The 113,542-nt window shown below is 61.7% G+C and carries 115 protein-coding genes, 1 tRNA gene and 2 pseudogenes (2 of these 118 cut by a window edge); 45 read left to right on the forward strand and 73 right to left on the reverse strand.

The features are described 5' to 3' along the window. Together ISG32_RS21010 and ISG32_RS21015 are read right to left on the reverse strand one after the other, a co-directional pair. Positions 1-793, reverse strand: the 5' portion of a protein-coding gene (locus ISG32_RS21010) for an aldehyde dehydrogenase family protein (RefSeq protein ID WP_194772985.1). Its footprint begins 635 nt before the window's first position; only the first 793 of its 1,428 coding nucleotides appear in the window; it begins with the start codon at positions 791-793; the stop codon falls past the left edge of the window. A 54-nt stretch (positions 794-847) separates the two neighbouring features. After that, positions 848-1,741 carry an NAD(P)-dependent oxidoreductase gene (locus tag ISG32_RS21015; protein ID WP_194772986.1) on the reverse strand — a complete coding sequence of 298 codons (894 nt, stop codon included), beginning with the start codon at positions 1,739-1,741 and terminating at the stop codon, positions 848-850. 273 nt (positions 1,742-2,014) lie between these two features. On the opposite strand from ISG32_RS21015, the gene ISG32_RS21020 reads away from it, so the two are divergent. Both ISG32_RS21020 and ISG32_RS21025 read left to right on the forward strand, forming a co-directional pair. Beyond that, positions 2,015-2,776, forward strand: coding sequence for a hypothetical protein (locus ISG32_RS21020; protein ID WP_194772987.1), 762 nt, complete (start codon positions 2,015-2,017; stop codon positions 2,774-2,776). A gap of 58 nt (positions 2,777-2,834) precedes the next feature. Then, positions 2,835-3,152 (forward strand): DUF2322 family protein, encoded by a 318-nt coding sequence (locus tag ISG32_RS21025; RefSeq protein WP_194772988.1) that lies wholly within the window; start codon positions 2,835-2,837, stop codon positions 3,150-3,152. 82 nt (positions 3,153-3,234) lie between these two features. Here ISG32_RS21025 and ISG32_RS21030 read toward each other — a convergent pair whose 3' ends face one another. Together ISG32_RS21030 and ISG32_RS21035 are read right to left on the reverse strand one after the other, a co-directional pair. Beyond that, entirely contained in the window at positions 3,235-3,873 is a 639-nt protein-coding gene (locus tag ISG32_RS21030; RefSeq protein ID WP_194772989.1) for a 3-oxoacid CoA-transferase subunit B, read from the reverse strand. A gap of 2 nt (positions 3,874-3,875) precedes the next feature. Continuing rightward, positions 3,876-4,583, reverse strand: coding sequence for a CoA transferase subunit A (locus ISG32_RS21035; RefSeq protein WP_194772990.1), 708 nt, complete (start codon positions 4,581-4,583; stop codon positions 3,876-3,878). Between the two features lie 114 nt (positions 4,584-4,697). Here ISG32_RS21035 and ISG32_RS21040 point away from each other — a divergent pair, with 114 nt between their 5' ends. Further along, positions 4,698-5,243, forward strand: a complete 546-nt coding sequence (locus ISG32_RS21040; RefSeq protein WP_194772991.1) for a PAS and helix-turn-helix domain-containing protein — start codon at positions 4,698-4,700, stop codon at positions 5,241-5,243. A gap of 12 nt (positions 5,244-5,255) precedes the next feature. Here the strand turns inward: ISG32_RS21040 and ISG32_RS21045 are convergent, their stop codons facing one another. From ISG32_RS21045 to ISG32_RS21065, 5 genes are read right to left on the reverse strand one after another with little or no spacing between them, the layout of a single operon-like run. Next, on the reverse strand, positions 5,256-6,251 hold the full coding sequence (locus tag ISG32_RS21045) for a Bug family tripartite tricarboxylate transporter substrate binding protein (protein WP_194772992.1): 996 nt from the start codon (positions 6,249-6,251) through the stop codon (positions 5,256-5,258). A gap of 53 nt (positions 6,252-6,304) precedes the next feature. Then, complete coding sequence (locus ISG32_RS21050; protein WP_194772993.1) at positions 6,305-7,552, reverse strand: CaiB/BaiF CoA transferase family protein; 1,248 nt, start codon at positions 7,550-7,552, stop codon at positions 6,305-6,307. Beyond that, on the reverse strand, positions 7,549-8,715 hold the full coding sequence (locus ISG32_RS21055) for a CaiB/BaiF CoA transferase family protein (protein WP_194772994.1): 1,167 nt from the start codon (positions 8,713-8,715) through the stop codon (positions 7,549-7,551). Before ISG32_RS21055 ends, ISG32_RS21050 begins: the two co-directional genes overlap by 4 nt. Position 8,716: 1 nt before the next feature. Beyond that, the gene (locus ISG32_RS21060) at positions 8,717-9,745 is read right to left on the reverse strand and encodes an acyl-CoA dehydrogenase (RefSeq protein WP_194772995.1); all 1,029 of its coding nucleotides are present in this window, start codon (positions 9,743-9,745) and stop codon (positions 8,717-8,719) included. A 12-nt stretch (positions 9,746-9,757) separates the two neighbouring features. After that, complete coding sequence (locus tag ISG32_RS21065; RefSeq protein ID WP_194772996.1) at positions 9,758-10,918, reverse strand: acyl-CoA dehydrogenase family protein; 1,161 nt, start codon at positions 10,916-10,918, stop codon at positions 9,758-9,760. Between the two features lie 76 nt (positions 10,919-10,994). Here ISG32_RS21065 and ISG32_RS21070 point away from each other — a divergent pair, with 76 nt between their 5' ends. After that, positions 10,995-11,897: a LysR family transcriptional regulator gene (locus ISG32_RS21070; protein WP_194772997.1), complete on the forward strand. Its 903-nt coding sequence runs from the start codon at positions 10,995-10,997 to the stop codon at positions 11,895-11,897. A gap of 93 nt (positions 11,898-11,990) precedes the next feature. Here the strand turns inward: ISG32_RS21070 and ISG32_RS21075 are convergent, their stop codons facing one another. The 14 genes and pseudogenes from ISG32_RS21075 to ISG32_RS21140 form a co-directional block, all read right to left on the reverse strand. Continuing rightward, positions 11,991-12,968, reverse strand: a complete 978-nt coding sequence (locus tag ISG32_RS21075) for a Bug family tripartite tricarboxylate transporter substrate binding protein (RefSeq protein WP_194772998.1) — start codon at positions 12,966-12,968, stop codon at positions 11,991-11,993. Between the two features lie 47 nt (positions 12,969-13,015). Further along, complete coding sequence (locus ISG32_RS21080) at positions 13,016-13,801, reverse strand: crotonase/enoyl-CoA hydratase family protein (RefSeq protein WP_194772999.1); 786 nt, start codon at positions 13,799-13,801, stop codon at positions 13,016-13,018. A gap of 162 nt (positions 13,802-13,963) precedes the next feature. Then, positions 13,964-15,430 carry a dynamin family protein gene (locus ISG32_RS21085; RefSeq protein WP_228529991.1) on the reverse strand — a complete coding sequence of 489 codons (1,467 nt, stop codon included), beginning with the start codon at positions 15,428-15,430 and terminating at the stop codon, positions 13,964-13,966. Positions 15,431-15,510: 80 nt separating this feature from the next. Beyond that, a complete protein-coding gene (locus ISG32_RS21090) occupies positions 15,511-16,779 on the reverse strand; it encodes a GTPase (protein WP_228529992.1) in 1,269 nt (422 codons plus the stop codon). Between the two features lie 13 nt (positions 16,780-16,792). Next, positions 16,793-17,962, reverse strand: a complete 1,170-nt coding sequence (locus tag ISG32_RS21095) for a benzoate/H(+) symporter BenE family transporter (RefSeq protein WP_194773001.1) — start codon at positions 17,960-17,962, stop codon at positions 16,793-16,795. 38 nt (positions 17,963-18,000) lie between these two features. Beyond that, positions 18,001-19,350 (reverse strand): MFS transporter, encoded by a 1,350-nt coding sequence (locus ISG32_RS21100; protein WP_194773002.1) that lies wholly within the window; start codon positions 19,348-19,350, stop codon positions 18,001-18,003. Then, a complete protein-coding gene (locus tag ISG32_RS21105; protein ID WP_194773003.1) occupies positions 19,347-20,711 on the reverse strand; it encodes an MFS transporter in 1,365 nt (454 codons plus the stop codon). The genes ISG32_RS21100 and ISG32_RS21105 overlap by 4 nt, the downstream gene beginning before the upstream one ends. Positions 20,712-20,733: 22 nt before the next feature. After that, the gene (locus ISG32_RS21110; protein ID WP_194773004.1) at positions 20,734-21,147 is read right to left on the reverse strand and encodes a RidA family protein; all 414 of its coding nucleotides are present in this window, start codon (positions 21,145-21,147) and stop codon (positions 20,734-20,736) included. A 214-nt stretch (positions 21,148-21,361) separates the two neighbouring features. After that, positions 21,362-22,135, reverse strand: coding sequence for a benzoate diol dehydrogenase BenD (gene benD, locus ISG32_RS21115; protein WP_194773005.1), 774 nt, complete (start codon positions 22,133-22,135; stop codon positions 21,362-21,364). A 12-nt stretch (positions 22,136-22,147) separates the two neighbouring features. Then, positions 22,148-23,167 carry a benzoate 1,2-dioxygenase electron transfer component BenC gene (gene benC / locus ISG32_RS21120; protein ID WP_194773006.1) on the reverse strand — a complete coding sequence of 340 codons (1,020 nt, stop codon included), beginning with the start codon at positions 23,165-23,167 and terminating at the stop codon, positions 22,148-22,150. Between the two features lie 16 nt (positions 23,168-23,183). Continuing rightward, positions 23,184-23,699: a benzoate 1,2-dioxygenase small subunit gene (gene benB / locus ISG32_RS21125; RefSeq protein WP_194773007.1), complete on the reverse strand. Its 516-nt coding sequence runs from the start codon at positions 23,697-23,699 to the stop codon at positions 23,184-23,186. After that, positions 23,696-25,060 (reverse strand): Rieske 2Fe-2S domain-containing protein, encoded by a 1,365-nt coding sequence (locus ISG32_RS21130; protein WP_194773008.1) that lies wholly within the window; start codon positions 25,058-25,060, stop codon positions 23,696-23,698. The genes benB and ISG32_RS21130 overlap by 4 nt, the downstream gene beginning before the upstream one ends. A 127-nt stretch (positions 25,061-25,187) precedes the next feature. Further along, complete coding sequence (catA, locus tag ISG32_RS21135) at positions 25,188-26,123, reverse strand: catechol 1,2-dioxygenase (protein ID WP_194773009.1); 936 nt, start codon at positions 26,121-26,123, stop codon at positions 25,188-25,190. Positions 26,124-26,188: 65 nt separating this feature from the next. After that, a pseudogene (locus ISG32_RS21140) lies at positions 26,189-27,363 on the reverse strand (muconate/chloromuconate family cycloisomerase). 143 nt (positions 27,364-27,506) lie between these two features. Here ISG32_RS21140 and ISG32_RS21145 point away from each other — a divergent pair. The 3 genes from ISG32_RS21145 (at position 27,507) to ISG32_RS21155 (ending at position 30,474) form a co-directional block, all read left to right on the forward strand. After that, positions 27,507-28,460, forward strand: a complete 954-nt coding sequence (locus ISG32_RS21145; protein WP_194773010.1) for a LysR family transcriptional regulator — start codon at positions 27,507-27,509, stop codon at positions 28,458-28,460. Positions 28,461-28,622: 162 nt separating this feature from the next. Beyond that, on the forward strand, positions 28,623-28,976 hold the full coding sequence (locus ISG32_RS21150; protein ID WP_194773011.1) for a helix-turn-helix domain-containing protein: 354 nt from the start codon (positions 28,623-28,625) through the stop codon (positions 28,974-28,976). 4 nt (positions 28,977-28,980) lie between these two features. Beyond that, positions 28,981-30,474, forward strand: coding sequence for a type II toxin-antitoxin system HipA family toxin (locus tag ISG32_RS21155; protein WP_194773012.1), 1,494 nt, complete (start codon positions 28,981-28,983; stop codon positions 30,472-30,474). A gap of 42 nt (positions 30,475-30,516) precedes the next feature. Here the strand turns inward: ISG32_RS21155 and ISG32_RS21160 are convergent, their stop codons facing one another. Beyond that, a complete protein-coding gene (locus tag ISG32_RS21160) occupies positions 30,517-31,278 on the reverse strand; it encodes an enoyl-CoA hydratase (protein WP_194773013.1) in 762 nt (253 codons plus the stop codon). 141 nt (positions 31,279-31,419) lie between these two features. Between ISG32_RS21160 and ISG32_RS21165 the strand changes: the two genes are divergently transcribed. The 5 genes from ISG32_RS21165 to ISG32_RS21185 all read left to right on the forward strand — a co-directional run bounded on the left by ISG32_RS21165 (position 31,420) and on the right by ISG32_RS21185 (position 35,683). Continuing rightward, complete coding sequence (locus tag ISG32_RS21165) at positions 31,420-32,238, forward strand: GntR family transcriptional regulator (protein ID WP_194773014.1); 819 nt, start codon at positions 31,420-31,422, stop codon at positions 32,236-32,238. A 161-nt stretch (positions 32,239-32,399) separates the two neighbouring features. Continuing rightward, positions 32,400-32,984, forward strand: a complete 585-nt coding sequence (locus tag ISG32_RS21170) for a malonic semialdehyde reductase (protein WP_194773015.1) — start codon at positions 32,400-32,402, stop codon at positions 32,982-32,984. 111 nt (positions 32,985-33,095) lie between these two features. Further along, positions 33,096-34,058: a Bug family tripartite tricarboxylate transporter substrate binding protein gene (locus tag ISG32_RS21175; protein WP_194773016.1), complete on the forward strand. Its 963-nt coding sequence runs from the start codon at positions 33,096-33,098 to the stop codon at positions 34,056-34,058. An 84-nt stretch (positions 34,059-34,142) separates the two neighbouring features. After that, on the forward strand, positions 34,143-35,084 hold the full coding sequence (locus tag ISG32_RS21180; RefSeq protein ID WP_194773017.1) for a fumarylacetoacetate hydrolase family protein: 942 nt from the start codon (positions 34,143-34,145) through the stop codon (positions 35,082-35,084). Between the two features lie 38 nt (positions 35,085-35,122). Beyond that, positions 35,123-35,683, forward strand: coding sequence for a VOC family protein (locus ISG32_RS21185; RefSeq protein ID WP_194773207.1), 561 nt, complete (start codon positions 35,123-35,125; stop codon positions 35,681-35,683). An 87-nt stretch (positions 35,684-35,770) separates the two neighbouring features. Here the strand turns inward: ISG32_RS21185 and ISG32_RS21190 are convergent, their stop codons facing one another. Both ISG32_RS21190 and ISG32_RS21195 read right to left on the reverse strand, forming a co-directional pair. Continuing rightward, positions 35,771-36,748: a 2-hydroxyacid dehydrogenase gene (locus tag ISG32_RS21190; RefSeq protein WP_323745973.1), complete on the reverse strand. Its 978-nt coding sequence runs from the start codon at positions 36,746-36,748 to the stop codon at positions 35,771-35,773. Further along, the gene (locus tag ISG32_RS21195; protein WP_194773018.1) at positions 36,745-37,173 is read right to left on the reverse strand and encodes a VOC family protein; all 429 of its coding nucleotides are present in this window, start codon (positions 37,171-37,173) and stop codon (positions 36,745-36,747) included. The genes ISG32_RS21190 and ISG32_RS21195 overlap by 4 nt, the downstream gene beginning before the upstream one ends. Positions 37,174-37,266: 93 nt before the next feature. Here ISG32_RS21195 and ISG32_RS21200 point away from each other — a divergent pair, with 93 nt between their 5' ends. From ISG32_RS21200 to ISG32_RS21210, 3 genes are read left to right on the forward strand one after another with little or no spacing between them, the layout of a single operon-like run. Continuing rightward, positions 37,267-38,217: an alpha/beta hydrolase gene (locus tag ISG32_RS21200; RefSeq protein WP_194773019.1), complete on the forward strand. Its 951-nt coding sequence runs from the start codon at positions 37,267-37,269 to the stop codon at positions 38,215-38,217. A 51-nt stretch (positions 38,218-38,268) separates the two neighbouring features. Then, positions 38,269-39,216, forward strand: a complete 948-nt coding sequence (locus ISG32_RS21205) for a dihydrodipicolinate synthase family protein (RefSeq protein ID WP_194773020.1) — start codon at positions 38,269-38,271, stop codon at positions 39,214-39,216. Next, positions 39,213-39,626: a RidA family protein gene (locus ISG32_RS21210; protein ID WP_194773021.1), complete on the forward strand. Its 414-nt coding sequence runs from the start codon at positions 39,213-39,215 to the stop codon at positions 39,624-39,626. The genes ISG32_RS21205 and ISG32_RS21210 overlap by 4 nt, the downstream gene beginning before the upstream one ends. Here ISG32_RS21210 and ISG32_RS21215 read toward each other — a convergent pair. After that, positions 39,601-40,092 (reverse strand): hypothetical protein, encoded by a 492-nt coding sequence (locus ISG32_RS21215; protein WP_228529993.1) that lies wholly within the window; start codon positions 40,090-40,092, stop codon positions 39,601-39,603. The two genes, ISG32_RS21210 and ISG32_RS21215, sit on opposite strands and share 26 nt — an antisense overlap. Positions 40,093-40,440: 348 nt before the next feature. On the opposite strand from ISG32_RS21215, the gene ISG32_RS21220 reads away from it, so the two are divergent. Continuing rightward, positions 40,441-41,016 (forward strand): dihydrofolate reductase family protein, encoded by a 576-nt coding sequence (locus tag ISG32_RS21220; protein WP_194773022.1) that lies wholly within the window; start codon positions 40,441-40,443, stop codon positions 41,014-41,016. Positions 41,017-41,187: 171 nt separating this feature from the next. On the opposite strand, the gene kynU is transcribed toward ISG32_RS21220, so the two are convergent. The 4 genes from kynU to ISG32_RS21240 form a co-directional block, all read right to left on the reverse strand. Next, a complete protein-coding gene (kynU, locus tag ISG32_RS21225) occupies positions 41,188-42,462 on the reverse strand; it encodes a kynureninase (protein WP_194773023.1) in 1,275 nt (424 codons plus the stop codon). Positions 42,463-42,574: 112 nt separating this feature from the next. After that, positions 42,575-43,519 carry an ABC transporter permease gene (locus ISG32_RS21230; protein WP_194773024.1) on the reverse strand — a complete coding sequence of 315 codons (945 nt, stop codon included), beginning with the start codon at positions 43,517-43,519 and terminating at the stop codon, positions 42,575-42,577. A 5-nt stretch (positions 43,520-43,524) separates the two neighbouring features. After that, entirely contained in the window at positions 43,525-44,304 is a 780-nt protein-coding gene (locus ISG32_RS21235; RefSeq protein WP_194773025.1) for an ABC transporter ATP-binding protein, read from the reverse strand. A 110-nt stretch (positions 44,305-44,414) separates the two neighbouring features. After that, positions 44,415-45,407 (reverse strand): ABC transporter substrate-binding protein, encoded by a 993-nt coding sequence (locus ISG32_RS21240; protein ID WP_194773026.1) that lies wholly within the window; start codon positions 45,405-45,407, stop codon positions 44,415-44,417. A gap of 164 nt (positions 45,408-45,571) precedes the next feature. On the opposite strand from ISG32_RS21240, the gene ISG32_RS21245 reads away from it, so the two are divergent. The 14 genes from ISG32_RS21245 (at position 45,572) to ISG32_RS21310 (ending at position 59,875) form a co-directional block, all read left to right on the forward strand. Further along, positions 45,572-46,405, forward strand: coding sequence for a GntR family transcriptional regulator (locus tag ISG32_RS21245; protein ID WP_194773027.1), 834 nt, complete (start codon positions 45,572-45,574; stop codon positions 46,403-46,405). A 72-nt stretch (positions 46,406-46,477) separates the two neighbouring features. After that, positions 46,478-47,461: a pyridoxal-phosphate dependent enzyme gene (locus tag ISG32_RS21250; RefSeq protein WP_323745974.1), complete on the forward strand. Its 984-nt coding sequence runs from the start codon at positions 46,478-46,480 to the stop codon at positions 47,459-47,461. Between the two features lie 29 nt (positions 47,462-47,490). After that, the gene (locus ISG32_RS21255; RefSeq protein ID WP_194773028.1) at positions 47,491-48,471 is read left to right on the forward strand and encodes a LysR family transcriptional regulator; all 981 of its coding nucleotides are present in this window, start codon (positions 47,491-47,493) and stop codon (positions 48,469-48,471) included. A gap of 199 nt (positions 48,472-48,670) precedes the next feature. Next, positions 48,671-50,161, forward strand: a complete 1,491-nt coding sequence (locus tag ISG32_RS21260) for a 2-hydroxymuconic semialdehyde dehydrogenase (RefSeq protein ID WP_194773029.1) — start codon at positions 48,671-48,673, stop codon at positions 50,159-50,161. 2 nt (positions 50,162-50,163) lie between these two features. Beyond that, a complete protein-coding gene (locus ISG32_RS21265; protein ID WP_194773030.1) occupies positions 50,164-50,580 on the forward strand; it encodes a RidA family protein in 417 nt (138 codons plus the stop codon). A 19-nt stretch (positions 50,581-50,599) separates the two neighbouring features. After that, complete coding sequence (locus ISG32_RS21270; RefSeq protein WP_194773031.1) at positions 50,600-51,397, forward strand: 2-keto-4-pentenoate hydratase; 798 nt, start codon at positions 50,600-50,602, stop codon at positions 51,395-51,397. A gap of 17 nt (positions 51,398-51,414) precedes the next feature. After that, positions 51,415-52,197, forward strand: a complete 783-nt coding sequence (locus ISG32_RS21275) for a 2-keto-4-pentenoate hydratase (protein ID WP_194773032.1) — start codon at positions 51,415-51,417, stop codon at positions 52,195-52,197. Positions 52,198-52,229: 32 nt separating this feature from the next. Beyond that, the gene (locus ISG32_RS21280; protein ID WP_194773033.1) at positions 52,230-52,661 is read left to right on the forward strand and encodes a RidA family protein; all 432 of its coding nucleotides are present in this window, start codon (positions 52,230-52,232) and stop codon (positions 52,659-52,661) included. Between the two features lie 29 nt (positions 52,662-52,690). Further along, on the forward strand, positions 52,691-53,281 hold the full coding sequence (locus ISG32_RS21285; RefSeq protein WP_194773034.1) for a 3-hydroxyanthranilate 3,4-dioxygenase: 591 nt from the start codon (positions 52,691-52,693) through the stop codon (positions 53,279-53,281). After that, positions 53,278-54,291: an amidohydrolase family protein gene (locus tag ISG32_RS21290; RefSeq protein WP_194773035.1), complete on the forward strand. Its 1,014-nt coding sequence runs from the start codon at positions 53,278-53,280 to the stop codon at positions 54,289-54,291. The genes ISG32_RS21285 and ISG32_RS21290 overlap by 4 nt, the downstream gene beginning before the upstream one ends. Positions 54,292-54,949: 658 nt before the next feature. Continuing rightward, positions 54,950-55,996 (forward strand): porin, encoded by a 1,047-nt coding sequence (locus ISG32_RS21295; protein ID WP_194773036.1) that lies wholly within the window; start codon positions 54,950-54,952, stop codon positions 55,994-55,996. 49 nt (positions 55,997-56,045) lie between these two features. Next, positions 56,046-57,848, forward strand: a complete 1,803-nt coding sequence (locus tag ISG32_RS21300) for an LVIVD repeat-containing protein (RefSeq protein ID WP_194773037.1) — start codon at positions 56,046-56,048, stop codon at positions 57,846-57,848. A 320-nt stretch (positions 57,849-58,168) separates the two neighbouring features. Beyond that, positions 58,169-59,314: a porin gene (locus ISG32_RS21305; protein WP_194773038.1), complete on the forward strand. Its 1,146-nt coding sequence runs from the start codon at positions 58,169-58,171 to the stop codon at positions 59,312-59,314. Positions 59,315-59,401: 87 nt separating this feature from the next. Then, positions 59,402-59,875, forward strand: a complete 474-nt coding sequence (locus ISG32_RS21310; RefSeq protein WP_194773039.1) for a hypothetical protein — start codon at positions 59,402-59,404, stop codon at positions 59,873-59,875. A 406-nt stretch (positions 59,876-60,281) separates the two neighbouring features. Here the strand turns inward: ISG32_RS21310 and ISG32_RS21315 are convergent, their stop codons facing one another. From ISG32_RS21315 to ISG32_RS21395, 18 genes and pseudogenes are all read right to left on the reverse strand, one after another. Beyond that, positions 60,282-60,761: an SMI1/KNR4 family protein gene (locus ISG32_RS21315; protein WP_228529994.1), complete on the reverse strand. Its 480-nt coding sequence runs from the start codon at positions 60,759-60,761 to the stop codon at positions 60,282-60,284. 28 nt (positions 60,762-60,789) lie between these two features. Then, on the reverse strand, positions 60,790-61,521 hold the full coding sequence (locus ISG32_RS21320) for an RHS repeat-associated core domain-containing protein (protein ID WP_323745982.1): 732 nt from the start codon (positions 61,519-61,521) through the stop codon (positions 60,790-60,792). Beyond that, a complete protein-coding gene (locus ISG32_RS21325; RefSeq protein WP_194773041.1) occupies positions 61,518-61,814 on the reverse strand; it encodes a hypothetical protein in 297 nt (98 codons plus the stop codon). Before ISG32_RS21325 ends, ISG32_RS21320 begins: the two co-directional genes overlap by 4 nt. A gap of 231 nt (positions 61,815-62,045) precedes the next feature. After that, the gene (locus tag ISG32_RS21330) at positions 62,046-62,792 is read right to left on the reverse strand and encodes a hypothetical protein (RefSeq protein WP_194773042.1); all 747 of its coding nucleotides are present in this window, start codon (positions 62,790-62,792) and stop codon (positions 62,046-62,048) included. Between the two features lie 265 nt (positions 62,793-63,057). Next, positions 63,058-64,137: pseudogene (locus ISG32_RS21335) on the reverse strand (IS5 family transposase). Positions 64,138-64,259: 122 nt separating this feature from the next. Next, positions 64,260-64,556: a hypothetical protein gene (locus ISG32_RS21340; RefSeq protein ID WP_194773043.1), complete on the reverse strand. Its 297-nt coding sequence runs from the start codon at positions 64,554-64,556 to the stop codon at positions 64,260-64,262. A gap of 2 nt (positions 64,557-64,558) precedes the next feature. Beyond that, the gene (locus ISG32_RS21345; RefSeq protein ID WP_194773044.1) at positions 64,559-64,906 is read right to left on the reverse strand and encodes a hypothetical protein; all 348 of its coding nucleotides are present in this window, start codon (positions 64,904-64,906) and stop codon (positions 64,559-64,561) included. Continuing rightward, a complete protein-coding gene (locus ISG32_RS21350; RefSeq protein ID WP_323745983.1) occupies positions 64,887-65,567 on the reverse strand; it encodes an RHS repeat-associated core domain-containing protein in 681 nt (226 codons plus the stop codon). The genes ISG32_RS21345 and ISG32_RS21350 overlap by 20 nt, the downstream gene beginning before the upstream one ends. Further along, positions 65,506-66,216, reverse strand: coding sequence for an RHS repeat domain-containing protein (locus ISG32_RS27845; RefSeq protein ID WP_323745975.1), 711 nt, complete (start codon positions 66,214-66,216; stop codon positions 65,506-65,508). Before ISG32_RS27845 ends, ISG32_RS21350 begins: the two co-directional genes overlap by 62 nt. Positions 66,217-66,471: 255 nt before the next feature. Further along, positions 66,472-66,879, reverse strand: a complete 408-nt coding sequence (locus ISG32_RS21355) for a hypothetical protein (protein WP_194773046.1) — start codon at positions 66,877-66,879, stop codon at positions 66,472-66,474. An 8-nt stretch (positions 66,880-66,887) separates the two neighbouring features. After that, positions 66,888-71,486, reverse strand: a complete 4,599-nt coding sequence (locus ISG32_RS21360) for an RHS repeat-associated core domain-containing protein (RefSeq protein ID WP_194773047.1) — start codon at positions 71,484-71,486, stop codon at positions 66,888-66,890. 191 nt (positions 71,487-71,677) lie between these two features. Further along, positions 71,678-72,103: a DcrB-related protein gene (locus tag ISG32_RS21365; RefSeq protein ID WP_194773048.1), complete on the reverse strand. Its 426-nt coding sequence runs from the start codon at positions 72,101-72,103 to the stop codon at positions 71,678-71,680. A gap of 86 nt (positions 72,104-72,189) precedes the next feature. After that, on the reverse strand, positions 72,190-72,954 hold the full coding sequence (locus ISG32_RS21370) for an ankyrin repeat domain-containing protein (RefSeq protein WP_194773049.1): 765 nt from the start codon (positions 72,952-72,954) through the stop codon (positions 72,190-72,192). 116 nt (positions 72,955-73,070) lie between these two features. Further along, complete coding sequence (tssI, locus tag ISG32_RS21375) at positions 73,071-76,580, reverse strand: type VI secretion system tip protein TssI/VgrG (RefSeq protein ID WP_194773050.1); 3,510 nt, start codon at positions 76,578-76,580, stop codon at positions 73,071-73,073. Positions 76,581-77,019: 439 nt separating this feature from the next. Next, positions 77,020-78,099: an alkene reductase gene (locus ISG32_RS21380; protein ID WP_194773051.1), complete on the reverse strand. Its 1,080-nt coding sequence runs from the start codon at positions 78,097-78,099 to the stop codon at positions 77,020-77,022. Between the two features lie 17 nt (positions 78,100-78,116). Beyond that, on the reverse strand, positions 78,117-78,752 hold the full coding sequence (locus ISG32_RS21385; RefSeq protein WP_194773052.1) for a nuclear transport factor 2 family protein: 636 nt from the start codon (positions 78,750-78,752) through the stop codon (positions 78,117-78,119). A 24-nt stretch (positions 78,753-78,776) separates the two neighbouring features. Continuing rightward, complete coding sequence (locus ISG32_RS21390; RefSeq protein ID WP_194773053.1) at positions 78,777-79,562, reverse strand: SDR family NAD(P)-dependent oxidoreductase; 786 nt, start codon at positions 79,560-79,562, stop codon at positions 78,777-78,779. A gap of 11 nt (positions 79,563-79,573) precedes the next feature. Further along, positions 79,574-80,308: an SDR family NAD(P)-dependent oxidoreductase gene (locus ISG32_RS21395; RefSeq protein WP_194773054.1), complete on the reverse strand. Its 735-nt coding sequence runs from the start codon at positions 80,306-80,308 to the stop codon at positions 79,574-79,576. Between the two features lie 381 nt (positions 80,309-80,689). Between ISG32_RS21395 and ISG32_RS21400 the strand changes: the two genes are divergently transcribed. Further along, on the forward strand, positions 80,690-81,454 hold the full coding sequence (locus ISG32_RS21400; protein WP_194773055.1) for an SDR family oxidoreductase: 765 nt from the start codon (positions 80,690-80,692) through the stop codon (positions 81,452-81,454). A gap of 180 nt (positions 81,455-81,634) precedes the next feature. Here ISG32_RS21400 and ISG32_RS21405 read toward each other — a convergent pair whose 3' ends face one another. The 5 genes from ISG32_RS21405 to ISG32_RS21425 all read right to left on the reverse strand — a co-directional run bounded on the left by ISG32_RS21405 (position 81,635) and on the right by ISG32_RS21425 (position 89,246). Beyond that, positions 81,635-83,245 (reverse strand): FadD3 family acyl-CoA ligase, encoded by a 1,611-nt coding sequence (locus tag ISG32_RS21405; protein WP_407645086.1) that lies wholly within the window; start codon positions 83,243-83,245, stop codon positions 81,635-81,637. An 8-nt stretch (positions 83,246-83,253) separates the two neighbouring features. Next, on the reverse strand, positions 83,254-84,336 hold the full coding sequence (locus ISG32_RS21410) for a ferredoxin--NADP reductase (RefSeq protein ID WP_194773057.1): 1,083 nt from the start codon (positions 84,334-84,336) through the stop codon (positions 83,254-83,256). Positions 84,337-84,425: 89 nt separating this feature from the next. Next, positions 84,426-86,180, reverse strand: coding sequence for an FAD-binding protein (locus ISG32_RS21415; protein WP_194773058.1), 1,755 nt, complete (start codon positions 86,178-86,180; stop codon positions 84,426-84,428). Positions 86,181-86,192: 12 nt separating this feature from the next. After that, positions 86,193-87,923 carry an FAD-binding protein gene (locus ISG32_RS21420; RefSeq protein ID WP_194773059.1) on the reverse strand — a complete coding sequence of 577 codons (1,731 nt, stop codon included), beginning with the start codon at positions 87,921-87,923 and terminating at the stop codon, positions 86,193-86,195. Positions 87,924-88,034: 111 nt separating this feature from the next. Further along, entirely contained in the window at positions 88,035-89,246 is a 1,212-nt protein-coding gene (locus ISG32_RS21425) for an acyl-CoA dehydrogenase family protein (RefSeq protein WP_194773060.1), read from the reverse strand. 230 nt (positions 89,247-89,476) lie between these two features. Here ISG32_RS21425 and ISG32_RS21430 point away from each other — a divergent pair, with 230 nt between their 5' ends. The 3 genes from ISG32_RS21430 to ISG32_RS21440 all read left to right on the forward strand — a co-directional run bounded on the left by ISG32_RS21430 (position 89,477) and on the right by ISG32_RS21440 (position 92,249). Beyond that, a complete protein-coding gene (locus ISG32_RS21430; protein ID WP_194773061.1) occupies positions 89,477-90,469 on the forward strand; it encodes a flavin reductase in 993 nt (330 codons plus the stop codon). A gap of 95 nt (positions 90,470-90,564) precedes the next feature. Further along, a complete protein-coding gene (locus ISG32_RS21435; RefSeq protein WP_194773062.1) occupies positions 90,565-91,413 on the forward strand; it encodes an alpha/beta fold hydrolase in 849 nt (282 codons plus the stop codon). Positions 91,414-91,454: 41 nt separating this feature from the next. After that, on the forward strand, positions 91,455-92,249 hold the full coding sequence (locus tag ISG32_RS21440; RefSeq protein ID WP_194773063.1) for a fumarylacetoacetate hydrolase family protein: 795 nt from the start codon (positions 91,455-91,457) through the stop codon (positions 92,247-92,249). Positions 92,250-92,559: 310 nt separating this feature from the next. Here the strand turns inward: ISG32_RS21440 and ISG32_RS21445 are convergent, their stop codons facing one another. Both ISG32_RS21445 and ISG32_RS21450 read right to left on the reverse strand, forming a co-directional pair. Next, entirely contained in the window at positions 92,560-93,516 is a 957-nt protein-coding gene (locus ISG32_RS21445) for a bifunctional OB-fold nucleic acid binding domain-containing protein/MaoC family dehydratase (protein ID WP_194773064.1), read from the reverse strand. Between the two features lie 4 nt (positions 93,517-93,520). Then, complete coding sequence (locus ISG32_RS21450) at positions 93,521-94,735, reverse strand: thiolase family protein (RefSeq protein WP_194773065.1); 1,215 nt, start codon at positions 94,733-94,735, stop codon at positions 93,521-93,523. 224 nt (positions 94,736-94,959) lie between these two features. On the opposite strand from ISG32_RS21450, the gene ISG32_RS21455 reads away from it, so the two are divergent. The 3 genes from ISG32_RS21455 (at position 94,960) to ISG32_RS21465 (ending at position 98,722) form a co-directional block, all read left to right on the forward strand. Next, a complete protein-coding gene (locus ISG32_RS21455) occupies positions 94,960-95,961 on the forward strand; it encodes a WD40/YVTN/BNR-like repeat-containing protein (protein ID WP_194773066.1) in 1,002 nt (333 codons plus the stop codon). After that, positions 95,958-98,438 (forward strand): efflux RND transporter permease subunit, encoded by a 2,481-nt coding sequence (locus ISG32_RS21460; RefSeq protein WP_194773067.1) that lies wholly within the window; start codon positions 95,958-95,960, stop codon positions 98,436-98,438. The genes ISG32_RS21455 and ISG32_RS21460 overlap by 4 nt, the downstream gene beginning before the upstream one ends. 208 nt (positions 98,439-98,646) lie before the next feature. Next, positions 98,647-98,722, forward strand: a tRNA-Lys gene (locus tag ISG32_RS21465). A 113-nt stretch (positions 98,723-98,835) separates the two neighbouring features. On the opposite strand, the gene ISG32_RS21470 is transcribed toward ISG32_RS21465, so the two are convergent. Then, positions 98,836-99,510: an SOS response-associated peptidase gene (locus ISG32_RS21470; RefSeq protein ID WP_194773068.1), complete on the reverse strand. Its 675-nt coding sequence runs from the start codon at positions 99,508-99,510 to the stop codon at positions 98,836-98,838. 45 nt (positions 99,511-99,555) lie between these two features. On the opposite strand from ISG32_RS21470, the gene ISG32_RS21475 reads away from it, so the two are divergent. The 4 genes from ISG32_RS21475 to ISG32_RS21490 are packed head-to-tail and all read left to right on the forward strand — an operon-like array spanning position 99,556 to position 102,419. Then, complete coding sequence (locus tag ISG32_RS21475) at positions 99,556-99,990, forward strand: LexA family protein (RefSeq protein WP_194773069.1); 435 nt, start codon at positions 99,556-99,558, stop codon at positions 99,988-99,990. Positions 99,991-100,001: 11 nt separating this feature from the next. Then, positions 100,002-100,871 (forward strand): excinuclease Cho, encoded by an 870-nt coding sequence (cho, locus tag ISG32_RS21480; protein ID WP_194773070.1) that lies wholly within the window; start codon positions 100,002-100,004, stop codon positions 100,869-100,871. 41 nt (positions 100,872-100,912) lie between these two features. After that, a complete protein-coding gene (locus ISG32_RS21485) occupies positions 100,913-102,208 on the forward strand; it encodes a Y-family DNA polymerase (RefSeq protein WP_194773071.1) in 1,296 nt (431 codons plus the stop codon). Between the two features lie 7 nt (positions 102,209-102,215). After that, entirely contained in the window at positions 102,216-102,419 is a 204-nt protein-coding gene (locus tag ISG32_RS21490) for a hypothetical protein (protein WP_194773072.1), read from the forward strand. Positions 102,420-102,431: 12 nt separating this feature from the next. Here ISG32_RS21490 and ISG32_RS21495 read toward each other — a convergent pair whose 3' ends face one another. Further along, on the reverse strand, positions 102,432-103,064 hold the full coding sequence (locus ISG32_RS21495; protein WP_194773212.1) for a response regulator: 633 nt from the start codon (positions 103,062-103,064) through the stop codon (positions 102,432-102,434). Between the two features lie 299 nt (positions 103,065-103,363). On the opposite strand from ISG32_RS21495, the gene ISG32_RS21500 reads away from it, so the two are divergent. Continuing rightward, positions 103,364-103,567 carry a hypothetical protein gene (locus ISG32_RS21500; protein ID WP_194773073.1) on the forward strand — a complete coding sequence of 68 codons (204 nt, stop codon included), beginning with the start codon at positions 103,364-103,366 and terminating at the stop codon, positions 103,565-103,567. Positions 103,568-103,679: 112 nt separating this feature from the next. Here ISG32_RS21500 and ISG32_RS21505 read toward each other — a convergent pair whose 3' ends face one another. The 6 genes from ISG32_RS21505 to ISG32_RS21525 all read right to left on the reverse strand — a co-directional run bounded on the left by ISG32_RS21505 (position 103,680) and on the right by ISG32_RS21525 (position 106,613). Next, positions 103,680-103,961: a hypothetical protein gene (locus ISG32_RS21505; protein ID WP_194773074.1), complete on the reverse strand. Its 282-nt coding sequence runs from the start codon at positions 103,959-103,961 to the stop codon at positions 103,680-103,682. Between the two features lie 68 nt (positions 103,962-104,029). Then, complete coding sequence (locus ISG32_RS21510) at positions 104,030-104,842, reverse strand: Gp49 family protein (RefSeq protein WP_323745976.1); 813 nt, start codon at positions 104,840-104,842, stop codon at positions 104,030-104,032. A 137-nt stretch (positions 104,843-104,979) separates the two neighbouring features. Next, on the reverse strand, positions 104,980-105,522 hold the full coding sequence (locus ISG32_RS21515; protein WP_194773075.1) for a DUF2514 family protein: 543 nt from the start codon (positions 105,520-105,522) through the stop codon (positions 104,980-104,982). A gap of 52 nt (positions 105,523-105,574) precedes the next feature. Further along, positions 105,575-105,682 carry a YdgA family protein gene (locus ISG32_RS27645; protein WP_228529996.1) on the reverse strand — a complete coding sequence of 36 codons (108 nt, stop codon included), beginning with the start codon at positions 105,680-105,682 and terminating at the stop codon, positions 105,575-105,577. Then, complete coding sequence (locus ISG32_RS21520) at positions 105,679-106,308, reverse strand: glycoside hydrolase family 108 protein (RefSeq protein ID WP_194773076.1); 630 nt, start codon at positions 106,306-106,308, stop codon at positions 105,679-105,681. Before ISG32_RS21520 ends, ISG32_RS27645 begins: the two co-directional genes overlap by 4 nt. Continuing rightward, the gene (locus ISG32_RS21525; protein WP_194773077.1) at positions 106,305-106,613 is read right to left on the reverse strand and encodes a phage holin family protein; all 309 of its coding nucleotides are present in this window, start codon (positions 106,611-106,613) and stop codon (positions 106,305-106,307) included. The genes ISG32_RS21520 and ISG32_RS21525 overlap by 4 nt, the downstream gene beginning before the upstream one ends. 130 nt (positions 106,614-106,743) lie before the next feature. On the opposite strand from ISG32_RS21525, the gene ISG32_RS21530 reads away from it, so the two are divergent. Further along, positions 106,744-106,929: a hypothetical protein gene (locus ISG32_RS21530; protein ID WP_194773078.1), complete on the forward strand. Its 186-nt coding sequence runs from the start codon at positions 106,744-106,746 to the stop codon at positions 106,927-106,929. A gap of 3 nt (positions 106,930-106,932) precedes the next feature. Here ISG32_RS21530 and ISG32_RS21535 read toward each other — a convergent pair whose 3' ends face one another. From ISG32_RS21535 to ISG32_RS21565, 7 genes are read right to left on the reverse strand one after another with little or no spacing between them, the layout of a single operon-like run. Beyond that, positions 106,933-107,277: a hypothetical protein gene (locus tag ISG32_RS21535; RefSeq protein ID WP_194773079.1), complete on the reverse strand. Its 345-nt coding sequence runs from the start codon at positions 107,275-107,277 to the stop codon at positions 106,933-106,935. Between the two features lie 14 nt (positions 107,278-107,291). Beyond that, on the reverse strand, positions 107,292-107,597 hold the full coding sequence (locus ISG32_RS21540; RefSeq protein WP_194773080.1) for a hypothetical protein: 306 nt from the start codon (positions 107,595-107,597) through the stop codon (positions 107,292-107,294). Next, entirely contained in the window at positions 107,597-108,121 is a 525-nt protein-coding gene (locus tag ISG32_RS21545; RefSeq protein ID WP_194773226.1) for a hypothetical protein, read from the reverse strand. Before ISG32_RS21545 ends, ISG32_RS21540 begins: the two co-directional genes overlap by 1 nt. After that, on the reverse strand, positions 108,118-108,321 hold the full coding sequence (locus ISG32_RS21550) for a hypothetical protein (protein WP_194773081.1): 204 nt from the start codon (positions 108,319-108,321) through the stop codon (positions 108,118-108,120). The genes ISG32_RS21545 and ISG32_RS21550 overlap by 4 nt, the downstream gene beginning before the upstream one ends. After that, positions 108,322-108,840 carry a hypothetical protein gene (locus ISG32_RS21555; protein WP_194773082.1) on the reverse strand — a complete coding sequence of 173 codons (519 nt, stop codon included), beginning with the start codon at positions 108,838-108,840 and terminating at the stop codon, positions 108,322-108,324. Positions 108,841-108,842: 2 nt separating this feature from the next. After that, on the reverse strand, positions 108,843-109,451 hold the full coding sequence (locus tag ISG32_RS21560; RefSeq protein WP_194773083.1) for a hypothetical protein: 609 nt from the start codon (positions 109,449-109,451) through the stop codon (positions 108,843-108,845). After that, positions 109,448-109,801 (reverse strand): hypothetical protein, encoded by a 354-nt coding sequence (locus tag ISG32_RS21565; protein ID WP_194773084.1) that lies wholly within the window; start codon positions 109,799-109,801, stop codon positions 109,448-109,450. Before ISG32_RS21565 ends, ISG32_RS21560 begins: the two co-directional genes overlap by 4 nt. A 152-nt stretch (positions 109,802-109,953) precedes the next feature. On the opposite strand from ISG32_RS21565, the gene ISG32_RS21570 reads away from it, so the two are divergent. Both ISG32_RS21570 and ISG32_RS21575 read left to right on the forward strand, forming a co-directional pair. After that, positions 109,954-110,448, forward strand: coding sequence for a type III secretion system chaperone (locus tag ISG32_RS21570; protein WP_194773085.1), 495 nt, complete (start codon positions 109,954-109,956; stop codon positions 110,446-110,448). Between the two features lie 5 nt (positions 110,449-110,453). Then, positions 110,454-111,176: a hypothetical protein gene (locus ISG32_RS21575; protein ID WP_194773086.1), complete on the forward strand. Its 723-nt coding sequence runs from the start codon at positions 110,454-110,456 to the stop codon at positions 111,174-111,176. A gap of 31 nt (positions 111,177-111,207) precedes the next feature. Here ISG32_RS21575 and ISG32_RS21580 read toward each other — a convergent pair whose 3' ends face one another. Then, positions 111,208-113,100, reverse strand: a complete 1,893-nt coding sequence (locus tag ISG32_RS21580) for a hypothetical protein (protein ID WP_194773087.1) — start codon at positions 113,098-113,100, stop codon at positions 111,208-111,210. Further along, positions 113,100-113,542, reverse strand: the final stretch of a protein-coding gene (locus ISG32_RS21585) for a hypothetical protein (protein ID WP_194773088.1). The gene runs 2,290 nt beyond the window's last position; 443 of the gene's 2,733 nt are visible here — the last part of the coding sequence; the start codon falls outside the window, past its right edge; its stop codon occupies positions 113,100-113,102. The genes ISG32_RS21580 and ISG32_RS21585 overlap by 1 nt, the downstream gene beginning before the upstream one ends.

The following is a 113,542-nucleotide window of genomic DNA, read 5'->3' on the forward strand; positions in this document are numbered from 1 at the left end:
CCTGCAGCATGGCGTCGATGTCCGCGTCGTCGAACACGATCTGCGGCGACTTGCCGCCGAGCTCGGTCGTCACCGGGGTGTGGTTCTCGATGGCCGCCTTGACCACCAGTTTGCCGACGTTCGGCGAGCCGGTGAACGAGACATGATCGACGCCGGGATGCGCGACCAGATCCGCACCCGCCTCATGGCCGTAGCCTGTCACGATGTTGAGCGCGCCGGCCGGAAAGCCCACGTCGCGCGCAAGCTCCGCCACGCGCAGCAGCGACAGGCACGCGTCCTCGGCCGGTTTGACGACCACGGAATTGCCTGCCGCCAGCGCGCCGCCCACGCTGCGCCCAAAGATCTGCAGCGGATAGTTCCACGGCACGATGGCGGCAGCCACTCCGTAGGGCTCGCGGATGGTCAGCACGGTGTAGCCATTCTGATAGGGGATCGTCTCGCCCATGAGCTTGTCGGCCGCACCGCCGTAGAACTCGAAATAGCGCGCGATCGCCGCAGCGTCGGCGCGCGCCTGCTTGAGGGGCTTGCCACAGTCGCGGGCCTCTATCTGCGCCAGCTCTTCGGCATGCTCCTGCAGCTTGGCCGACAGTTTCATCAGCAAGCGTCCGCGCTCGGTGGCAGTCAGCTTGCCGAACTCGCCCTCAAAGGCCGAGCGCGCGGACTTCACCGCCGCATCCACATCGGCGGCCGTGCCGCGCAGAATCGCGTCGTAGATCTCGCCGCTCGAAGGATCGACCACATCAATGGTCTCGCCCTGTCCGGTCCACTGGTTGTGTATGAAATGCTGGCGCATGCGGTTGTCTCCGTTGTACGAACTGTGTATTCAGGCGCTGTCTGTCCAATCACTCTACTGGCAATACCCTACCCCGCGCTGCAGCGTGGTCACCAGCTTGGGGACCAGCGCCTCGTGCCCCGCGTCGGCCACGGCGCAGGCATAGGTGTCGTGGATGGCATCGGCGATGTCCTGCACCGCATTGGTGTCGCGCGCCATGGCCACGTAGTAGCCCATGTCCTTGAGCGCGTTGCCCATGAAGAACTGCAGCCCGCTGGGATCGCCGTCAAGCAGATAGGGCCTGAGCCGCTCCAGCGCCACGCCGCCGCCGCCGCCCTTGGCCAGCACGTCGACGAACACCTCGGGCGACACCTGGCCGCGAAACGCGCAGGCGGCGGCTTCGGAAATCAGCGCCACTGCGCCCAGCGACACATAGTTGTGCAGCAGCTTCATGCGGTGGCCGGTGCCGACCGCGCCGGTGTGCGTGACGTTCTCGGCGAAGCTGCGCAGAATCGGCAGGCACTCCTCGAGAACGGCCGCGTCACCGCCCACCAGCAGGTTGAGCCTGCCCTCTGCCGCCTCTCTGGGCGTGCGGGTCATGGGTGCGTCGATGAAGCGTATGCCCGCCGCATTCGCGATGGCGGCCACACGCTCGGTGGATTCGGGCAAGGCGGTCGAGCAGTCGATCACCACCGTGCCACGCCGGAGGCTGGCAAGCGCCCCCTCGTCTCCCAGCAGAATCGCCTCGACCTGGGGCGAGCCCGTGACGCAGAGCACCAGCACGTCGACGCTCGCCGCCAGTTCCTTGAGCGACGCCAGACTTGCCACACCAAGCGAACGCAGCGCATCCAGCGGCTGGTTGCCGGGGTGCTCAAGCACGGTCAGCGCAAAGCCCTTGCGCGCGATGTTCAGCGCGATGCCGTGGCCCATCAGGCCAACGCCAATCAATCCGATCCGAGGGGTAGTCATGGTGCAAATCCTTGATGAAATGGAGACGCCCGAAACAACGATGCATCCGTCCCGGTCAGCCATCAGCCAGTCGAGCGGAAGGTGTTTGTATCCCCTGCACAAGGCCACATCCATAATACAGATCAATTCGCGAATCGCCGTGCTGGGGAATGCCTTCATGGGGCTCGAAACCCAAGGGCTTACCCTGAATCGACATTGGGGAAGCGCGCTGACTTCACTCACGGGCCAGCTGCAGCAGAATCACCGGATGATTTTCACTTCGCTCCCTACGCCATGCGCTCCATGATCGATTTCAGCTCCTGGGCCACGGCGCTCTCCACGATCGCCGGACTGCTGCTCGTCACCTGCCTGATGATGGGCGTGCGTCTGCTGTTCATGCAGACGATCCAGAAACGGCGCGAGCGCGAGAACCGCCAGATCAACGAGCGCCTCAAGACCCTGATCGCCGCCTACAAGACGCTGGGCGGCTCGTTCACCGGAACGCTGGAGGTGAAACCCACGCATGTGCGCGATCTGCGGCTGCAGCCAACCCGCGCCGAGATCGATGACGACGAATCCGAAGCCCCCGCCCTCACGAGCACCGAACGCCAGCGCCGTGTGCGCGACGCGGTGGAGGCCGCGCTGTCCGACGTGATCCTGCTCGGCACTGAAGCCCAGGTGCGCATGGCCGCCCAGGCCGCGCAGGACATGACGGCCGGGCGCAGCATCCACACCCGGGAACTGGTGGTCTCGCTGCGAGACTATGTCCGCGAAGCGCTGGACCTCGAACCCATCCCCGCCAATCTCGTCATCCCCGCGCAAGGCCCGCTGCGGCCTTCCACCTCGGGTGGCAACAACCGCCGCGCTGGGGGTGGATCGGGCGGGGAAGGCGGCAGCGGTGGCGGCGGCGGAAACCGCGGCGGTGGCCAGGGTGGTGGCGGAGCCGGGGGAGCCGGCGGAATGGGCGCCATGGGGCTCGGCATGGGCATGGGTGCTGGGGCCCAGCATCTGGGCTCCGAGAGCGAAACGCTCACCGACGGCTCGCGTGCGCCCTGATCACCCCGCACTACAATCGCCGCTCCCCTTTCCACCACAAGAACGATTGAATCCCGACATGGCCTTTGCAGACAATCTCCGCCAGCTCCCCTCCGTCGCCCACATTGCCGCCCTGCGCCTGCTGGACGCCTCCGGCCGCGAAGTGGCCAGCATTCCCAACGCTCCCGGAAAGACTGGTTCGCTGACCGTCTACGCCGCCCTTGCCGCCAAGCACGGCGGGATCAACGAGGCCGCCGCTCGCGAAGGCCTTGAACTGTTTGCCGAGCACACGGAGGATGCGCGCCAGCACCCCGGCAACCATCCGAACATCGACCGCCTGTTCGACGTGATCGCCAGCGGCCAGAGTCTCACGGTGCAGATCGACCCGCAGACCTGATCGCTCACGATTTCGCCAATAAAAAAAACGGGACCGTTCAAGGTCCCGTTTTTGTTGGTGATCGGCTAGCCGGATCGATCGATCAGCGCTGCAGCGTCACGCCCGTCTTGGACTGGATCTCTTCAAACGTCACGCCCGGCGCCAGCTCCACGAGCTTGAGGCCTTGCGGCGTCACGTCCATCACGCCGAGGTCGGTGATGATGCGGTCCACCACGCCCACGCCAGTCAGCGGCAGCGTGCACTTGGGCAGAATCTTCATGTCGGTCGTGCCGTCCTTCTTCTTGGCGACATGCTCCATCAGCACGATCACGCGCTTGACGCCCGCCACCAGATCCATCGCGCCGCCCATGCCCTTGACCATCTTGCCCGGAATCATCCAGTTGGCCAGATCGCCGTGCTCGCTCACCTGCATCGCACCGAGGATGGACAGGTTGATCTTGCCTCCACGGATCATCGCGAACGACTGATCACTGCCGAAGATCGACGAGCCCGGAATGGTGGTGACGGTCTGCTTGCCGGCGTTGATCAGGTCGGCGTCCACCTTGTCTTCCGTGGGAAATGCGCCGATGCCGAGCATGCCGTTTTCCGACTGCAGCCAGACTTCCTTGTCGCCCGTATGATTGGCCACGAGCGTCGGGATGCCGATACCCAGGTTCACGTAAAAGCCGTCCTGCAGCTCCTGCGCCGCACGCGCGGCCATTTGGTCTTGCGTCCACGCCATGATCAGGCTCCTTGCTTTTCGGTGATGGTGCGCTTTTCGATGCGCTTTTCGGGGTTGGCGTTCAGCACGATGCGGTGCACGTAGATGCCGGGCAGATGGATTTCGTCGGGTGCGATGGCACCGGTTTCCACGACTTCTTCCACCTCGACGATGCAGATCTTGCCTGCCATCGCAGCCGCCGGGTTGAAATTGCGGGCGGTCAGGCGGAATTGCAGGTTGCCGGACTTGTCGGCGCGCCATGCCTTCACGAGCGACACCTCGGGAACGAGCGAGCGCTCCATCACGTAGGTTTCGCCGTCGAAATCGCGCAGCTCCTTGCCCTCGGCCACCAGCGTGCCGACACCCGTCTTGGTGAAGAACGCCGGAATGCCCGCGCCGCCCGCACGCAGCTTCTCGGCCAGCGTGCCCTGCGGCGTGAACTCGAGCTCGAGCTCACCGGCCAGATACTGGCGCTCGAACTCCTTGTTCTCGCCCACGTAGCTGGCGATCATCTTCCTGATCTGACGGGTTTCCAGCAGCTTGCCGAGGCCGAAGCCATCAACGCCCGCATTGTTGGAAATCACGGTCAGATCCTTGACGCCGGAATCCTTGAGCGCGTCGATCAGCGCCTCGGGAATGCCGCAGAGGCCGAAACCGCCCACTGCCAAGAGCTGGCCATCGGCCACGACGCCCTTGAGCGCGTCGGCGGCGGAAGGATAGACTTTGTTCACTGTTGTCTCCTGATGAGGAATGAGATCCGGAATCGGATTCGGAATGCGCTACGATACTACGTATTCGCATAGGTAGTTTTTCGTAAATACAAACACGGCACGCACGGCAACAAGATGGACACCGCAGACTACCGACTCTCATTTGAGATGGCACCCGTTGGCTTGGTGATCTCGCGAAACCGCATCATGGTCGACTGCAACCGCCACGTCTGCGAGATGTTCGGAGCCTCCCGCGAGTTGCTGATCGGCCAGTCATTCAGCATTCTCTACCCGAGCGTAGACGAATATGAGCGTCTGGGCAAACGCATGGAGCCGATTCTCAACGCCAAGGGCCGCTATGCCGACAACCGCATCATGAAACGCGCGAATGGCGAGGTTTTCTGGTGCCACGTCTCCGGTCGGGCCCTCAACCGAGACGACCCGCACGCATCGGGCATCTGGAGCTTCGAGGATCTGAGCGAGGAACGCCCCGTCAAGGCCGAATTGACCGGCAGAGAACGCGAGGTCGCCGCCCGCCTGCTCGACGGCATGACCTCCAAGGAAATCGGCCGGGCGCTCGACATCAGCCACCGCACCGTGGAGATCTACCGCGCACGGCTGATGCGCAAGTACGGCGCGTCCACGGCGGCGGATCTGGTGCAGAAGCTGCTGGTGGGCTGAGGCCCGCTCTCGTCATTCGGGCTGGATGCCCACGGATTGGGCCACCTGTGCCCAGCGGGCCACCTCGTCTTTCATGTAGCTGCCGAACTGCGCTGGCGTGGACTGGTGCAGCTGCACACCGATGGAGCCAAACTGCTTTTGCAGGTCGGGATCCATCACCGCCTTGTTCACCGCGGCGTTGAGTTTCTGCACGATCGCATCCGGCGTGCCCGCAGGCAGCAGCACGCATTGCCAGGTCGACATCGCATAGCCGGCCAGACCGCCTTCCGCCACCGTTGGCACATCCGGAAGCAGCGGCGAGCGCTGCGCTCCGCCCACGGCGATGGCGCGGACCCGGCCGTCCTTGATGAAGGGATAGGACGAGCTCAGCGCATCCAGCATGAACTGCACGTTGCCACCCAGCAGATCGGCCATCGCCGGCGCTGTGCCCTTGTAGGGCACATGCACGGCACTCGCGCCCAGCATCTGCAGCAGCACCTCGATGCCCAGATGGGTGATGTTGCCGTTGCCGCCCGAGCCGTAGCTGAGCTTGCCGGGGTGGGCCTTCAGATATTGCACGAACTCGGCGAAGTTCTTCACCGGCAGATCGTTGCTCACCACGATGACGGTGTTGATCGACGCCGGCATGGCGACCGGGACGAAACTGCGCAGAGGATCGAAGTTCAGTTTCTTGTACAGCACCGGCACGATGGTGATGCCCGACGTCTGATACAGCGCCGTGTAGCCATCCGGTGCGGCGCGCGCGACGAATTCCGTGCCGATGTTGCCCGCCGCGCCCAGCTTGCTCTCCACGTACATCGACTGCCCCAACGTGCGGCCGATGTGCGCGGCCAGGGCCCTGCCCACCACATCGGTCGGACCGCCTGCTGCGTGCGGCATGATCAGCTTGATGGGCTTGCTCGGCCAGTCGCTCGGCGCCTGTGCGCGGGCAAAGCCCGCTCCGCCCAAGGTTCCCAATGCACTCAATGCACCCATTGCAGCCATCGCCTGTCGTCGGTTCAAGTCCATGTCTTTGTCTCCTGATTGAATTGGTGTCGTGTTGTCTTTGCCAGCCGGAAAAATCAGCCCACTGCCCCGGAGGGAATGGAGGTCACACCCGACCCCAGCAGGGCATCGATCTCGGCGTGGGTGAATCCCGCCTCGGCAAGCACCTCGCGCCCGTGCTCTCCGGCTCGCGGCGCGGGACGCGACACGCGGGGCTGGGTCTTTGACCAGGTCGAGGGAATGCCGATCTGGCGCACGCGCCCCTCCGTGGGATGTTCAACCTCCTGCAGAAAGCCCACGGCCTGCAGATGCGGGTCCTCCATCAGCGAGTCCATGTCATGCATGGGCATGACGGGAATGTCGGCCGCGTCGAGCAGTTCGCTCCACTCGGCCGTCGTGCGCGTGGTCATGATCTCGGCGAGCAGCGCGTAGAGCGCATGGATGTGCTCGGTGCGCTTGTCGATGCTGCTGAATCGCGGATCGGACTCGAACACCTCGGGCTTGCCGATCAGCCGGAAGAAGGTCTGCCACTGCTTGTCGTTGTAGAGCAGCACGCAGAGATAGCCGTCGCTCGTCGCATAAGGGCGGCGGTTGGGATTGAGAATGCGTGCATAGCCGCTCGGGCCGACGGCGGGCTCGTAGCTGCGCCCGCACATGTGGTCGGACAGCGTGAACTGCGCCATGGTCTCGAACATCGGCACCTCGACCGCCTGCCCCTCGCCCGAGCGCTCGCGCCAGAACAGCGCCGAGGTCACCGCGTTCACCGCCGCAAGCCCGACGATGCGATCCGCCAGCGGGCTCGGCGCATAGCGCGGCACGTCGCTCCCCGCCTGCACCGACAGCGCGGGAATTCCGGCCGCGCCCTGAATCAGATCGTCATACGCCGGCTTGGCCGCATACGGCCCGCTCTGGCCGTAGCCCACGCAGCCCACGTAGACGATGCGCGGATTGACCGCGCGCACCGCCTCGTATGACAGTCCCAGCCGCGCCATGGCCTGTGGCCGCACGTTGTAGATCAGCACGTCGGCATCGGCCACAAGGCGCATCAGCGCCGCGATCCCGGCGGACTGCTTCAGATCGAGCACCACGCTGCGCTTGCTGCGATTGGCGTGCATGAAGATCGCCGCCATGCCCGCATTGCGACGTGGCCCGACGCCGCGCACGCCGTCGCCGCCGGGCGGCTCCACCTTGATCACGTCGGCTCCGTAGTCACCAAGAATCTGGGTGGCGAACGGACCCATGAGCACGGTGGTGAGGTCGATGATGCGCACGCCGCTCAGCGGGCCGCCTTGGTTCGTTGCAGTGGAGGTGGTTGTGTCTGTCATGTTTTTTGTCCCGTCAAACTGTCGAAGGAAGAAGGCTTCTCGCAATGCGGGCTCCAGCGCGCGATGTCCGCGTCGGCCAGCCATCCACGCAGCGCCTTTGCGCCGTCGGGTGCGCGGGGCGGTGTGGGTTTCGCGGATGGCGTCGCGCTGAAGCGCGGCGTCGGCGCGGGTTGCACTACGCCATCGACTTCGACAAAGCTGCCGCGAGCCTTCAGGTGCGGATGCGAGGATGCCTCATCAAACGACAGCACGGGGGCAAAGCACACGTCCGTGCCCTCAAGCAGCGCGCACCATTCGGCCTGCGTGCGGGTTTTGAACACACGCGTCAGTTCGGCGCGCACATGCTCCCAGCGCGAGCGATCTCCCGGAGCGCCACATGCCTTTTCATCCAGCCCCAATCTGCGGACAAGTTCCGCATGAAAGCGCGCCTCGATCGGTCCCACGGAGACGAAGCGGCCGTCGCTGCATTCATAGCTGTCGTAGTGCGGCGCGCCGCCGTCGAGCAGATTGCTGCCGCGCTCGGGATCCCATTGCCCTCCCGCCACAAAGCCGTGAAACGCCGTCGCCAACGAACTCGCACCTTCGACGATGGCGGCGTCCACCACCTGACCCTGGCCGCTGCGCTGCGCGTGGTGCAGCGCGGCCAGCACGCCCATCACCAGAAACATCGCGCCGCCGCCAAAGTCACCCACCAGCGCGAGCGGCGGCACGGGCGGCTGACCCTTGCGGCCAATGGCATTCAGCGCACCGGTCAGCGCGATGTAGTTGATGTCATGCCCAGCTGCGTGCGCCAGCGGCCCATCCTGCCCCCAGCCCGTCATGCGGCCATACACCAGCTGTGGGTTGATCGCATGGCAGCGCTCGGGGCCGATGCCAAGGCGCTCCATGACGCCAGGCCGAAATCCTTCGATGAGGATGTCTGCCTGCGCGACCAGCTCCAGCACCAGCGCGATGGACTGCGGATCCTTGAGATCCAGTGCCACCGCCTCGCGATTGCGCAGCAGCAGATTGAAATTCAGCGGACGCGGCACGCCGAGGTCGACCGGCTCCCGACGCTCGATGCGCAGCACCGTCGCGCCCATGTCGGCCAGTTGCATGGCTGCCATGGGCGCGGGGCCGATGCCCGCCATTTCCAGCACTTTCACTCCGGCAAGCGGTCCCATCTCAGACCTCCTCGACCGGCGTGGGCGCCAGTGACTCGCGCATGAAGTCGCACAGCGTCAGCGGGCTGTCCAGCACGGCATTTCCCAGCTGTTCCGCGCAGTCGGCATCGGTGTCCGCCGACGCGCGCAGCTCGTGCAGGCGTGCGGTGAATATGCCCAGCATGTGCTCCTGCGTGATGCCGATGGCGCCATGCACCGCGTGGGCGAGCGTCGCTACCCTCAGTGCCGCATCGCATGCGTTGAGCTTGGCGGACGCGGAAAGCAGCCGATCCGGCTGAATTCCTGCGGTCGCGCAGCCCATGCGCGCCGCAAGCGCCGCCATTCCCGCCTGCTCCGCGAGCACGGCCAGATCCTGCTGGATCGCCTGAAACTGCCCGATGGCGCGGCCGAACTGGCGTCGGTCGTTCGCGTACAGCACGCTGAGATCCAGAACCCGCGCCATCGTGCCCCCCATCGCGCTCGCATGAAGGGCGTTGCAGAAGTTCGCCGCCGATTCATCCGGTTTTTTGGCGAAGCGCGTGATGGCCGAGTCCGCGCCCTTCCAACGCAGCGCCGCCGACACGTGCGGGCGATAGACTCCCGGCGTGCACTGCGCAGCGGATACTGGCATCAGCAGCCACTGCTCGCCGTCGTCCACCAGCACCTGGCTGGCGAGAAGTGCGCCGGGAATGTCGGCGCAAACCAGCTCGGCGTCGTCTCGATGCGATACAGCGCTGGCCAGCGCGATGCAGCTTCCGTCCGATGTCCAATCGGTGCGGCTCAGCAGCGCCCGCGCGACCATGGTCTCGCCCCACGGATGGCTCACGCCCGCTCTCGCGGCCGCAAAGACCAGTGGCTCGACATGGGCCAGCCCGAGACCCGCACCACCCCGCTCCGATGACACGAGTGCATCGGTATAGCCAAGGGCCTCGATCTCGGCCCACAGCGCAGCGGCGCTCTGGCCGTCACCCGCTTCGACGGCGCGCACGCGCTCGTCACCACAGAAGTCCGCCAGCGCGGCTTCCCACATTGCAGAATACGAATTGCTCATGAAAGACATTCCTCAACGAAGACCGAGGCCGCGCGCGATGATTCCACGCATGATCTGGCGCGTTCCGCCGCGCAGCGAAAACGTCGGCGCAATCTGGGTCACGTAGGCCAGACTGCGCGTCAGCTCGCCATTGCGCTGCGCAGCGGACAGCTCGTGCAGCGAGCCGCGAATCCATTCGGGCACGCTCTGCTCGAACTCGGTGCCGAGATCCTTCACGAAGGCCGCCTCCAGATCGGGCTGCTCATGGCGATCGAGCTTGGCCGCCACCGCCAGCGACATCGCGCGCAGCACCGCCAGTCGCGCCGCCATGCGCCCGGCTGTCGCACGCGTGTGGGGTCCCCGGCTCCCCGCAGCGCGCGCAACGGCCAGCCAGGTATCCGCGAGCACGATGCTCGAGAGAATGCGCTCCGGCCCGCTGCGCTCGAACGCCAGCTCGGCGGTCACCTGCTTCCAGCCCGAGCCCTCCTCCCCCACCAGCGCATCGGCGGGCAGCTCCACGTTGTCGAACAGCACCTCGTTGAAGTGCGTGTCGTCCGCGATGTCCTTGAGCGGCCGCACGCTGATGCCCGGCGACTTCATGTCGATCAGCAACTGCGACAGTCCCTTGTGACGGTCCTCGGCCGTGCCCGAGGTGCGCACCAGCGCGCACATCCAGTCGGCGCGATGGGCGTTGGTGGTCCAGATCTTGCGGCCGTTGAGCAGCCAGCCCGTGTCGGTGCGCGTGGCGCGAGTGCGCACGCTGGCGAGGTCGGAGCCGGTGTCGGGCTCGCTCATGCCGATGCAGAAGACGATGTCGCATGCGGCGATGCGCGGCAGAAAGAACTGGCGCTGCGCCTCGCTGCCAAAGCGCAGGATCAGTTGCGATGTCTGGCGGTCCGCGATCCAGTGCGCCGCCACCGGCGCGCCCGCAGCCAGCAGTTCCTCGCTGAGCACGAAGCGCGCAAAGCTGCTGCGGCCCCCACCGCCATAGCGCGTGGGCAGCGTCAGCCCGACCCAGCCCTGGTGCGCCAGGGCGCGGCTGAAATCGAGGTCGTATCCAAGCCATGAGCGCGAGCGCACATCGGCGGGCAGGTGGCGCAGCGCTTCACCCAGAAATGTGCGCACATTCCGTCGCAACGCCTCGTCCTCGGGGGGAATGACCGCGAGCGGCAGTGAAGTCAGTGTAGAGTTCATGCCACGAATTTATGGAGGCTCGCCACGAGCGTCCAATACTGATTGGAGACATCGCGATACGCGAGATGTATACCCCATGGAACTGCGCCAGCTCAGGCAGGTGATCATGCTTGCAGAGACCCTGAATTTTCGCCGCGCGGCTGAACGCCTGCACATGGCGCAGCCGCCTCTTTCCACGTCGATCAAGAAGCTGGAGGAGGAGCTGGGGGTACTGCTGTTCGAGCGCCTGCCCACGGGTCTGAAGATCACGCCCGCGGGCGAGATGGTGCTGAGACATGCGCAGCACACGGTGTTCAGTTCAGAACAGATCAAGCGTGCGGCGAAGGAAGGCGAAACCGGCGAGCAAGGCACGCTTCGCCTGGGTTTCGTGGGATCGGCCACCTACTCGCTGATGCCGCGCATCATCCGCGCCTTTCGCGGCAAATACCCGCGCGTGGAAACGATGATCGAGGAGTCGACCACGCTCGAGTTGCTCAAGCGCGTGGAGAGCCATGCCATCGATGTGGCGCTGGTGCGCTACCCCATTCTGGAACGCGGCAACGTGGAGCTGACGCTGCTCCGACCCGAGCGCATGAAGCTCGCCGTGAGCGCGGATTCGCCCTATGCGGCGCGGGCCTCGGTGTCGTTGGCGGAGATCGCCGAAGAGCCTTTCATCATCTACGCACGCGACCGCGTCCCCGCGATGTACACCTACATCATGCAGGCGTTCGCCGAAGCCGGCGTGATGCCGCGCATCGCACAGGAGGCCGTGCAGGTGCAGCAGTTTCTCGGGTTGGTGGAAAGCGGCCTCGGGGTCGCGCTCGTGCCCGAGACCTCATCGCGCTACGCGGGCAACGGCGTGGTGCTTGTGAGCATCGAGCCGCAGCCCAAGGCGCTGCAGGTGGGCCTCGCGCTCGCCTGTCTGCCCGACGCGCTCACGCCCACCGCCCGCAATTTCATCGCCACGGCCCATGCCGTGGTGCAGGAGCCGGAGGCCTGAGAGCGTGTTGTCGATTTCCGCGCGGTCTTGCAGACGGAGCCTAACGCCGAGATCGTGAACACGCTCCGAGGCGTCCATGGATGCCTCGTCAAATCACTCCACCGGAATGTTGGCAATCTTGACGATGCGCTTGGTCTTCTCGATCTCGGCCAATTGAAAGTCAGTGAACTGCTGCGCGGTGCCGGTGAAGACCGTTCCGCCCATCTTCTGAATGAACGCCGCGCCTTCCGCGCCATTCAGCGTGGAGCGCACGATGTCGCCCACGCGCTGCGCGATCTCCTTGGGCACCTTCGCGGGGAAATACACGCCCGTCCACGCGTACACCTCGTACCCCTTGTGCCCCATCTCTTCGGCTGTCGGCACATCGGGCAGCTCGCGATGGCGCTGCGAATCCGCCACCGCCAGCGCGCGCAGCTTGCCCCCGTGAATCAGCGGCAGCACCGAACTCACCTCGGCAATCGAGTAGTCGCAGACGCCAGCCGCCAGATCGGTGATCGCAGGGCCGGTGCCCTTGTAGTTCACCGCCGTTCCCTTGATGCCGTTGCGCTCGTGAAACTGCTCCATCGCGATCTGATAGCTTGGAGTGCCGCTGGCGAAATTCAGTTTGCCCGGCGCGGCCTTCATCGCCGCGACCAGCTCCGCCAGCGTCTTGTAGGGCGAATTGGCGGGCACGACGATGATCATGGGAAACCGACCGATGGAGGCCACCGGCGTGAAATCACGGACCGGGTCGTAGGGCAGCTTCTTGAACACCGCCGCGTTCGTCACCATCGGCGTGTTGCTCGCCACGAACATGGTGTAGCCATCGGGCGCGGCGTCGGCCACTGCCTTCGCCGCGATGAAGCTGTTGGCGCCTGGCTTGTTCTCCACCACGAAAGGCTGACCCAGTTGCTGCGTCAGATGCTGTGCGAGAAAGCGCGCCGTCGTGTCCGCTCCGCTGCCCGGGGGAAGCGACACGATCACCTTGACCATCTTTTCAGGATAGGTCGCTGAGAAGGCTGTGGCAGGAGCCAGCGCAGCCAGAGGGACGGATGCGAGCGCCAGCGCGCCGCAGAATGTGCGTCGTTTCATGTAGTGTCTCCTGTTCGTTGTATGAATGTCTCACTGGCTCGCGCCAACTATTTCGGGCGCCGCTCCAGAAACCCCGCAAGCGCCGCATCATGCTCCGCCGTGTGATGCGCGAGCGCCTGAAATCCCGCCGACATCTCGAGCAGCGTGTCGAGGCGCGTGTGCTGCCCCTCGCGGATCAGTCGCTTAGTCATGCGAAGCGCGTGCGGCGGGTTGACGGCGATGCGCCGCGCCAACTGCAGCGAGGCCGCCATCAATTCATCGTCAGGCACCACGCGCGAGACCAGCCCGAACGCGAGCGCCTGCCGCGCATCGAACGCATCGCCGGTGAACGCCATCTCGCAGGCATTGGACATGCCGACGGCGCGGGGCAGCAACCAGGCACCACCGTCGCCCGCGATCAGTCCCAGCTTGACAAAGGTTTCGCAGAACACCGCGCTCTCGGCAGCGATGCGGATGTCGCACATCGTCGCCAGATCATTGCCCGCGCCATAGGCGGGCCCGTTCACCGCCGCAATCGTCGGCACCTCAAGATTGCACCAAGCCAGAGGCAGACGCTGAATTCCGTTCCGATAGGCCTGCCGCGACAACGGCGGCTCGCCGAGCCCCGCGCCCATCTTGTCGCGGATCGACTTGAGATTGCCGCCCGACGAGAACGCGGGGCCCGCGCCCGTCAACACCACGGCCCGTATGGAAAGATCGGCATTGATCCGCTCGCAGCAGGCCACGAACTCTTCCACGACGCCATCATCGGACAGCGCATTGCGCGTCTCGGGCCGGTTCATGGTCACGATCAGCACCGGACCGTCACTCTCGAGTTTCAGAAATGAAGTCATGGGCACATGCTAGTGAGCCAGCGTGCCTTCGGAAATTACTTTGTTTGTGTCGGCTGATACATGGGAGATATCAGCCCGCCCCTTGCGGGATGGCCGTCACCAGCGGCTGGTGCGTAGCGGCAAAGCGGGATCAGCGCCTCCGGAGCCACCGCGTCACCGAGGTCAAGTCCCGGGCCGGGGCGGAAACTGGGACTGGAGCGAAAGCAGCGTGGCGTGTCTGCGGGCGACGCTCGACTCCAGTTCACGCAACACTTCGCTGCACAGGGTCGTGGCCTGCTCGGCCCTCTCCGCGATCGCCTCCTGCACCGCATCGTCGAGCGCAGCATGCAAACGCGCAAAGTCAACCATCGCCGGCCAAGCGACATGGCTTTCTGAATCAGGCGCCGCGGGCCCGTAGTCGACGTCGGCCGTCAGCTCGATTCGCACCGGCTCCAACGGCGGCATTGTGAAATCCTGCAGCCAGTGCTGCGTTTGCTGCTCGAACGCGGAGCCCACCAGACTCGCGACTTCAACACAAACGGCACACCCGGCTCGCACGTCATGTTCCAGCGCGTGCCGCTCCAGCACCTGGGGCAGCTCCGGAATCACTTCGCGCCAGGCAGCCTGAACGATCCGCTGCCGCCGCATCTCCAGCGCCTCGCGCTCGGATTGCAGCGCCTGCCCGAGATGCCGTAACGCGGGCAACACGCGATTGTCCAGATCCGCCAGCACATGCTCCTGCAGATGGTGCCGCAGAACCTCGGCAGGTTTGCGCTGTTTGTAGGCCAGAGCGGGCTTGGCGATGTCCAGCAATGCCCCGTACAGACGCTCGAATCCCGCGTCGCGCATCGCCTCATCCTTCTGCTCGGATGACTTTGCCATGTGGACCGAGATGGACAACGGCGTCTTCAGCAAGCCGGTATCGACGTGCATCGCACGGAGCTTGTCCAGCGCGCGCTCGAAAACATCCGCCTCCTGCAGCGTGCGATTGGCTTGCGTCTTGTTGCGCAGGCACTTGACGATCTGGCCGTCGACTTCGTCTTCCTCGATGCAGTCGCTGCGGGTGATGATGGGCAGCAAGGGCTTGCCGCGCCTCAGTTCAAGGCCCAGCTCATCGAGTTCCTGCACTTGGCCCGGCGACGTGGAACTGCTCAGCCACAGCACGGCGTCGGCGCTGTCAAGAAAGCGTTGGGTCAGATCAGCGTTGTCTTGCGTGACGGAATGCAGGCCGGGCGTGTCCAAAAGTACCAGCCGTTCGCCAAGACAGACGCCCTGCAGATGAGCGGTGGTCTCGGTTGCGCCCTCGTGAAAGCACTGCATCGCATCCACGGTATGGCCGGCCTCCAGACGGAAGAAGCGCACGCTCTGGCCATGCTGGCGGAAACGCTCGGCGAAAAAATTGCACAGCGAGCTTTTGCCCGCGTTGAACTTGCCAAAGACCAGCAGCATGACCTTGTCGTCCAACGCGTTCGCGAGGGTTTGTGCTGGCTGAAGTTCCGCCCACTGCGCAGCCCATCGGGGTTCACATGATTGGGTCAGGGCATTGAGACTCTGCATTTGTTGCGCCAGCGCGCTGTCCTGATGCAATCCGGCAGGCACCAGTTCGGTTGTTGCCAGCGCCTGAACAAGGTCCGCAAGCCAGTTCGCCATCCGATCCAGCTCGGGCTGCAGATCGCGTGCCTCGATGTGGAAAGCGCTGGACTCGGCAACGAAGCGCTGCTCGCAGGGGTTCATGGGCGCTCCAGACGTTCCAGTGCCGCCAGCGCCTTGGCAATCTCGGCCAGACGAATGGCGCCATCTGCCAGTTGACCGGCCAAGGTCACGCGGTCTTCGGACAATTCAAAATAGCGCCCGAAATCCTGCTGCAGCCTTGCACGCCCTTCGGGCTCGCAGAAGATGCGACGCAGGTCGTCGCGGTATTTGACCGACACGCCCATGACGGCGACCATCACCGTGTCGAGGCTGCGCACTGAGGTCTGCTGTTCCATCGGCAAGCCCACGACGCCATGCCGCACCAGATGCGCGTTGATGGCGATGCAGGCGCGGGAGTACGCAATCTGGATGTGGGCCCGCTCGCGCTTTCCCGCCGTGAGCTTGAACATGTTCTCAAAAGAGTCGGGCACCAGCGCCGGATCGGTGCCGCTGACTTCGAGCACCGGTTGCAGGTCGTTACGCACCTTGTCCAGCACCGTCGCCAATCCCTCGTCGAACGCCCGCAGTTGGCACTGCTGCAGATCACCCAGCGCCTGCATCCGCGACTCCTCGGCGGTCTGCAGGTTCAAAAGCTCATTCCGGATGTCGGCAAACAGCAGATTTGCTTCATGCTCGCGCGCCGGCGGCACTTTCGCCATGGCTACGCTCAGCGACTCCTTCAAGGCCGGTATGCCGCTTTTCTGAATCAGCAACTGCTTGCCCTGCTCCGTCCCCTGCCGATGACGGGTGGCGGACACCAGATGCAGCGTGATTTCCGGCGACTGCGCGCGGATGGCTGCCACCACCCTGTCCACGTGCGCATCGTCGGACAGCTGGTCCACCTGAGTCAGCACGAAGATGGTCTGGCGCAGGGTGCGCTGCTGATCCGCGCGCAGTTCCTGAAGCAGATCACGCTCGGCGGCGTCCAGTTCTCCCTCCTTGGCGGCATGGACAAACAGGCGGATGTCGGACTCGAGCCAGATGGCCCGGTGCGAATGGTCGTCATCATTGCGCGCCACATCGGCGTCCAGCCCCGGAGCGTCCAGCCAGCGGGCTTGCTGCTGCCGATGCTCGGCCAAGGCTACCGTCTCTCTTCGGTCGGCGACAGCGAAGATGTCGCTGCCCATCAGTTCGTTGAGCAGGCGGCTCTTTCCGTGGTTGTACTTGCCGACCACCGTGATGCTCGGTGGCGCCGCACGGCGCGCCAGAATGCGCAGACGCGCCAGATCATGGGCGCGCGCGGGCAGCACCGCAAGCACATCCTGCGCCATCGCCGTGGCCATCGCCATTTCAATCTCCACCGCCATTTCACTCACTCCTTCACTTCGCTTTCGCGGGTCGGCCGAAAATCCAGTATGACGCCATGCCGAACACCACGCCCCAGAAGGCCGCTCCCAGTCCGAACAGCGTCATGCCCGAGGCCGTCGCCAGAAAGGTGATGACCGCAGGCTCCACGTAGGCCGCTTCGTCCGCGACGATGCGGATGTTGGAGACGATGGCCCCGATCAGCGCCAGCCCGGCCAGCGCGGCGATCAGCGCCGCAGGAACCGCCGTGAACACCTGCACGATGGTCCCCGCGAATGTGCCGCCAACGAGATAGAACACCCCGTTGGCGATGCCCGCCACATAGCGCTTTGCGGGGTCAGGATGCGAATCCTTGCCGGTGCACAGCGCCGCCGTGATCGCCGCCAGAACAATGGTGATCCCGCCAAAGCAGGCGGTCACCAGCGACGCGAGGCCCGTGCCGGCCACCACGGCCCTGGACGGCACGCGGTAGCCCGCCAGTTGCAGCACGGCCATGCCGGGAAGATATTGCCCTGTCAGGCTCACCAGCACCAGCGGCACCGTGAAGCTGAAGAACACGCCGACGTTGAATTGCGGCGCGACGAAGACCGGGCGGGCCATCGACAGACTGAGCGCCTGCAGATGCGTCGTACCCATCGCAAAGGCCACGACAAACCCAGTCAACGCAACGATGACGATGGTGTAGCGCGCCCACAGCCGTTTGCCTGCCATGTAGGCCACAAGCATCGCGAACACCAGTGCCGGAGCATCGACGCTGACCAGAAATGCCTGGATGCCGAACTGAAACAGAATGCCTGCCATCATGCCCGCAGCAATGCCCTTGGGAATGAAGTTCACGATCTTCTCGAACAGCCCGGACACACCGATCGCAATGACGATGACCGCCGCCGTCAGATAGGCTCCCACCACTTCCGGCATGGTGATGTTCGGCAGCAGGCTCAGCAGCAAGGCCGTCCCCGGCGCGGACCAGGCCGTGATGATGGGCTGCCTGAGCCACCAGCTCAGCAGCAGCCCGCTCACGCCCGCTCCCATCGAGATGGCCCAGATCCACGAGGTCAGCTCCGCATTGGACACATGGCCAACCTGCGCGGCCTGAATGAAGATGACGAGCGGGCCCGCGTACGAGATCAGCACCGCCAGAAAGCCCGCAACCCACGCCGTGACCGGTACGTTCTTCATCGCCATGCAAAGTCCTCTTCAAGTCAGTGATCCGCCCACTGCGCTCAATGCGCAGCCAGCCGTTCAGATGCCGGCGCCAGAACGCGGCTGATTTTCAAAGTCAGCACGGCAATGCCGGCACCGATGAGCGGCACAGCCAGCGCCATGAAGAAGCCCTTGGGGCCGCCCCAGGCAAGAATGCCCCCGCCGATGGCCGATCCCAGAATGGCCCCTGCCCGCCCCATGCCAATGGCCCAGCCGGTGGCTGTGGCACGCAGTGCCGTCGGGTAGGCGCCGACGATCAGGTAGTTCAGCGCGATCTGCTGACCGCCCACACCAAATCCAGCCACGCCGACCAGCACGAACACCAGCGTCCAATTCTGCCCTGCGAACCCCAGCCCCAACGCCACGAGAATGCCTACTGCAAACATCGCGACCAGCAGACGGCGCGTGTCCACTCGCGGCAGAAAGAACGACAGCGGAATCGCGCAGATGATGAAAACCGCATTGACGATCACCGTTCCCAAAGGCGCGTCCGCGGCAGGCAGTCCCGCCGCCTTGAGCACCGTCGGAAGCCACGACAAGAGCATGAACCAGGCCACCCAGTTGAGCAGATAGATCGCCCAGATCGCCAGCGTCTTGCCCGCGTTGCCGTCGCTGAACAGCGCACGCACGCTGGCCCTTGCCACCGCTGTCTCCGGTACCGTGAAGCGCGCGTCTTCGGGCAGCGGACGGCTGACGATCTTCGACAGCACCTTGGCGATGTAGCGTTGCCCTTCGTCGTCTCCACGCGTTGCGCGAAAGTACAGCGATTCCGGCAGCATCAGCGCCAGGAGCACCAGCATCGCCAGCGGTGCCACGCCGCCGACGATGAATATGCCCTCCCAACCGATCAGCGGCAGCATGCGTGCGGCCAGCAGTCCGCCAAGCATCGCCCCGGCCGGCAGCCCGAGCAGCACGCCGGTCATGATCGTGCCGCGCAGACGGGCAGGACCGTATTCGGCCGCCAGCGCCAGCAGCACGGGGGTGCAGCCCCCCATGCCCAGACCGGCGATGAAACGCAGCACGAGAATATGGTTGGTGTCCGTGGACCATGCGGTTGCCAGCGTCGCGAAGCCAAAGATGGCCATGCTCAGCATGATCGTCGGCCGGCGGCCGAAGCGGTCGCCCACCATGCCGAGCGTCATCGCACCGACGGTCATGCCCACGATGCCCGCCGTGAGAATCGGCGCCAACGACCCGGCGGGCAAGTTGAATGCCGCCAGAATGGCCGGCCCGGTGAACGCGATGGCCTGCGTGTCGAAGCCGTCGAACAGCGCAATGATGAAGCACAGGATCAGCACCCGCCACTGGAACGCGCCCAGGCGCTCGTTGTCGATCAGCGTCGGGATCGAGTAGGAAGTTGTACCGCTCACTGCACGCCCCCTGCCGCCGCAGGCGATGAAGCCGCGGTCACCGCAGCCGCTTCAGCGCGCGGCCTGCGATACCAGAAGATGAAGAACACCATGGCCAGCGCCGCGACCAGACCGGGGACGGCGAACACCAAAAAGTTCAGTTGCAACGGCAGGGCCGCCGCCATGAGCCAGCCGCCGAGCAGCGGGCCGACGATGGCGCCGGTACGGCCGATGCCCGACGCCCAGCCCAACCCGGTCGAGCGGATGGCCTGCGGATAGAACTGCGCGGTGTTGGCGTAGAGCAGAATCTGCGTGCCGATGGTCGTGGCGCCAGCGATCGCGATCAGCAGGTAGAGGATGGGCATGGGACTGTTGAAGCCCAGCAGCCCAATGGCCACGGTGCCGACGGCGAAGAACGCGACCACCACCTTGGGCAGACTGAATCGGTCTCCCAGCCAGCCGCCTGCAATCGCGCCGACCACGCCGCCGAAGTTCAGCGCCAGCAGGAACGACAGGCTCGAGCCCAGGCTGTAGCCCGCATTGGCCATGAGCTTGGGAAGCCACGAGCCCAGCGCGTAGACCATCAGCAGACAGCAGAAGAACGACAGCCAGATCATGAAGGTCCCCATGAAACGCTCCTGTCTGAACAGGTCAAGCACGGGCACGCCCGCCCCTTTGGAGTCGGCCTGCACGAGCTGGGCGCTGGCGTCGATCCGCACGTCGGGCGCCACATGGGCCAGCATCTCACGCGCCTTGGCGTGCTGGCCCTGTCTCAGCAGAAAGCCGATGGACTCGGGCAGCTTCCACAAGATGATGGGCAACAGCAGCAGCGGCACGGCGGCGGCGAAGAACATCGACTGCCAGCCGTAGCGCGGCAGCATGTAGATGCCCAGCCCCGCGCACAGCACCCCGCCCAGCGAATAGCCGCTGAACATGATGGCCACGAGCGTGCTGCGCAGCCGCTTGGGCGCGTATTCGTTCATGAGCGCGACGGCGTTGGGCATCAGTCCGCCGCAGCCCAGTCCCGCGATGAAGCGGAAGATGCCGAACTCGGTGGGCGTTTTCGCAAAGCCGCTCAGAAAGGTCGCAATGCTGAACAGCACGAAGCTGATCGCCACGCCCTTCTTGCGGCCGATGCGGTCGGCCAGCGGGCCGAAGATGAATGCGCCGAACATCATGCCGAACAGCGCATAGCTGCCCAGCGCGCCGGCCTGAACGGGCGTCAGCCCCCACTCCTTCATCAGCACGGGCAGCACGGCGCCGTAGATGAACAGGTCGTACCCATCGAAGACCAGCAGCAGTGCGCAGAGCCACATCACCATCCAGTGAAACTTGGTGAAGCGCGCGTTGTCGATGATCTGATTGACTTCTATCGTTTTCATGTCCGTGTCTCCGTTGTGTGTGTCATGCACCGCCACCTGCGTCCGGCAACACCGCGACCGCCTTGATCTCGACGATGTAGCCCGGTGATCCGCAGAGCATGTGCGCGCCGATGGCCGTCCATGCGGGCCTCGGGTGGGTGGTGAGGTAGCGGTCGCGCACCTGCATGAACAGCGGCTGATCGCGCAGGTCGGTGTGAAAGCTCGTCAGATCGACGATGTCGGCAAGCGAGGCGCCAGCGGCTTCCAGCACCCGCCGCAGGTTCTCGAACGCCTGCGTGATCTGCCCTTCGCGGTCCTCGACCAGCTTCATCGACGCGTCGCGACCGATCTGGCCGGACACGTAGATGGTTTTGCCCACCTGGAGGGCCGGTGCATAGCCGATCTTTTCGTAGACCGACTCCATCCCGGCGGGGATGATGGCTTTTCGTTCTTGCATGAAAAACTCCTTGTTCATTCATCCAGCGAAGCTGGGCTGAATTTCCATTCAGGGTCATTGCGGGACCATTGCAGGCCATTGAAGGGGCACTTGCCCGCAGCGCCCGGAACCGGCGCAACCCAGGCGAGCGCAGCCGCGCAAGGGCCGCCCCGCCGCGCTGGCTGCGTCTCTCTGCCCGAAACGCGAAGCGTTTCAGTGGGGTGCTCCCATACTTTCAGCCGTTGTCGCCACCCGCCACCGGCAGCACCGCGCCGGTGATGTAGCCCGCGTCATCGGATGCGAGAAACAGAATCGGGGCGACCTGCTCTTCCATGGTTCCGTAGCGTTTGAAGAACGTGGACTCGGTGACCTGATGCACGGCCTCGCTCATCCAGAGTTTTTCCTGCTCGCTGTCGCCGGCCGCATTGCGCGGCACGCGTCGGGGGGGCGCGATGGTGCCGCCCGGCGCACTCGCGACGACGCGGATGTTGTGCTCGCCGTACTCCATGGCGAGCGCCTGAGTCATCGCGTTGACGCCGCCCTTGGCCGCCGAGTAAGGCACGCGGCGAATGCCGCGCGTGGCGTTGGAGGAGACGTTGACGATGGTTCCGCCGCCACGCGCCAGCATATGCGGCAGCGCCGCGTGGCAGGCGTAGAGCGTGGGCATCAGCGAGCGGCGGATTTCGGCATCGATCTGTTCGGGCTCGAACTCGGCATAGGGGCGCATGCGGATGGCACCGCCCACACCGTTGATCAGGATGTCGATGCCGCCCAATTTCTCGGCCGCGAACGCCATCACGGAACGCGCGCCCTCGTAGGTCTCGAGATCGGCGACGAATCCCGCCGACTGGCCGCCCTCGGCCTGCGCCGCCACGTCGGTCACGAAATCGGCGCGGTCCACGAACAGCACCCGGCCGCCCTCTGCCGCGATGCCGAGCGCCACGCCACGCCCTATTCCCTGCGCCGCGCCGGTGACGACCACGGCCTTGCCTTCAAAGCGATTCTTCATGATGGACTCCACTCACGCAGTGGGCTGGTTGGGAGTGAACTTCTCGTAGTGGAAGCTCGCCGGGGTGATGCCTTCGGACTTGAAGTGCTTCTGCACCGCATCCACCATGGGCGGTGGGCCGCACAGGTACACGTCCACGTTGCCGCCATGCAGTGCCTGCGCGGGCATGTGCTGGGTGACGTAGCCCTGGCGCTCGTGCGCGGTGTTCGCGTCCGCGACGCAGGTGGTGAAGGTGAAGCCGGGCACGCGCTTGGCGTAATCCTCGAGCCGGTCCACCAGCACCAGATCCTGATCACGGGTCACGCCGTAGATCATGTGCACGGGCTGCTCCGACTTCTGGGCCGCCAGCACCTCGAGCATCGAGAGAAACGGCGCAAGTCCGGTGCCGCCCGCCAGAAAAAGCAGCGGCCGGGTCACGGGACGCAGATAGAAGCTGCCGAGCGGCCCCGTCATCTTCAGGGCCTGCCCGCTGGCGGCGCTCTCCTTCAGCCAGGTGCTCATCAGCCCGCTGTCCACATGCTTGATGAGAAAGGTCATCCGGCCCGCGCCCGGCGCGGAGCTGAACGAATAGGAGCGGTGCTGGCCGCTGCCCGGCACGTGGATGTTCACGTACTGGCCGGGCAGGAAGGCCGGAGCATCCTGTGGAACGTCGAGCACCAGTTCGTAGGCGGCATCGCTGAACGGAGCCACTTCCGTCACGCTGGCGCCGAACTCGGCCGTTCCGGTCTTGCAGGCCGTCGACGGCACGGGCACCGCGATCACGCAGTCGGACTTGGGGACCATCTGACAGGTCAGCACCAGCCCCTCGGCGGCCTCGTCCTCGGTCAGCGCGTCTTCGATGTATTCATCTCCCAGATCATAGGCACCGCTTTCGGCGCGGCACTTGCAGGTGCCGCACACGCCGTCGGAGCAATCCATGGGCAGGTTGATGCGATTGCGGAACGCTGCGTCCAGCACTTTTTCGGTGGCGCCGCATTCGACGAAACGGGTGACCCCGTCCTCGAAATTCAGGGCAATGCGATAGCTTGTCATCGTGGTCTCCTGCGGGTCAGACGTGGTAGATGTCGAGCACCTGGCGGATGTAGTCGTTCTTCAAAACGATCTTCTTGCGGGCGATCAGAAAGCCGCCCTCCACCTTGCGCAGGGTGGAGAACACCGTGCCGAAGAAATGGTCGGTGAGCTTGTAGCGATGGCACAGCGTGTGGAAGTTGTAGCGAATGTCCACCGCATCGCCGCGCTCTGCCAGCACCTCCACGTTGGTGATCATGTGGTTGGTGCGCGGCTCGGGCATGGAGGCGCTCGAGCGCTCCGTCTTGATGCGGAAGATCCGGTCTTCCAGACCGTTGCGGTCGGGGTAGTAAATCAGCGAGATCTCGCTTTGCGGATCTTCGGTGAGCTTGTCGTCATCGTCCCAGGCGGGCATCCAGTAGTCGACATCCTCTGCGTAGAGCTCCAGCCAGGGCTCCCATTCACGGTCGTCCAGATGGCGTGCTTCGCGAAAGAGGAAGGCGCAGATGGCGCCGAGGTCCGCAGTGGTGGTGGCAGTGGTAGTGTTCGCGCTCATGACTGCTCTCCTTGACGTTCTTGCTGCACGGCCTTGCGCATCTCCTGCGTCCAGTAGTGGTGCTGGCAGACGAACAGGCCTTCGTCCTCGCTGCGCTCGCCGCTGAGCAAGGGGTTCATGCCCATGCGTTTGGCGTTGTCATCGGGGCCGTCGATCCACAGCGGTGCGCCGCGGCTCAGGTCGTTCCAGCGGATGGCGGAGCCGCCGTAGCCCGCCTGGCAGGCGCGGAATTCCTCAAGGTCATCCGCCGTGCCCATGCCCGAGACGTTGAAGAAATCCTCGTACTGGCGGATGCGCAGCGCGCGGTCCTCCGCGCTTTCGCCCTTGGGGCCGAAGCAGAAGATGCTGATCTCCGTCTTGTCCACGCTGAGCGGACGCGCCACGCGGATCTGCGTGCCGAACTGGTCCATCAGGAACACGTTGGGGTACAGGCACAGGTTGCGGGTCTGGCCGACGATCACGTCGGCGCGGTCCTGACCGACGCGTGCCGCCAGTTCCTCGCGCTGGTTCCAGATGGGGCGCACTTCCGGATTGAGCGTCTGCGTCCACAGCAGGATGTGGCCGTTCTCGTAGCCGTACACGCCGGCCTTGGCCTTGCTCCAGTTGTTGGCGTCGGTCGCCTTGGTGCCGCCTTCCTTGCGCCGTCCCATGGTGGCGCCGTAGTTCCAGTGCACGGTGCTCACGTGGTAGCCGTCGCAGCCGTTTTCCATCTGCATCTTCCAGTTGCCGTCGTAGATGTAGCTGGAGTTGCCGCGCAGCACTTCGAGGCCGTTGGGCGCCTGATCGACGATCTGGTCGATGATGACGCGGGTCTCGCCGAGGTAGTCTTCGAGCGGCATCACGTCGGCATTGAGGCTGCCGAACAGAAAGCCGCGATAGCTCTGGAAGCGCGCCACCTTGGTCAGATCGTGCGAGCCGTGGGTGTTGAAGGCTTCCGGATACTGCGTCGTCTTCTCGTCCTTCACCTTGAGCAGCTTGCCGTTGTTGCTGAAGGTCCAGCCGTGGAACGGACAGGTGAAGCTGCCCTTGTTGCCGTGCTTGCGGCGGCACAGCATGGCGCCCTTGTGGGCGCAGGCGTTGATCACCGCGTGCAGCTCGCCGCCCTTGTCACGGGTGATGACGATGGGCTGGCGGCCGATCGACGTGGTGTAGTAGTCGTTGTTGTTCGGGATCTGGCTCTCGTGGGCCAGATAGACCCAGTTCGATTCGAAGATCTGCTTCATCTCCAGCTCGAACAGATCGGCGTTGGTGAAGATGTCGCGGCGGCAGCGGTAGACGCCGGCCTCCTTGTCTTCCTGCAGGGCCGTGTCCAGCAACTTTTCGACCTCTTCGTACTTGTCAGCGGTGGCAATCGTGCTCATGGTGATCTTTCGTTAGGGTGCGACCATCCCCGCCGCGACGTGGAGCGTCGCGGACATGGATCGGGGGGCGGGAGCGGGAGGATCTGACGGCCGCGGCGGCCACTCAGGTCCTCAGGCCGTCAAATCATCAGGCGGCCAGGCGTGGACGCTCGACGATCTGGTTGTCGACGCCGTTGACCAGCGTGCTCAGCGAGATGTCAAAGACGATCTCGGCAAACGGCGCGGACAGTCCTTCGGCCTTGATGCTCGCGGCATCGGTGCGCTCGACCAGTGGTGGCACCAGACCTTCACGGGTGGCGTAGGCGAAGTCGTCAAACACCAGCGGATCGCCGTCGATGTTGATCTGCGTGGTCAGCTTGCGGTGGCCGTCGGCGGTGACGAAGAAGTGGATGTGCGCGGGACGGTTGCCGTGGCGGCCGAGCTCGTTGAGCAGCCCTTGCGTGGGGCCGTTCGGCGGGCAGCCGTAGCCCTTGGGCACGATGCTCTGGAATTTGTACCGACCCTCGGCGTCCGCAATGATGGTGCGGCGCATGTTGAACGGCTTCTGCTCGCCCGTGGGATCGAAGTGCGAATAGAAGCCCTTGGTGTTGGCATGCCACACCTCGACCTGCGCGCCGGGCAGCGGCTTGCCGTCGGTGCCGCGCACGGTGCCGTGCATGATCAGCGTCTGGCCTTCCTTGTCGCTGCCGTCGTCAAGACGCGCATAGCCCTCGGCCACCGGCGCGCCGGACACATACAGCGGGCCTTCGATGGTGCGCGGCGTGCCGTTTTCCACGCCCGCAGCCACGTCGTCGGCGTCCATGCGCATGTCCAGAAAGCGGTCGAATCCGAGACCCGGAGACAGCAGCCCCGCCTCGCTGCTCGCGCCCAGACGGTTCAGATACGCCACGCCGGCCCAGTACTCATCGGCGGTGATTTCCAGATCGTCGATGGTCTTGAACAGATCGGACAGGATGCGGTGGACGATCTTCTTGGTGCGTGGATTGCCGCCGCTTTGGTCCAGGCCGCTGGCCAGACGCAGAAAGTCCTGCACTTCGGGAGTATTGAAAATATGAACGGTCATGCTGGTCTCCTTCAAATCGTGGGTTGATGTCGTGGGTTGGAATCGTGGGTAGAAGAATGGAATGCTCAGGCCATCGTGACAGAAGCGCCCTGCTTGCGGTCACGGCGGAAAAACTGGACGCGGTCTTCGTCGAGCGCAATGCCGAGACCCGGTGTCCTGGGTACTTCGAGCTGGAAATCCCGGTAGATCAGAGGCTGGGCCAGAATTTCCTCCGTCAGCAGCAAGGGCCGAACAATTCGGTGCCCCACTGCAGATGCTCGAATGTCGCGAACGCATGGGCCGAGGCGATCGTGCCGACCGCGCCTTCGAGCATGGTTCCGCCGTAAAGCCCGATACCGGCGGCGTCGGCAATCGCCGCCACCTGCTGAGCGGCGCGCAGGCCGCCGGACTGCTCGGTCTTCACCGCGAACACATCGGCGCCCGCCACCCGGGCCAGCGCAAAGGCCGATGCCGGGCCGGTCAGCGACTCATCGGCCATCACGGCGATCGCGAAGCGGCCCTTCAACCGCGCCAGCGCGTCGGCCGATGCCACGGGTTGCTCGACGAGTTCACAGCCCGCATCGACCAGCCCCGCCAATCCGTGCTGCGCCTGCAGCTCGCTCCACGCCTTGTTGACGTCGACCCGCACGGCGGCGCGCTCGCCCAGCGCCTTCTTGATGGCCGCGACATGCGCCACGTCGGCGGCCACGGCGCGGCGGCCGATCTTGAGCTTGAAAATGTTGTGGCGACGCAGCGCCAGCATGCGCTCGGCTTCGTCGATGTCCTTGGCGGTATCGCCCGATGCCAGTGTCCACGCGACGGGCAGACTGTCTCGCACCCGACCCCCCAGCAGTTGGGAAACCGGCAGACCCGTGCGATGGCCCAAGGCGTCGAACAGCGCGATTTCAACGGCGCACTTGGCAAAACGGTTGTCGTGGATCGCCTTGTTCAGCTTGGCCATGACGGCAGGCACCTGACTGGCGTCCGAGCCGATCAGCAGCGGCGCGAAGTACGTGTCGATGGCCAGCTTCATGCCTTCTGGCGATTCAGCGCCATAGGCGAGCCCGCCGATCGTCGTGCCCTCACCCACGCCGACCGTGCCGTCGGAGCAGTGCACGCGCACCAGCATCAGCGTCTGTCCGTTCATCGTCGCCATGGACAACTGGTGCGGACGGATCGTTGGCAGATCCACCAAAAAGGTTTCCACCCGCTCGATGGTGGCCGATGCGGCGGAGAGATGGAGGTGTGGGGTGTTTGGCATGGACTCCATTGAACGCCGCATGCGCCTCGCGATCCAACACCAATTTGGTCTAACTCCATACCCTGAGGATATAGTTGGTGATTTACACAATAAAAATCAACGACTTATAATCCATCGATTCCGATCACATATGGTTTTCCCTTATGGATATCCGGCAACTCAAATACTTCGTCGCCGTGGCCGACGCGCGCAACTTCACCCGCGCCTCTGAACAGTTGCACATTGCCCAGCCGCCGCTGAGCCGCCAGATCCAGCTGCTCGAGGAGGAACTCGGCGTCCAGCTCCTGCTCCGCAACAGTCGACCGCTGCGCCTGACCGAGGCCGGTCGCACCTTCTATGAACAGGCGCTGCAGCTCATCAACCGCTTTGACCAGTTGAAGACCAGCACGCGCCAGGTCGGCCTGCAGCAGCGGCAGACACTGTCCATCGGCTTTGTCGGCTCCACCCTGTACGGCGGCCTGCCGATGCTGGTGCGCAAGCTGCGCCATCACTACCCCGACGTGAACATCCAGCTTGTGGAGCTCACCTCGACACAGCAGTTCGGCGCGCTCAAATCGGGCCGCATCGATGTGGGTTTCGGCCGCATCCGCAGCAACGACTCCACCGTCGCCCGCACGGTGCTGCGCGAGGAACGGCTGGTGCTGGCGATCCCCTTGGACAAGCCGCTGGCCAAGGAAACGGGTCGCATCAGCCTCAAGGAACTCCAGCGCCAGAAGCTCATCGTCTACCCCAAGGAGCCACGCCCGAGTTTCGCCGACCATGTGCTGAACCTGCTGAGAGACCGGGGCATCCGTCCGTCCGAGGTGCATGAGGTGCGTGAAATCCAGACCGCGCTCGGCCTCGTCGCCGCCGAATCCGGCATGTGCGTGATCCCCGCCTCCGCGCGCATCCGCAGCGATCTCTGCTACCGCCTGATCGACGACCCACTTGCGACCTCGCCCATCATCCTCAGCCACCGGCTCAACGACAACGCCTGGTACATCGACACCATCAAGCAGCTCGTCGCCGACATGTACGCGGAGCAGCCGGCGTGGCTGGACGTGGAGAACAATTTCTTTCCCGATCTGCACCTGCTCACGCGTTCGCAGCCGGACTGATCGGGCGGACGAGCCCTGTTGGGGGGTCAACAAGTCTTCATGAAAAATTCCATCAAATGTGTTTCCCATACTACCCATTTCATAAAATTGGGTATTAAAGGAAACAATACATCCTCAATGAATGTGTCGTAAACTACCCATAAAGATAACTTGGGTAGTTCAATGCACACATCCACACTTTCCTCCGAGGCACCGTCGATCCGGGAAGTTCTGCAGGACGCCGTCGCCCAGTCCGACATGCCCATCGTGGAGATCGCCGAGAAATCCGGCGTGAGCCGCAAGGCGCTCTACAGCCTGCTCAAGGGCGACGCCGACCCGCGCCTGTCCACCATCGACGCGCTCGCGCACACGCTCGGGCTGAGCATCGCCGTGGTGCCCAAAGCCGCGGAACAACTCCAGCTGCACCGGCCTGCGGCACTCGAAGCGTCCGGGCACTCCAAGATCCGGCGACTTCTGAACGCGCACGAAGAGAAAGCCAAGGCGAACCACGGAGCCAAGGCGGCCAAGGAGGTTTGACGCGATGGACCTCAGCATTCTCCAGATCCTCATGGCGGACACGGACGGCAGGCCCTCGATCCCGCTCGGCCTGCTCTTTCGCTACGGTGCGGAGCAGCCCAACGGCATCGTCCGCTTCATCCCCGCCGACGCCTACATCCGCGACGCGCAGCGCCCCGTGCTGAGCCTGCTCTACACCGGCGATACGGACGAGGAAACCCGGCGCCTGCTGAGCGATTTCCTCACCCGCGACTTCAACGGCATGCGTGCGGACTCCGGCAAGCCCGGCCCGAACGGGCTGCACCCTCTGCTGCTGCCCGCGTGGTTCCAGAACCTGCTGCCCGAGGGCAGCTTCCGCGAGCACATCGCACGCATCCGGGGCTGCGACGTCACCAATCATTTCGAGCTGCTGGCCGCGTGCGGAACCGATCTGCCCGGCGCCGTCTACGCGCTGCCTTACGACAACGCCACGCCCGCGCTGATGCAGACGCTGGTGACGAACAACCAGGACGCACTCGAGATGTCGGTCGTGGAAATTCCCCTGGTCGAGGGCATCTCGCTGTCGGGCGTGCAACCCAAGCTCGGGGTGAACCGCGACAGCGCGGGGCGCTACGTCGCGCGCACCAAGCTCAGCGAGGTCTCGCACATCATCGCCAAGCTGCCCGTCGTCGACTACCCGCGCATGCCCGAAGTCGAACACCTGAGCATGGAACTCGCGCGCATGGCGGGCGTGGATGCCTGCGAAACCCATCTCGTGCCGCTGGAGAAGCTCAGCGCCGACCATGTCTACGATCTCGGCTCGCCCGACGAGCGCACCACGCTGTTTCTCGCCGTGCCCCGCTACGACCGCGACAGCCCCACGCGCGTGCATGCCGAAGACATGGCACAGGTGCTGGGATTTCTGCCGCACGAGAAATACACCACCGCAGTCTCCTACTCCCTGCTCATGCAGGTGTTCATGGGCTACCCAAGCCTCGGTGAGCCAGCCGTGCTCGAACTGCTGCGGCGCCTTGCCGTCAACGAACTCCTGGGCAACGCGGACTGTCATCTGAAGAACATCGGCGTCTACTACCCCGACGGCGTCGAGCCCCGACTGCCACCGGCCTACGACATCGTCGCCCACCACGTGTTCAACGGCGCGCAGGGCCACGCCCTCTACATCCTGCCCGAAGGAATCCAGAAGAATCTGGAGGCGCGCCAGCTGCAGGAGCTCGAACGCAGGCACCTTGCTGAGCACGGCGAACCCATGACGCCCGCCCAGCGCGCCGTGGCATCCAAGCTGCAACTGCTGCGCCCCAGCACGCTCAAGGCGCTGGCAGAGGCACTCCGCCTGCCCTACAAGCTCTTGCAGACTACGGTCGACAAAGTGGTGACCGATGCCGCGAACACCTGGCCCGCAGCCATTGCGGCCAGCGAAATCACCCCGGCCCAGAAGACCCGGATGACCGCATTTCTGGAGCGCCATCCGGCCGTGCAGGCCGTTCGAAGGCGGCAACGCTCGCGCTTGGGCCCCACCTGAACTGCCTCTGCCACACTGAAGCCACCCGGACCGGATGTCGCCTCAGCCCTTCTTTTTCTTGTCGAGAAAGGCGTTCATGTGGTGCTGCGGCTCGCCGGTCTTGAAGGCTTCGCCGAATTCGGCAATGCTGTCATCCACCGCGGCATCCAGCGTCATGCCCTCCCATCGACGCAGCAGACGCTTCTGCTGACGCAGCACCACAGGGCCGATCTCGGCCAGCCCCGCCGCAATCTCCAGAATGCGGGCATCAAGCTGATCCTGCGGAACGCACTCGTTGATCAAGCCCCACTCCTGCGCCTGCCTGGCAGAAATGTTCTCGCCAGTCAGCAGCAGCCAGGCGGCACGCGTTGTGCCGATCTGGGCGGGCATCATCGCCGCATGGATGACGGAGGGAATGCCCACCTTCACCTCGGGCATGCCGACGACGGCATTGTCCGCGGCGATGCGCAGGTCCCCCGCCATCGCGAGCTCGAGCCCACCACCCAGCGTGTGCCCCTCCAGCCTCACGATGACCGGAACCGGAAAATGCCGCACCGCATTGCACAGATCGCGCAGCGCGCTGATGAACACCCGGCCGGTGGCTGCAGTGAGCGAAGCCAGCTCCTTGATGTCGGCCCCCGCAATGAAAGCGCGCGACCCCGACCCGCGCAGCACAAGGCAATGCAGAGCCGGATTCTCCGCCAGCTCGCCCAGCGTCTGGATCAGACCACGGATGACCGGCGTGCCGAGCACATTGAGCACGCCTGCATCCGTGATGGTGACGATGGCGGTGGAGGGTGTGGGGTAAGTGACTTGGGCGTACATGTTGATCTCCGCTTTCCTGGATTCCTGCAGCTCTTGGAGCGTGTCTACGATCTCATCTGCATTTTGCCCACAAACCAAAATGCACCCGGTATGCAGATTCCTTAGAATGCAGTGCATCCCAAGCCATAGAAATACCATTCAATGCCCACCATCGCCGCCAAGGTCCAGTCGCTGATATCCGAGCAAATCATCAGTGGCCATTTCAAGCCCGGAACACGGCTGGACGAGCGGGAGCTTGCCCAGCAGTTCAACGTGTCGCGCACGCCGGTGCGCGAGGCGCTTCGGCAGTTGGCGGCGCGCGGGCTCACGCAGTTGCTGCCGATGCGCGGGGTGGTGGTGTCGGAGATCAGCGTGAAGGATCTCACCGAGATTCTGCATGCCAACTGCGAGCTTGAAGCGATGTGCGCGCGGCTCGCGGCCGAGTCCATGACCACCATGGAAAAGACCGAACTGCAGTATGTCCACGAGCGCACCAAGGAGTTTGTGGCGGAGGGCAATCTGGACAAATATCTCGACGCCAACCGCGAACTGCACCGGCTGATTCTCGAGGGAGCGCACAACACGGTGATCAGCCGCATGGTCGGCGAGATCCGGGATCGGCTGAGCCCCTACCGCCAGTTCCATCCTGCGGAAACCGATCGTCTCGCGACCTCGCATGACGCGCACAAGGAGATCGTCGAGGCCATCGTCGGAGGCCAGGGAGAAGCGGCCTATCTGGCGATGCGCGCGCACAATGCGCATCTGGGCAACGCGGCCCTGCGCGCACTGCGTCAGGCCAAGGAGGCCGAAGGCACCACCGCCGCACAGGAAGCGGCCGAAAAGCCAGCGCGCAAGCGGGCGGCTGCAGCAGCCAAGACCGAGCGCGCCCCGGGTGCACCGGCCAAGCGCGGACGCCCCGCCAAGGCGACGACCACGGCCACGGCTGGTGCGGCAACGGCCCGAAAACGCGTCACGCCCTGAATTTCAATGCAATTTCATTTTTTGGTATACCAAAATATTTATTGATTTAGAATTTCGGGCGATCCATGGCCGGATCGTCCGCGCGCGCGTTGGTCGTTGGTGTTCGTGCGACTCGGCAAGGTGGATTCTTCATTTCATCGACCGAACAAGGTGCCGCAGCAATGCCCGACAACTCCGCAGTGGAAACGCTCTTTCTCCACGCCCGTTCACACAACGGATTTCTGAACACCCCAGTCCCGCAGGAGCAGCTGCGCAGGCTCTACGACCTCATGAAGATGGGCCCGACGAGCGCGAACTGCTGCCCGCTGCGCGTGGTGTTCGTCACGTCGCCCGAGGCCCGTGCGCGACTGCTGCCTGCTCTCAGCCCGGGCAATGTGGCCAAGGTCCAGTCCGCACCGGTGACCGCCCTGCTCGCACGCGACACGCGATTTCACGAGCGGGCCGAGCGCCTGTTTCCGCACAACCCGCAGTTCTATCGCGCATTTGCCGATGACGCGGCGCACGCGGACGCCACGGCGCGGCGCAACGCCACACTTCAGGCGGGCTATTTTCTGATGGCGGCCCGCGCGGTGGGACTGGACTGTGGCCCGATGTCGGGATTCGACGAGGCGCTGGTGAATTCCACCTTCTTCCCCGATGGGCAGTGGCGCATCGACTTCCTGTGCAACCTCGGCCAGGGTGATCCAGCCAAGCTGTTCGGGAAACTGCCGCGCCTGGATTTCGAAGAAGCCTGTCAAGTGCTCTGAGAGCGTAAACACGCTTTGAGCGGGAAAACAATTGATTCAGGGCAACCACTCTTGAACTTTTGTATTTTTAAATGTATTCTTGGTATACCAAAAAATAATCAAAGGAAGACAATGCTCAGAGCACTCGTAGCCACCGCCTTCGCACTCACTGCGGCCAGCGCCGCCGTGGCGCAGGCCCACTGGCCCAGCAAGCCCATCACCATCGTCGTGCCATTCGGCGCGGGGGGCAACACCGACGTGATGGCGCGGCTTACCGCCACGCATCTGACCAAGGCGCTCGGAACATCGGTGGTCGTGGACAACAAGCCCGGCGCATCGGGCCTGATCGCCGCGCGCCAGGTGCTGGGACAGCCCGCGGACGGATACACGCTGTTCATGGCGACCGCCACTCAGGTGGTGACCGCGCCCTTCGTCAACGCGAGCTTCAATTTCGATCCGCTCAAGGAGTTTGCACCCGTGGTCAACATCGGTGCGAACGCCTTCGTGATCACCACCCGCTCCTCGCTGCCCGCGAAGAATCTCGGGGAATTCATCGAGCTCGCCAAGAAGGAGCCCGGCAAGATCACCTACGGCAGCGGCGGCGCGGGCGCGCTCACGCAATTGTCGGCCTTCATGTTCGGCAAGCGTGCGGGCATCGACATGACCCACGTGCCTTACAAGGGCGGCGCGGCCGTGATCACCGATCTCATCGGGGGCCAGATCGACATGTATTCGGCCAGCCCCTCGGAAGTGATTCCGCAGATGGGAGCGGGAAAGATCCGCCTGCTGGCGATCTCCAGTCCCACGCGCCTGAAGGAACTGCCCAACGTGCCGACCATCGCCGAGACCTATCCGGGCTACGAGGTCAGCACCTGGAACGGTCTGGTCGCGCGCGCGGGCACGCCCACCGAGGTATTGGACCGCATCGCAAGCGAAGTCGCGAAGATGAAGGAAGACCCGGCCAACATCAAGAAGCTCGAAGACATGGGCGTGGTGCCGATGTTCGTGACCCGCGCGGCCTTTGGCACGCAGATCCAGCGCGAGGTCGAGATGTGGGGCAAGGTTTTGAAGAACTCCGGCATTCGCGCTGATTGAACAAGGAACAGTCACGCGCGAACGCCGCAGGCAATGGAAGTCAATGCGCCCTAAGGGCGCAGTCAGAGAAGCAAGGAACGAGACATGCAATGGTTTGGAATCGCCGCCTACGCGGCCAATGTGAACGGTGTGGCAGGCGAGCGCTTGGGCTTGGTAGTGGACGACAAGGTCTATGACGCGCACAGCGCGGTGAGCGCCATCGACGCGAACAAGGCGGCGGCGCTGCCCGCCGATCTGGCCACCCTGCTTGCCAAGTGGGAAAGCTCATCGGACGCGATCAAGTCGCTCGAAGCCGCAGGCGAAGCGATCCGCAGCCGCAAGATCGAATTGCCAGTGCAGAGCGGCGCGCTCGGCGTGCCCTATGCACCCACGCGCATCTTCGCGACCGCGTCCAACTACTACGAACACGCCGCTGAAATGGGCACCAAGCTCGCCGCGCGCAGCGAGAGCACGCCCTACATCTTCATCAAGGCCGACAGCAGCATCACCGCCACGAAGACCGCCGTGGTGATGCCGTCCAACACCATGAAGCTCGACTGGGAGGTGGAGCTCGCAGTCATCATCGGCAAGGGCGGCCGCAACATCAGCGCAGCCAATGCCTACGAGCACATCGCCGGCTACACGGTCATCAACGACGTGAGCGCGCGCGATCTCACGCGCCGCTCCGACTACCCGTTCTCGCACGACTGGTTCCGCGGCAAGAGCTTCGACACCTTCGCGCCCATCGGCCCATGGTTCGTGCCGCGCGACTGCCTCGGCGATCCGATGAAGCTGCGCATGCGTCTCACGGTGAACGGCGAGAGCATGCAGGACGCGCTGACCGAAGGCATGATCTTCAACATCGCCGAGCAGATCGAATACCTCTCGAGCATCCTCACGCTGCGCCCCGGCGACATGATCGCCACCGGCACTCCCACCGGCGTGGGCATGGGCAAGGGCATCTTCCTCAAGCCCGGCGACGTGATGGTGGCCTCGGTCGATGGCATCGGCTCCATCGAAAATCACATCGTCGCGGCCGGCGCCTGAGCCGCACCCGCGACGCACAGCGAAGGAGACACGAGATGATGACAACGACAGCCAACAAACTGCGTCCGCGCCGCCTAGGGCACATGGTGCTCATGGTGCGCGACATCCAGAAGTCCGCGAAGTTCTACACCGAAGTGCTGGGCCTCGAGGTGTCGGACTGGATCGGCGAGAACATGGTGTTCCTGCGCGCGGGCACCGACCACCATGATCTGGCACTGGCCCAACTGCCCGACAAGGACTCGCCCGACTACAACGACCTGCCGCGCTACTCGCGCCCCGGGCTGGAGCATTTCTCCTACCTGATCGACAGCGAGGAAGAGATAGAACGCTCCGTCAAGGTGCTGCAGGAGCATGGTGTCGAGATCGTGCGCGGCATCGGCCGCCACGGGCCCGGCAACAACCTGTTCCTCGTGTTCAAGGACCCGGACGGCAACAACGTCGAGGTCTACTGCGAGATGACCCAGATCCCGCAGGACGGCCGGCACAAGGCCGAAGTCTGGGAGCGCAATCTGGAGAGCTTCGACCAGTACCGGCTTGAGCGCTTCGTGGTGCCGCCACCGGCCCATCTGGTCGCGTCCAAAACGCAAGAGAAGAAGTAAGCGGTTGATGCAACGATAAAAAAGCTCGGGGACCGGCAAGGTTCCCGAGCTTTTTCGTTGCCATTCAATGAACCAGAAATCAGCGATTCATGAAACGACGTGCTCCGGCCGACGTCCCGCGAGCACGTCGGCAAAGCTGGCCAGCAGCGCATCCGTCTGCGCCTGCTGGGCTGCTGGCGAGCGGCCCGCCATGTGCGGCGTGATCAGCACGTTGTCGAGGGATTTGAGCGCCTCGGGCACCAGTGGCTCGTCTTCCAGAACGTCCAGACCAGCACCCGCGATCAGCCCATGCTGCATGGCATGCACCAGATCGCCCGTGTTCACCACCGAGCCACGCGCCACGTTCACCACAAAACCCTGCGGCCCCAGCGCGCGCAGCACGTCGGCGTCGATGATGTGGCGGGTGGCGGCACCGCCCGGACAGGCTGCGACCAGATAGTCGCAGCGCCCGGCCATCGCGAGCAGATCAGCCTCGTAGTCATAGGCCAGTTCCGCACGCGGAGTACGGGTGCAGTACAACACCCGCATGCCGAACGCCGCGCAGCGCCGCGCGATGCCCTGGCCGATGCGGCCCATGCCGATGATCCCGACCACGCTACCGCTGAGCGTGGGCCGCGCGGTGCGCAACCGCTCCCAGTCACCCGCGCGCACCGCCTGCGTGAGCGCGCCGTAGCCGCGGCCGAGCGCGAGCAGGAAGCCCAGTGCGTGATCGGCCACGGTCTCGTCGTTCGTGCCCGGCGCATTCGTGACGACGACGCCCCGCTGCGTCGCGCAGGCGAGATCGACGTTTTCATGTCCTACGCCAAACGCGCTCACCACGCGCAGCGCGGGCATGCGGCGCATCAGCTCCGCGCCGAGGCCCGTCGTGCCATTGGTGACCACGGCCACGATGCGGTCGAGCGGCACGGCATCGCCGGCATCGTCGACCTCGCCCGGCCCGCGCTCTGCCATGTGCAAATCGTAGAGGGTCGAAAGCGCGCGGCGCGTGACCTCCGGCAGCGGGATCAACGCCAGCACATGCGGGCGTTCCCGCATGGCGGCATCAGATGCGTGCCCTTCGCTCACGCGGGCTTGGTCTCTGCGGCTTCCACCGGAGCGACCTCCTTGACCGCGCCCTTCCAGCCCGACTCGGTGATGTCGAAAACGATGCCGTCGGGCGTGCGGTACTTCACTTCGTAGAACACGTTGGGATCAGTCTCCTTGCGACCCGTGAGATAGGTGCCACCGGCGGCGATCACCTTCTTCTCAGCCTCTTCGAGGTTGTCCACCCACATGCCGAAGTGAATCACGCCGCGCACGTCCTTGAGCTTTTCGTAACCCGGCACCGCCTCGTCCTTGAAGTTCAGCAGCGCGACGTTCATCACGCCGTCCGTCATGTACCAGCCGCGCATCGCGCGACCGGCGCGCGTCATGCCGAACGCCTGTTCAAAGAACGTGGCAGCTGCCTCGGGGTCGCTGACGGACAAGGCGATGTGTCTGAGTTTTTCCATACCAAAGTCTCCTGATGAGTGTGTTGACCAGAAAATTATATCGATTAAATTTGATATTGGTATACCAAACAATCAATGTGTATAATTTTTGACATGCATCACTCATCACACCCCTTCGGCACGCTCAACGCGGATCAGCAGGCGCAACTCGACGCGGCCGGAGCCATCTGGGCCACCGACATCAATGCGCATCGCGATCTGGCGGTGAAGACCTACTCGCCGCTGGTGCTGCAGACCGACAACGGCGGCATCGACGTGGAGCGCGATGTCCACTACGGAGAAGCGGAGCGCCAGCGGCTCGACGTCTACAGCCGCGCGGCATGGCGCAACGCGGCGGCAAAGCCCCGCGACGTGCTCATGTTCTTTCACGGCGGTGCCTTCATCCGCGGCAACAAGAGTGCCAACGGCGCCATCTATGACAACGTCACCTACTGGTTCGCGCACCAGAACTGCGTCGCGGTGAATGTGGAATATCGCCTTGCCCACGATGCGCCCTATCCCGGAGGCGCGGATGACGTGATCGCCGCCGTGCGCTGGGTGCAGCGGCACATCGCGGCCTTCGGCGGCAACCCCGCGCGCATCTTTCTCATGGGCCACTCGGCGGGCGGCTCGCATGTGGCGAGCGCCCTGTTCGATCCCGCCGTGAACGGCCGGCTCACGGAGGATGACATCGCGGGCGCCATGCTGATCAGCGCGCGCCTCACCGCCGATGTGCTGCCCGACAACCCCAACGCCAACGGCGTGCGCGCCTATTTCGGCGAAGACGCATCGCTTTACGCCGCGCGCTCCCCCTCCTCCCATGTGCAGCGCTGCAACGTGCCGTTGCTGATCGCCGTGGCCGAACACGAGAACACGCATCTGGACCGCTACGGCCAGGAATTCTTCGAGGCCGCAAAGCAGCCACCGCGCACCGCCCTCACCCGCTTCACCGCGCTGCCCCGGCACAACCACACCTCCATCGTCGCCCACTTCAACAGCGGCGAGGAAACACTGGGCCCCGAACTCATCGCCTTCATGCGCGACGCGCAAACGCCCGCAGCCTGAGATCGCCAACACGCTCTGAGCACCCGATATTCAACAACGGAGACAGCCACAATGACGGACAACACACCACGCACCACGCCACGCAGCCCGCAGGTTTTCACCCCCGCGCTCACGCCCTTCAACGCCGACCTCACGGTCAACAGCACGGCCTTCATCCACTTTTGCCGCTGGCTTGTTTCGCAAGGCGCTGGTCTGGCGGTGTTCGGCACCAACAGCGAAGCCAACTCGCTCGGGCTCGAAGAAAAGATCACGCTGCTCGAGCAACTGGTCGACGCGGGCATCCCAGCCAACCGCGTGATTCCCGGCACCGGCCTCTGCGCCCTGCCCGAGACCATCTCGCTCACGCGCGCCGCGGTGGCGCTGGGCTGCGCAGGCACGCTGACCCTGCCGCCGTTCTACTTCAAACCCGCATCCGACGACGGCCTCTTCGCCTACTACGCCAACATCATCGAGTCCGTGGGTTCCGACCGGCTCAAACTCTACCTCTATCACATCCCCCAGTTCACCGGCGTGCCCATCAGCTGCGATTTGATCGCGCGCCTGATCAAGTCGTACCCGCGTACCGTCGTCGGCATCAAAGACAGCTCGGGCAACTGGGAAAACACCGAACGGATGCTGCGCGAATTCCCCGGCTTCGAGGTCTACCCCGCCTCTGAAGCCCTGCTCGAAAAGGCCCTGCCGCTCGGCGCTGCGGGCTGCATCTCGGCCACCGCCAACGTCCAGCCACAGCTGATCGACCGCGCGCTCAAGGCCTGGGGAACACCGGAGTTCGACGCGATGCAAGCCCAGCTCAAGGCAGTGCGCAACATCTTCCAGTCCCAGCCCATGATCCCCGCGCTCAAGCATGTCGTCGCCAAGGCCTTTGGCGACAAGGAATGGGAACATGTGCGCCCACCGCTGACACCCGCTAACCCATCTTGGGCCGACGGCATGATGGCGCAACTGCGCGACATCGGCTTCGATATGGGCGTGAAGGGCATGGAAGGCATGCAGCGATGACGATCGGCGCGGCCCCCACAGGCCTGCCGAAACCGCTCGGCAACTACGCACGCTGGCGACAGAACGGCAACACCATCTACGTCGCCGGCGTGAGCGCGCGCATGCCCGATGGCAACATCGACGGCGTGCGGCACCACGCCGACGGCCACGTCGAATACGACGTGCCCACGCAGACAAGACGCGTGCTGCGCAACATCGAAGCCATCCTGAGCGAAGCCGGAGCGAGCCTTACGGACTGCATCGACCTGACCTGCTACCTCGTCGATCAGGGCGACTTCGCCGCGTTCAACGAAGCATGGGCGGAGTTCTTCGACGAACACCAAGCGCCGACACGCACCACCATCGTCGTGCGCGGCTTGCCGCATCCGGACATGGTGGTGGAGATCAAGGCCGTGGCCTGCATCGGCTAGCCAGACCGCCCGGGGTGCTGCATTCTTTCGCCTGAAAATGAAAGAACATGACCAGATCGCCAACGGTCTGCACCTTGCCGAAATAAGGATTCGCCGCCCCGTTGTCGAGCGAGCGCCCCGCGCGCCGCGCGACCTCGGGCGCAACGGCCATGTCGAGGTCGTCGGCATCGAAAAACATATCATCCAAGCGATCGGAAGCCCGGACCGGAAATGCCGCGCGGCGTGCTTCCAGCTCCTGCAGCAGCGTGTCGTGGACGGCACGGATGATCCACGTATCCACCACCCGCGTGTCAAAGCTGCGCGCAAATTGGCAGATCGATTCACCTTGCCGCTCTGCGGCCAGTTGAAGCAGACGGGCGCGGCGCTTGGATTCCGTCGAGCCGGCTGCGATGCCGGCTACCGCGACAAAAGCGGTTACCGCCAAAACTGCCTGAATCGATGCCATCCACCAGAACGCCAGCGCCATGGCGGCAAAGAAGCAGCACAGGGCCGTCGGCGCTGCACGAGACGGGGTTCTGCGTGGAGGGATGTGGCGGGAAGGTAAGCGCATAGTGTCGTCCTCTGCGCACGCATTCTGCCAGTCTCCGCGCCTGCAACGCGTTCCGGCTCTCCGTTGTGTCGCTTGGGTATTTCCGAGAGAGGCAATTACACGGCGAATTCAGATTCAGCTTGCTGCCAACAGCAGGCATTCGACATTCGACCTCCGATGTCATCAAATGCATGCCGTTGAGTTTCCGCGATCACGACCGAATTTCTCTGAAACACACGAAACTCGCCAGCGACCGTCCGTACGACCACACCTACAATTTGGCCCATGAAAACGCAGTACTACACCGCCACCAGCCTGGACGGCTTCCTCGCAACCGAGGACGACTCCCTGGATTGGCTTTTCGCCTTGGGCAACGTGAATGAGTCCAGCTATCCAACGTTCATTTCCCACGTTGGAGCTTTGGCTATGGGCTCTTCCACCTACGAGTGGATGTTGCGCAATGCTGAAAAAGTGGCTTCGGAGACGGGTTCTCCATGGCCATATTCACAGCCCGCGTGGGTATTTACCAGCCGCGAGCTTCAGAACATTGGCGGTGCGAATATCCAATTCGTCAACGGCGATGTGCGATCCGTCCATGCCGCGATGCGCGCCGTTGCGGGGGACAAGAACATTTGGATCGTCGGTGGTGGCGATCTTGCCGGGCAGTTCTACGACGCTGAATTGCTGGATGAAATCATTGTCCAGATCGGCGCTGTGACGCTGGGCAAAGGCAAGCCATTGTTCCCGCGCAGAGCACTCCATCCCAGTCTGCAACTTGCGTCTGTTCACAAGATGGGCGCAGGCATGGCGGAATTGCGCTACGAGGTGCAAAGGCAGACGCCGAACGAGCAAGGTGCATGAAAGCTCAACGTCGCACCTAAGAAAGGACGACCAGCGCCTCCACAACAGAAAAGGCCGCGCACAAAAAAAGGCCGTGTACAAAGCAGCGGCCCAGACCTTCAAACCCTGGCTGCAGCACATCCAGAACGCGCCGCAGCCAGTCAGTCAGTCAAATATCAACCCTGAATCCAATCAGGTCACCGTCCCGCGCTGATGGAACTTCGGCTGGTCCCAGCTCTTGCTCACCAGAATGTCCTTGAGCACCGCGACCGCGTTCCACACGTCTTCAAACCCGATGTACAGCGGCGTGAAGCCGAAGCGCATGATCTTGGGCTCGCGGTAGTCCGGGATCACGCCGCGCTCGATCAGGGCCTGCACCACGGCAAAGCCGTGCGGGTGTTCAAAGCCGACCTGGCTGCCGCGGTACTTGGTGTCCAGCGGGGTGTTCAGCGTGAGCGGGAAGCCCTCGCACTCCTGATTCACCAGATCGATGAACAGCGTGGTCAACTGGAGTGACTTCACGCGCAGCTCGTCCATGTTGGTGTCGGCAAAGGTGTCGAGGCCGTTTTCCACCATGGCGAGCGAGGTGATGGCCTGGGTGCCGCAGAGATAGCGCTTGACGCCCTGATGCGGGTCGTAGTTCGACTCCATCGCGAAGGGGCGGGCGTGGCCCCACCAGCCGGACAGGGGCTGCCAGAAGCTTTCCTGGTACTTGGGGTTGACCCAGAGGAACGCGGGCGAACCGGGGCCGCCGTTCAGGAACTTGTAGGTGCAGCCGACGGCGTAGTCAGCGTTCGCGCCGTTCAGGTCAACGGGCACCGCGCCTGCGGAGTGGCACAGATCCCAGATCGTGAGCGCGCCGACCTTGTGAGCCTTGGCGGTGATGTCGGCCATGTCGTACATGTAGCCGGTCTGGTAGTTCACGTGGGTCAGCAGCACCACGGCGACGTCTTCGGTCAGTGCGGCTTCAAGACCTGCGGCGCCGTCAACGAGGCGCAGTTCGTAGTCTGCGCTGCCGAGCGAGCTCAGCATGTCCATCAGTCCCTGGGTGATGTACAGGTCGGTCGGGAAGTTGTTGCGCTCGGAGACGATGACGCGGCGCGCGGGCGCCTTTTCCTTTTGCTGGCGCAGCGCGGCGGCCATCACCTTGAACAGGTTGGTGGACGTGGTGTCGGTCACGATGACCTCGTTGTCCTTGCCGCCCACGAGGCGCGCGAGCTGGTTGCCGAGCTTTCGCGGCATGTCGAACCAGCCGGCGGTGTTCCAGCTGCGGATCAGGCCCACGCCCCATTCTTGGGTGATGACGTCTTGCGCGCGCTTGGCCGATGTCTTGGGCATGGCGCCGAGCGAGTTGCCGTCGAGGTAGATGACGTCGGAGGGCAGATCGAACTGGTCGCGCAGCTTCGCCAGCGGGTCGCTCGCGTCCAGAGCGCGGCAGTCGGCGAGTGTGATTTTCTGGGTTGTCATGAAAGGTCCTGTCGAGAATGGCCGCCCCGCTGGGATGCCGTTATGGGGCACCAGGGGGGCGTGGAGTAAAAATGGCCGGAATGGATTCTTGGTGTCGTGCGCCGATTCGGCATCAAGCTGCAGGTCGCTCGCGCATGGCCTCGCGGCCAGGGGCGCTGCCGCTCTTGCGGCCACCGCGCAGCGATGGCAGGCCGAGCATGAACAGCACGAACAGGCCGGTGGCGAGCTTGAGATCCGGCGGCGGCATGTTGGCGGCCAGGCACAGCGAGATCAGCTGATAGTAGATCAGCGCGCCGACGATGGGAGCGAGCAGTTGGCGGAACACGGTCTGGTTGCCGATGATGGCCTCGCCGATCATCAGCGCGGCCAGTCCGTTGATCAGCACACCCAGGCCCATGTTGATGTCGCCGAAGCCCTGCGACTGCACCATCAGCGCGCCCGCCATGGCGGAGAAGCCACCGGCGATGCCGATGCCGATGATGGTGGCGGTCCAGACGTTGATGCCCTGCGCTTCCGACATGTCGGGGTTGGCGCCCACGGCGCGCATGGCGGTGCCCTTCTCGGTCTTGAAGAAGTAGTTCATCACGAAGAAGGCGATGGCCAGCAGCACGCCGACGATGGCGATCTTGTTCCAGGGAGAGCCCGCGTCGGCCACGGGAATCACGTCCAGAATGCTGTCGCTGCCGAACAGCGAGATGTTGGATCGGCCCATGATGCGCAGGTTGATGCTGTAGAGCATCGTCGTCATCAAGATACCAGCGAGCAGCGTGTGGATGCGAAAGCGCAGGTGGATGTAGGCGGTGCAGCATCCCGCGATGAAGCCCGCGAGAATGGCGACGGCCACGGCCAGCCAAGGATTCACACCGGAGACGATGAGCACGGTGGCGACGCAGCCGCCGAGCGGGAACGCGCCCTCCGCCGTCATGTCGGGGAAGTTAAGCACGCGAAAAGGCAGCATGATGCCAAGCACCACGAAGCCCATGATCAGGCTCTGCGCGATGGTGACGGGAATCAGTGCGTAGAACGTCGAAAAGGTGGTTTGGATGAATTCGGTCATGGTGATCAGCTCGCCAGCAACATGCGGTCGCTCTTGGTGGAGAAGTGGGAGATCAGGTCGGGCACGGTGAGGCCCTTCTTTTCATCGGGGCCGATCTCCAGTTTCACGCGGCCCGCGTCCACCATGAACACGCGGTGGCCAAAGTCGATGGCGTGCTGCATGTTGTGGGTGACCATCAGCACGGTGAGCTTGAAGGCCTCGACCGCCTTGACGGTGGCCGCCATCACGAGGTCTGCGGTACGCGGATCGAGCGCAGCCGTGTGCTCGTCGAGCAGCAGCAGTTGGGGCGATGTGCTCACCGCCATCACCAGCGAGAGCGACTGGCGCTGTCCGCCCGAGAGCAGGTCGACGCGCGCGTCGAGCCGGTCTTCAAGGCCGAGGCCCAGCACCGACAGGCGCTCGCGGTACAGCGCGCGGCGTGCCGCCGTGAGGCCGGGGCGCAGCGTGCGCTTTTGCACGCGCAGCTCGGCCAGCAGCATGTTCTCGGCAATCGTCATGCTGGCGGCAGTGCCCTTCATCGGATCCTGGAACACGCGGGTGATGCGCTCGGCACGCTTGTGCACGGGCAGATGGGTGACGTCCTCGTGGCCGACCACCACCGAGCCCGAATCGAGCGGCAGTGCGCCGCTGATGGCGTTGAGCATGGTGCTCTTGCCAGCGCCGTTGGTGCCGATGATGATGCCGAACTCCCCTGTGCCCAGTTTGAGGTTCAGGTCGTTGAGCGCGATCTTCTCGTCGGGCTTGCCGCGATAGAACACCTTGCGTGCGTTTCTTACTTCCAGCATGACTGTCTTGTCTCCTCGGATTGCTCGCCGGGCGAAGGCTTGGATAGACACCCTCGCCCGGTTTGAATCACGTTTGAATCACTGTCCCGTTAACGTGGCGCTGGAGGCCATCAGTCCACAAAGCACTTGCAGTCCGCGATGGACGCGGGCGCGGTCATCTTGAAGGCCTTGAGCGCGGAGCGCGAGACGACGGTCTCGTGGTCGGCCAGCGTGGGCTTCATCGGGGCGATGTTCTTGGGGTCTTCACCACGCAGAATGCGCGCGGCGATCTTGCCCGCGTTCTCGCCGACCTTCTCGTAGCGCACGGCCACGGCCGCCACCACCAGGCCCTTGTGCACCGGCTCGGGGTCCGCGCCCATCAGCGGAACGCCGATCTGGCGCGCGGCGGCCGATACGGCCGGGGTCGCTGGCTGCAGCAGGTTGGAGGTGGGGTTGTAGAGCACGTCGACCTTGCCCTTGAGCGAGGTGATGCGCTGCTGGATGTCGTTGGCGTTGTCCACCCCCACCGAGACGATCTTGTAGTCGCTGCCGGCACCGGCCTGCTTGACCTTCTCGAGCAGAGCCACGTCGTTGGCCTCGCCGGGGTTGTAAGGCATGCCGAAATTCTTGGAATTGGGCACCAGCTTGTGAGCGAACTGCATCACGGCGTTCATGTCCTGCAGGTCGGACGAACCGGTGATGCCGACATCGCCCTTGTCCCACGACGGCGTGAGCTTGGCCGCCACCGGATCCGTCACCACGCTGAAGACCACCGGAATGCCGGAGTTCTGCAGCGTCTTCTTGGCGACCTGGGAGACCGGCGTGGTGATGGTCATCATCAGCTTGGGCTTGCCCGCCTGCAGCTTGGCGATCATCTGCGGCAGCAAAGTGGCGTCGAAGTTGGTGTGGCTCAGTTCGTAGACCACGTCCTTGCCTTCCACAAAGCCTTCCTTGGCGAGCTGCTTCTTGAAGCCGGTCACGGATTCGTTGAGCTGCGGGTGATCACCGAAATTGGCGATGGCGATCTTCATCGGCTCGGCCCAGACGCTGCCGGCGAATGCGGTCAGCAGAGCACCTGCGATCAGCGCCTTGTTGAAACCCGTGCGGGATGTGGTGGCAACCATGTCTTGTCTCCTGAGTTGCCCGGCGTTCAGGGTGCCGGGTCGTTAGGGTTAGAGGGAGGTATCTGCAACGCAAAAATAATATATAGTTTGCGGGATCGAATATTAAGTTACATACCAGATATAGATCTTGGTATTTACCCTTGAGTGAAAGGTATGCCATCCAAATGACTGCCGACGGAGACTCCAAGACCGATGCCGCCTACCAATTGCTGCGTCGTGAAATCCTGGCCGCCAGACTGCCTGCCGACACGGCTCTGCGCCCCAGCTCACTCAAAGCCAGCTATGGCCTGAGCTGGACACCGGTGCGCGAGGCGTTGGCGCGGCTCGAGGCCGAGCGGCTGGTGGTGTACCGGCGCAATCGCGGCTTCGCGGTCGCCCCGGTGTCGAGCGAAGAGCTCGACGATCTGCAGCGCGCCCGCCAGGCCATCGAACTGCCGCTCCTGAAGGAGGCCATCGAGAACGGCGATGCCGAATGGGAGGCGTCTCTCGTGGCCGCGCACCACCGGCTGAGCCGCTGCACGCTGCCGGTGGATGATCCGTCCGAAGAAACGTTGAGCCAGTGGGAGCACCTTCACGCCGCATTCCACCAGACGCTGCTGAGCGCGGCGGTCTCCAAGTGGCTGCTGCGGTTTCAGGCGCAGATCCACGAACAGCTGCAGCGCCATCACCGCGTGCTCGCGATTCTTCCGGTGTTCAAGAACAAGCAGGCCGATGCGAAAGAAGCCTTCGACGCGCTGCGCAACGCGATGAGCACCGCTCACCATACCGAGCTGCTCCACGCGGTGCTGGACCGCGATGTGGACCGCGCCCTGATGCTGATGGCCGAACACGCGGGCACGACCATGGACGTGTTCGAGCGCACCAACGCCGTGCAGGAACAGCTGGCGCGGCGCAAGGCGAGCAAGGATGGCAAGCCGGCGAGGAAAAGCCCGGCGGCCAAGTCAGCGGCCAGCACCGCATCCGCGCAGAAAACCAGAAGCAAAAAACAAACAGGATAAGACCAGAAGTCGCGCCCGATCACCGAGCCGACATGCGGCACCACACAAGAAAAACCATCAGGAGACCCACCCGTGAAGCCAGTACGCAACCAGCCCCGACGCCCCACCCTCACGGAGATGACGGCCGCCCGTGAGCGCATCAGCCCCTATGTGCGACGCACGCCGCTCATCGATCTGGGCCTGCCGCTCAAGGACCGGCGCATCTTCGTCAAGCTCGAAACCCTGCAGCCCATCGGAGCCTTCAAGCTGCGCCCCGCTCTCTCGGCGCTGCTCACGCGGGATCGCGAAGCGCTCGCGCACGGCGTCGCGGTGTCGAGCTCGGGCAACATGGCCTATGGCACGGCATGGGCCGCGCGGCAGCTGGGCATTTCGATGGCCGCCTACATGATGACCGATGCGCCCCTCACCAAGATCGAGGGCGTGCGCAAGCTCGGCGGCGACGTGCGTTTCATCAGCGGCGACACCTGGTGGAACTACATCACCGAAGAAGACGCGCCCGAAGGCCCCGAACTGCTGATCAACCCGGTCACCGACAACGGCGTGCTCGCGGGCAATGGCTCCATCGGCTTCGAGATTCTGGAAGACCTGCCCCGCCCCGACTGGGTGCTCTCGCCCATCGGCGGCGGCAGCCTGGTCACTGGTGTCGCATCGGCCATCCGCGCATTGCAGCCGGGCGTGCGGGTGCTGGCCTGCGAGGGAGAACATGCAGCTCCCGCCACGGCCGCACTCGCCGCCGGCAAGGTGGTGGAGGTCGATGCGCAGAATTCCTTCATCAAGAGCATCGGCGGTCCCACCGTCGTGCCCGCGCTCTGGCCCATCGTGCGCGAATTGATTGACGGGACCAGCGTCGTCACGCTCGCACAAGTGGTCGAGGCCATGCAGCTGCTGTACGCGAAGGCCAAGGTCGTTGCCGAGGGCGCGGGCGCCGCTTCGCTGGCTGCGGCGATCAATGATCCGCGCGTCAAGGGAGATGTGGTCTGCGTGATCTCGGGCGGCAACATCGACCCGGTGGACTACATCTCGGCGCTCAATGGCGTCGTGCCTGCGGCGCGCTGAAGCGCGAAGCGTCAGTCAGAGAGCCCGAAATGTCCGCGATGCATGATCCAGCCTTCCCATCCGGCCTCGCGCTCGCGCGGCGACTGCGGCTGCAGCAGCTCGCGATCTTCACCAAGGTGATCGAGTCCGGATCGGTGCTCGCGGCCTCGCGCGAGCTCGCGATGACGCAGCCCGCGATCAGCAAGTCGATCCAGGATCTCGAGCAGCAGCTCGGCGTCACGCTGTTCGAGCGCAGCAAGCGAGGCATGGCGCTCACCGACGTCGGTCATCAGTTCGAGCACCACGCCAAGCTCATGCTGTCGCAGCTGCGCTATCTGTCCGAAGACCTCGCCTCGTGGAAATCCGGCACGGCAGGACATCTGATCGTCGGCACGTTGATCGCCGCATCCGCCACCATGCTGCCCAACGCGCTCGGCCATCTCAAGCGCATCGCGCCGAACGTGAGCGTCACCGTGAAGGTCGGCGCGAACGCCACGCTCTATCCCATGCTGCTCAAGGGCGAGCTGGACATCGTGCTCGGCATTCTTCCTGAAGACGCGAGCGTCTATCTGCCCGACCGCAAGGGCCTTGGCGCACTGCGCCACGTGCCGCTCTACGACGAAGGTTTGAACGTGGTGGTGTCCGCCCAACACCCGCTCGCCCAGCGGCGCAAGCCGGTCACTCTGGACGCGCTGCACGGCCTCGAATGGATCGTCCCCACGCGCGATTCCGCCACCTACCGCGCGGTGCTCACCTTCTTCCGTGAAAAACAGCTGCCGGTGCCGGAGCATGTGATCGAGTCGGTCTCCATCCTCACCAATCTCGAGCTGATCGTGAAATGGAACATGGTCTGCATCATGCCGAGCTCCGTGGCGCGAAGGTTCGAGGAGTTGGGACTGGTGAAGGTGCTCGCCTTCGATCACCTGAGCGAGGCCACGACCATGGGCTACACCATCCGCTCCGACCGCGAACAGAGCGCCATCGTTCAAAGCTTCATTCAGGCACTGCGTCAATCGTCCGTGCAGGAATGACGGCATGGCGAGCCGGTATGCGCCATCAGCGGACTGAGCAGCTCCGCGATACGCACCACCTGTGACCTGCCGCTGCCGCGGGGGTTGAATGCCCATATCTATTCTCGCAGGGAATACATGCGCAAGCCGATTTCATTATTCAACGCGTCCCGCCCTGCCTAGACTGTCCACCATCAGACCGTTCAGTGGAGACAGAAAAATGACAACCCCGCCGCGCTTTGGCCTTCCCCCCGGCCTCGTGTCCCTGCGCAACTACGTCGACGGCGAGTTCGTCGCGACGGCCAAGACTTTCGACAACATCAGCCCGCTCGACGGTACGCTTCTGGGCAAGGTTCACGAGGCCGACGCGGCGCTCGTGGATCGTGCGGTGCAGGCCGCACGCAGGGCATTGCACGGCCCTTGGGGAAAGATGAGTGTGCAGGAGCGCGCGGCCCTAGTCTACAAGGTGGCCGATGTGATCGAGCGCCGCTTTGAGGAGTTCGTCGCCGCAGAGGTCGCCGACACCGGCAGGCCCATGGCGCAGGCGCGTGCGCTCGACATTTATCGCGGCATGGCCAATCTGCGCACTTTTGCCGATCTCGGCAAAGTAGCGAATGGCGAGTATTTCGAGACGCGTCTGGCCAATGGTCAGGAACTGATGAACTACACCGTGCGCAAGCCGCTCGGCGTGATCGCAAGCATCTGTCCATGGAATCTGCCGCTGCTGTCGATGACGTGGAAGGCGGGCCCGGCCCTCATCTGCGGCAACACCATGGTAGTCAAGCCGTCGGAGGAAACGCCGTCGTCGGCCACGCTGCTGGCTGAGGCGTTCGCCGAGGCTGGCGTGCCGCCCGGCGTGTTCAACCTGGTGCACGGCTTCGGCCCGGGGTCGGCAGGCGAAGCGATGACCAGGCACCCCGACGTGGACGCCGTCACCTTCACCGGCGAGTCGCGCACGGGAGCGGCCATCATGAAGGCCGTGGCCGATGGGGTGAAGGACATCTCCTTCGAGCTCGGCGGCAAGAACGGTGCCATCGTGTTCGAGGATTGCGATTTCGAGCAGGCGGTGGACGGCATCATCAAGTCGAGCTTCACCAACTCGGGCCAGGTCTGTCTGTGCTCAGAACGGGTGTTCGTGCAGCGCTCGATCTTTGACAAGTTCGTGGCCGCGCTCAAGGCAAAGACCGAGGCGCTCAAGATCGGCTGGCCCGACGAGGAAGGCGTGTTCATGGGCTCGCTGATCTCGCACGAGCATCGCGACAAGGTGCTCTCGTACTACCGCCTGGCCGTGGAAGAAGGCGCGACGGTGGTGAGCGGCGGCGGCGTGCCGACGTTCGGCGACGCGCGCGACAACGGCGCTTTCGTGCAGCCCACGATCTGGACCGGCCTGCCCGACACCGCGCGCTGCATGCGCGAAGAAGTCTTCGGCCCCGTCTGCCACATCAGCCCGTTCGATACCGAAGAGGAAGTCATCGCCCGCGTCAACGATTCGGCCTACGGCCTCGCGGGCTGCGTGTGGACCACGAACCTCTCGCGCGCGCACCGCGTCTCGCGCCAGTTCCATGCGGGCATCGTGTGGATCAACACCTGGTTCTCGCGCGATCTGCGCACGCCGTTCGGCGGCTCCAAGCTCTCGGGCATCGGGCGCGAGGGTGGACGCTTCTCGCTTGATTTCTACTCCGAAACCACCAACATCTGCGTGGCGATCTGATCATGCACGAACGCATCACCTCCGCCCACGGGCCGCAGCCGAAGTTCATGTATACGCCCTGCATAAGAAACGGTGCGCTCGGCATCGTCTCCGGCATGGTCGCGCTCGATCCTCAAACCGGCACGCTCATCGACGGCGACGTGGCCGCGCAGACCCAGCGCATCTTCGACAACCTGCATCTGGCGCTGCCCGACTACCGCTTCGGCTTGGACGATCTCATGCTCGCGCGCATCTACACCACGCGCATGGACCTGTTTCCCGCGATCAATCAGATCTGGGAGCGGCAGTTCACGCCGACAACACAGATTTCCCCGCCCGCGCGCACCTCCGTGGGCGTGAGCGCGCTGCCCTTGGGTGCACTCGTCGAGATCGAATTCATGTTCTGCCAAAACGGTGCAGACCCCACAACTCTCCCATAACGATTCAGGAGCCGCCTCCATGCAAGCACTTCTTCAAGGCATGGCCGACCGACTGTGGCAGGCCGAGCAACGCAACCAGCCCATCACGCCGCTGCGCGACGAGATCGCGCAACTGGGCGGTGATGGCATCGCCGCCGCCTACGCCATCCAGCAGATCAACACCGAACGCCGCAAGGCGATGGGCCATCGACTCGTGGGCCGCAAGATCGGCCTGACCTCCATCGCCGTGCAGAAACAGCTTGGCGTCGACTCGCCCGACTTCGGCGCGCTGTTCGCCGAAATGGCCGTGGGCGATGGCGAGGAGATCGCCTGGAGCCGTCTGCAGCAGCCCAAGGCCGAGGCCGAGATTGCGCTGGTGCTCGCGCGGGACCTGCCGCACGAGCGCCACACCCTGGCCGACATCCTGAGTGCGACCGCCTACGCCGTCGCCGCCATCGAGGTCGTCGGCAGCCGCATCGCCAACTGGGACATCCGCCTGACCGACACCGTCGCGGACAACGCCTCGTCGTCGTTGTTCGTGCTCGGCACGCAGCCTGTGCCGCTCGCCAAGCTCGACCTCGCGGGCTGCGGGATGCGCATGGATTGCAGGGGCGAACCGGTGTCGGTCGGCGTGGGCGCGGCCTGCCTCGGCAACCCGCTGAACGCTGCCGTCTGGCTCGCGGACACCATGGTGCGCGTGGGCACGCCGCTCAAGGCGGGCGACGTGGTGATGACCGGAGCACTCGGCCCCATGGCCGTGGTGAAACCCGGCGATGTCTACACCGCGCGGATCGAAGGTCTGGGCTCGGTGAGCGCCGTGTTCGGCAAACAGTCATGAGGATGGAGAGACGGACGATGAACCAGCAGAAGATCGCGCAAGTTGCACAGACATTGGACGATGCGGCACGCCACGCCGCCGAGGTGGACCAGTTTGAAGCGGGCCACTTCAATCTCGAAGAGGCTTACGTCATCCAACGCGCCTCGATCGCCCGCCGCATCGAGCGCGGAGAGCGCATGGTCGGCATCAAGCTCGGCTTCACCAGCCGCGCCAAGATGATTCAGATGGGCGTGGACAGCCTCATCTGGGGCCTGCTCACCGATGCCATGCTCGAAGAAGAAGGCGCGGTCGTCGACCTCAAGCGCTACATCCACGCACGCGTCGAGCCCGAGGTCTGCTTCATCACGAAGAAGGACATCAACGGTCCGCTCACAGCGCTCGAGGCAGTCGACTATCTCGAAGCCGTCGCTCCCGCGATGGAACTCATCGACTCGCGCTACCGCAACTTCAAGTTCACGCTCGAAGACGTGGTGGCCGACAACTGCTCGTCCGCTGGCCTCGTCGTCGGCCCATGGTCGCGCAACTTCGATGCACTCACCAACGCCGGCGTACGCCTGCAGATCAACGGCCGCAACGCCCAGGTTGGCTCCACCGCCGCGATCCTCGGTCAGCCGCTGCGCAGCATCGTGCAGGCTTCGCGCCTGCTGCGCGGCGCAGAAATGACGCTGCCCGCAGGCTCGCTGATCATGGCCGGTGCGGCCACAGCAGCCGAGGCGCTCGCCCCCGGCGTCACGGTGGAGTGCCACATCGGCAGCGGTGCATCGTCGCTTGGTTCGGTGATGTTCCACACGACTGCCTGAGCACAGCCAGAGAATCCAAGGAGCAAATAGACATGTCAGACATAAACAGCAAAGCCACCGTGGTCGAAGGCAAGGCCACGCCGCGCGGCAAGTTCCCGCACATCAAGCGCGCAGGCGATTTCCTGTATGTCTCGGGCACCAGTTCGCGCCGCAAGGACAACACCTTCGAAGGCGTGCAGGTCGATGCCATGGGCGTGACCAACCTCGACATCCGCGCCCAGACCCGCGCGGTGATCGAGAACATTCGCGACATATTGCAAAGCGAAGGCGCTGACCTCTCCGACTTGGTCGAATGCGGCGTGTTTCTCGTGAACATGAACGACTTCGGTGGCTACAACGAAGTCTGGGCCGAATACTTCGACTACAACGGCCCCACCCGCACGACAGTGGCCGTGCACCAATTGCCGCACCCGCATCTGCTCATCGAGATCAAGGGCGTGGCCTACAGGCCCCGCACCGCCTGAAAAACACCATAAAAAACAGGAGACAGCCCATGCTCAAATACGGACGCGCACTCAACTTCAAGCGCTGGATCGAAGAGAACGAACGCCTCCTCAAACCGCCCGTCAACAACGCGCAGGTGTGGAAGGATGGCGAGTTTCTCGTCACCGTGGTCGGCGGACCCAACGGCCGCTCGGACTTCCATGACGACCCCATCGAGGAGTTCTTCTACCAGTTCAAGGGCAATGCCCATCTCGTGATTCTGGATCGCGGACAGTACGAGCGCGTGGACCTGCGCGAGGGCGACATCTTTCTGCTGCCAGCCCACGTGCTGCACTCCCCGCAACGCCCCGAGGCGGGCAGTCTGTGCCTGGTGGTCGAGCACACGCGCAGCCCCGAGCAGACCGACGCGCTGCAGTGGAACTGCGCCTGCTGCGGCCAGCTCATCAAGCGCTACGAGTTTGGCCTGCAGAGCATCGTGCACGATCTGCCGCCCGTCTACGAACAGTTCTACGCCACGAGCGAAGCCGAGCGCACCTGCTCCGGCTGCGGCACCGTGCATCCTGGGCGCGAGCACAAGGAATGGCACCGCCAACTTGCGACCTCGAAGGTCAACAACGCCATCGCAGGAGCCAGCGCATGATCGACATGCATTCGCATTTTTTCCCGCTGATCAGCCAACAGGAAGCTGCGGCGGTGGACGCCGAACTGGCGCCGTGGATCGCAGTCGAGCCCGGTGCCCGCGAAGGCCAGATCATGGTCGGCGACAAGCCCTTTCGCCCCGTGTATCAGGCGCTCTGGGATCCTGACTTTCGCCTCAAGGAAATGGACGAGCAAGGCATCAGCATTCAGATCGTCTGCGCGACGCCGGTGATGTTCGGCTACTCGTGGGAGGCGGCCAAGGCGGCCGACTGGGCGGCCCGCATGAATCAGAAGGCCATCGATTTCTGCGCCAAGCACCCCACGCGCTTCAAGCCGCTGGCACAGGTGCCGCTGCAGGATCTGAAACTCGCCTGCGCCGAAGCGCTGCGCGCCAAGAAGGCTGGTTGCGTGGGCGTGCAGATCGGAAATCATGTCGGCGACAAGGACATGGACCATCCCGATATCGTTGATTTTCTGATCTTCTGCGCGGAGAACAACATTCCGATTCTGGAGCACCCATGGGACATGATGGGCAGCGCGGGCCGCATGAAGAACTGGATGCTTCCCTGGCTGGTGACGATGGCGGCCGAGACGCAGCTCTCGATGATGTCGCTGATCCTGTCGGGCGCTTTCGAGCGCATTCCCGAGTCGCTCAAGATCTGCTTCGCGCATGGTGGCGGCAGCTTCGCCTACCTTCTGGGCCGGGCCGACAACGCCTGGAAGCACCGCGACATCGTGCGCAAGGACTGCCCTCGCCCCCCCTCGGAATACGCGCGTCGCATGTTCGTCGATTCCGCCGTCTTCGACCCCGGCGCGCTCAAGCTGCTGGTCGACGTGATGAGCACCGACAACATCATGCTCGGATCGGACTATCCATACCCGCTGGGAGAGCAACGCATCGGCAAGCTGGTCAAGGATGTATCCTTCCTCGACGCCGCGCAGCGTGACGACATTCTCGAGCGCAACGCGCGCAAGTTCTTCGGGCTGGAGCAAGCGCCTGAACAGGTCTGAGCTGGCGATCCAACGCGTCTGAAGTCCTCCGGACTGGAAGCGACATCCTTCACGGGTGTCGCTCCACTTCCCGCATCCACCGCAATGGTGGATTTTTTGTTTTGGTATACCGAAAATACAACTATTTCAAGACGGCATTCCGAGGCAATACGTCGTCTTAAAATTCATCATTGAATGACTCTCTTTGAGCTTCGAAGCGCACTCTTCTTGTCACGATGAATTCATGAAATATATCTGTTTTCACGACATATTTCCATGAAATTCACCATGGATCAGAGCAGAAACATCCGTCATCACTCACGACACCAACGCGATCGCAGCTTCATTTTTCATGCTCGTTTTCACGTAGAAAACGAAGCTCTCAACGATATTTGATTGCACCAACTATATTTACTTGGTATACCTACGTCTGTTGGTGTATTTTTCATGTTTCACATCGGAGTAACGACTTCCCCCGCATCCGTAAGGAAGCCGGATGCATCCCCCGCAAGGGGGCGGAGAAGACATCCCGAAAGACACATCGGCAAACAAGGTGAAACGGAGTGAGCGCACGGCACCAGGCACACAGCCACGATGTCCGTGCGAGGAACCACATGAGCGATGCGTGCGGTGGCGGGCATCAAGGTGCAAAAAATCAATCAACTGGAGACCTGAAAATATGAAGACAAAAATCAAAATGGTGGCGGCGGCGGCAATGCTGCTCGCGGGTGGCGCGGTCCTCGCGCAATCCAAGGTGACGCTCTCGGGCTTCGTCGATCTGAACCTTGAGTACCTCAAGGACTCGGGCAAGAGCGGTTCCGTCAAACGCATCAGCAGCGGCGGTTTGAACAACTCGCGTTTCAACATCAGCGGCATCGAAGATCTGGGCGGAAGCAACCGCGCCTACTTCACCATCGAGCCGATGTTCGGCGCCGACACCGGCGAGATGAGCGCGCAGTTCCGCCAGTCCTTCCTAGGCCTGCGTGGCGACTGGGGCGACGTGACCATGGGCCGCCAGTTCACGCCCTCGTTCTGGGTTGCGGGCTATGCCGACCCGAACTGGGCATCCGCCTACAGCATGGTCAATGCCATGCAGTTCTTCTACGCGTCTTACCGCGTGGACAATGCGCTGCAGTACAAGACGCCCAGCTTTGGCGGATTGACCGGTCGCCTCATGTATGCCTTCGGCAAGGAAGACGGATCCAAGGCGGGTCGCTTCATGAGCGCAGCCGCCGAATACCGCAGCGGCCCCCTGTTCGTGGGGTTCGCCGCCGAGAAGGCCTATCAGCGCGACGTGTTCAACAAGACCGAAATGCGCAGCGCGCGTGACAACTACCTGTCCGCCACCTACCGCTTTGGCAGCGTCGAGCCGACCTTCGTCTACCACACTTACGACGGCTATTACGCCTACCCTCCCTATGTCGGCTTCACCTCCAAGGGCTGGGACGCGCAGCTCGGCGTGCGCTGGAACGTCACCGATCGCACCCGCGTTCACGCGAGCTATGTGCACCGCAAGGACAACAAGAACGCCGACATCGGCACCGCCGATGGCCTGACGCTCGGCGTGACGCACGGGCTGTCCAAGCGCACCGATGTCTACTTCCTCGCCTCGCACGTGAAGAACAAGAAGGACGTCGCCATCGCCTACCCAGTGAGCTGGTCTGCCAACCCATCGGCCGGCCAGAGCCCGACCGGCGTTGCCGTCGGCATCCGCCACGCGTTCTGAGCGGCACCCGTTCAAAACAGATTCACCAGTTTTCCGAGAGACTCACAAGATGAACTTTTCGCCTCGCACTCCCAACAGGCTGACCCAATCGGCAGCCGCCGTCATGCTGTTCGCGGCACTTGGCGCCAACGCCGTCGCGCAGGACACCGCCAAGGCCGCAGCGCCCGCGCAGCCCGCCACCATCGATCCCAACCATGTGCCAGGCACTCCGGACATCAAGGACCCGTGGCTCGCCAAGTGGCTCTCCGCCACGCCGGACCGCACGCCCAAGGATCTCAAGCCCGGCGTGGACTACGGCATGAACCCCAAGACCGGTGAATTCGTTTGGCCCAAGGCGACGCCCGAGGTCCACAAGGGCCAGAAGTTCCCCGGCATGCTCGATCACTGGGACAAGACCACGTTCACCAAGAACGTCAAGGTGCTCGCGTTCTATGAAAACGTGGCCTCGCCGTTCCACGTATGGAACAACATCATCGATTTCGACGGCAAGCGCTATCTGTACCTGCATGACCGCGACTACCTGCGCATCATGGACGTGACCGATCCGGCCAACGCCAAGGTCGTGTTTTCCAAGGGTGCGGTCTGGGGACCCAAGGGCCCAAGCGAGCGCTGGAACGCCGCCACCGTCACCGACTACCTCGGCGGCGCGACCATCGCCTGGAGCAAGAAGCTGAACAAGCCGGTGATGGTGGCCTCGTACGAAATCGGCCGCTACGGACTGATGAACGAGAAGATGCAGGAGCCCGACAAGGTGGCCGCGCAGCGCAGCTACAGCTCGCTCAAGGGGTTCAAGGTCTACGAAATGAACGGCCCGCTGCCCAGCGACTGGAAGCTGATCGCCACCCGCACCACCGACTACCAGCACCCCGACGCGCCGATCGGCCAGCAACAGGGCTCGGGCTCGCTCGACTCACCCGAATACTACGGCGGCAAGTACATGATCCTGGCCGCAGCGCCCAACGACAGCTACGCGCTCACCGAATATCCGAACTACCTGTATTCGCCCGGCTACCAGGTCTGGGACATGTCCGATCCGGCCGATCCCAAGTTCCTCTCGCAGGTCACCGTGCCGGGTCAGGTCGTCGACGACAAGGCCAGCATCTTTGAATACCTGAAGAACCCGCGAGCCGGCAACCGCGCTTCATGGATGGGCGCGCGCATTCCGATGTTTCTGCCCAAGCCGCTCGAAAGCGGCGGCAAGATCGGATTCGGCGCCATGGGCGGCCTGGGCCTGTGGTCATTCGACATGAGCGATCCGGCCAACCCCAAGATTCTGGACAACGTGAACACCCCTCCTTCGTTCGCGGGCACCGAATACGACAACGCGGACGTGAGCCAGTACGAGCGCACCGGCTATGTGTTCACCAGCGGCTATCCGATGAACCGCGACTGCTACGAGCCCTACAAGGACATCTTCGTGGTGAACGCGAAGAATCCGGCCAAGATGAAGGTGGAGACCACGCTGCCACGCCCCAAGCCACCGGAAGGCGCGCCCTACACCGACTTCTGCCAGCGCGGCGGCAACTTCGGCCCCAAGCGCTCCAACGCCATTGGTCAGCCCGGTGGCTGGCGTCAGAACATCGTGCCCTACTCGTTCTACACCGCGGGCGTGCAGATGTTCGACGTGAGCAACCCGGCCGACCCCAAGATCGCCGGCTATTTCGTGCCACCGCTTGCCGATCAGACACAGCTGCCCGGTTACACCCTCGGCAAGGGCGTGCTCGCGATGTACACCGAGTACGACCGCAACATCATGTGGGCGTTCACCGAACATGGTGCGTACGCGCTGTCTTCGCCACTGCTGGGCGAACCGGTGACAGGAATGCCCAAGAAACCGTGGCCCGCACGCTGATCCGGCCTGACCTGATCGACTAGGCGTTACACGCAACCGCCGTCCCCGACCTGCGGCGGTTGCAACCGCCCGGGACCCTCCACGCAAGTCCATCCGATTTGCGCAGAGGGCCCCCAAGGCTTTGAGCCGCACGTTCACTCGACCGTGCGGCTCTTTTTTTTGTTCGTCCAAAGCAAGAGGTCCATGCACTGGGGCCCTCGCGATTCCAGATGCCCGTCAAGTAAATGAGGTGAAACCCCAAAACACGCCTGCTTGAATCTGATGTCCAATCAAAACTCATTTTGGTATACCATTTTTATTCATTGTATTTTTAAAGAAAAATGAAAAGCACCACCACGCTCCCACAACCCTGGCGTCCTGTTCAAGCAGTGGCCGCGGCATCCGCAGCAGTCGCAGCACTTTGCGCCACCGGCGCCCTTGCGCAGACGACCACCCCCAGCACGGTGTCCATCTATGGATTCCTGAAAACCGACGTCGAGCACGTGCGCGCAAGCGGTGGCGGCGCGCCGACGCTGTCTGCGAACCGGCTCTCCAACAACCTCTCGGTACTGGGATTTCGCAGCAGAGAAGATCTGGGCGGCGGCACCTCGATATGGGCTCAGTTCGAGACCAATGTGCGCGTGGACAACGGCGAAGGTCCTTGGGGCGGTCGCAATACCGCCATCGGGCTGTCGACCACCGCAGGCCAGATCGTGCTGGGCCAATGGGAAGCGCCGCTGCGCTTTGTCTCCGTCTACGCCATCGACCCCTTCACCGCCGGCATCTTCGCGTCCAACTCCATCATGGGCAATGGCTTCGCAACCGGCGCGAACGGCGTCTCACCAACCTCGTTCGACCGCCGCCAGCCCAATCTGCTGCAGTACTGGTCACCCAACTGGAACGGCTTTGAATTCCGCCTCGCCTACGCCATGCGCGAAGAGCGCTCGGACGACAAGAACCCCGGCATGCTCGGGGCGCTTGCCACCTACAAAAATGGCCCGCTCTACGCGGCCTGGGGGTACGAACAGCATCGCAGCTATTTCTACGGTGGCAGCAACGACGACGCGCACCGCATCGCCGCGGCCTACTCCTTTGGCCCGACCCGCGTACGCGGCAGCTTCGAGCGCCTGAGCTACGAGCCCGAACGTGGCCAATCCCTCACCCGCAACGCCTGGCAAATCGCCGTAAGCCACCAGTTCACGCCACAGCACGAAGTCATGGCGTCCTACGTGCGCGCGCAATCACCCAAGGGCAACACGACCAAGGCGCTCGGCGGTATCGGCATTCCAGGAACGGACGCGAAGGCGCAGCAGATCTCGCTCGGCTACACCTACCACCTGTCCAAACGCACCGATCTGTGGGCGGCCTACACCAAGATCACCAACGGCGCGACATCGAACTACAACCTCTCGGCCAACTCCATATCCGGCATGAAGCCGGGTCAGGATCCATCGGGCATGGGTCTCGGCGTCACGCACAGGTTCTGACGAAAAGGCCATGCCGGTTACGCACATGAGAACCCGCATGGCCGTTTTCCTACCCGGAGGGGGTTTGAAACCTGCTATCTTGGTTTCATGCGCGCTTTGACCTCCCCCTATCTCAGCACCTTGATCGCAACGCTGCTGACCCTGCCCCTCACGCTGGCCTGCCTCGCCCCGGCCCACGCCGCGCGGCCAGGCCCGTTCGAAGTGACCGAGACCAAGTCCGCCTTGGGCAACAAGCCCGCCAAGCCACCGCGCACCAAGAACCGCTGCTTTGCTGCGGACCAGGTCGACAAGGAAGGCTTTCTCTACCCCGACCAATTGCTCGGCCAGCGCTTCAGCCAGTGCCGCATCACCAACAGCCGCCTGGTGAACAAGAACCGCAAAGAGTGGACCATTCAGTGCGGCAACATGCTCTCGGCACAGGCATTTCAGGTCAACACCGGCGCCAACTTTCAGCTCCACATCGACGCCAAACTGCTGGGCGGCGCAATGAAGCAGACACTGGATTATTCAGCCAAGGCGCTGAAACGGGCCTGCACCAAGGACGACAGCAGGCTGAACTGAACCCGCCGTACGCGTTGATGATTGCAAGTCCACGCAGCGTTTCAATCAACTGCATGCCTTCCCAGAAGAAGACGGTCTTGCCGAAGCTGTCGTGCTTGGCGACGCGCCTGCCTATGGCGTAGTAGTCGAACCTCGTGATCTGTGTGGTGGCGTGTTCGGTGCCGGGTCGCCGCGTGGCGGTGACTTCCACAAAGTTGTTGTCTTCGTCCCAGACAAAGCGCTGGTCCTTGTGCTTGCCGCTGAGCTTGCGGATCAGTCGGGCGTGGCCGTCGTAGAGACAGGACTGAGCCTTTGAGCCTGAGACTCCATCCACTCAAAATATTATGCCGCAGCCCATTTTCATGCTTTAGCGCTGATAACACCCGAAGCAGGCACCACTCCTCAACTTCAAAATAGATAAACCCACCTAACCAATTGCACTCAAAATCATATCTTCAAAATTCTTGGCAAATCCATCTTCTCGTCCAAGATTGTGATCATATATTGAAATTGATCCACTTAAATTAAAAAATATTGGATTTCCACCTCCATCCATTGATATCACACAGCATCCATCCGCTATAGAGTCACAGTCGATTTTGAATTCATTTGTCAGCTCCACCACGCTAACATCTTCCAAAAGAGAGCAATTTCTCACACCATACACCGGCAACCCAATATAGCACCCTCCAAACATTAAAATAAATTGCTTGTAATCAGGATCAATATTCCAATGGAGCGATTTTTCAATAAAATCCACATCTCCCTGATCATTAGGAATGACATTAATATCAAAAGTCTTTAAGTAATCCCCTATTCTCCCAATAGTCTCATCTTTCATTTCAACCCCCAGCTTCAAAAGAAAATACCTCTCTTTGCAGCCTCCTGCGCTGCGCGATGCTTCCAATAATCCTTTTCCAAACATCAAACTCAGCTCAATTTACTGGATTAGTAGGATGCTGCCTTGGCAAATGGTGGTGCAATTTCTTGTTTCCATTTTTATGTGCTGATCTTGGCATCTCAATGATTGGCCCTGCGTCATTTTGCTTTTCATGATGCAAAACTATCATCTCTCCTTTTTTATTCTTTGGAGACAATCCATATCCAGCACCATTATTTGCATGATACAGCGCTTTAATTTCCGCATCGGGCAGATGACTCAAATCCTGTTTATTCTTTACTTTAAGGGTTTTATTATTTGTTGGGGACGTAAATGTTTCGCACATCCATCCCCATGGATCAACCCAACGTATTGGGTTTGGCGAGTAGCCCCCTAAGTTAATTCCTCCACTCAACCCAATCGGATCCGGACAAGCAAAACGCCCCACATCCGCATCGTAGTACCGGAACGTGTTGTAGTGTAGCCCCGTTTCCCTGTCCAGGTACTGTCCCTGGAACCTCAGATTCTGCTGCTTTTCATCCTGCGTAGTCGGGCTGTCCCCTTCATCCAATGGATGAACAGCACTGCCGCCCAGCGTTCTGGCTTCCCACTCCTCCGACACCGTCGAGCCCCACGTCTTGTAGCTCGCCTGCCAGATCACCTGACCTTGGGCATTCGCCAACTCCTGTGGCATGCCGACCTGGTCGGTATGGAAGTAGTAGACATTGCACAGCCGCGCGTTGTCATCTGTTCCGGTTTTGTGAACGGCATTCGGTGAAGGGCTCAGCGCTTGCCAGTATTGGGATTCGAAGGAGTCTTTTGCTCAGGAGAATTGCCGAACGGGCCGTGGTCATGGCGCAGTGTGTGGGATTGGCAGCTAATGTGATCAGTGGCAATTTCTGCGATGAGGTTACCAACCACGTCATATGCGAACTGCTTGCTGTGCAGCGGAAGCAGTTCCGACGCATGTCCGTCAAATGAACTTGCTGAGATGACCTTCAGCTTGCTTGCACTGACCAGTTGATCCAGCGCGACGTACTGGTAGTGATCGTGGTGCGATGCCGTACGTTTTGAAATCATGCGAGCAGCGGCGTCGCGCTTCAGCTCCGAGCGTCTGGAATATCCAGTGCGCCAGCGGTGTATTTTTCTAGGCAGTAGCCCTAGCCTGAGATCTCCGGGAACAAACGAATGAACCACCTGAAAGCCAAGCGTTGCACTTCAAGTTTGAGATCAGTCAGCGTAAAAATTCGCACCAACCTCAAAGCAAGGCGGCACTGGAGCATGTCAACATATCTCAATTACTCCTTGATTTCATCTTTTTCGCCCTTCCACCCATGATATTAAAAACCCCGCCTCACCGAACACATTATTAACCTCGACCAACCGTTCATCTGAAACATCAAAATTAAAAATCGAGTCACTTAGAGGTTTCAAAGCACCGCCCCCGAAATTTTCCACAACAAAATCCCTCAAAGAAACCCCTCCGGATACAAAATTCAACTGATTATTTGTAAAGTAATTTTGCAAATAAATCATCCTTGGCTGAGATATCAAACACCCCTTCTGCAAATAGGATGAAAAATTGTTACGCTCATTTTTATAAATGGTTGATGCCAGTGTATACGCAACGCCCTTCAAGGCAGAATCCGTTTTCAAACAAAACCCATATCCCGGCTCAACATTCTTAATAAGCTCAACAGAAAGCTGTTTTAAAAGTTCCTCATGGCTGATTGGCACATGGACTGTAATATTTGAAGTCCCACCATAGCCTGTAGAATTCACATAAAAGAAAACACCATCGGAATCCCTAAGGTCAGTAGTATTCGCAAGGCTGAATGAATCTATCTCGCCCAAAGAAATACCTTCAACCAGCTTCTTGTTTGAAATCGATTTAGATTTAAAGTCGCCTGGATGATTCGACTTATCCAAGGGCAACTTGAATAGGTAATCCATCTTATTTAGTACAACTCCAAACCCTTCGCCCATCGCATGCAGAGATTGATATATCCGCAAAACATCATCGTTGCGGTACTGATAAATTATTAAATTAAAATGCATACATTTACTTCGCGCTATTAATCACACCTCGAATACCATCATTAATACCCTTTATGAAGTATGGGTGATCAATCACAGTAATTGTGCCTGCTCTACTTCCATTGAGCGTCCCTTGGGCTGTCTGATTTCGGCTCGTCAAAAGGGAGCCTCTCACAACACCCCATTTTGGAGGCAATTCAAATGCGATGATCCAATCGCATTCGAAAACCTAAACCTGACTGCTTTTCGAGCAGCTTTCGGCACTTTTCAGCCGGTCTCCCGGGCTTTATGCGGCCTGTGCGCGTGCCTGTTTCTTTGAGGGCCTTGCTTTGAAGAACGCGTCCACCTTGTTTTCAAGGAACGAAACCAGCCACCTCAAGTTGAAGCAAGCGGCCATCATCGTCATGGTCGCCGTGGCTCGCGCCTGTCCAATCGTGCGCACGAACTTGCCGCCCATTTGGCGAATGCCTGCGAACACGTGCTCGACCTTGGCCCGTCTTCTGGCGATACGCTGGTTGCGCTGCCTCTAGCCTTCGCTCAGCGGCTTGCCCTTTTGTGCCTTGCGTTGGATGCCGTCCTTGAAGCCCAGTGCCGCAAGCATCTCTTGCCGCTGCGCGCTCGGGTAGGCCTTGTCTGCATTGACCTCTTTGCCGGTGTTGCGCTGATCCAGCACCTCGTCAAAGTGATGCCCATCGTGCTCGCTCGCGGTACCGGTGGCCACGCCCCGGATGAAGCCATGTTTGTGATCCACGCTCACGCTGAGCTTGTAGCCAAAGTAGCTCTTGCCGTGCTTCTTTGTGTGGGTCGCATCGATGTTCTTTTGGCGGCGCTTGGCGTCACTCCAGTCCGGTTGCTGGCCTTCGTCGAGCTTGCGGCGATCGTCTTTGCTGATGTGCTGGCGGGGCGCCGGAATCAGCGTGGCGTCGATGGCCTGACCTCCCCTGGCGATGTAGCCGTGGCGATGCAGCTGTTCGTCCACGCCTTGCAGCAAGGCCATCGCGCCGTCGACACCGATGCGCTCACCAAAGCGCCAGATGGTGTTGCGGTCAGGCACATTCATGGAGTCCTGCAGGAGGCAAAAGCGCTGATAGCTCATGCGGTCGAGCAACTGATATTCCATCTGCTCGTCCGAGAGATTGTACAGGCGCTTGAGGACCAACACGCGCACCATGACCTCGGTGGGATAAGCTGGGCGCCCACCTTTGCGGCCATCACTGCGCTCGATGAAGGCATCGACCAAAGCGGCAAGCGCCGCGAAATCGATGTGCTGCGCGATCACCTGCAACGGGTCACCGACTTTATCGATCTTGCCTTTGCGGGAGGCTTCGGCGAACAGGTCGAACTTCAGGGCGCTGCGTGGGGTGATCATGCCGCTACTTGAGCTGCTGGCGGTAGGGCCTGGGAGGTTTTGAGAGGCCCCCATCAGGCATTGGTAAGTTCATAACACGCTCTAGCCCTAGTTTCTATATTACCCAGAAGTCACCATCCTTAAACCTTCAGGCTAAATATGTTAATTATTTCTTGATCGGTTAATTTATTCGAGTCAGTTTTTCCAAGGATCGCCTTAACAGTTCCCACAGATACCCAAGACTCCACTCCAATACCTTTTAATATCTTCGGGACCAAAAAAGCACCTTCGCGTATGGTGTTTTCATCTGATTTTTCATCAATCAAATGCAAGTCATCGATGAAAATATCACCTCCAATAGGGCGATATATAAAATCACCATTGGAGTATTGATTTACACTTCTTACAAAGAAGAATAATTTCTCTTTCAAATGCATATTCAATCCTTGAAATCATCATTACCAAGATAATAAACAACCGCCCCCTTGATATCATTACTCTCCTCGGACTTACCTCTTTCAAAACTTATTATATCCATCAATGTTTCGGTTGGCATCCACGATACAAATCCTTTTTCACCAAGTGACTTTGGAACTATTTCCCCGCGTCCCACAAGACTCTCATACAAAGCATCCTCAACAAATACAAAATCATTGCACTGCAGAATATCAATTTTAAAAATTCGATCTACAAACACCCATCCATCCATTAAGTTTTCTATTTCCATCAATAATTCATCCATGCCATTGAAATGAATGAATCCATTTTCATCTACATGCACTTCCACCCCCCCACTTGTTTCGACCGCCAGTACCATCAGGATGATATTTTTTATGATCTGCTCCGTCGACAAGCTGCAACGACCCCGGCTTATCGCCATGATGCCAAGTAGTTCCTTTAGCGGCTTTCGAACTATGGCTCCCATCGGGTTTAGGCTCCACATGCTTCCCGATACCTGGATATTTTTTCTCCATATCGGCCCGAAATTTTGGATCCTTTTTCATTGCTCTATATAGATCTCTATTTGCTCTCTCGAAATGAGTCGCATCGTTCTTTTTATACATTGATTTCGGGATTTTAGTTTCGAAATGTTTGTCATATACGCCTAATTGTCTAACGCCTTCACCGTTATATAAACCTGATGGATCAATCCAAGAAATAGGATTAGGCGAGTAGCTCCCTAAATTACTTCCCCCGCCCAACCCAATCGGATCCGGACAAACAAACCGCCCCACATCCGCATCGTAATACCGGAACGTGTTGTAATGCAGCCCCGTTTCCCTGTCCAGATACTGCCCCTGAAACCGCAGGTTCTGCTGCTTTTCATCCGGCGCGCTTGGGCTATCCCCTTCATCCAGGGGATGAACCGCATTGCCGCCCAGCGTTCTAGCTTCCCACTCCTCCGATACTGTGGAACCCCATGTCTTGTAGCTGGCCTGCCAGATCACCTGACCTTGAGCGTTGGCCAGTTCCGGGGGGCATGCCAACCTGGTCGGTGTGAAAGTAGTAGACATTGCACAGCCGCGCGTAGTCATCTGCTCCAGTTTTGCGTGCGGCATTCGGTGACGGGCTCAGTGCTTGCCAGTACTGGGCTTCGAGGGAGTCATTTGCGGCTGGTGGTTGCAGCCCTGAAGGCGCGGCAGTCGTTGGCCCATTTCCCGTTTCGATCTCGCCCAACGCCGGATCATCTGTCGTCCCTAACCCGCCCTGCTCCGTGCTCTCGCCATCCACATCCAGTCGCGCCAGCGGCACATAGCTGTCCGGCTCGTACACGTAGCTGATGATGGCGCTGCCTCGGCGCTCTTCGATCAGGCGCATGCCTTTCCAGATAAACACGGTCTTGCCAAAGCTGTCGTGCTTGGCAACGCGTCTGCCGATGGCGTCGTAGTCGAACCGCGTGGTCTGCGTGGTGGCGTTTTCGGTGCCGGGACGCCTTGTCGTGGTGACTTCCACGAGGTTGTTTTCTTCATCCCACACGAAGCTCTGGTCCGTGTGTTTGCCGCTGAGCTTGCGGATCAGCCGTGCGTGGCCGTCGTAGAAGTAGCGCTTATCTTCGAACACCCACACCAAGTTGTCGCGCACGTAGCCGCGTTGCACAGGGCCGCGCTTCTTTGTACGATCTGCTGGACGCAGCCGGTGACGTCGTACTGCCGATCAGTACGCCATTTTACTGCACTGACTCCGATCGATTTGATGGAGATAGCCCGAGTGATATTAATCAGTTGAAAACAACCCTGTTTGGAGCATTGATCGCGGATACTACCCTCTCCACCAAGTTTATTATTATTTATTATTTTAATGATTCCAATAGCCGCTCATTCATAGAATTGAACGTGTATTTAACATGGGAATTCATGAACCACCAAAGGTAAACCCAAAGAAATTTTTTGGATTAAAAACAACCCTACGAGCAATACCACCCTCAGAGAAATTAACAGTAACATTTGCCAGAATTTCATTTTCACACTCGATGGAATCCAGTGTTACATTTTGCTCTGTTTTCAGCACCAAATTATAAATCGACATCTGTGCAAATTTATCATCCTCATCAATATCAAGCCAACATTCCAACCCGCTGACCAAACCAAAAACAACGTACGAATCATCGTTCACCTTCATTTCAACCATCCTATCCGAGAATACAAAATATATCCTATCGTATAGTGGATGAAACACCGGAATAGCACCTCCATCAATATATCCAGAGATAATTATATCCTGAAGAATTCCATCTCCAATAAATTCTTTTAGAATATCCAAAATAATTCCTATGGTAAAAAAATAATTCCGTTGTCCATCCCTTTACCTGACTCTAGAATTGTCACAAACTCCTCATTTCCATTAGGCAACTTTTTACCAACATATGTAACACCATCACCCCTATATATCTCCATGGGAGGTTGATCCTTTTTCAAAGTTCCCTGCCCTACATGGACCAGTCGCCCTTCTTGCTTCATTTTCTCAATATCTTTTAGCATGTCAATACCCTCACCGTCCTTCCATTTTGGATATTTCTTTCCGAGTAATTTCTCCAAAATTCCCTTATGACGAATGAAGTGATCTTTGAAATTTTTACCTGGCGTTATGCTGCACGTAAACGCCCAAGGGTCGATCCAAGAAATAGGATTCGGCGAATAGCTCCCTAAATTGCTCCCCCCAGCCAACCCAATCGGATCCGGGCACACAAACCTTCCGATGTCCGCATCGTAGTACCGGAACGTGTTGTAATGCAGCCCCGTTTCCCTGTCCAGATACTGCCCCTGGAACCTTAGGTTCTGCTGCTTTTCATCCGGCGTGCTTGGGCTATCGCCTTCATCCAAGGGATGAACCGCATCCCCGCCCAGCGTTCTAGCTTCCCACTCCTCCGATACTGTGGAACCCCACGTCTTGTAGCTAGCCTGCCAGATCACCTGACCTTGGGCGTTAGCCAGTTCCTGGGGCATGCCGACCTGGTCGGTGTGAAAGTAGTAGACATTGCACAGCCGCGCGTAGTCATCTGTTCCAGTTTTGCGTGCGGCATTCGGTGACGGGCTCAGTGCTTGCCAGTACTGGGCTTCGAGGGAGTCGTTTGCGGCTGGTGGTTGCAGCCCTGAAGGCGTGTCCGTCGTCGATCTGTTGCCCGTTTCGATTTCGCCCAACGCCGGATCATCTGTCGTCCCTAACCCGCCCCACTCCGTGCTCTCGCCATCCGCATCCAATCGCGCCAGTGGCACGTAGCTGTCCGGCTCATACACGTAGCTGATGATGGCGCTGCCCCTGCGCTCTTCGATCAGGCGCATGCCTTCCCAGATAAACACGGTCTTGCCAAAGCTGTCGTGCTTGGCAACGCGTCTGCCGATGGCGTCGTAGTCGAAGCGCGTGGTCTGCGTGGTGGCGTTTTCGGTGCCGGGACGCCTTGTCGTAGTGACTTCCACGAGATTGTTTTCTTCGTCCCACACGAAGCTCTGGTCCGTGTGTTTGCCGCTTAGCTTGCGGATCAGCCGTGCATGGCCGTCGTAGAAGTAGCGCTTGTCTTCGAACACCCGCACAAGGTTGTCGCGCACGTAGCCACGTTGCGAGAGCGCCGTGCTTCGTTGCACCGCCTGCTGCGTGGCGCTGTCCTGGATGTTGCCTGCGGGGTCGTAGCCGAAGCTTTCATTGGCGGCTTGCGGCAGGGCGTTGCGCACGCCTTGCAGTGCGCCGTGCTGGGTCTGCAAGATGCGTCCGGTGGCATCGTATTGGTGGGCGGTGTCACCCTGCAGACTGTGGCGGCTGGCGCGCAGCTCACCTGCCTTGTCGTATCGCCAGGCCTTGACGAGACCTTGCAGCCCGCCGCGTGACGCGGCGCTGGAGGCGGGTTGGGTCAAGCTGTCCAATGTCTCTTGCCACGCCTTGGCACCGGGGTCCCTGGGGCCGAATGGCTGGGTCGTCAGCGTGCCCGACCGGCTCCACGCACCGGTCATGCGCCCTACCGGGTCGTAGGTATATCGTGTGTGAGCTCGGCCTTGGGTGCGCAGGGTTTCCTGATGCAGCTCGTCGCGCTCGATGTCGCAGATGAGCTGGTGTACCGCTTGGGCATCAGGCGCAGTCTTGCTGCGCTGGCTCAAATTGATCTGGTGAAGATGGCCCGATCCATAGTACAGATAGTTGAGCGCCCGCACACCGTCACGTGTAGCGATGTCCGGAAGTTCTGTCTGGGTGCGGTTGCCAAGCGGATCATGGCTGTGGCGCAGTGTGTGCGACTGGCCGCTTGCATGGTCCGTGGCCGTTTCTGCGATGAGGTTGCCGACGTTGTCGTATACGAACTGGTTGATGTGCAACAGCACCAGCTCCGGTGCATCTCCAGCAGCCGAACTTGCGGCAGACACCTTCAGCTTGCTTGCACGGGTCAGTTGATCCAGTGCGTCATATTGGTAGTGATAGTGGTGCGAGGCCGTGCGCTTTTGCACCAGTCGCCCCGCATCATCACGCAGAAGCTCCGTGCGTCTCGCATGCTTACTTGAGCCAGAATCGATGGATTCCGGGTGATCGCCCCAGCCAGCTATTTCAGGGGTTTGGCCCTGCACCGTCTTTGCGGAGCCACTGTGGACGTCATCCCCAATACCGGCGTGATGGGTGACTGCTGTGGGCCAGCCATTGCGGTCATACTCCACGGTGACGCGTTGGCCGCCCACACGATGCTCTTGCACAAGGCGGTCGGCGTCGTCGTATTCAAAGGCGAACGATTCGCCGTTTTCATTCACTAGTTGGGACAAGCGCAGTGCGGCGTCGTAAGCCAGTGCTACCTGACGATTTTCCGCATCGACGCGATCAAGCAACTGGCTGCGTCGGTTGTAGTGGTACCGGGTAGAACGACTCAGCGGATCGTTGATGGTGACCAGTCGCCCCGCACCGTCGTAGTCGTAACTCCAGTGCGCCCCATCCGGCTGCGAGACACTGCGCAGCTGACCCAAGGCATCGTGGATCTCGCGCGTCACATTACCAGCGGCGTCGCGTTGCGACTGGCGGTTACCCCAGCCGTCGTACTCATATGTGGTGGTGCGGCCGGAGCAATCGGTATAGCTGGTCAGAAGTGCCCGCTCATCCCAGCGCAGGCGCTTGATACCGCCCTTGGCGTCTTCAATTTGTAGCGGTAGGCCGCGCTTGTCATAGACATACGTCGTGGTGTGACCATCCGGCTCGGTGATGCTGGTGGTGTTTCCGCGTTCATCGTATGTGAAAACCGTCGCCGCACCGGATGCATCCGTGATCTGCCAGGGAGCTCCCAGCTCGGTCCACAACGTGACTTCTCTTCTGCCCAACGTGTCGGTGACAACGCTGGGCATGCCGAGCGTGTCGTAGGTGCACTCTTCGGTTTGCCCCTCAGGCAAAGTAACGCGGCTGCACAGATGCAGATCGTTGTATTCAAACCGCCATCGCGACCGCAACGGGTCGGTGTAGCACTCGGTCTCGTAGTCGGCGTTCCATTTCCATTCGCTGACCCGACCCAACTGGTCCGTGACTACCGTGTTGCCGGAGGCTCCTGGCCGAGAGGGCAACTCATACTGGACTTCGTAAGTTTCACCATCGTTCGTCCAGTGCCGTGTGACGCGCGGGCGATCAGCGAATGCCTGCCATTCATAGTGACATTCGAGCCCGGCTGCATCAGCGTGCATGCAAAGCAGCCCGGACTCCTCATACGCAAAATGTCTGACGACTTCGCCCTGCCGGTTACGAATCTGCGCAAGCTGCCCGCGATCCGTATAGTCATAGCTCACCAGCACGCCCGGAGTCTCTCCAGGGGCTCCCGTCGCCAGCCGTATTTGCCGAACCCGTTGGCTAAAGCCTTCATAGTCGAGTGCGACCAGACGACCGGTGTTATCGGCAATGGTTTGCAGCCGCCCGTCGTCATCGCGCGAGAAATGCTGGAAGTTGGCATTGCCGTCTTCGATACGCTCCAACCAGAGCGACTGCACCGCGACTTCGCCAGTTGCCTCCTCTTCGAACAGATAGAAGTAGCCGCCGAGCTTTTGAAGCAGATAACGGCCGCCCTCGGTCTTGCACAGCCAAAGGCCTTCGACAGGGTTGTAGACCGCTGTACCGGCATCCAGATCTTGGAAGCGCGTCTCGCGTGCGGTCTCGTCGATGAAGACGATCTCGCGGACAAGGCCTTCGCGCGGCCGTATCTGGAGTTGGATTTCAAAGCCCGTGCTCCAGCCCATGCCGAGGCTTGTGCTTGTGCGCCTGTCATGGCTGCCGTAGAAACGGCTCCAGACAAACGGCAATGCGCCGGGAAGGGAAATGTCCGCGTCTTCAAAAAGAAACTTGATGCCTGTGGCTGCGTGAACCGGATTGCCAAAAGTCTGCGACGCCAAGCCATAGGCACTCCAGCCTGCATTGCCTGCCGTGGCCAGCAGGCAAGGCAAAGAGGCCTTCGCCTTCCACGCATTGCGCAGGCATTTCACCGCATTTTTCAGATTGCGCAACTCAATGAGGAAGACGGCGGCGCGCAGCAGGAACGGTACCTCGTCCGCTACTTCTCTTACGCGCGCCGTCGGGCCGCCGATGAAGACGTTGGGCGAGCCCTCTGCGATCTGGGCGCCGCAGGTGGTCTTTTCCGTCTTTCGGGATGCCACACAGCCGTTGACGAAGACAATTTCAGAGCCCTCTGCCAGAAAGACGGTAGGGCTGTCCTTGCTGCATACCGCAACGTCAAACGGAATATCCGCTGAGGCACGGGCGGCCCCTGTAGACTTGGAGTTGACGAAAACGTCCAGCGATGCGGTTGATATTTCGCCGGTGATAGTCAATTTTTCCGGAACCAACCAATCGGCGAGTTTGTCTCCTAACGAACCGCCCAAATACCCACCAACGAATTTGGCAGCACCGACCGTCAAAACGACGGCCAAGGGGGCCCCTACACCGACGGTTGCCCCCGAGAGAGCTAGTCCGGCCGTAGCTACTGCGCCAACCACCGCAGCACCAACAACACCGCCTACAACCGTTCCGACAAACTTGGCCAGAAAGCGCGCGGTCGCATTGGTGTGCGCGATGGGGTCATGCAATCGAGCTGCTGGACTGACTTTCATGCCCTACCCGTTCAGAATTGGAAACTGCCGAGCGTGAACTGCCAGCTCTGTTCGTCTTCGGCGTCGAAGGGGAGCGCCGACGTCATCGCAAGCACCAGAATTTGCCCGGTGCGCGGAACAATGAGAATGGCTTGCCTCTGATGCATCTTCACGCCGTTTTGCTTGTACTCGAACGCGATCTCGATGGCTTCGGCAGCGTTGCGTTCGACATTCACGTTCAAAGTACGTCTGGCGTGCAATTTGAATCCCGCCATCTGCGCCTGCAGGCTCTTGAGCTGGCGACTGACATATGCATCCAGTGTCTCCTGCGGCTGAAGCAGATCTCGCGAGATCACGACATTGAGGCCATCGCCGCTCTTGGTTCCCAGCAGATTGACGGATTGATCAATCAGTCCATCCGGCACTTCAATGCTTCCCTCATTGAATACATACTTCATTTCTCAAACTCCGCATTTCATGAAAACGCCCAGTCACCAAGCCCTGACACTGGTTCAATCTCGAGGCCCAACAGATTCGACCTTGGTCAGCGCTTCTGCCCAGCCGGGACGACGACCTTTTCGCCTCTGGCTCGCATCTGGTCACGCACAACCTCGGGTGAATCAGGCGGCCATTTCATGCCCTTGGCTACGAGCTGCTCGCGCAACTGCTCGAACTGTGCTCGCAATGGTCCTGGCTGCAAACGCTCCAAGCGGAGTTTCATCGACCAACCCACAGTGACGCCATTCACCGTATAGGTATCGACCTTCGCACCTTGTTGCACCAAGTACTGTGCAATGTGAGGGTTCTGCGACGTCATTGAGTCGTACAGAGCCGACCCTCCAATGCGATCACGCGCATTGATATCAGCGCCCCGCTGCAGGAGCAGTTTCACCATATCCAAAGCAAACGCATTACCCGAACGAGCGGCCTTCTGCAGCAGGGTCATGCTGCCTCCCGCGGTATTGTTGGGAGACATGCCACCGTCCAGCATGGCCTGAAGCAGCTTCAAGCCCAGAGTGTCATCGGGGTTCTTGCGGCTCATGAAAGCGAAGTCGAGCGGGCTGCCGAAATCCTTGATCGGCTGTGCCGACGGATCAGCACCCAGCGACACCAAGGTTTTCACCGCTTCCATATTGAGCTGATCCGGCTGGATCGCAAACCACAGCAGCGTCATGTCTTGCCGACCCGCCTGGTTCAGGTTCTGACCCGCCGCCAATTGCCGCAGACGCGCCATGTCCTTGGACTGGATGGCCTGTGCCATCTCCAACATGCGACCATCAAAAAATTGCTCGGGGTTTGTGGTTTTCATTCGTTGACCCATTCCATGAACGTTCCATCCCACGGCCACTGTGCCAAGCACCAGCAGCGACTTGCAGCATTGGCGGCGAACGGGGGACAAACTTGGTGTTGTTGGCTTCATAAGACTCAATGCTTCGGCGCCGCAGAATTGACTTGCTGCATGCTTCCAGAAGTGGCACTTTCAAGGGCGCTGACCGATTGGTCAATGCCATGGCGTGCGATCGGACTGCCCGTGCCTGGCAAAGTATGCGGCACCCCTACTGCGTTCGGCATAGCTGCAGCCAGACCCACCTTGCCCGCTCCGGCTGCCACGGCGCCCGGGATGCCCCCTACTTGGCCACCAACGGCCATCGCGCCCAATGTGCCGCTGACACTCTGTTCCTGCGCACCAGTCAGCACATCTCCATCAATGCGATATGCCTGAATATTCTCCGTGCCTGGCACATGTACCGTACCACCATATTTTTCAACCGTTCCGCTATTGAGTCCCGCAGCGTTGAACGTCGTGGCTGACTGGCCACTCGCGCGCGACGCTGCGGACGCCATGCCACCGCCAAGCGAATGGCCAGTGAAATCCACATTGGCACCAGAATCTTTTACTTTGTTGCCGACATCTACTGCACTCCGGTAATAGTCGGAGTCCAGCCCCACGCCCTGCGCCCCATTGTTCTTCCAGTCTTCCAGTTCCTTCATACGGGTCCCGCGGAATGCCACTACCGGCTTGGCATCAGGCCCAAGCACGGCCGGATCGGGCTCATACACTTGGGTGCCATATTGGAGATCTTCTGGCCTGAGCCCATATTTCTCCAGCGCCGCAGCATCGCCGCTGACATTGTTCCAGCCAGGCGGTGCACCTTCTCCAGGCGCATAGGTGTTCTGCGACAGCTTGGCCATCTGCAACGCATTGCCATTGGTCTCGGCATCGGCGATGGCTGCCGCCAATTGGTCGCGCTCGGGGCCAGGGGGCATCTGCTCCATCTGCTTCTTGGCATCGGCCAACTGCTGCATCTGCATCGCCAGTTGCGCCACGGGATCGACAGGAGGTGCTTCCGATCCCACAGGTGCCGCGCAGTTGAGCAGAATTTTTCCGCCGCGTTCGTCGAGTTCATCCGTAAAGCTGAGCAAGCCCTTCTTGCCCTGCAGCACGATGGTGCCGTCGGCCAGCAGGACGATCGCGGATTCTCCGCAGACCAGCGCGATGCGTTGATTGGCTTTGATGAAGACATCCTCGGTCTTGCCATGCACCAGCACCGACTTTTCACCGACCAGATTCGCATTGGCTGCAGTCGACGTCACCGACGCGTCCTCCTTGGAGAGGATATTGGTCGCGCCAGTCAACGAATGCGAAATGATGTCCCCCGCCGACACCGTGGTGATCTGTCCTCCGGCGCTGACCTGCGTGACGATGCCGTTCTTCACCAACTGGGTGTACTGCGCTCCGGTGGTCACCGTCATCGGCCCCTGGGCGCGCATGGACACGCTTTGCCCCGAGCTCACCACCACCGGCTTGGGGCTGATCATCGTCTGCCCTTCCGGGCTGACAATGGAGACGATGGGTTTGTCGATTTTTTTGGACAGATCCAGCATGTTCTGGGCATCCGCCAGTGCAGGATCCATGTCGCTGGACACACTGGATTCACCACCGCCTTCTTCCCCTCCACCCAAGGCCGATGCCGCCGTGTTGACCATGCCCGCGATGCCCGGAATGCTGCCCAGGCCTCCTGCTCCGCCACCCTTCCCCCCCATGCCACCGACCATGCCGGCGATGCCCATCACTCCTTGCATCAGACCGCTGAAATCGCCGCTCTTGCTCTTGATGGTGGATGCCAGTATTCCCTTGGTCGCATTGATCGCCTGTTCGGTTTCCTGAATCAGCGAACGGCTCTGCGCGAGCGTCTCGCCCATGTACTCATGTCCATCCGGGCTGTCGTGCGAAATCTTCTGCTTGAAGTCCTGCGTGTACGTCGTGATCAGCAAGCCCTTGTCCGCGCGGATCGCCCCCCACTCATTGGTCCGCAACTCAAACCCGTAACTGCGCTTGGCCTCCGAGCCCTGATTCAACAGGTAGCCCATGTGCAGGTGCGTATTGCCGTGGTCGCTCGACAGCTCCAGATGCTCAATGCCCTTCTGGTCTTCAAAGCGCAGCATGTTCTTGCCGCCGCCGCCCTTGCTCCAGTTGGTCTGCGTGCCCGACTGCGTCTTGTGCTTGGGCAGCTCCCACGGCGGCATCTGCAGCGCGTTGTACACGCGGCCGGTGATGATCGGGTAGTCCGGATCGCCGTTCAGAAAATCGACGATCACTTCCTGGCCGATGCGCGGGATGTGCATGCCGCCGTAGTTGCTGCCCGCCCAGGTCTGGCTCACGCGGATCCAGCAGCTGGAGTTTTCGTCCATCGTGCCGTAGCGGTCCCAGTGGAACTGCACCTTCACTCGGCCGTATTTGTCGGTGTAGATCTCCTCGCCCGCCGGGCCGGTGACGACTGCCGTCTGCGGGCCGGTCGTGTGGGGCTTCGGGGTCACGCGCTGGCTGCGGTACGGCACGCTCTTGGGCACGACGTTGAAGCTGATGCGATACGTGGTCGGGCTGTCGATGCCCGCACGCTTGGCGCTGCCCGAGCCGCCTGCGCCGTCGCTTCGGCGCACGTTCTCTTCAAACCGGTAGTACGCCGATTCGATGAGGTATTCCTTGTTCTGGTCTTCACGCGGATAGCGCGTCAAGGAAAAAAGGTAACCAGGAGCAATATTTCGCGCATTGCCCTCACCTTGGGCTACTTCTCGTTGCGCCTTTTGCTGTTCGATTCGCACCCGCGCGTAGTTCTCGCCATCGCCGGTTTCGGTGTAACCACCGGGCCAGTCATAGAGCTCGCGGCTGTCTTCGGTGTGGCCTGCGGGCTGCTGCTGCTTGGTGTCCAGAATGGCCTTGGGCTTCTCGAAGTCGTAGTCGTCCGCCGCAAAATGGCCGCTGGCGATGTCTTCGGCAAAGCTCCAGCCGTCGATGAAGTCCTCGTCGTGCACGTGCGCCGCACGGTCGCCCGAGTAGTAGGTGATCGTGCTGGGGCCGCTGGGCAGCGGGCTGTGGCTGCCGATGTCATCGGCCAGCACCAGCTTGTGGTTGCCCTGGCTGTGTTCAAAATAGAAGTATCCGCCTTCAGATTCGAGCAGGCGAGCTACAAAATTGAAGTCCGTCTCGCCGTACTGGACCATGTAGTCCCAGGTGCGATAGCTGCCAGTGAGCTTGTCCTCGATGGTGAAACCATACGGGCCCAGCACTTCCTTGATGATGTCCGGCACCTTCTTGAACTGGAAGATCTTGAAGTCCGAGCGGCGCGTCGCATGCCATAGCCACGGCCTCAGCACGGCTTCGTAGCTATAGAAATCCCCATCGCGACCGATGTAGGTGAACTGCGTCACCTGCCCCGAGAGAAACCGCTTGCCCCCACCACCGAGCTTGGTGGTCAGGTCCACCTCCACGCTCATGTCCTTTCCGAGAAGACTCTTGGCGGAAATCGATGCGCTCTGGCTGATCAGCCGGACGCGGTACTCGAAAAGGCGCGATATCTGCTCGCTTCCCTCCAGTGAACGGAACTCCAGCTCCTTGCCCAACGGACTATGGGCAACGAAGGTACGGTCTGACATGGAAACTCCATCAGAATTGGCTTATTAATAGATGTTTTAAATCATATGCGAGAAGTTGATACCCGGCAACACAAGACAACGAACATTGCAAAAGGTCATTTCTGCGTTGCAGCGTCAAGTTCAACTTCCCTCGTGAAATCAAGCCACAAGCCTCTTCACTGATGGTTACGAGCCGTTGACAATGGCCCAATTGCCTTTCTCAAAACATCGATTTTTTGGAAAGTTATGCATCAATTCGTGTGTTTCAAACACCGATCCAGACGCCTCCAGCCGCGAGATGAGACCCACAGAAAAGCGCAGCCTTCCATATAGCGGAAGCGGCGCGATCGTTGGAGGCCGGAGCTGCCAATGCGTCAGTCGGGAGGGTGGGGAGCAGGAGTCTTCTTCCTGTCTCTCTTTCCATTTATCCACGCATGCATGAAGCGATAAGCTTGCGCCTTCAGGCAAGCACCAGTCCGTCCGCAGACTCGTAGTCCGTATACCCTCGCTCACCATCGGTATAGAGCGTCTTGCGATCAAACGTCGACAGCGGCAGGCCCTCGCGCATGCGGCGCACGAGATCGGGGTTGCCGATGAAATGGCGGGCGAACGACACAGCCCTTCCCTCGCCTGCGGCAAGCGCGGTCTCGGCGGAGGCTGCATCAAAGCCATCGTTGAGAATCAGGTTCTGTCCAAAGTTCTCGCGTGCCAGCGCGAAAGCATCGATCTCGACCACCGGTGCGCGCATCACGTGCAGATAGGCAATGCCGATGCCCGCAGCTTGGCGCATGAGCTCGGCGTGCGTGCTGGCTGAGTCTTCGTCGCTGGTGTCGTTGTAGGTGTTGCCCGGGTTCAGGCGCAGGCCCACGCGGTCCGATCCGATGCGCGCCGACATCTCGCACAGACACTCGACCGCGAATCGCGCGCGATGAGCTGCGTTGCCGCCGTATTCGTCGCTGCGTCGATTGGTGGAGGAGCTCAAGAACTGCATGCTCAGGTACCCGCTCGTGCCATGCAGCTCCACTCCGTCGAAGCCCGCATCGATGGCACGTTGCGCCGCTTGAGCGTGGGTGGAGATGGCGGCTTTCACCTCTTCTGTGCTGAGCGCGACCGGAGTGTCGAAGTCTTGCATGCCGGCGGAGTCCGTCCAGATCTGGCCCTGCGCCTTGAGGGCGGACGCCGACACGGTGCGCGTGCCTGCGGGTTTGATGCGATGGCTGCCGATGCGCCCCGAATGCATAAGCTGAAGCACGATGCTGCCGCCGCGCGCATGCACGGCATCGGTCACGCGTTGCCAGGCACGCATCTGTTCTGCCGTTTCGATGCCCGGCTGTCGGTTGTAGGCTTGGCCGGTGACTTCGGGCCAGGTGCCTTCCGCAACGATGAGGCCTGCATCACCGCGCTGACCGTAGTGCTCGGCCATCATGGGAGTGGCGAGTCCTTCCGGCGTAGCGCGGTTGCGGGTCATGGGCGCCATCACGATGCGGTTCTGCAGCTTAATGCGACCGAACTGCGTGGGGGTGAACAATGTCATGGTCATGATGTGTGTCCTCTCGCTCAGCGCACGCGCATGCGCGGGTCAGGCGCACCGCGGCGCATGGTTTTGAGGAACTCGTTGAGCGGTGCGGGAGCGGCCACTTCGGGCAGTTCGTCCTTGCCAGGGCGGTTCGCCCAGAACTCCTTCCAGCTCGGGAACAGCTCGTGGAACGCGCCGCGATACGGCTCGCGGCCCGGCCAGCGCATTTTCATGTCGCCGATCGGCGGCTTGTTCAGGTCCGTCGCGTACCAATAGCACGGCAGGCGGCGGCGAAAGAACCACTGGCCATCGATGCGCTCGTAGTCATCCCAGTACAGCATCTGCATGATCACCCATTCGGCGCCGCATTCATGCTCGTTCTTGGAATAGACGACGCCGGTGGCGTGATCCTTATCCGCGAACTCGATGATGTGCTGCCCCAGGTGGTGTGAGGTGCCCGTGAACTGATCCCGCAGCGTGGAATCCTGCCACGCCTTGAAATGCGCGCGCCCCACCTTCTCCTTGCCGACGCGGATATTCGGTGCAAACAGATTGACGTGTGCATCCATGTCGCGCATATCGAGCGACAGCGAATACCGTCCCGCCAGTTGGCGGATGGCGTCCAGCGATTCCAATCGGTCGATGCGCTCTTCGAGCGTCGATGGCCATTGACTCATTGCAGCAATCTCTTTCTCGTCAGATCAAAGCGCGGTGACAAGCACCGCAGAGCGACCGCCATCCACCGGTAAAGTGGCACCGGTCACATAGCTCGCCTCGTCGCTCGCGAGAAAAAGCGCAGCGTTCGCGAGCTCGACCGGCTGGCCCACGCGGCCCATCGGAATCAGCTTCTCGGTGCTCTTGCGCGACGCGTCATCCGACAGCATGCCGGCCGTCGCGGGCGTTTCCACCACTGCGGGAATCACCACGTTCACGCGCACACCATCTGCTGCTCCTTCCGCAGCCGCAGCCCGGGAGAAGTTGATGATCGCGGCCTTGGCCGCCGAATAGCCCGACATGCAGGGCGTGCCCAGCGTGCCGCAGATCGAGCTCACGTTGATGATCGAGCCACCCTTTTCCTTCATGAGCTTGAGCGCAGTGCGCGTGCCCCAGAAGGTACCGTCCACCGACGTGGTGAAGTTGGCGTGCCAATCCTGCGTGGTCATCGCATCGATGCTGCCCCATGTGTAGGCCATGGCGTTGTTGACCAGCACATCGAGAGATCCGTGCTTCCGCTCGGCCTGCTCAAGCGCGCCGACGATCTGCTGCTCGTTGCCCACATCGGCAACGACCGCCTCGGCCTTGCCGCCTGCAGCGTTGATGCGCGAGACCACCTCTTCAAGCGGTTCCTTGCGGCGACCGCAGATCACCACCGTTGCGCCTTCCTGCGCAAAGCGCTCGGCCGTGGCCGCACCGATGCCGGAGCCCCCGCCAGTCACGAACGCAACCTTGCCAGACAGACGCTTGCCGTTGCCGTTATTGCTGCTCATCGTCACACTCCTTATAGGAAGGCGCTGCCGCCATTGACCGCCACGTTCTGACCCGTCATGAAGCCGCTGTCATCGCTTGCAAGAAACACAGCCACCTTGGCGATGTCCTCGGGCTCGGCCATGCGGCCCATGGGCACGCCCTTGATGATCGCGTCGGCCCACTCCTGCGGAATGCCCTGCATCATCGGCGTGTTGGTCGGGCCCGGCACCAGCGTATTCACGCGGATGCCCTGCGGAGCCAGTTCCTTGGCCATGCCGCGCGTGAGGCCCATCAACGCCGCCTTCGACGCGCAGTAGTGCGCAGGACCGTCACCGCTCACAGCCGAAGTGCTGGAGATGTTGACCACCGCACCGCCCGACTTCGTCTCCTGCATGAGCTTGACCGCCTCGCGTGCGCAATAGAAAGCGCCGTTGAGATTCACACCGATCACGCGCGCCCAAGTCTCGTCAGGAATGTCGGCGAACGGATCGACCGAGCCCACGCCCGCGTTGTTCACCAGCGCGTCAACGCGGCCAAGGCTGCTTTTGATTTCAGCGAACAGCGCCGCCACGGCCTTGCTGTCGGCCACATTCACGGAGCGCGCCACGTGCTTGCCAGCGCGACCATTCAAAGTGTCCTTGGCGGCCTGCTCGTTCAGATCCACCGCTACCACGGTCGCGCCCTCGTCGGCAAAGCGTTGCGCAATCGCGCGGCCCATGCCCTGACCAGCTCCCGTGACGACGGCCACCTTTCCATTCAAACGCATTTTTGTCTCCTGTTGACATGAATGTTTAGACCTGTCAAGCGTAGGAACAAATGCATGCTCAACCATCGTCCGATGGGACTATGAAGACGTCTCGCAGTTCTCCTAAAGTAGCGCTGGTCCTCGTCCACAAGGACGGCTTAACCTCTTACGGATCTCCTGAGCATGCTTTTCGAAAAAGTCATGAACACTGATAAATCGGAAACACGCTTTGACGAAAGATGCCATTCGCCCGGCGGTTTCAAGACTCCGTGGAGGTACGCAGAACAAGCCAATCGAGCGCGATGGTCGCCGATGTGAACGCCACTGCACGCTTCAGACGACGACCTCCTCTTTCCTTCATTTCATTCCATTTCATTTCCAACACCAGAAGACATTCACACAATGAACACAAATCTGACCGACAAGATCGCACTCGTTACCGGCGGCGCCAGCGGCGTAGGCCAGGCGGTGGTGAAGCTCCTCCATGCGCTCGGGGCCAGCGTGGTGATCAGTGACATCAACGAAGCCGCAGGCAAGCAACTTGCGCAAGAACTGGGTTCCCGCGCTGCCTTCGTCCACCACGACGTCAGCAATGAAATCTCGTGGACACAAGCGATCGAATTCGCCCAGCAAACCTTCGGCACGATCAACGTACTGGTCAACAACGCCGGCATCCTCCTGCGCGGCAACATGGAAACAGGCCTCCTGCAGGATTTTCAGAAACTTCTGCATGTGAACACCGAATCGGTCTTCATCGGCTGCCAGCAAGGCATCCTCGCAATGAAAGAGACCGGTGGCTCAATCGTCAACATGGCCTCGGTATCGTCCTGGCTTCCGGTAGACAACTACGCAGGCTACAGCGCCACCAAGGCAGCGGTATCCGCCCTGACCCGCGCCACGGCTCTGCACTGCCGCAAACAGGGCTACGCCATCCGCGCAAATTCCGTTCACCCAGACGGCATTTACACCCCCATGATGCAAGCCTCTCTACCCAACGGCGTGACACGCGAGATGGTGCTGCACGACGCAGAACACAACCGTGCAGGGCGCGCCTACATGCCGGAGCGCATCGCGGAACTGGTGGCGTTCCTCGCCAGCGATGCATCGAGCGTGATGAGTGGGAGCGAATTGCATGCGGACAATTCGATTCTGGGAATGGGATTGTGATGGGGTTGCGATTCTGGGTTTGAATCGCTGTCGATTCTTTGCTGCTGGATTGTTTTGAGGGCGGAGGCCGGGTGTTCCGCCCGGCGGCGGAGTCACCTTTTGCGCGCAAGCAAAAAGTGATTGCCCCGCCGGGGGCAGTCCCGGCCTCCGTAAGCAACCACCCAGCAGGAACAAAAAGTATTAAAGAACAGGCGCAGAGGAGTTCGCCAACAACTCCTTCACCATCCCCACCAACTCCCTCTTCTGCACCTTGTTCGAAGCATTCACAGGCAAAGCCTCCAACTGCACCACATACCGAGGCACCTTGTAATTGGCCATCTTCGCCCGGCACCACCCGATAAAGGAGTCCGCATCCACAGTCACCCCGTGACGAGCCACGACACAGGCGCACCCCACCTCCCCCATGCGCTCGTCCGCAACGCCAATCACCGCCACCTGCGAGACGTCGGGGTGGTCCGCGAGCATGCGTTCGATCTCCGCCGGATAGCAGTTGAACCCGCCGACGATGAACATGTCCTTCAAGCGATCCGTGATGCGCAGATAGCCGCGCTCGTCCAGCACGCCGACGTCGCCCGTATGCAGCCAACCATCGGCATCGATGGTTTCAGACGTGGCCTTGTCATCTTCGAAATAACCCTTCATCACGTGGTAGCCACGCAGCAGCACCTCGCCGGGCTCGCCTGCGGGAACGGGCTGGTTGTTTTCGTCCACGCAGCGCACTTCGGTACCAGGCAACGCGTGGCCACAGGTATTGGCGACTGTGGCTGCGTCGTCCGTGGGTTCACAGATGGTCGCGCAGCCGCCGCATTCGGTGAGTCCGTATGCCGTCGTCACGTTGGCGATCCCGAGTTCCTCGCGCATGCGGGTGATGAGAATCGGTGGCACCGTCGAGGCGCCGGTGACTGCGGATTGCAGCGTGCCCAGGTTGAAGTCACCTAACTGGGGGTGCGACAGCATGGTGAGAAACAGCGTCGGAGGGCCGGGCAGAAAGCTGATACGGTCGTCCTGGATGCGACGCAGAATTGCGTCGGCATCGAACACCTGCTCGGGATAGATCGTCGCGCCAGCCATGAGGGCAGCGATCCAGCCGGCCTTGTAGCCGAAGGTGTGGAAGAACGGGTTGACCACCAGATAACGGTCTCCATGACGCAGATTGACGACGTTGGCCCATGCCTTGAAGGCCAGAATCGTCGGGAAATGCGCCGCCATCACGCCCTTGGGACGGCCGGTCGTGCCGGAAGTGAACATCAAATCGGCCGTGTCATCGGGCTGAATCTGTGCCTCACGCGCGAGCTGTTCTTCGGCACTGATCTGGGACGCCAGTTGTATGAACGCGGACCAGCTCAGGTCGGCGCTGGTCTGCACCTTGTCGCCCACGACGATGATGGATGCAAGCGTTTTCGGGCGCAGGCCCTGCAGCAGATCGGGGTAGTATCGGCCGAGAAAATCCCCCACGCTGAGCAGCACTCGCGTGCCGCTGCGCTCCAGAATATCTGCAGCCTCCTCGCCTTTCATGCGGGTGTTGAGCGGCACCAGTACGCCCCCGGCCGCATGCACGCCGCAGGCAGCGATGATCCACTCGCTCATGTTGGGCAACCAGATCGCGACACGATCCCCCTTCTGCACGCCAAGCGCTATAAAGGCCCGCGCGGCCTCGCGCGCCATTTGATGCAGGGCGCTGTAACTGATGGCTGCGCCTTTTTCCACGATGGCGGGATGATCGCCATATTGACGAGCCATTTCCGCCAGCATCTGCGGCAGGGTTTGCTTCTGGGTCAACGCTTCAAACATGGATGACATCACTCCGGAAATTGGATGCGCAGCGTATTGCTGGTGGGAACGGATTGGCAGGACAGAACCCAGTTCTTCGACAGATCCTTGGCGTCCAGCACTTCGTTGTGACGCATGTGCACCGTGCCGTCCTGCAGCTTGCACATGCACGATGCGCACATGCCTGCCTGACAGGAAAACGGCGCGTTGATGCCATTGCGCAGGGCGGCTTCGAGCAGGGTTTCGCTGCCGCCGCAGGTGAATTCGTATTCCTCGCCATCAAGGCGCATCTGCACCTTCGCCTCATCGACCGCGGCGGGCATGGCCACGGCCTCGGCGGCGTCCTTCTGCTGCATTTCGTGCAGCGCCTCCTCGTCGGGCAAGGAGACAAAACGCTCCACATGCACGCTGTCTTCGGCCATGCCGGCGGCAATGAGCGCGGCCTGCGCGGCGTCCATGAACGGGCCCGGACCGCAGATGAAGGCCTGGGCGCTGGTCGCCACAGACGGCTTGGCCCACGCGGTGAGCTGCCGCTGCGATGGTGCGCCCTGCAGCGTGTCGAGCCAGTGCACGATCTGCAGACGCTCGGGGTACTCACTCGCCAGTCGCTGCAGATCCCGCCTGAAGATCACCGAACGCTCATCGCGGTTCGCGTAGAACAGCACGACGCGGCCTTCATGCTTTTGCAGCACCGTGCGCAGAATCGAGAACACCGGCGTGATGCCGCTGCCGCCCGCCATCAGCAGAAAGTCCTGTGCCAGATTGCGGGGCGAGAACAGGCCCGAGGGCGGCATCAGCTCGATGGTATCGCCCACACGCACCTTGTCGCAGACCCAGTTCGAGCCGCGCCCCTGATGCACGCGCTTGACCGTCACGCGCAGCGCGGCGTCCAGCGCGGGCGAGCTCGACATCGAGTAGCAGCGCGGCACATGGCGGCCGTCGATCGGCAGGCGCAGCGTGAGAAACTGCCCGGGCCGGTAGCTGAATTGCTCCGACAGATGGGACGGCACCTCGAACACGATCGACTTGGTGTCGTGCGTTTCCTCGATCACCTCTTTCACCCGCAACGGGTGGTAGCGGCTGGCCGCCGACGTGGCTTCACTGGTCGTCATGTCTCTTTCCCTGGCTCACTCACTTGCTTGCTCTATCACCCGTCACCCACTGCTGGATGGGCATGGTCCGTCGTGCCATGCCCGTCACTTCAAACCAGCGCGATATCCAATTCAGTCAGGCCCATCACCGGCTTGCTCGCTGCGCTGTTGACAGGCTTTGCCCTATCGGCATCCACCGCAGCGGAACGGCCCGCGCGGCGTCCGGAGAACACACAGTCGGCCAGCGACAGCCCACTCACATAGCGCGACGAAGCCACGCCGATGGCGGTGCGACCTGCCGCGTAGAGGCCCGGAATGTCACGCCCATGCACGTCGAGCACATGACCGCTTTCCTCGTTGACCTTGAGGCCACCGAGACTCAGCACCGCGAGCGGGAACATCTTCTGCGTGATCGAGATGTCGATGGCGAACAGCGCGCCGCCCTTGAACTCGTGGCGCATGTCCATGGCCTTGCCCATCGCGTCGACGCGCTCGCCACGCGCTGCGGCGTTGGCGTCATCGAACTGGCGCTGCAGGATGGTGGCGTCCGCGCCGATCTTCCTTGCCAGATCGGCCACGTTGCGACCTTTGACCGCCACCTTGTACATCAGCGCCAGCGCAGGCATGGACTGAAACGCCCACAGTCCACCGAACAGACACTGCCACGTCGCCTGACGGCGCAGCGCGCTGTCGATGATCAGCCAGGACTTGCCGCCCTGCTTTTCCATCATCTCGTAGCCGAGCTTGGCGCCGTAGACCTGCTCGTTGCAGAAACGCTCGCCGCGCGTGTTGACCACCAGGCCCTTGGGCCAGACAGCGGGCGGCGTGATAAAGCGCCAGGCGGAGATGTTGTTCAGATCCTGCGTGCCCGCGTTGGCCGACTGGCCAAGGCGCAAGCCCGAGCCGTCGCAGCCCGCCGCGCCGGTGAGCCATCCCGGCTTGTAGGCTGGGGCGTGCTGTTCGAGCAGGTCCGGGTTGTAGATGTAGCCGCCGGTGCTCAGCACCACACCCTTGCGGGCGCGCAGGTAGCGGCGTTCGCCGATCTGGCTTTCGATCTGCGCTGCCTCGCGGCGACCGGCTTGCGCACGCGGCGCCTGGTACAGCCGCCATTTGGCGACCAGCGCGTCGAGCGCCTTGTGGCGCGCCGTGCGCGGATCGCCTTCGGGCAACACCCACACTTCCACGCCCAGAATGCGACCGGTGGCGCGCTCGCGCACGAGGCGCCGCACGCGGGCCTGAGTGAGCACACGCGCGCCATGGGCGAGCGTGGACTTCTGCAACGCATTGAACAGCGTGGTGCCCGACTGGCCCTTGGCCACGGTGCGATGACCGCGCGGCGCGGGCTTCTTCGCAAGGCGTGGATTGCCGTAGGCGGGCACGACCTCGTTGCCGGAGTAGTACAGATACACGCCATCGGGCGGGTACGAGGTCTTGTATTTGGGCATCGTTGAATCGAAGCGTGCGCCCTGCTTTTCCAGCCACTCGAGATTGGCGACGCTCTCTTCGCAGAAGCGCCTGAGCGTCGCGTCACTCACCACGCCGTTGACCTCGTGCTTGAGATAGTCGGCCATGGCCTCGGGCGTATCGTCAAAGCCTGCGGCCTTCTGCTGCCTGGTACCGCCGCCCGCATAGACCACACCGCCGGAGAGCACGCTCGCACCGCCGCCTCCGAAACGATCGACCACCAGCACATCAGCTCCTGCCTCCCGCGCCTCGATGGCGGCACTCGCGCCCGCCGCGCCCCAGCCGACCACCAGCACGTCGGTGGTGTCCGCCCATTGAATTTCGGTCTCGGAACCCACGTCGAGCACTTGCTCGACGGGATTCACGGTGCTGACGCGCTGCTTGCCCGAATTGCCTGCCATCTGCGCCACTCCTCATCCGCCCTGCTGGAGCAGCTGCGTGTTTTCCAAGGGCAGCGGCTTGCCGAGAATGTCGGCCACCGCACGAAAGGCGAAGGTCATCGCCGGACCGAGCGTGGAGCCCGCACCGGGATAAGCCGGTCCCATCACCGATGCCGAGTTGTTGCCCACGCAGTACAGGCCGGGGATCACGGCACCCTGTTCGTCGAGCACGCGCGCCTCGCGGTCGGTCACCAGACCGCCCTTGGTGCCGATCTCGCCGGGCCACAGCTGCATCGCGTAAAACGGGCCCTTCTCGACCGCGCCCAGATTGGGATTTTTCAAACGCGGATCGCCGTAGTAGCGGTCGAACACATTGCCGCCACGGTCGAAATCCAGATCCTTGCCGGTCTTGGCGTATTCGGTCATGCGGCGTGCGCTTTCCTTCAGGCCCGCCGCATCGACGCCGATCTCGCGCGCCAGGTCGTCGAGCGTTTCGCCCTTCCAGTAGACCTTGTTGAGCCAGCTCTTGCGCAGCTTGCTGTCAGGCACGGCCGATGCGGGCATCAGCGGGCCGATGGGGTTCTGCGCGCGGAAGTTCGCGTCGAACACGATCCACGCGGGCGCTGCGCCGTTGCCTTTGGCCGCGTCGGCCAGCATGGCCTGCTGGAATTCTGGATAAGGTCCCGACTCATTCAGAAAGCGCTGGCCCTTGTTGTTGACCACCATGCAGCCAGGCAGCGAACGCTCGACAAAGATGCCGCGAAATGCCGGTTCCTTGGGCACGTCCATGGTCGGGCATCCCCAGGACCAGTCCATCAGATCCAGCTTGGCACCAATCGCCTGGCCCGCTCGGTGGGCATCGCCCTCGTTGCCGCCCACGGGCGTGGCTGTCCATTCCGCCTTGCTGGGCTGCACCAGGTACTGCTCGCGCATCTGTTGGTTGCGCTCAAAACCACCCGCCCCCAGCAGCACGCCGCGCGCGGCGTTGATCTGCACGCGCTGTCCGTTCTTCTCGACGATCACGCCGGTGACGCGGCCGGAGGCGTCCTTCACCAGTTCCTTGAGCGGTGCATTGCGCCACATCTCCACGCCCGCCTTGTTGGCGGCCGTGAGCAGACCCGCGATCAGCGCCTGACCGCCCGTGAGCCGACGGTCACGGCGGGTCTTGCTGCGCCATGGGTAGTCCAGGAAATACTTCAGCATCATGCCGATGATGGTGAAGCGCGATTTGAATTCGCGCGAAAGCATGGAGTGCGCCTCGAATGCGTTGATGCTCATGCGGCCGAACAGCTGGTTGCCCGGAGGACCGGGGCGCATGGTCTCCAGCGCCACCACGCCCAGCTTGGCGGCGTTGAAGTCGACCGGGTCCATGGTGCGACCGCCGGGCTTCGATCCCTCGATGTGCGGGTAGTAGTCCGCATACTTGGGCATGCAGCGGTAAGGCACACCTATCTGCTTCAAGTATTCGGCCATCTTGTTGGCCGTCTCCACGTAAGCCAGCACACGATCGTTGCTGGCCATGCCGCGCACGCAGCGCAGCATGTAGCCATAAGCGGTAGCCAGATCATCCCTGACACCCGCGCGCTTCTGGTCGTAGTTCACCGGAATCCAGATACCTCCGCCGGACAACGCCGACGTGCCGCCGAACACCTCCGCCTTCTCCACCACCAGTGTCCTGAGGCCCTGCTCCTTGGCGCGAATCGCCCCGAGCAACGCCCCGGCACCCGAACCGACCACCACCACGTCATATTCCTGAACTGCCACGCTTGCGTCTCCTGATCTTTCTTTTCTCGTCATCGCCGGCGCTGTCATCGGCCAAACGCTGAAATCAAGCCGCGCGTCCTCTCGTCAGGCCGCGCGATGCTTCATCACCGGTCAGACGAACGGCTCTTGGTTGGCGATGCCAAGCACCTGCGAGCCGTGGGCACGTACATAGGCGTCCGTGTTGTTGGCGATGTGCGAGCGCCCCTGATGGATGTCGCGAAACACGCGCTCGATGGGATTCGTGCGGAAGGTACCGCTGGCCGCCGTGGCGCGCAGCAGTTCGCTCGCATGAAAGCCCGTGAGTTTGGGCACGTAGGACGCCTGCGCGCGCTGCAGAAGGCGTTCCTCCAGATCGAGCTGCACGCCCGTCTTGGCGGCATTGACGATGCGCGCGTAGTTGCGGAACAGCACCAGCTTCAATTGGTCCAGCGCAATCGTCGCTTCGGTCACCGCCGTCTGCGAGTTCGGATCTTCGGCCGTGCGGTTGCCGTGCTTGCCCACGTGGGCCGTTGCGCGGCGCTTGAACTCGCCGATCGCACCATCGAGCGCGCCAAGACACGACGTCGATACCGCGCGCTGGAACACATGGGTGAACGGAATGCGGAACAGCCAGCTGGTGTTTTCCAAGCGGCCCGGGCAGCCCACGTCGGAATGGTCATTGGTGCGCTGAGTGCGGTGCTCGGGCACGAAGGCGTTCTCGACGACGATGTCGTGCGAGCCGGTGGCGCGCAGGCCCAGTACATCCCAGTTGTCTTCGATGCGGTAGTCAGCCTTGGGCACGAGGAAGGTCACATGCTCCAGCGCGCCGGAGTTATCTTTCTTGGGCAGCAAACCGCCGAGGAACAGCCAGTCGCAGTGCTTGGAGCCGCTCGAGAAGCTCCAGCGGCCGCTGAACTGATAACCGCCTTCGACGGGAACGGCCTTTCCAGTGGGCATATAGGTCGATGCGATCCGCGTGCTGGAATCCTGGCCCCACACGTCCTGCTGAGCCTGCGCCGGAAACAGCGCCAACTGCCATGGGTGCACCCCCACGACACCGAACACCCAGGCCGTGGACATGCAGCCCTTGGCCAGTTCCATCTGAATCGTGTAGAACACGCGTGGATCCATCTCGTAGCCGCCCCAACGCTTGGGCTGCAGCACACGGAAAAAGCCTTCGCGCGTCATCTCCTCGATGGTTTCGTCGCTGATTCGGCCTTCTGTGTCGGCCTTGAACGAGCGCTCTGCCAGCTTGGGTGCCAGGGCCTTGGCCTTTTCGATCATCTCCAGCGCTTCTGGGGTGAGATAGCTCTCCGGTGCGAATTGTTCCGTCACTGCGTTCATTTGCTTGGGTCTCCGTCTCCGCCGTTGATGCGGCTTGGGGTTGATGGCGCTTGATGGGTTGCGTGTCGCCAGTGGAGACGAATGCTCTCACCACGCATGAGGACATTCATCGTCCGAATTGACTAACGGCGACTAGAGAGAAACACGGAGCGTTTGACGCGGCTGCTAGTCCGTGTGTGGGATTCCCGAGCACGGCGATCCGAGCACTCTTCAGGCTCAGGAGACAACCCATGCAAAGCACTGCAGCCACTTTCGACCCCAGGGATTTCCGCCGCGCGCTCGGCATGTTCGGAACGGGCGTGACCATCGTGACCACCCGCGCCGACAACGGCGAACCCATCGGCATCACCGCCAACAGCTTCAATTCGGTCTCACTGGAGCCGCCAATGGTGCTGTGGAGTCTGGCCAAAAACGCGCGCAGCCTGCCGGTTTTCCAGAACGCAAAAACCTTCAACGTACACATCCTCTCGAACGAACAAGAAGCGCTCTCCAACCGCTTCGCCCGCGCGGGCGAGGACAAGTTCTCGGGCCTGCCACTGGATTCAGAGGGCGGCCATGCCCCGCTGCTGCAGGACTGCAGCGCGCGCTTCCAGTGCAAGACCGCGTTCCAATATGACGGCGGCGACCACATCATCTTCGTCGGCGAGGTCACCCACTACGACGCCAACCCGCGCCCTCCGCTGCTCTACGTGACCGGAGGCTACGCCCTCGCCTCGCGGAAATCGGGAGAGATCGCCAGCGAGCCCGCCGCCGACACCAACAGCGCCTACTCGGAAAACCTGATCGGTTATCTGCTTGGCCGTGCGCATTTTCAGGTGCTCAACGGCATCCGCAAGCCCATGTCCGAACAAGGAATGACCGACGCGGATTTCTATGTGATGTCGCTGCTCACCGTGCAACAGCCTCAGACGCCTGAACAGATCGCCTCGCATGTGGCCTACACCGGGATCGATATCGGCAACGTCGCGCTGCAATCGCTGATCGCCAAGGGTCTGCTCGAGGAAAGCCCGCAGCAGCCCAAGGCGTTGCAGCTCACCCAGCAGGGCAATGAATCCATCCTGCATGTGCTGGCGGCGGCCAAGGCGGTGGAGGCCGACATCATCGACAGCCTTGGCGAGATGGAAGTCGCGACGCTGCGCAACCTGCTCAAGAAAGCCATCTCGACCACTGATCCCGGTCTTCCCAAGCTGTGGCAGAGCAAAGCAGCGCAAGTCGCCGAGTGACTCACCCAGCGTCCTAGTCCGTCCAGCCGATGGCATGCATCTTCAACACGGGGAACATGCCCGTCCATCCAATGAAAGCACAAGAGACAAGCACCATGAGCTCCAGCCAGAAATTCTCCATCCCCGAAGGCCATTACGTCGACATCGGCGAGGTTGCGGGCCATCCACAGCGCGTGCACTATCACGAGATGGGCAGCGGCGAGCCGGTGATCTTCCTGCATGGCGCCGGTGGCGGCGCGAGCGGCTACAGCAACTTCAAGGGCAATTACCCCCAGTTCTCGCGCGCGGGTTTTCGCAGCATCGTGCCCGATCTGCTCGGCTACGGCCTGTCCAGCAAGACGGAAGAGCCCAAACAGTACGACCTTGACTTCTTCATCGCGGGCATCAAGGGCCTCGTGGACCAGCTCGGCCTCAAGGGCATCACGCTGCTCGGCAATTCTCTCGGTGGCGCCGTGGCACTCGGCTACGCGCTCAAGCACCCCGAAGACGTCAAGCGACTGATCCTCATGGCGCCCGGCGGCGTTGAAGACCTCGACACCTACCTCGCCATGCCCGGCATCGCCAACATGTTCAGCATCTACAAATCGGGCAAGACCGGTGCCGAGGCCATGCGCTCGGTAATGGAGATGCAGCTGTTCGACAAGACCCTGCTGACCGACGCGATCATCAACGAACGCTCGCCCATCGCCGACACGCAGACCGCTGCCGCGCGCTCGGTGCTCAAGGTGCCAAACATGACCGCGGATCTCCACAAGATCAACGTGCCCGTGCTTGGTTTCTGGGGCGTGAACGACGCGTTCAATCCAGTGGGCGGCGCGACCAAGCTGGTCGATGGCTTGCCCAACTGCCGCGTATCGCTGGTCAACCAGTGCGGCCACTGGGTGCAGGTCGAGCATCAGGACATGTTCAACCGCACCTGCGTGGACTTCCTGCAGCACGGATGAGCCGCGCCCTGCCCCGCCGATCACGCCACCGGAACGCCTTCATGAACCAGACAGACTTCATCGAACAACAGGGCCAGCGCCTGTACGACGCGCTGCGCGAAGCGCGCACGCTCGCGCCGCTGACCGACAGCCATCCCGACATCAGCGTGGACGAGGCCTACTACATCTCCCTGCACATGCTGCGCCTGCGTGAGCAATCGGGTGAACGCGTGATCGGCAAGAAGATCGGCGTGACCTCCAAGCCCGTGCAGGACATGCTCGGCGTGCACCAGCCGGACTTCGGCTTTCTCACCGACAGCATGCAGTTCAAGGACGGCGCGACTATCTCGCTCTCAGAAGAACGCCTGATCCAGCCGCGTGCCGAAGGCGAGATTGCCTTCATGCTCGCCAAAGACCTCAAGGGCCCCGGCATCACCCGCGAGGACGTGCTGGCAGCCACCGCCTGGGTCGCTCCCTGCTTCGAGATCGTCGATTCCCGCATCAACGACTGGAAAATCAAGATCCAGGACACGGTAGCCGACAACGCGAGCTGCGGCGTATTCGTGATCGGCGAGCAGCACACCGATCCGCGATCGCTCGATCTGGCCGCAGTCTCCATGCAGATGTTCAAGAACGGAGAACCCGCTGGCAGCGGCCTCGGCAGCGCCGTGCAGGGCCATCCTGCCGAGGCCGTCGCCTGGCTGGCCAACACGCTGGGCGCATTCGGCATCCCTTTCAAGGCGGGCGAAGTGATTCTCTCGGGCTCGCTCGCGCCACTCGTTCCTGCGGCTGCAGGCGACCGTTTCAAGATGAACATCACGGGCCTCGGAGACTGCTCGATCCAGTTCGCTGCGTGATCATCCGGCCGAGCGCCCGCCATCCGCAACGCAGCGCGAACGCGCGTCCGCGCCCAGCTTCGTTTCTTTGCTTTGCTTTGCTTTGCTTTTCAGGTTCCTTCCTTGAGGTTCAGCGGCTGCTCATGCGGCTGCTGAACCTGTTTTTTTTGGAGTGGCATCCAGCAGCTCATGTCTGACGGCAGCCCCGCTTGACACCAATGCACAAGATGAAAAAAAGCGCCGACCCGCGGCGCTTTGAAAAGGGAGCCGAGACTCCCTCACAGACCTCCAGCCGCCCACCGCGACCAGGATCCACTGAACAACTCTCCCATCACATATACAACATCACCAGGTCGTTGATCACCGAGGGGCGATCATCCTGCCCCACCACGTGGATGTTGATCTCCATGGTCACCTGAGTGCCGCTCCTGACCTGCTCCACCGCCTTCACCCGCGACCGCGCGCGGATCTTGCAGCCGCTGGGAACCGGTGCCGGAAAACGCAGGCGATCCGATCCATAGTTCACGATGTTGGTGAAGTCCGTCACCTCGAAGTCGAGCGGGATGCGCAGCTGGCTGGCCAGCACCTGCACCAGCGCGCCGTGCGCGATGGTGGTGCCGAACGGGCTCTTGGCCTTGGCCTTTTCAGGATCGGTATGGATCCAGTAGTCATCACCCGAAAGCTTGGCAAAGTCGTTGATCACCTCCTGCGAGACGATGAACTCGTTGGACCAAGGGCTGTAGTCGGTCGACACCAGCGACTTCATCGCGTCCAGATCCTTGGCCGATATCTTGCGCTTGGGCGCTTCGGCAACCAGGGCGGAAGCAGCCGCAGCGTTGCCCGCATCCGCCACGCCCTCGGCCGGAATGACCGACGGATGCGCGCTGTTCTGCGGGGTAAAGCGCAGCAGCGTGATCGAACCAGGACGGTCGTCGAACACGGCGCGCAGGGGCATGCCGATCTTCAGCTGTTCGGGTTCCGCGCCGACGATGGTGGTGTTGATGTGCACGCCTTCTTCAAGCTCAACCACGGCGAGGGCCTGGGGCATCTCGTCGGTGAATTCGGGCATCGTGGGGATGCGCGCGATGGTGAAGGTGTAGAGCTTGCCGTGGCCGGACACGCTCTTCCACGCGAGGTTGCGCGAGCCGCAGCTCGGGCAGTGGGTGCGCGGGAAAAACAGCCAGTGTCCCTTGTCGCACTGCTGGATGCGCAGGTCATGCGCCTTGAGGCCGTCCCAGTACGGCGCCGAAATCGCCGTGGGCAGAGGAAGAGGTTTGTTCCATGCCATGTCTTTATGCTCCCCGCAGGATCAGTGCGCCCTGCTCGCTCATCACACCACCCGTGCCCGAAACGTAGGCCAGATCATTGCGGCCCAGTTGGCGCGCACCGGCACGGCCCTGGATCTGATGGATCGCCTCGATCACCTGCGTCATGCCGCCCGCGCTGCCGGACTGGCCGAAACTCAGCTGGCCGCCGTGGGTGTTCATCGGGAAGTTGCCCTTGAAGGTGAAGTCGTGCTCTCGCAGAAAGTCGAGGCCCTTGCCCTTTGCGCAGAAGCCCGCGTCTTCGAGCGTGAGCATCACGGTGATGGTGTAGCAGTCGTAAATCTGCGCCATGTGCATGTCGGACGGCTTCACGCCCGCCATCTGGAAGGCGCGCTGCGATGCGGGGCCGATCGGCGTCTTGAGCATGTCGGCCGCGTAGGTGGGCGATTTGCTGTGCACGTGTTCGCCAGCACCGACGATGCTGACCGGACGATGCCTGGTGTTCTTGGCGCGGTCAGCACGGGTAACGATCATTGCGCCGCCACCGGCTGCGGGCAGCACGATTTCAAGCACGCGCAGCGGCTCTGCCACCATGCGCGAGTTGAGCACGTCGTCCACGGTGATGGGCTTGCCGTAGAACATCGCGTCGGGGTTGTGGCAGGCGTTGAAGCGCTGGTCCACGCAGATGCGCGCCAGCGCCGCCGGGTCGTAGCCGTAGATCGAGGCGTAGCGCTGCGCGATCATCGCGTAGCCGGTGTTCTGCGCCATGTGGCCATAAGGCAGATCGAGTTCGGCCTCGGGTGCGCCATAGCGGGTGCTGTGACCGCCGAAACGGCTGGACTTCATCACCTCGGCCACATGGTCGTCGTGTTCGGAGTACGGCGCCATGCGGGCCGGGATCACGCAGACCACGGTGTCGCACATGCCCATCTCGATGGCGGCCGCAGCGCGCCAGACCATGCCGACGGAACTCGCGCCACCCAGATCAATGACTTCGGCGAAGTTCAGCTGCACGCCCAGATACTCACCGACCATCGCCGGCACGAAGCTGCTTGCCTCGTGAAAGTACGCGCCCGTGGTGATCAGTCCGTCAACCTCGGACAGCTCCATGCCAGCGTCGTCCAGCGCCTTGAGCGTGAGGTCCGAAATCTGTTCCAGATGGAACATCTGCGGGGCCGTCGCGTATTTCTCAGGCTTGTATTGCGCCGCGCCGACGAGCGCCGCCTTTCCTTGCAAACCCATAAGAGTCCCTTTTCAAATTGGTGCATCCATTGTGGGAAAGCTTGCACTTCCAACCATCGTCTGACAAGACTAAGGCAATTACCCGGTGAAAACCCGCAGCCAAGCATCCAAACGTCCGTTCGGACGATGTTGCAAACCCCTTGCGGCGACAAATTCGCCATGGACACGGGCCGCGCACGCAGACACAGCGCATGCCACAACCCGCGCCCACACAAGGAGACACCGTGAAAACAGCCATCGGCATCGGAGCAGCAGCATTGGTCGCATTCGCCTCTGCGCTCGCCTTTGCACCCCGCACCCCACCGCCGCTTGCCCCACTCAGCGTTGGCGCCGAGAAGACCCATTTCAACAGCCTCACCATGGCCGGCAACCGCCTGCTCGCATCGGGCGCCATGGGCGAGATTCTGTACTCTGACGACCAAGGCGCGCACTGGACGCCCGCCCAACGCAATCAGGACCGCCAGGCACTGCTCAACAACATGAGTTTCGCGCCCGATCACAAGACCGGATTCGCCGTCGGCCACGAGAACTGGATTCTGCGTACCCGCGACGGCGGCACCAACTGGGAAGAAATGAACTTCAAGCCCAAGAACGGCGAGCCGCTGATGTCGGTGGCGCGCCTGCCATCGGGCGACTGGGTCAGCGTCGGCGCATTCGGTCGCGCCATCGCCTCCAAGGACGAGGGACATACCTGGGAGCCGCTCGCACTGCCCGCCGAAGTCGAGGACAAGCACCTGAACCGCATCGCCAGCAGCGCCGACGCCAAGCACTGGCTGATCGTCGGCGAGCGCGGCCTCGTGCTGCGCTCTGACGACGGCGCCGTCACCTGGCACGCCGAGCCCGCCTTCTACAACGGCTCGTTCTACAACGCCATGCCCCTCGCCTACGGCGGCTGGCTCATCTACGGCATGCGCGGAAACGTGTACGTGAAGGCCGACGCGCGCGCCGCCTGGGCCAAATCCAGCGTGCCCGCGCCCGTCTCGTTCTTCGGCCACGCGCAACAGGCGGACGGCAGCATCGTGCTGGTGGGCCAAGGCAGCACGCTGGGGATCAGCCACGACAACGGCAAGACCTTCACGCTGCAGCGCGCCAAGGGCCGCGCCACGCTCACTGACGTGGTGCTCACGGACAGAAAAAAGGGCTGGATCGCCAGCGACGCCGGTCTGCAACCCCTGCCAGATCTGGCCAAGACCGACACCGTCGCCAGCCAAGGAACCAAACCATGACCCTCCCTCATCCTGTGACCCGGCTGGACCACTTCATCGCCGCCACCGCAAGGTGGCTGATCCGCTTCAGCGTTCCCATCATCATCCTCACGCTCCTTGCGACCGCGCTGCTGGCCACGTCGGCCATGCGCACTCATCTGGACCCCGGCTTCAACAAGCTGATCCCGCTGCGCCATGACTACATGGGCGCATTCCTCAAGTACTCCAGCACCTTCTCGGGCGCCAACCGCGTGCTGGTGAGCGTGGAGTGGAAGGGCGAAGGCGATATCTACAACAAGGAATTCCTCGAAGCCCTGCGCGGCGTGAACGACGAGGTGTTTTTCACCCCCGGCGTCAATCGCGGACAGGTGTTCTCGCTGTTCACTCCGAACGTGAAGTACATCGAGATCACCGAGGAAGGTTATGTCGGCGAAGTGCTGATCCCCTCGCGCTTCGAGCCCAACGCCGAAGGCCTCGCCAAAGTGCGCTCCAACGTCGCCAAGTCCGGCCAGATCGGCAGCCTCGTGAGCAACGATCTCAAGTCCGCCATGGTGCGCGCCGATCTCCAGGAGGTCGACCCCAAAAGCGGAGAGAAGCTGGACTACCACAAGGTTGCGCAGCGCCTGGAAGAAATCCGCAAGAAATTCGAGAACGACCATATCAAGATCCACATCATCGGTTTCTCCAAGGTGCTCGGCGACGTGATGGACGGCCTGTTCACCGTGATGCTGTTCTTCGTGATCGCCTTCGTCATCACAGCGGTGCTGCTGCGCTTGTACACCCGCTCGACCAACCTCACCGTGGTCGGCCTCGCAGTCGCGCTGCTGCCGGTGATCTGGCTGCTCGGCCTGCTGCCGATTGCGGGCTACGGCATTGACCCGATGTCGATTCTGGTGCCGTTCCTGATCTTTTCCATCGGCGTCTCGCACGCGGTGCAGATGACGGGCGCTTGGAAGCATGACGTGCGCGTCGGTCTCTCCACTAGGCTCGCCGCCGAGAATTCGATCCGCAAACTCGCGATTCCCGGCACGTTGGCGCTGCTCACCAATGCGCTTGGCTTCATGGTGATCATGCTGATCGACATCCCCATCGTGCACGAACTCGGCGTGACCGCCTGCCTCGGCGTGCTGCTGATGATCATCACCAACAAGATATTCCTGCCCGCCTTGCTCGCCCACATCAAGCTGGAGGCGGGTGCCAAGGTGGCGCCCACTTACGACGCCAACGGCCGCAACCCACGCTGGTGGAAGCTCTCGCGACTGGCCGAGCCGCGCCCCGCACTCACCACGCTGGCCATCGCGTTGGTGATTCTGGCGGGCGGCACCTACCTCTCGCGCGGGCTGCTCACCGGCGACGTCGGCACCGGCGCGCCCGAGCTGCGCGCCGAGTCCCGCTACAACCGCGACAACGACAACATCATCAGCCACTACTCCATCGGCATGGACGTGCTCTCGGTCTACGCGGTCGCGCAGAACGTGGAAGAGCCCTGCATCGACTGGTCGGTGATGAACGCGGTGGAGCGCTTTCAAGGCCGCATGAGCCGTGTTGATGGCGTGCAGTCGGTCACCACCTCCGCCGCACTCGCCAAGATTGCGGCCGCTGGCAACAACGAAGGCAACCCGCGCTGGGCGGCGCTGCAGCGCACCGATGCCGCACTGCGCTCGGGCATCAAGGTGCTCGTGCCGGACCTGGGCCTGAATACCGAGAGCTGCCGCATCGTCAACATGCAGATATTCCTGAAAGATCACGAAGGCGCCACGCTCACGCATGTGGTCAACGAGGTCAAGAGGTTCATCGCAGACGACAAGACCGCAACCGTTAGTTTCGAGCTCGCCGGTGGCAACGCTGGCGTGGCCGCCGCCACCAACGAAGCAGTGGAACACGCCGAAGTGCAGATGCTCGCATCGATCTTCGGCGCCATCACGCTGCTGTGCTGGCTCACCTTCCGCAGCTGGCGCGCGGTGCTCTGCATCATCGTGCCTCTGGCCATCGTGTCCATCCTCTGCAACGCGCTGATGGCCGTGCTCGGCATCGGCCTCAAGGTCCCCACCCTGCCGGTGATCGCACTCGGCGTGGGCGTGGGCGTGGACTACGGCATCTACCTGTTCGAGAGCATGCAGCACGCCCTGCGCGACAAGCACACCACACTGCGTGAAGCCTTCTACGAAGCCATGCGCCAGCGCGGCAACGCGGCCATCTTCACGGCGGTGACCATGTCCATCGGCGTCGGCACCTGGGCGTTCTCCGCACTCAAGTTCCAGGCCGACATGGGCATCCTGCTGGCCTTCATGTTTCTCGTGAACATGCTGGGCGCCATCTTCCTGCTGCCCGCCATGGCCTGCTGGTTGAACGTGGAGGCCGCCGAAGCCAAGTCCCCCGCCCGCCACGATCCTCACGCAGCCGATACGGCAACGGCAAGCATCCCGCACCTGCCCACCGGCGGCGGTCACATGCCCCAGCCCGAACCACAAACCTCGGTCAACACCAAGGCCCTATGATGCACAGCCAGCGCCCTCCTCCATCAAGCCGCTGCGGCGGGAGCATGCGCTGGCTCCGATAGTCGCCGCCGCTGGCGCCCAACCACGCGACCCATCGAAAATTGCTCGCCGCGGCCACAATTTGTTTTACCTCCAAAAAACTGGGCTATAATCGCAGTCTTGCAATTGACGAGGCGCCCGCAAGGCAAATCAACGATGCAACCTGTGTGGGACGTTAGCTCAGTTGGTAGAGCAGCGGACTTTTAATCCGTTGGTCACAAGTTCGAATCTTGTACGTCCTACCAACAACACGGCGTAAAGCCTAAAAAGCCTGCTTCTGAAAAGATAGCAGGCTTTTTTGTTTTTCGATATTTTATGAGACGAGTATGAGACATGTCTCATATACAGTGTTTTGAGTTCAAGCCACCGGCCCAGCTTCAAACACATCGACCGGTGCCAGCCTGAGCAACTGCTTCGCCTCTTCCACGGTTCCCGCAAGCCACAGATCCACGTCGCCCTGCTCGATCGGTATCACGCTGCGCTTGTCCTGCTGATCGGCCGCCAACTTCGGATCTGGCTTGTGCATGCGGCGCATGAGCGGGTGGCTGTCTGCATTGATTGTCAGCATCGTGTAGCTCTCGAAGACTTCGCCGCTCTCGCGATCCACCCACTGATTCCAAAGTCCCGCCAAGCTCCACGGCGTGCCGTCTGCGCGGCGAAAGCGCCACCACTCGTTTTTTCCGCTCTCCCAGTTCGGCTCATCGAATGAGGTCGCAGGGATCACGCACCGCTGGCCCCGCGCCCATGCCAATTTGAACGCGGCTTTGTCCGCGATCTCTTCCGAGCGTGCGTTGTTCGTGCTGTACGGCAACGTGGCCGACTTGGCCCACGGCGGGATCAATGCCCACTGCCCGACCACCAGTTCGCGCGAGTAATCCGGATCGTCTACAGCACGCCGAATGAACGGGCCCTGACCACGCGGGAAGATCTCGAGCACGCGTGGGTCGTCCCACCAACGGTTCGGGTTCTTGCTGCCGATGTTCCAAAACTCCTCGATCTCGCGTTCGCCTGGTGCGTAATACCTGTTGCACATAGAGCCTCCTGTTTCGGGGTCAGCCATTTGCAATATACTGTATATATGCACAGTATTTCGCAGCCTCTCGAAATCTCTCCGACCCCCGCCCTTTTATCATTGGCAGGCTGTTCTGTGCGCGCCGGTTTTCCATCCCCGGCCGAGGACTTCGCCGCCAAGCGAATCGATCTGACAACGGTGCTGGTCAAGCATCCGCAGGCAACGTTCTTGCTCCGTGTTGCCGGCGACTCAATGAAGGAAGCAGGCATAGATGATGGCGATCTGATCGTTGTCGACAAAGCCCTGACTGCGGCCCATGGGTGCATCGTTGTCGCAATCATCGACGGCGAGTTCACCGTCAAATACCTGCACCAACGGTTCGGCTGCGTGAAGCTGCGCGCTGCGAATCCAACCTTCCCCGATATAGTCCCGAAGGATGGCCAGACCATTGAACTCTGGGGCGTTGTGACGTCGTGCATCAAGCGCTTTGTGGGCGGCTAGGGAGTTTTGGCATGCCGCGCAGACATCGCTTACCACGTAGCATCGACTTCCCGGGCGATCCCCTGATCTATTCTTACCCCGAACACTTGCGGGAGCAGCTGACGGGGTTGCCCGCTGCGCCCGGGGTTTATCTGTTCCATGGGGATGCGTCGTTTTCCATGCCCCTGTACATTGGCAAGAGCGTTAATATCCGCTCCCGTGTCATGGCGCATTTACGCACGCCCGCCGAGGCCGCGATGCTTCGCCAAGCCGTGCGCATCAGTTTCATCCGAACCGCCGGGGAGATCGGCGCTCTGCTCCTCGAGGCTCAACTCATCAAACAGCATCAGCCTCTGCACAACCGAAAACTGCGGCGCAACCGTCTGCTGTGCACCATCAGCCTTCAAGACGGCGTGCCGATTGTTTTGTCGTCCCGCGATGTGGACTTTGCTTCAACCCCGGATCTGTTTGGGCTGTTTTCTTCCCGGCGGGCGGCGTTGGAAGCCCTGCATGCCTTGGCAGACATGAACAAGCTTTGCTATGGGGTTCTGGGCCTCGAGCGCGTACCGAACGGGCGGCCGTGTTTCAGGAGCATGATCAAGATGTGCCTTGGCGCGTGCAATGGTGCAGAGTCACGCGCCGAGCATGACGCACGCCTTGTACAAGCGCTGGAAGCGTTGCGCGTAGCGACGTGGCCATTCAAGGGCGCCGTGGGTCTCGTGGAATCGTTTGACGGCGACGAAGAGATTCTGGTCGTGAACAACTGGTGCTTTTTAGGAGCGGCCAAAAACAGGCAAGAGGCCAAGCTGCTGGGCAAAGTAGCGCGCGGCTTTGACGCTGACGGCTACAAGGTGCTGTGTAAACCAATCATGCAACAGGCGATCAAGATCATTGCGCTGTGAGCGCGCAGGCACCCCGTCCACCACACCGAGGATTTTTGTAGATGTACGCCCTTGTCGACGGCAACAATTTCTACGCCTCATGCGAGCGCGTATTCCGCCCCTCGCTGCACGGGCGCCCCCTCATCGTGCTGTCAAACAACGACGGGTGCGCGATTGCCCGGTCGAATGAAGCGAAGGAGTTGGGCGTGAAGATGGGCGCGCCATGGTTCCAGATCCGGCATCTCGGAGATTCGGCGGGCCTGGTGGCGTTGTCAGCAAACTTCCCGCTGTACGGCGACATGTCGGATCGCATGATGTCGATCGCTGCAGGCCTCGGTCCCACGCAAGAAATCTACTCGATCGACGAGTCGTTCATCGGCCTTCAAGGCGTGCGCAACGTGACACGCCGCGCGTGGGCCATCCGCGCCCGGATTCTGAAATGGATCGGCATCCCCTGTGGCATCGGTATCGGCGCCACGAAGACGCTGGCCAAGCTCGCGAACCACATCGCGAAGTCAGCAGAGCGCAAGCCCGGCAGCTACCCGGCAAAACTCGCACAAGTCTGCAACCTCACGGAACTCGCCCCCGACGAACTGCAGCGCATTCTGCTGGTGACTCCTGTCACCGATGTGTGGGGTGTGGGGCGGCGGATCGGCGCAAGCCTGATGGAGCAAGGTGTGAGCAATGTAGAGGATCTGCGTCGGCTTGACGCTGCCATGGTGCGCATGCGCTGGGGTGTTGTGCTCGAGCGCACTGTCCGCGAGCTGCAAGGCCAAAGCTGCATTACCCTTGACGACGCTCCGGCGCCAAAGCAGATGATTGCGTGCACGCGGTCCTTTGGTAAGACCGTCACAGACTTGCCTCCGCTGCTCGAGGCAGTGAGTGAGTTCGCGACAAGGGCGGCGGAGAAATTGCGCAAGCAAGACGGCCGCGCCGGACAGATCCAGGTCTTCGCGCACACATCGCCGCACCGGCCCGGGCCGCGCTTCTCGCGCTCGATCATCGTGCCACTCGTGCGACCAACAGCAGACACGCGCCAGCTTGTGCAAGCAGCGTGCAGGGGCATCGAGCGCATCTACGTTCCGGGGTTCGATCTGATCAAGGCCGGCGTGATCTTGATGGATCTGATCGGACCGGAGGTCCAGCAGTGCGAACTCGGGTTCGACGAGCCAGAAGCACGCGATCACACCCGCCTGATGAGCGCGCTGGATGCAGTTAATGCCCGATTCGGAAAAGGCTCGATCCATGTCGCGGCGACTGGCCAAGAACGGCCGGCTCGCGAATGGGGGATGAAGCAAGAGCGCCGCACGCCGCACTACACGACGTGTATCGACGACATCCCAATCGCGCGAGCTTGAAAAAGCAATGCAGAACGACCACCCAACCCTATTGCGCATGCCGCGCTGGCTCGGCTATCAAGAAGAGCGAACCCTCCCTGGCGAGATTGGTGACTACGAGGTGCGCCAGATCCAGCCGGACTGGCTGGCCGTTGTGCGCAAGGCAGACGGAGCAAGGATCTACGAAGGCATTGGGCCGGTAGAGCTGCTCCGTTCGCCAGCACCGTTTTGAAACAGCTGTCCGCTACGTCAGCAGGCCATTCTTCAGCGCGTAGTACGTGAGATCACTATTCGATGTGAGGCCCATTTTTTCCAGAAGTCGCGTGCGGTAGGTGCTCACCGTCTTGACACTCAGGCCCAGGTTATCCGCAATTTCACCTGCCTTGTCACCGCTCGCCAGCTTGAGGAAAACCACCGACTCGCGTTCAGATAGAAGCTCGTGGGCGAGCTTGTCTGACTTGCGATTCATGTTCTGAGCCAGCAAATTTGCGACCTTTTGACTGACGTACCGTCCATTGAGGGCAATCTTGCGAATGGCTTCCGCCAACTCGTCAGGCGAACAACTTTTGTTCAGATATCCTCGAACGCCCTGTCTGAATACATTGACGGCGTAATGCTCTTCAGGGTGCCCTGTAAAAATCAGAATTGGGATGTTTGGAGCGACTTCCTGTATGCGTGTGATCGCATCAACGCCACTGCCATCGGGCAAGACTAGATCAAGTATCAAGACGTCGGGAATTTGCTTCGTTACCAGAGCAATTGCACCACTGACGGTTGCCGCCTCGCCCACACATCTGAAATCCACATGTTCTGACAGATACTGTTTGATGCTCGATCTCAGAATTCCGTGATCGTCCACAATCATAATTTGTATCATTTGGGTCCCCTCAAAAGCATGGTGTAAGCTATGGCGCTGATTTTGAGCTTTAAATTTGCACGCTGCGTGTAGGCCGCTATGCCGTGAACAAGCTTTGGAATGAGGTCGATCCATGTCGCTTCAGCATGCCAAGAACGGCCCGCTCCCGAATGAGGGGGCACAACAAGAGACCGCAAGCCTCCCTACGCAACGTGCATTGACGACGACCTCATTGCGCGAGCTTGACCCAAATGCTTCAAGTTGCGTTAACATTTCCCGGCACAAAATTCAAAAACGGGGGGCACTTGCCAATAGAACTCTTGCGCACCATCAAAAACTCGACCCTGCCGCTCGAGTTGACGGACAGTGCCAGCATTGACAAAGCGCGCGTCCTATTTGCCTCTGGGATGATTGAAGCCAACATCTCCGCCCCCGAAGATCCGGTCCAAAAAGCGATCATCTTCAACCTCACCAATCTAGGCCTGATCGCCACACACGTCGGCGAAAACCCCAACGAACTCTAGGATCGCCTTGGCCATGACGCGGCGGCCGGAACTTCCGCCCCACGTTTTCACGAGCCATGCAAAAGCAAAGGCCCGCCAAAAATGACGGGCCTTTCGTTGCGCGCAGTTCAGATTACAGCGACGGACACATCCGCCACTGCGGCATCACCACCGGCCGCTCACGCTTGATCAGCCGCCGCACGAACCCTCGAGCGATCACCAGCGCCACGCGCGGGCGCGACACCGATTCGACGTTCGGATCGACAGGCGTCGGCGGTCGCTGCTCGAGAAGCGAGGCGCCGAAGCGAAACACGGCACCAACCGCGCGACCGACGCCGGTGCACACGGTTGTCACGACGCCGACGGCCATGGCGCAAGCGATGGCAGCAATTGCAAAGATGCGGGATGTGCGCAAATCAGATCTCCTGAAACGGTTGTGCCGCGGCTCGCGGCGGGATGCCCTGGCCATGACGGGAAATCGAATCAGGCTGATGGGTTGTCCGAGCGCGGCGTGCCAGCCAGATCGGCGGCGGCGTCGGCATCGGTCAGCACCGGGCGGGCCAAGTCATCGCGCAGGCGGAAGCCCAGCAGTTCGTACACCTTGTCCACGGCTTGTGTGTACGCTTCCTGGCGGCCACGCTCAGCGGAATGCTGCGCGTGGTCGATGGCGCCGTAGTTGATGCCGGCGACCTTGGTGCCGTTTCGCAGAACCAGCACACAGAAGGTGACTTGCTCCAATGGCTCCAGATCACCACCATCGTCCCGTGGGAGTTCCGTTCCCACATACGTCTCGTTGAGAATCGCTCCGTAGCGGCCATCCGCTCCGGTGAAGTAGTGCTTGCTGACGATCTCGGCCTCGATGTCAGCCGGCGTCACGCGCGGCGCGCTGCTGGCCTTGGTCTGAATCTCGCGCTCCAGGGAGTCTGGACCGGGGTCGATGACGGGGAGCGTGATAGGCGCTGGCGCGCCCGCTTCTCCTGGATGCAGTGCATCGAGCACTATCTTCATTCCTGCTGCGATCTGACGCGCTTGATGGGGCTGCTCGGCCAAGCAGGATGCGGCGCCCGACACCAATGCGTATTCCAGCCGCTCGCGTTGGCTGGGTTCACTGTCCGTGCTCGGTGCAGTACTTGCATTCTTCTCGGCCGCCTCGGTCTTTGCTGCCTGCCCCTTCTGGTAGGGCATCCACTCGCAATAGTAGCCATTGGCGGGGCACGAATCGCCGTCCTGCACAAGGGGAACGCTCGTGCGCGAGTGCGCATTTCCATTCGCATCCATCACGGACAAGTTGACCACGCTGTCGCTCCAGACTCGCGCAATGATGGCTGCGTACGGCTGGCCATCCGGGTGGCGGACGAAGCTCGCTTCTCCCGTGCGCTCACAGGGATGAAACAATACGACTCGCCCAACAGTGGGCTTGATGATTGGATTGGTCATTGAGAATTTCCAGTGGCACCAGCATCCGGCTGGCTCGGTTTGGTCAATGCGTCGTAGCTGCGCTCGCAGGTCAGTCCTGCGGCGTGGGCTGCGTCAGCGAACTCCGCCAGTTCTCCCGCTCGCTCATCAGCCCTTGTGAACATGTCGGCAAGCAGATCGAGGGCGTCTCCGGTTGCCGGGCCTGAGGGGGCAGCACCGGGATGCTGGGCGGCTCTGGCGGCGGCGCGATAACGGGCAACTTCGGCGAGCAGGCGCTCGCGCTCAGTGAGAGCAGCAGCAGCGTCACGCCGCGCAAGGTCAATGCGGGTTTGGCCATCTCGGGCCTCCTTGTCGATACGGGTTCGCCACGTTGATTCGGTGGCGCGGAATGCGCGCTCGGCGGCGGCGGTCTTTTCGCGAATCTCGCTGAGCACGACGGCGTAGTGCGCATGCACGGCTTGCTCAGCGGCATGCACACGGGAGAGATGCCACCATGAGCCGAGGCCGATGAGCACGGCCAGCACGATGGTGGTGATGATGAGCTTGGCTTGGGAGAACATCAGAGGCCTCGCCACCAGTACCACCACATGGCCCAGAAAACGAGACTCATGTTCAGCACATCCCGTGCGGATGGCCGCTGCAGAATGTGGACACGAAGATGCCCACACCAACGGCCGCGATCAGGGCGATGACGCCCAAGGCAATGAGAGCTTTTTTCACGATGGTTCCTTTGCGGTGGCGATGGACTCGGTGCACCGCGCGGGAGCCACATTCCCCACGCGGTGATCAATCCAGCCCACCACGAAGGTCGGCTGGTTCAAGCTCATGTAGTGCGTGGCTTGCTGGGCGTCCATCAGCTTCAGCACCAGCTCGCAGGCCTTTGCCCTGCCGCGCTTGCGCTCGAGCGCGCGATACGCATCGAGGGTGCGCGGGCCTATCCGGCCGTCTGCAGTCACCGACGGGAAGTCAGCGCCGCCGCGACTGAGGTGATTGAGCGCGGTCTGGAGCCAGCGCGCGGAACGTGAAGGGCCTGCGTTGACTCCGGCATCGACGAGCTTTTCGCCGACGGCTGGCGACATTGCAATCACGCGATCGAAGCCGGGCTTCTCGATGTAGTCGGCTGCGTACACCTCAGCCGCGAATTCGCGCGGCAGGGCGCGCATGTCGCCGTCGAAGCCGTACGCGCGGGCCACCTGTTCGGTGATGCCGTGGTTCGTTGCACCGCCGGGATCCTTGGGATCATTGACGTAGCCCTTCTCAACAGAGAAGACTGCACCGATGATCGCGAGCACGACAACACCAAGCGATCCCCAGACTTTGCTGCTGGGGCTGCTGGGCGCGCTCATTCGTCGGCCTCCAGCTTGGCCATGTCGGTGACCGGCACGGGGCGACCTTGCGACTTGCGCTCTTCTTCGCGGAGGTAGTCACGGCGCCACTTCCAAATCAAATACGCTGCTTGCAGCACGGCAAAGCCAATGGCTGCAACGACCGCCCAATCGCTCAGGGGAAGGCCAGCGATGCGAGCACTGGAAGAGACCACCGCACTTGGAGCGGTCTGTGCAGCGGCGACGGCGAGATCCTGCTTCTGCTGAGCACTGAGGTGCTGGTGGATGCCCATCAGAGCAAGCAAGGAGACGAGGACTTTTTTCATGACTCGGATGATTCCGGGTCATGCCCTTGGCGTCGAACCCTAGACGGGGTGACGCTGTCGTATCATCGATCCATGACGCAGCAAAAAGCCGTCTCGCTTCTTTGTCTGGTGGATCGATTTCTGGTCCAGCATGAATGCGATTACGCTGTTCTGTTTGGGATGCATCGGCTACGCGCTGAGTTGGGTCGTCTCGTTGTTTTTCGAAATCCCGGTCGCCACAGTTTTTGCGTACTTGGTTGTCGGTCCGTTCCTGCTTGCATTAATTGCAGCGGCGCTCATGTTCGTGGTTGCGCTCATCATCAAGCTGCTGCGCTGAGGCTCACGCGCGCTGCTGAGCCGCCCAGCGGAACAGCTCGTCGACCTGCTCGGAAGTCAAGCCAAGCACTGAGCCGACGGTCGTCACAGTCTCGCTGTCACGCAGCCAGTCTTTTGCGTCGTCGAGCGCCGCGTCGACACGGTCGGCAAGTTCGCCCTGCGGCAGCGCCGCGCGCCAAGCGAGCGTCAGTGCCAGCAGGTTGTCGTCGGGTTGCGCCTCATCCGTTTCGAGCAGCCGCAGCAAGCCAGACTCGAGCACATGGCGCTTGAGCGCGAGACGCCCCGCCCAGCGTGGCACCTCAGCTGGCACTGGATCGGCTTCGGCCGCGCGTTGTTCGGCGGTCTTCATTTGGGACCAATCTATCACTGCGGCACCTCGTCTGTTGGAAGGGCCACGCGGCCGTCTGGTGGGTCGATGATGGGCTGCGGGAACGCGGCGGCGTGCGGTGCGTCCCATGCTATTGGGAGCAGCAGAGTCAGCTCGATCTGGCCGTCGCGGCGCACGACATCGCCCACGATGAACTCGCAGCCGGCAGCTGAACCTGGCAGCACAGCGCCCTCGGGGAGTGGCGTGAAATCGAGCGTCGCTCCGTTGATGATGAGCGCGTCACCGGCTCGCGAAACTTCGAGCGTGTCGTCACGGACTTGGGGGGATAGATTTATCTTCATCAGAACCACCTAGATAGGACCAACGCCCCAAACTCATACGTACCACTGATGGCGGCACCTGAAAGATTGCGAATTTTTGGCGTGAGCGGCAGCGCGGATTGAATGACCAGACTTCCCTTCAAGACGTCCGCGTTTGTGTTCAGCGGCGTCATGGTCCCAAAATAAGTCGATGGGGATGAGGCCGGAAGCACCCAGTCCGCAAGTGATACTGTCGAGCTCGCGGGCACGCTGATCGCTTCCGTCCAGTAGCGAAACAAAATCTGCGTGCCGTCCGCGAAGCGCACAAACTCGCCATTGGCGTTTGATCCACGCTGCACGATTGCCCCGGTCGGAACGCCGCCCGACTGCGACACGGTGCCGAGGATCGCCGCCACCGCCGCAGAACCGAGTCCGAGGTTTGTGCGCGCCGCCGCGGCATCGACCGCCCCCGTACCGCCAAGGCTCACAGGCAGCGTATCCCCGACGGACCATTCGCGGATCTCGCCCGCGCCGCCGCCAACGTCCGTGACTTTCAGCGGAATCATGATGTGGTCACCGCAGCAGTCAGAGTCGCGCCGCCCTGCAGCTTCACGGGTAGGTTGTAACTGGCATCAAACACCGCGCGCAGAACAGTCCCGGCTTGATTGCGAACCGGAAGGCTCACTGGAAGGCCTGCCAACACATCGCCACTCACCAACTGGCGCGGCCTTCCTGCATCGATGACGAGCGGTTTTCGCACTGCCATTTACAGCACCTGATATCCGTAGTCGTCAGTGACAAGCTCCGTCGCTGATTTGGCTTTGCCCAAGATCTGGTTGACCTTGTTCACGTTGCCAGTGTCCGTAGCATCGAGAGGAGTCGCTGTCGCCGCGCCAGCATTGCCAAGCCAGTATGTCGCGCCCGGGGTCAATCCCGTGAGCGAGTTGTTCACGCTGTCCAGTGGGTACACCGTCGCCGCAGCGGCGCTGGCCACCGCCGCGAGCACGAAGCCGTTCGCCTCACGTCCGTTCGACGCATCCGCAAGGCGCACACCGGCCGCGCCAGCGTTCGTATAAATCTGTACGAACGAGCCTGCGGTCAAGGCTTCGGAGGCTGTGATGACCTGTGTATTCGCGCCGATGCCAACGGGCATCACGGACATATCGAGTTTGCCCGCACTGTCGAGCGCCACCACGTTGTCGGCATTGGCCGCACCTGCCGACGTTACCGTGGCGAAAATCTGTTTGACCTTGCCGCCCACGAGAGCCAAAAAGCCTTGTGCCATGACTACACCTCAATCGGGTCTTGAATGGAAAGATTGATGCTGTCGGGCGACGCCGCGAACCCGATCAGCACCTGATAACCGTCATGGGGAGGCACTTGCGTGAGCGCACCGCCCTGCCCCAAATACACACGCCCAAAGACCCAAGACCATGCGCTGTCGGTCACGCTAGCGCCGCGCTGCACGGATATCTCAGCGCCTGGAAGACCTGCTGAAACCGCAAGTCCGAGGATTGCGAACACGTTGTTCGAATCGTTGTAGCTGAGCGGGAAGATCAAATCGTCGCGCTCATAGACCACGGTGTTTGCGCTGATGACAGCGCCAGCGGTGCGGGTGACGAACGCTGCGCCAGCGATGCCGGGCAGCCCACGCGGCCCCGGCGGACCCTGCAATCCCTCGGTGAGGATGTCGATTGAGCGCTCAGGCTGCTCAAGCAAAACACCGTCAGCCTCCTCGCGCAGCACCAAGATTTCGCGCTGCGGCTGCTCCAGCAACACGCCCGTGCCCGGTATCTCAATGACGATTTCGACCTCGCGCTCATGCGCCACGAGCACGCCGCCATCGGCGGATTCGACAAGGACCTGCGTCTCGCGCTCGACAAGGATGTCGGTCACTCGGTCACCTCGTTGGATACGGTAATCTGCCCCTGCAGCAGTCGGTCGACATGGTCGGGCCCTGCCGCATACTCGATCTCGAGGTCGTAGACGCCGCTCTCCCATGCAATCTGTGCGGTCTGCGTGGCACCTACCCAGAGCTGGATCCGACCGTCTGGACCGAGCGTGATGCCGCCGTTCTCGGTGGTCAGGTCCAGCAAGATCGTGGGGGAGTCGTATTCGGGCCGGACCTGCATTCGCGCCTTGCAACCCGTGAAGTCCATGGGCACGCCGCCGGGAGACCACGTCCAACTTTTGTCGAACATGGCCCCCTTGTAGATTTCGAGTTTGCGCTTTGCGGGTTGAAGCATGGCGGCAATGCTCGCCGCTTCAGGGTTTAGGCGCCAACCCTAGAGGGGGATCCTGCAGAAAGCCACCTGATGAGAGGCAAGAATCCAATCAAGTACTCGGAACTTTCAATCCAACCCTGTTACTCAAGTTCTGAATTCACCGGAGTATTCAAATGACAATTGATCTAATTTCAGCATTAAAAACATGGGCCAGTGAAATAGAAGCTGAACTTCAAACGAGTATTGGAGTTAATGACGAAGGGTACTTTTCTCTCGAAACCAAGGGCGGACGGGCCATCATAATTGAGGCCTCAACAGAAACCAACTCCATAATACTTACCGGTGACATCGGGAAATTCGATGCATCTATCAGCAAGGAAGCCCTCGCATCCATCCTTATCATAAATGGAATATTAGCAAAAACATCTGGCACTCACATTTACATTGAGACCGAATCGAACTTCATTGTCATTAGAACCGTCTGGATTCCTACAGAAGAACAGCTTATAAAACAATTTCACAAGACTGCCATCTCAACATTTGCAAAGCTTGTAGACGACGTTCAGCAATCAATTATGAACTCATCTAAATCAGATGCATATTTGGCGGACTCAGACACATCAATAGACAATGCATCCATATCCTTTAACTTCAGCAAATTTGCATAAATACAATGTCCACTCCGCCATCAGCCCCCCAGAGAGATAATCTCAACGCATTCAAACGTTATCATTCCATCTCAACCAATAGTCAGGAAAACAACAAATCAGCAAATACACAAACCACGAATTCAAACATAAAATTATCAGAAGACCTATCCACAGGCATCTCAAAAACAGATGCAGAGATAAATAAGGCAAATATCTCCCCCTCGACCGGGCCACTCTACAAGGAAAAAATTCTTCATCATCTGCCTGACTTGCTTCGGGAAGGCTGCATTGCCTTTCCCGAAAACTTAACCAAAGCAAATACAGGGAATCTTTTTCTAGACATGGCAAGTGCTTTTGGCCAAACTTTTATTGAGACATTGGCAACGCCCGAGGCGGCACAGGCCGGACTTGACTTGGCCGAAATAAAAATTAAGGACAAGTTAGAAAAAAAAGAAAATCAAGCAAAGACAAGCGATCGCAGCCATTCGAAAAACATAGAAGAACGTACAAAAATTGAAAATCGAAATTCCTCGATGCAACTCAAAAGTGAAAATCCGATTTCACCACCCAACCGCCAATTCTCTACCTTTATCGACAAAAGAGCTGCTCATTTTAATATCGCAAACCTAAACCCTCGTCAAAAAATGATTTTCACGGCCAGCTTGGCATTGGGGACTTGCATTGCCTTTCCTTACATTAAGAACACTGTAGAACACCCAAACCCTTCAGACAATAAAAGTATTTGAAACAATCGCTTCTCTCTATTTAATTTGCAAACTATTCATCTTTAATTGCAATCGAGTTAATGCCGCCCATGGCCATACCCGCCATCTTTCCGTGGATGTCGGCATTGGTGTTCGCGAGCTGCGCGATCACGGTCTGGTAACCGCGCATGCTGTCGATCATCCCCAACTGGCTGCGCAGCGTGACCTCGGCGTAGCCGATTTGAACGTCGGCCCGGGCCTTGTAGATCGTGGCCGCGCTCTGCGCCCTGCCCAGCTTCGCGTTCTCAACCGTCTGGAAAGCAATCAGCTCCTGACGCTCGTTCTCCAACTTTGTCCGGGCCACGTCGCCCCGCGCGCCGACCACTGAACGGTAGGCATTCCACGCGGCCTCGTATTGGCGAGCGCGCGAATCGTTCGTGCGCGCTGCTGCGTCGGCCGCCTGCGCCTGTGCATCCACCTTCGCCTTCCAGATCGTGACGGCTTGCCCGTCCGCCTGCACCTGAGCGCTGAACAGGCGCACCTTCGAATCCTCGCCGTCGATGGCCGCCTTGAATCCGTTCCACTCGTTGGCCTTGGCAGATGTCTGGGCGGTGAACGCCTGCACCTGAGCACCGAACAGATCGATCTTGAGTTTCTCAAGCTGCGCCTTCGACACGATGGCATCGACACGGGTACGGTACACATTCGCCAGCGCCTGCAGGCCGTCGACACGGGCGCGGTAGACGTTGACCCGCGCCACGTCCACTTGTGTCAGGGCCTGCAGCGCGTCGATCTCGGCTTTGTAGAGATCGATCAGCGCGAGCGCGCCCTTCAGACGGGTCTCGTAGACAGCCGCCTCGGCACGCCACGCTTCGACGCGTGTCTGGAATTCCTTGACTTGCACGTTGAAGGTCTCGACCATCAGCGTCGCCACGGTCTTCGCGAAATCGAGGGCCTGCCCGTTGATCTGCACGAGGTTGCCGTGATAGCTGATCATCGCGGAGAGCATCGTCTGGCGCAGCGTCTGCGACTGCGTCATCGCGAACTGCATGTTCTGCTGCTCGAGCTCTGCTTGCTTGACGACGATATCGACGTTGGCACGCGAGAAGTTGTCTCCGGCGCTCTGTCGCGCCTTGCCGACGGCGGACATGAGCGCGCCGCTGGGTAGCGTGAATCCGCGTTTGGCCGCCTCTTCCCACGCGGCATCACGAACACGTCGGTACTCGCCTTGGTCGCGGTCACGGCCACGCTCAATCAGCGCGCGCTCCACGTCGGGCGCGAGGGCCGTGCCGCCGTCGATGAACTTGGAGAGCTTCAGCTCAAGCGTCTCGAGCGACGAGTGGTAGCGCGGGCAGTACTTCACGAGCAATGCGTCCACCTGTCCATCGAGAGCAGCAACCATGGTCGGCCCCATGGATCGGTACGCACGCTCCATCTCGCCCGCAAGGTCCGCGGGTGCCTGGCCATCCCAGACCGGTGCGGCCTTGTCGAACACAGGCAGCACCACGTCGGGCTTCACGGGTACGGCGCGGTCGGCGATGACCGGCTCTGGGAACAGCGGGTTCTCGAGCTGATCAGGCGGCTCAGGAAACTGCACATCCGTGTGGATCGTAGGCAGTTGCCCAGTGAAAGCCGCCATCTCTGTCGGCCGTGCCGGTAGCTGGATGACTGGCGCCTGCGCTGTCTGCGTCGGCGCGCCGCTCACGTCGAGCGTGCCCACATCTTGATACTCGGGCGCATCGCCGGGCGCTGTCGGCAGCGTGAACTCTGCCCCCTGCAACGTCGGAGGGGTGCCAGCCTCAGGCACGTCAGGCGGCGACTCGAGCGGCTCCAGAGTGATGACTGGCTGGACATAACCCACACCGGTAATCGCGTTGCTGGCCGCCTGCAATGCAGACTCGGCGCTGCCCAATACGGTTTCCGCGTAACCCTGATTCGCGTCGATGATTTGTTCTGCTGATGCCATCAGATCCTCCGTGTTCGTTTCGCGACCACCTCGATGTCAAGGTCGTCCATCTGGAATTCCCCGTCGCCCGCGATCTCGAGTGCGTAGTACCGGGCATCGAGGCCTCGGCCAAACTTCTGGCGGTAGTTCTGCGCCGTCGCGCCGCGCGGTGTGGTGTACAGGTAGCTGTTGTCGAGCTTCTCGCCCGTGAACACGCGGAAAGTGCTGGCCGGGCCCATGCGACCGCCCACATAGGCGCTGGCCGTGTTCTTGTTTTGCGGCTTGCCGAAATCAGTGGTGCCGGTGCGCACCCGCCACGGAATCGGCGCTCCAGCATCGGTTGCACAACCGAGCAGATACAGCCCATCGGCGGCCATGGCCACGTACTGGCCGCGCCACCGAACGATGCGATCGAATGGGAAGTGGGTGTAGCGCGAAACCTCGTTGCCACCAGTCTCCAGCG

This window comes from Diaphorobacter caeni (genome assembly GCF_015354245.1).
Lineage (GTDB): Bacteria > Pseudomonadota > Gammaproteobacteria > Burkholderiales > Burkholderiaceae_C > Diaphorobacter_A > Diaphorobacter_A caeni.

Coding starts and splice junctions, on each gene's coding strand:
- ISG32_RS21425 (WP_194773060.1), bottom strand. CDS start 89,246: ATGAACGCAGTGACGGAACAATTCGCACCGGAGAGCTATCTCACCCCA.
- ISG32_RS21090 (WP_228529992.1), bottom strand. CDS start 16,779: ATGGCGGTGGAGATTGAAATGGCGATGGCCACGGCGATGGCGCAGGAT.
- ISG32_RS21290 (WP_194773035.1), top strand. CDS start 53,278: ATGATCGACATGCATTCGCATTTTTTCCCGCTGATCAGCCAACAGGAA.
- ISG32_RS21325 (WP_194773041.1), bottom strand. CDS start 61,814: ATGATTTCAAAACGTACGGCATCGCACCACGATCACTACCAGTACGTC.
- ISG32_RS21540 (WP_194773080.1), bottom strand. CDS start 107,597: ATGAAGATAAATCTATCCCCCCAAGTCCGTGACGACACGCTCGAAGTT.
- ISG32_RS21065 (WP_194772996.1), bottom strand. CDS start 10,918: ATGAACTCTACACTGACTTCACTGCCGCTCGCGGTCATTCCCCCCGAG.
- ISG32_RS21435 (WP_194773062.1), top strand. CDS start 90,565: ATGAGCTCCAGCCAGAAATTCTCCATCCCCGAAGGCCATTACGTCGAC.
- benC (WP_194773006.1), bottom strand. CDS start 23,167: ATGACAAGCTATCGCATTGCCCTGAATTTCGAGGACGGGGTCACCCGT.
- ISG32_RS21205 (WP_194773020.1), top strand. CDS start 38,269: ATGACGGACAACACACCACGCACCACGCCACGCAGCCCGCAGGTTTTC.
- ISG32_RS21230 (WP_194773024.1), bottom strand. CDS start 43,519: ATGACCGAATTCATCCAAACCACCTTTTCGACGTTCTACGCACTGATT.
- ISG32_RS21445 (WP_194773064.1), bottom strand. CDS start 93,516: ATGGCATGGAACAAACCTCTTCCTCTGCCCACGGCGATTTCGGCGCCG.
- ISG32_RS21410 (WP_194773057.1), bottom strand. CDS start 84,336: ATGACGACCAGTGAAGCCACGTCGGCGGCCAGCCGCTACCACCCGTTG.
- ISG32_RS21060 (WP_194772995.1), bottom strand. CDS start 9,745: ATGAGCAATTCGTATTCTGCAATGTGGGAAGCCGCGCTGGCGGACTTC.
- ISG32_RS21470 (WP_194773068.1), bottom strand. CDS start 99,510: ATGTGCAACAGGTATTACGCACCAGGCGAACGCGAGATCGAGGAGTTT.
- ISG32_RS21385 (WP_194773052.1), bottom strand. CDS start 78,752: ATGAGTCAATGGCCATCGACGCTCGAAGAGCGCATCGACCGATTGGAA.
- ISG32_RS21395 (WP_194773054.1), bottom strand. CDS start 80,308: ATGCGTTTGAATGGAAAGGTGGCCGTCGTCACGGGAGCTGGTCAGGGC.
- ISG32_RS21040 (WP_194772991.1), top strand. CDS start 4,698: ATGGACACCGCAGACTACCGACTCTCATTTGAGATGGCACCCGTTGGC.
- ISG32_RS21210 (WP_194773021.1), top strand. CDS start 39,213: ATGACGATCGGCGCGGCCCCCACAGGCCTGCCGAAACCGCTCGGCAAC.
- ISG32_RS21130 (WP_194773008.1), bottom strand. CDS start 25,060: ATGAGCACGATTGCCACCGCTGACAAGTACGAAGAGGTCGAAAAGTTG.
- ISG32_RS21340 (WP_194773043.1), bottom strand. CDS start 64,556: ATGCATTTGAAAGAGAAATTATTCTTCTTTGTAAGAAGTGTAAATCAA.
- ISG32_RS21490 (WP_194773072.1), top strand. CDS start 102,216: ATGCAGAACGACCACCCAACCCTATTGCGCATGCCGCGCTGGCTCGGC.
- ISG32_RS21430 (WP_194773061.1), top strand. CDS start 89,477: ATGCAAAGCACTGCAGCCACTTTCGACCCCAGGGATTTCCGCCGCGCG.
- ISG32_RS21095 (WP_194773001.1), bottom strand. CDS start 17,962: ATGGCGATGAAGAACGTACCGGTCACGGCGTGGGTTGCGGGCTTTCTG.
- catA (WP_194773009.1), bottom strand. CDS start 26,123: ATGACCGTTCATATTTTCAATACTCCCGAAGTGCAGGACTTTCTGCGT.
- ISG32_RS21020 (WP_194772987.1), top strand. CDS start 2,015: ATGCGCTCCATGATCGATTTCAGCTCCTGGGCCACGGCGCTCTCCACG.
- ISG32_RS21565 (WP_194773084.1), bottom strand. CDS start 109,801: ATGCTTCAACCCGCAAAGCGCAAACTCGAAATCTACAAGGGGGCCATG.
- cho (WP_194773070.1), top strand. CDS start 100,002: ATGCCGCGCAGACATCGCTTACCACGTAGCATCGACTTCCCGGGCGAT.
- ISG32_RS21195 (WP_194773018.1), bottom strand. CDS start 37,173: ATGGAAAAACTCAGACACATCGCCTTGTCCGTCAGCGACCCCGAGGCA.
- ISG32_RS21165 (WP_194773014.1), top strand. CDS start 31,420: ATGCCCACCATCGCCGCCAAGGTCCAGTCGCTGATATCCGAGCAAATC.
- ISG32_RS21400 (WP_194773055.1), top strand. CDS start 80,690: ATGAACACAAATCTGACCGACAAGATCGCACTCGTTACCGGCGGCGCC.
- ISG32_RS21390 (WP_194773053.1), bottom strand. CDS start 79,562: ATGAGCAGCAATAACGGCAACGGCAAGCGTCTGTCTGGCAAGGTTGCG.
- ISG32_RS21285 (WP_194773034.1), top strand. CDS start 52,691: ATGCTCAAATACGGACGCGCACTCAACTTCAAGCGCTGGATCGAAGAG.
- ISG32_RS21475 (WP_194773069.1), top strand. CDS start 99,556: ATGCACAGTATTTCGCAGCCTCTCGAAATCTCTCCGACCCCCGCCCTT.
- ISG32_RS21460 (WP_194773067.1), top strand. CDS start 95,958: ATGACCCTCCCTCATCCTGTGACCCGGCTGGACCACTTCATCGCCGCC.
- ISG32_RS21050 (WP_194772993.1), bottom strand. CDS start 7,552: ATGACAGACACAACCACCTCCACTGCAACGAACCAAGGCGGCCCGCTG.
- ISG32_RS21515 (WP_194773075.1), bottom strand. CDS start 105,522: ATGTTCTCCCAAGCCAAGCTCATCATCACCACCATCGTGCTGGCCGTG.
- ISG32_RS21180 (WP_194773017.1), top strand. CDS start 34,143: ATGCAATGGTTTGGAATCGCCGCCTACGCGGCCAATGTGAACGGTGTG.
- ISG32_RS21240 (WP_194773026.1), bottom strand. CDS start 45,407: ATGGTTGCCACCACATCCCGCACGGGTTTCAACAAGGCGCTGATCGCA.
- ISG32_RS21295 (WP_194773036.1), top strand. CDS start 54,950: ATGAAGACAAAAATCAAAATGGTGGCGGCGGCGGCAATGCTGCTCGCG.
- ISG32_RS21365 (WP_194773048.1), bottom strand. CDS start 72,103: ATGAAGTATGTATTCAATGAGGGAAGCATTGAAGTGCCGGATGGACTG.
- ISG32_RS21070 (WP_194772997.1), top strand. CDS start 10,995: ATGGAACTGCGCCAGCTCAGGCAGGTGATCATGCTTGCAGAGACCCTG.
- ISG32_RS21580 (WP_194773087.1), bottom strand. CDS start 113,100: ATGGCATCAGCAGAACAAATCATCGACGCGAATCAGGGTTACGCGGAA.
- ISG32_RS21450 (WP_194773065.1), bottom strand. CDS start 94,735: ATGGGTTTGCAAGGAAAGGCGGCGCTCGTCGGCGCGGCGCAATACAAG.
- ISG32_RS21265 (WP_194773030.1), top strand. CDS start 50,164: ATGCACGAACGCATCACCTCCGCCCACGGGCCGCAGCCGAAGTTCATG.
- ISG32_RS21550 (WP_194773081.1), bottom strand. CDS start 108,321: ATGGCAGTGCGAAAACCGCTCGTCATCGATGCAGGAAGGCCGCGCCAG.
- ISG32_RS21030 (WP_194772989.1), bottom strand. CDS start 3,873: ATGGCGTGGACGCAAGACCAAATGGCCGCGCGTGCGGCGCAGGAGCTG.
- ISG32_RS21330 (WP_194773042.1), bottom strand. CDS start 62,792: ATGCATTTTAATTTAATAATTTATCAGTACCGCAACGATGATGTTTTG.
- tssI (WP_194773050.1), bottom strand. CDS start 76,580: ATGTCAGACCGTACCTTCGTTGCCCATAGTCCGTTGGGCAAGGAGCTG.
- ISG32_RS21310 (WP_194773039.1), top strand. CDS start 59,402: ATGCGCGCTTTGACCTCCCCCTATCTCAGCACCTTGATCGCAACGCTG.
- ISG32_RS21215 (WP_228529993.1), bottom strand. CDS start 40,092: ATGGCGCTGGCGTTCTGGTGGATGGCATCGATTCAGGCAGTTTTGGCG.
- ISG32_RS21270 (WP_194773031.1), top strand. CDS start 50,600: ATGCAAGCACTTCTTCAAGGCATGGCCGACCGACTGTGGCAGGCCGAG.
- ISG32_RS21175 (WP_194773016.1), top strand. CDS start 33,096: ATGCTCAGAGCACTCGTAGCCACCGCCTTCGCACTCACTGCGGCCAGC.
- ISG32_RS21485 (WP_194773071.1), top strand. CDS start 100,913: ATGTACGCCCTTGTCGACGGCAACAATTTCTACGCCTCATGCGAGCGC.
- ISG32_RS21170 (WP_194773015.1), top strand. CDS start 32,400: ATGCCCGACAACTCCGCAGTGGAAACGCTCTTTCTCCACGCCCGTTCA.
- ISG32_RS21220 (WP_194773022.1), top strand. CDS start 40,441: ATGAAAACGCAGTACTACACCGCCACCAGCCTGGACGGCTTCCTCGCA.
- ISG32_RS21255 (WP_194773028.1), top strand. CDS start 47,491: ATGTCCGCGATGCATGATCCAGCCTTCCCATCCGGCCTCGCGCTCGCG.
- ISG32_RS21105 (WP_194773003.1), bottom strand. CDS start 20,711: ATGAAAACGATAGAAGTCAATCAGATCATCGACAACGCGCGCTTCACC.
- ISG32_RS21155 (WP_194773012.1), top strand. CDS start 28,981: ATGGACCTCAGCATTCTCCAGATCCTCATGGCGGACACGGACGGCAGG.
- ISG32_RS21495 (WP_194773212.1), bottom strand. CDS start 103,064: ATGATACAAATTATGATTGTGGACGATCACGGAATTCTGAGATCGAGC.
- ISG32_RS21575 (WP_194773086.1), top strand. CDS start 110,454: ATGTCCACTCCGCCATCAGCCCCCCAGAGAGATAATCTCAACGCATTC.
- ISG32_RS21380 (WP_194773051.1), bottom strand. CDS start 78,099: ATGACCATGACATTGTTCACCCCCACGCAGTTCGGTCGCATTAAGCTG.
- ISG32_RS21280 (WP_194773033.1), top strand. CDS start 52,230: ATGTCAGACATAAACAGCAAAGCCACCGTGGTCGAAGGCAAGGCCACG.
- ISG32_RS21150 (WP_194773011.1), top strand. CDS start 28,623: ATGCACACATCCACACTTTCCTCCGAGGCACCGTCGATCCGGGAAGTT.
- ISG32_RS21440 (WP_194773063.1), top strand. CDS start 91,455: ATGAACCAGACAGACTTCATCGAACAACAGGGCCAGCGCCTGTACGAC.
- ISG32_RS21520 (WP_194773076.1), bottom strand. CDS start 106,308: ATGAGCGCGCCCAGCAGCCCCAGCAGCAAAGTCTGGGGATCGCTTGGT.
- ISG32_RS21415 (WP_194773058.1), bottom strand. CDS start 86,180: ATGGCAGGCAATTCGGGCAAGCAGCGCGTCAGCACCGTGAATCCCGTC.
- ISG32_RS21555 (WP_194773082.1), bottom strand. CDS start 108,840: ATGGCACAAGGCTTTTTGGCTCTCGTGGGCGGCAAGGTCAAACAGATT.
- ISG32_RS21545 (WP_194773226.1), bottom strand. CDS start 108,121: ATGATTCCGCTGAAAGTCACGGACGTTGGCGGCGGCGCGGGCGAGATC.
- ISG32_RS21275 (WP_194773032.1), top strand. CDS start 51,415: ATGAACCAGCAGAAGATCGCGCAAGTTGCACAGACATTGGACGATGCG.
- ISG32_RS21535 (WP_194773079.1), bottom strand. CDS start 107,277: ATGAAGACCGCCGAACAACGCGCGGCCGAAGCCGATCCAGTGCCAGCT.
- kynU (WP_194773023.1), bottom strand. CDS start 42,462: ATGACAACCCAGAAAATCACACTCGCCGACTGCCGCGCTCTGGACGCG.
- ISG32_RS21200 (WP_194773019.1), top strand. CDS start 37,267: ATGCATCACTCATCACACCCCTTCGGCACGCTCAACGCGGATCAGCAG.
- ISG32_RS21145 (WP_194773010.1), top strand. CDS start 27,507: ATGGATATCCGGCAACTCAAATACTTCGTCGCCGTGGCCGACGCGCGC.
- ISG32_RS21260 (WP_194773029.1), top strand. CDS start 48,671: ATGACAACCCCGCCGCGCTTTGGCCTTCCCCCCGGCCTCGTGTCCCTG.
- ISG32_RS21405 (WP_407645086.1), bottom strand. CDS start 83,245: ATGTTTGAAGCGTTGACCCAGAAGCAAACCCTGCCGCAGATGCTGGCG.
- ISG32_RS21045 (WP_194772992.1), bottom strand. CDS start 6,251: ATGGACTTGAACCGACGACAGGCGATGGCTGCAATGGGTGCATTGAGT.
- ISG32_RS21015 (WP_194772986.1), bottom strand. CDS start 1,741: ATGACTACCCCTCGGATCGGATTGATTGGCGTTGGCCTGATGGGCCAC.
- ISG32_RS21530 (WP_194773078.1), top strand. CDS start 106,744: ATGAATGCGATTACGCTGTTCTGTTTGGGATGCATCGGCTACGCGCTG.
- benB (WP_194773007.1), bottom strand. CDS start 23,699: ATGAGCGCGAACACTACCACTGCCACCACCACTGCGGACCTCGGCGCC.
- benD (WP_194773005.1), bottom strand. CDS start 22,135: ATGAAGAATCGCTTTGAAGGCAAGGCCGTGGTCGTCACCGGCGCGGCG.
- ISG32_RS21245 (WP_194773027.1), top strand. CDS start 45,572: ATGACTGCCGACGGAGACTCCAAGACCGATGCCGCCTACCAATTGCTG.
- ISG32_RS21525 (WP_194773077.1), bottom strand. CDS start 106,613: ATGAAAAAAGTCCTCGTCTCCTTGCTTGCTCTGATGGGCATCCACCAG.
- ISG32_RS21370 (WP_194773049.1), bottom strand. CDS start 72,954: ATGAAAACCACAAACCCCGAGCAATTTTTTGATGGTCGCATGTTGGAG.
- ISG32_RS21110 (WP_194773004.1), bottom strand. CDS start 21,147: ATGCAAGAACGAAAAGCCATCATCCCCGCCGGGATGGAGTCGGTCTAC.
- ISG32_RS21080 (WP_194772999.1), bottom strand. CDS start 13,801: ATGACTTCATTTCTGAAACTCGAGAGTGACGGTCCGGTGCTGATCGTG.
- ISG32_RS21305 (WP_194773038.1), top strand. CDS start 58,169: ATGAAAAGCACCACCACGCTCCCACAACCCTGGCGTCCTGTTCAAGCA.
- ISG32_RS21185 (WP_194773207.1), top strand. CDS start 35,123: ATGACAACGACAGCCAACAAACTGCGTCCGCGCCGCCTAGGGCACATG.
- ISG32_RS21300 (WP_194773037.1), top strand. CDS start 56,046: ATGAACTTTTCGCCTCGCACTCCCAACAGGCTGACCCAATCGGCAGCC.
- ISG32_RS21085 (WP_228529991.1), bottom strand. CDS start 15,430: ATGGCGAACTGGCTTGCGGACCTTGTTCAGGCGCTGGCAACAACCGAA.
- ISG32_RS21075 (WP_194772998.1), bottom strand. CDS start 12,968: ATGAAACGACGCACATTCTGCGGCGCGCTGGCGCTCGCATCCGTCCCT.
- ISG32_RS21160 (WP_194773013.1), bottom strand. CDS start 31,278: ATGTACGCCCAAGTCACTTACCCCACACCCTCCACCGCCATCGTCACC.
- ISG32_RS21235 (WP_194773025.1), bottom strand. CDS start 44,304: ATGCTGGAAGTAAGAAACGCACGCAAGGTGTTCTATCGCGGCAAGCCC.
- ISG32_RS21570 (WP_194773085.1), top strand. CDS start 109,954: ATGACAATTGATCTAATTTCAGCATTAAAAACATGGGCCAGTGAAATA.
- ISG32_RS21025 (WP_194772988.1), top strand. CDS start 2,835: ATGGCCTTTGCAGACAATCTCCGCCAGCTCCCCTCCGTCGCCCACATT.
- ISG32_RS21055 (WP_194772994.1), bottom strand. CDS start 8,715: ATGGGACCGCTTGCCGGAGTGAAAGTGCTGGAAATGGCGGGCATCGGC.